The organism is Pseudomonas sp. PAMC25584 (assembly GCF_058135675.1).
In genome coordinates, this window is the sequence record NZ_CM176870.1 from 3,048,116 (window position 1) to 3,163,458 (window position 115,343).

The 115,343-nt window shown below is 59.5% G+C and carries 85 protein-coding genes and 5 pseudogenes (2 of these 90 running past the window's edge); 35 read left to right on the forward strand and 55 right to left on the reverse strand.

Annotation, left to right across the window (positions count from 1 at the left end):
* Positions 1 to 262 carry the final stretch of a 4-hydroxyphenylpyruvate dioxygenase gene (gene hppD / locus ACS5Q8_RS13970; protein WP_465160323.1) on the forward strand. The gene continues 815 nt to the left of window position 1, outside the view, so 262 of the gene's 1,077 nt are visible here — the last part of the coding sequence; the start codon falls outside the window, past its left edge; its stop codon occupies positions 260 to 262.
* A gap of 129 nt (positions 263 to 391) precedes the next feature.
* On the forward strand, positions 392 to 1,645 hold the full coding sequence (locus ACS5Q8_RS13975) for a dermonecrotic toxin domain-containing protein (RefSeq protein WP_465160324.1): 1,254 nt from the start codon (positions 392 to 394) through the stop codon (positions 1,643 to 1,645).
* 58 nt (positions 1,646 to 1,703) lie between these two features.
* Here the strand turns inward: ACS5Q8_RS13975 and rarD are convergent, their stop codons facing one another.
* The 3 genes from rarD to ACS5Q8_RS13990 form a co-directional block, all read right to left on the reverse strand.
* On the reverse strand, positions 1,704 to 2,585 hold the full coding sequence (gene rarD / locus ACS5Q8_RS13980) for an EamA family transporter RarD (RefSeq protein WP_276192912.1): 882 nt from the start codon (positions 2,583 to 2,585) through the stop codon (positions 1,704 to 1,706).
* A gap of 157 nt (positions 2,586 to 2,742) precedes the next feature.
* Complete coding sequence (locus ACS5Q8_RS13985) at positions 2,743 to 3,753, reverse strand: aldo/keto reductase (protein ID WP_276192913.1); 1,011 nt, start codon at positions 3,751 to 3,753, stop codon at positions 2,743 to 2,745.
* Between the two features lie 82 nt (positions 3,754 to 3,835).
* Positions 3,836 to 4,738, reverse strand: coding sequence for a LysR family transcriptional regulator (locus ACS5Q8_RS13990; RefSeq protein ID WP_276192914.1), 903 nt, complete (start codon positions 4,736 to 4,738; stop codon positions 3,836 to 3,838).
* A 101-nt stretch (positions 4,739 to 4,839) separates the two neighbouring features.
* Here ACS5Q8_RS13990 and ACS5Q8_RS13995 point away from each other — a divergent pair, with 101 nt between their 5' ends.
* Complete coding sequence (locus tag ACS5Q8_RS13995; protein WP_443699496.1) at positions 4,840 to 5,544, forward strand: SDR family oxidoreductase; 705 nt, start codon at positions 4,840 to 4,842, stop codon at positions 5,542 to 5,544.
* A gap of 47 nt (positions 5,545 to 5,591) precedes the next feature.
* On the opposite strand, the gene ACS5Q8_RS14000 is transcribed toward ACS5Q8_RS13995, so the two are convergent.
* Positions 5,592 to 6,902: an MFS transporter gene (locus ACS5Q8_RS14000; protein WP_426099753.1), complete on the reverse strand. Its 1,311-nt coding sequence runs from the start codon at positions 6,900 to 6,902 to the stop codon at positions 5,592 to 5,594.
* 161 nt (positions 6,903 to 7,063) lie between these two features.
* Between ACS5Q8_RS14000 and ACS5Q8_RS14005 the strand changes: the two genes are divergently transcribed.
* From ACS5Q8_RS14005 to ACS5Q8_RS14015, 3 genes are all read left to right on the forward strand, one after another.
* The gene (locus ACS5Q8_RS14005) at positions 7,064 to 8,170 is read left to right on the forward strand and encodes a sugar diacid recognition domain-containing protein (protein WP_276192917.1); all 1,107 of its coding nucleotides are present in this window, start codon (positions 7,064 to 7,066) and stop codon (positions 8,168 to 8,170) included.
* Positions 8,171 to 8,261: 91 nt separating this feature from the next.
* Positions 8,262 to 9,401 carry a glycerate kinase gene (locus ACS5Q8_RS14010; protein WP_465160325.1) on the forward strand — a complete coding sequence of 380 codons (1,140 nt, stop codon included), beginning with the start codon at positions 8,262 to 8,264 and terminating at the stop codon, positions 9,399 to 9,401.
* Between the two features lie 75 nt (positions 9,402 to 9,476).
* Positions 9,477 to 9,989 carry a GNAT family N-acetyltransferase gene (locus tag ACS5Q8_RS14015; RefSeq protein ID WP_276192920.1) on the forward strand — a complete coding sequence of 171 codons (513 nt, stop codon included), beginning with the start codon at positions 9,477 to 9,479 and terminating at the stop codon, positions 9,987 to 9,989.
* Here the strand turns inward: ACS5Q8_RS14015 and ACS5Q8_RS14020 are convergent.
* The 3 genes and pseudogenes from ACS5Q8_RS14020 to ccoN form a co-directional block, all read right to left on the reverse strand.
* Positions 9,986 to 10,661: pseudogene (locus ACS5Q8_RS14020) on the reverse strand (aspartate/glutamate racemase family protein). The gene ACS5Q8_RS14015 and the pseudogene ACS5Q8_RS14020 sit on opposite strands and share 4 nt — an antisense overlap.
* Positions 10,662 to 10,751: 90 nt before the next feature.
* A complete protein-coding gene (locus ACS5Q8_RS14025; RefSeq protein WP_247403285.1) occupies positions 10,752 to 10,961 on the reverse strand; it encodes a cbb3-type cytochrome c oxidase subunit 3 in 210 nt (69 codons plus the stop codon).
* Entirely contained in the window at positions 10,961 to 12,388 is a 1,428-nt protein-coding gene (ccoN, locus tag ACS5Q8_RS14030; RefSeq protein ID WP_276192923.1) for a cytochrome-c oxidase, cbb3-type subunit I, read from the reverse strand. The genes ACS5Q8_RS14025 and ccoN overlap by 1 nt, the downstream gene beginning before the upstream one ends.
* Before the next feature lie 240 nt (positions 12,389 to 12,628).
* On the opposite strand from ccoN, the gene ACS5Q8_RS14035 reads away from it, so the two are divergent.
* The 4 genes from ACS5Q8_RS14035 to ACS5Q8_RS14050 all read left to right on the forward strand — a co-directional run bounded on the left by ACS5Q8_RS14035 (position 12,629) and on the right by ACS5Q8_RS14050 (position 16,068).
* Complete coding sequence (locus tag ACS5Q8_RS14035) at positions 12,629 to 14,293, forward strand: nitrite/sulfite reductase (RefSeq protein ID WP_465160326.1); 1,665 nt, start codon at positions 12,629 to 12,631, stop codon at positions 14,291 to 14,293.
* Entirely contained in the window at positions 14,290 to 14,754 is a 465-nt protein-coding gene (locus ACS5Q8_RS14040) for a DUF934 domain-containing protein (RefSeq protein WP_465160327.1), read from the forward strand. Before ACS5Q8_RS14035 ends, ACS5Q8_RS14040 begins: the two co-directional genes overlap by 4 nt.
* 68 nt (positions 14,755 to 14,822) lie before the next feature.
* On the forward strand, positions 14,823 to 15,317 hold the full coding sequence (locus ACS5Q8_RS14045; protein ID WP_465160328.1) for a hypothetical protein: 495 nt from the start codon (positions 14,823 to 14,825) through the stop codon (positions 15,315 to 15,317).
* A gap of 79 nt (positions 15,318 to 15,396) precedes the next feature.
* Positions 15,397 to 16,068, forward strand: a complete 672-nt coding sequence (locus tag ACS5Q8_RS14050; RefSeq protein WP_465160329.1) for a DUF3313 domain-containing protein — start codon at positions 15,397 to 15,399, stop codon at positions 16,066 to 16,068.
* Positions 16,069 to 16,086: 18 nt separating this feature from the next.
* Here ACS5Q8_RS14050 and ACS5Q8_RS14055 read toward each other — a convergent pair whose 3' ends face one another.
* The 3 genes from ACS5Q8_RS14055 to ACS5Q8_RS14065 all read right to left on the reverse strand — a co-directional run bounded on the left by ACS5Q8_RS14055 (position 16,087) and on the right by ACS5Q8_RS14065 (position 21,791).
* The gene (locus ACS5Q8_RS14055; RefSeq protein ID WP_443694198.1) at positions 16,087 to 17,487 is read right to left on the reverse strand and encodes a DUF1254 domain-containing protein; all 1,401 of its coding nucleotides are present in this window, start codon (positions 17,485 to 17,487) and stop codon (positions 16,087 to 16,089) included.
* 165 nt (positions 17,488 to 17,652) lie between these two features.
* Positions 17,653 to 18,018, reverse strand: coding sequence for a response regulator (locus tag ACS5Q8_RS14060; protein ID WP_443694199.1), 366 nt, complete (start codon positions 18,016 to 18,018; stop codon positions 17,653 to 17,655).
* A gap of 149 nt (positions 18,019 to 18,167) precedes the next feature.
* Complete coding sequence (locus ACS5Q8_RS14065; protein ID WP_465160330.1) at positions 18,168 to 21,791, reverse strand: hypothetical protein; 3,624 nt, start codon at positions 21,789 to 21,791, stop codon at positions 18,168 to 18,170.
* 274 nt (positions 21,792 to 22,065) lie between these two features.
* Between ACS5Q8_RS14065 and ACS5Q8_RS14070 the strand changes: the two genes are divergently transcribed.
* The 5 genes from ACS5Q8_RS14070 to ACS5Q8_RS14090 all read left to right on the forward strand — a co-directional run bounded on the left by ACS5Q8_RS14070 (position 22,066) and on the right by ACS5Q8_RS14090 (position 28,633).
* Positions 22,066 to 25,563: a response regulator gene (locus tag ACS5Q8_RS14070; protein ID WP_465160331.1), complete on the forward strand. Its 3,498-nt coding sequence runs from the start codon at positions 22,066 to 22,068 to the stop codon at positions 25,561 to 25,563.
* On the forward strand, positions 25,564 to 26,394 hold the full coding sequence (locus tag ACS5Q8_RS14075; protein ID WP_426099763.1) for a CheR family methyltransferase: 831 nt from the start codon (positions 25,564 to 25,566) through the stop codon (positions 26,392 to 26,394).
* Positions 26,391 to 26,990 (forward strand): chemotaxis protein CheB, encoded by a 600-nt coding sequence (locus ACS5Q8_RS14080; RefSeq protein ID WP_247398400.1) that lies wholly within the window; start codon positions 26,391 to 26,393, stop codon positions 26,988 to 26,990. Before ACS5Q8_RS14075 ends, ACS5Q8_RS14080 begins: the two co-directional genes overlap by 4 nt.
* Positions 26,984 to 28,177 carry a hybrid sensor histidine kinase/response regulator gene (locus ACS5Q8_RS14085; RefSeq protein ID WP_276192933.1) on the forward strand — a complete coding sequence of 398 codons (1,194 nt, stop codon included), beginning with the start codon at positions 26,984 to 26,986 and terminating at the stop codon, positions 28,175 to 28,177. The genes ACS5Q8_RS14080 and ACS5Q8_RS14085 overlap by 7 nt, the downstream gene beginning before the upstream one ends.
* A 78-nt stretch (positions 28,178 to 28,255) precedes the next feature.
* Complete coding sequence (locus tag ACS5Q8_RS14090; protein ID WP_247398395.1) at positions 28,256 to 28,633, forward strand: response regulator; 378 nt, start codon at positions 28,256 to 28,258, stop codon at positions 28,631 to 28,633.
* A 64-nt stretch (positions 28,634 to 28,697) separates the two neighbouring features.
* Here the strand turns inward: ACS5Q8_RS14090 and ACS5Q8_RS14095 are convergent, their stop codons facing one another.
* The 5 genes from ACS5Q8_RS14095 to ACS5Q8_RS14115 all read right to left on the reverse strand — a co-directional run bounded on the left by ACS5Q8_RS14095 (position 28,698) and on the right by ACS5Q8_RS14115 (position 38,957).
* Complete coding sequence (locus ACS5Q8_RS14095; protein ID WP_465160332.1) at positions 28,698 to 33,302, reverse strand: hypothetical protein; 4,605 nt, start codon at positions 33,300 to 33,302, stop codon at positions 28,698 to 28,700.
* 294 nt (positions 33,303 to 33,596) lie between these two features.
* Positions 33,597 to 35,288 carry an ATP-binding protein gene (locus ACS5Q8_RS14100; protein WP_276192935.1) on the reverse strand — a complete coding sequence of 564 codons (1,692 nt, stop codon included), beginning with the start codon at positions 35,286 to 35,288 and terminating at the stop codon, positions 33,597 to 33,599.
* Positions 35,288 to 36,787, reverse strand: coding sequence for an ATPase domain-containing protein (locus ACS5Q8_RS14105; RefSeq protein WP_276192936.1), 1,500 nt, complete (start codon positions 36,785 to 36,787; stop codon positions 35,288 to 35,290). Before ACS5Q8_RS14105 ends, ACS5Q8_RS14100 begins: the two co-directional genes overlap by 1 nt.
* A 141-nt stretch (positions 36,788 to 36,928) precedes the next feature.
* The gene (locus ACS5Q8_RS14110) at positions 36,929 to 37,987 is read right to left on the reverse strand and encodes a tetratricopeptide repeat protein (protein ID WP_465160333.1); all 1,059 of its coding nucleotides are present in this window, start codon (positions 37,985 to 37,987) and stop codon (positions 36,929 to 36,931) included.
* Between the two features lie 76 nt (positions 37,988 to 38,063).
* Positions 38,064 to 38,957, reverse strand: a complete 894-nt coding sequence (locus ACS5Q8_RS14115) for a bestrophin family protein (RefSeq protein WP_426099767.1) — start codon at positions 38,955 to 38,957, stop codon at positions 38,064 to 38,066.
* A gap of 235 nt (positions 38,958 to 39,192) precedes the next feature.
* On the opposite strand from ACS5Q8_RS14115, the gene ACS5Q8_RS14120 reads away from it, so the two are divergent.
* The 5 genes from ACS5Q8_RS14120 to ACS5Q8_RS14140 are packed head-to-tail and all read left to right on the forward strand — an operon-like array spanning position 39,193 to position 44,752.
* The gene (locus ACS5Q8_RS14120) at positions 39,193 to 40,842 is read left to right on the forward strand and encodes an AMP-binding protein (protein WP_426099768.1); all 1,650 of its coding nucleotides are present in this window, start codon (positions 39,193 to 39,195) and stop codon (positions 40,840 to 40,842) included.
* A gap of 22 nt (positions 40,843 to 40,864) precedes the next feature.
* The gene (locus tag ACS5Q8_RS14125; RefSeq protein WP_276192941.1) at positions 40,865 to 41,632 is read left to right on the forward strand and encodes an SDR family NAD(P)-dependent oxidoreductase; all 768 of its coding nucleotides are present in this window, start codon (positions 40,865 to 40,867) and stop codon (positions 41,630 to 41,632) included.
* A 13-nt stretch (positions 41,633 to 41,645) separates the two neighbouring features.
* Complete coding sequence (locus tag ACS5Q8_RS14130) at positions 41,646 to 42,830, forward strand: acetyl-CoA C-acyltransferase (RefSeq protein ID WP_465160334.1); 1,185 nt, start codon at positions 41,646 to 41,648, stop codon at positions 42,828 to 42,830.
* Between the two features lie 9 nt (positions 42,831 to 42,839).
* Positions 42,840 to 43,967 (forward strand): acyl-CoA dehydrogenase, encoded by a 1,128-nt coding sequence (locus tag ACS5Q8_RS14135; protein WP_465160335.1) that lies wholly within the window; start codon positions 42,840 to 42,842, stop codon positions 43,965 to 43,967.
* Between the two features lie 11 nt (positions 43,968 to 43,978).
* Complete coding sequence (locus tag ACS5Q8_RS14140; RefSeq protein ID WP_276192944.1) at positions 43,979 to 44,752, forward strand: enoyl-CoA hydratase; 774 nt, start codon at positions 43,979 to 43,981, stop codon at positions 44,750 to 44,752.
* A 76-nt stretch (positions 44,753 to 44,828) separates the two neighbouring features.
* Here the strand turns inward: ACS5Q8_RS14140 and ACS5Q8_RS14145 are convergent, their stop codons facing one another.
* The 11 genes from ACS5Q8_RS14145 to arnC all read right to left on the reverse strand — a co-directional run bounded on the left by ACS5Q8_RS14145 (position 44,829) and on the right by arnC (position 57,599).
* A complete protein-coding gene (locus tag ACS5Q8_RS14145; RefSeq protein ID WP_276192946.1) occupies positions 44,829 to 45,980 on the reverse strand; it encodes an acyl-CoA dehydrogenase family protein in 1,152 nt (383 codons plus the stop codon).
* 3 nt (positions 45,981 to 45,983) lie between these two features.
* Positions 45,984 to 47,087, reverse strand: a complete 1,104-nt coding sequence (locus tag ACS5Q8_RS14150) for an enoyl-CoA hydratase/isomerase family protein (RefSeq protein ID WP_426099771.1) — start codon at positions 47,085 to 47,087, stop codon at positions 45,984 to 45,986.
* A 296-nt stretch (positions 47,088 to 47,383) separates the two neighbouring features.
* Entirely contained in the window at positions 47,384 to 48,094 is a 711-nt protein-coding gene (locus ACS5Q8_RS14155) for an HPP family protein (protein WP_276192948.1), read from the reverse strand.
* 187 nt (positions 48,095 to 48,281) lie between these two features.
* Positions 48,282 to 49,892 carry an ArnT family glycosyltransferase gene (locus ACS5Q8_RS14160; protein WP_276192950.1) on the reverse strand — a complete coding sequence of 537 codons (1,611 nt, stop codon included), beginning with the start codon at positions 49,890 to 49,892 and terminating at the stop codon, positions 48,282 to 48,284.
* 15 nt (positions 49,893 to 49,907) lie between these two features.
* A complete protein-coding gene (locus tag ACS5Q8_RS14165) occupies positions 49,908 to 51,287 on the reverse strand; it encodes a UDP-glucose dehydrogenase family protein (RefSeq protein WP_276192952.1) in 1,380 nt (459 codons plus the stop codon).
* Positions 51,284 to 51,697 (reverse strand): 4-amino-4-deoxy-L-arabinose-phosphoundecaprenol flippase subunit ArnF, encoded by a 414-nt coding sequence (gene arnF, locus ACS5Q8_RS14170; protein ID WP_276192953.1) that lies wholly within the window; start codon positions 51,695 to 51,697, stop codon positions 51,284 to 51,286. The genes ACS5Q8_RS14165 and arnF overlap by 4 nt, the downstream gene beginning before the upstream one ends.
* Positions 51,694 to 52,041 carry a 4-amino-4-deoxy-L-arabinose-phosphoundecaprenol flippase subunit ArnE gene (gene arnE, locus ACS5Q8_RS14175; protein WP_276192954.1) on the reverse strand — a complete coding sequence of 116 codons (348 nt, stop codon included), beginning with the start codon at positions 52,039 to 52,041 and terminating at the stop codon, positions 51,694 to 51,696. Before arnE ends, arnF begins: the two co-directional genes overlap by 4 nt.
* Entirely contained in the window at positions 52,038 to 53,693 is a 1,656-nt protein-coding gene (gene arnT / locus ACS5Q8_RS14180; protein ID WP_276192955.1) for a lipid IV(A) 4-amino-4-deoxy-L-arabinosyltransferase, read from the reverse strand. The genes arnE and arnT overlap by 4 nt, the downstream gene beginning before the upstream one ends.
* The gene (arnD, locus tag ACS5Q8_RS14185) at positions 53,690 to 54,574 is read right to left on the reverse strand and encodes a 4-deoxy-4-formamido-L-arabinose-phosphoundecaprenol deformylase (RefSeq protein ID WP_465160336.1); all 885 of its coding nucleotides are present in this window, start codon (positions 54,572 to 54,574) and stop codon (positions 53,690 to 53,692) included. Before arnD ends, arnT begins: the two co-directional genes overlap by 4 nt.
* The gene (arnA, locus tag ACS5Q8_RS14190; RefSeq protein ID WP_276192957.1) at positions 54,574 to 56,565 is read right to left on the reverse strand and encodes a bifunctional UDP-4-amino-4-deoxy-L-arabinose formyltransferase/UDP-glucuronic acid oxidase ArnA; all 1,992 of its coding nucleotides are present in this window, start codon (positions 56,563 to 56,565) and stop codon (positions 54,574 to 54,576) included. The genes arnD and arnA overlap by 1 nt, the downstream gene beginning before the upstream one ends.
* Positions 56,562 to 57,599 (reverse strand): undecaprenyl-phosphate 4-deoxy-4-formamido-L-arabinose transferase, encoded by a 1,038-nt coding sequence (arnC, locus tag ACS5Q8_RS14195; protein WP_276192958.1) that lies wholly within the window; start codon positions 57,597 to 57,599, stop codon positions 56,562 to 56,564. Before arnC ends, arnA begins: the two co-directional genes overlap by 4 nt.
* Positions 57,600 to 58,111: 512 nt before the next feature.
* On the opposite strand from arnC, the gene ACS5Q8_RS14200 reads away from it, so the two are divergent.
* Both ACS5Q8_RS14200 and ACS5Q8_RS14205 read left to right on the forward strand, forming a co-directional pair.
* Positions 58,112 to 58,924 (forward strand): M949_RS01915 family surface polysaccharide biosynthesis protein, encoded by an 813-nt coding sequence (locus ACS5Q8_RS14200; RefSeq protein ID WP_276192959.1) that lies wholly within the window; start codon positions 58,112 to 58,114, stop codon positions 58,922 to 58,924.
* A gap of 108 nt (positions 58,925 to 59,032) precedes the next feature.
* On the forward strand, positions 59,033 to 59,947 hold the full coding sequence (locus tag ACS5Q8_RS14205) for a site-specific integrase (RefSeq protein ID WP_465160337.1): 915 nt from the start codon (positions 59,033 to 59,035) through the stop codon (positions 59,945 to 59,947).
* Positions 59,948 to 59,992: 45 nt separating this feature from the next.
* On the opposite strand, the gene ACS5Q8_RS14210 is transcribed toward ACS5Q8_RS14205, so the two are convergent.
* Entirely contained in the window at positions 59,993 to 61,204 is a 1,212-nt protein-coding gene (locus tag ACS5Q8_RS14210) for a multidrug effflux MFS transporter (RefSeq protein ID WP_465160338.1), read from the reverse strand.
* Between the two features lie 198 nt (positions 61,205 to 61,402).
* Here ACS5Q8_RS14210 and ACS5Q8_RS14215 point away from each other — a divergent pair.
* Positions 61,403 to 62,158 (forward strand): annotated as a pseudogene (locus ACS5Q8_RS14215) (MCP four helix bundle domain-containing protein); the annotation flags it as partial.
* Between the two features lie 132 nt (positions 62,159 to 62,290).
* Positions 62,291 to 63,016 carry a methyl-accepting chemotaxis protein gene (locus ACS5Q8_RS14220; protein WP_443694221.1) on the forward strand — a complete coding sequence of 242 codons (726 nt, stop codon included), beginning with the start codon at positions 62,291 to 62,293 and terminating at the stop codon, positions 63,014 to 63,016.
* Positions 63,017 to 63,109: 93 nt separating this feature from the next.
* Here ACS5Q8_RS14220 and ACS5Q8_RS14225 read toward each other — a convergent pair whose 3' ends face one another.
* Both ACS5Q8_RS14225 and ACS5Q8_RS14230 read right to left on the reverse strand, forming a co-directional pair.
* On the reverse strand, positions 63,110 to 63,712 hold the full coding sequence (locus ACS5Q8_RS14225) for a MepB family protein (protein WP_443694208.1): 603 nt from the start codon (positions 63,710 to 63,712) through the stop codon (positions 63,110 to 63,112).
* A 989-nt stretch (positions 63,713 to 64,701) separates the two neighbouring features.
* Positions 64,702 to 65,503: pseudogene (locus ACS5Q8_RS14230) on the reverse strand (IS5 family transposase); the annotation flags it as partial.
* Positions 65,504 to 65,722: 219 nt separating this feature from the next.
* Between ACS5Q8_RS14230 and ACS5Q8_RS14235 the strand changes: the two are divergent.
* The 4 genes and pseudogenes from ACS5Q8_RS14235 to ACS5Q8_RS14250 all read left to right on the forward strand — a co-directional run.
* Positions 65,723 to 66,052 (forward strand): annotated as a pseudogene (locus ACS5Q8_RS14235) (PAS domain-containing protein); the annotation flags it as partial.
* 156 nt (positions 66,053 to 66,208) lie between these two features.
* Complete coding sequence (locus ACS5Q8_RS14240; RefSeq protein WP_426099896.1) at positions 66,209 to 67,312, forward strand: methyl-accepting chemotaxis protein; 1,104 nt, start codon at positions 66,209 to 66,211, stop codon at positions 67,310 to 67,312.
* Positions 67,313 to 67,463: 151 nt separating this feature from the next.
* Entirely contained in the window at positions 67,464 to 67,991 is a 528-nt protein-coding gene (locus ACS5Q8_RS14245; protein WP_426099897.1) for an OmpW/AlkL family protein, read from the forward strand.
* 71 nt (positions 67,992 to 68,062) lie between these two features.
* Entirely contained in the window at positions 68,063 to 69,217 is a 1,155-nt protein-coding gene (locus ACS5Q8_RS14250; protein ID WP_276192968.1) for a GGDEF domain-containing protein, read from the forward strand.
* 123 nt (positions 69,218 to 69,340) lie between these two features.
* On the opposite strand, the gene ACS5Q8_RS14255 is transcribed toward ACS5Q8_RS14250, so the two are convergent.
* Positions 69,341 to 71,476 (reverse strand): TonB-dependent siderophore receptor, encoded by a 2,136-nt coding sequence (locus tag ACS5Q8_RS14255; RefSeq protein ID WP_465160339.1) that lies wholly within the window; start codon positions 71,474 to 71,476, stop codon positions 69,341 to 69,343.
* Positions 71,477 to 71,872: 396 nt separating this feature from the next.
* On the opposite strand from ACS5Q8_RS14255, the gene ACS5Q8_RS14260 reads away from it, so the two are divergent.
* The 3 genes and pseudogenes from ACS5Q8_RS14260 to ACS5Q8_RS14270 all read left to right on the forward strand — a co-directional run.
* The gene (locus ACS5Q8_RS14260; RefSeq protein WP_276192971.1) at positions 71,873 to 72,913 is read left to right on the forward strand and encodes an alpha/beta hydrolase family protein; all 1,041 of its coding nucleotides are present in this window, start codon (positions 71,873 to 71,875) and stop codon (positions 72,911 to 72,913) included.
* 80 nt (positions 72,914 to 72,993) lie between these two features.
* Complete coding sequence (locus ACS5Q8_RS14265) at positions 72,994 to 73,512, forward strand: DUF2569 domain-containing protein (protein ID WP_426099778.1); 519 nt, start codon at positions 72,994 to 72,996, stop codon at positions 73,510 to 73,512.
* Between the two features lie 59 nt (positions 73,513 to 73,571).
* Positions 73,572 to 74,300: pseudogene (locus ACS5Q8_RS14270) on the forward strand (IS630-like element ISPpu2 family transposase); the annotation flags it as partial.
* An 88-nt stretch (positions 74,301 to 74,388) separates the two neighbouring features.
* Here ACS5Q8_RS14270 and ACS5Q8_RS14275 read toward each other — a convergent pair.
* From ACS5Q8_RS14275 to ACS5Q8_RS14290, 4 genes are all read right to left on the reverse strand, one after another.
* Entirely contained in the window at positions 74,389 to 75,510 is a 1,122-nt protein-coding gene (locus ACS5Q8_RS14275) for an agmatine deiminase family protein (RefSeq protein ID WP_426099779.1), read from the reverse strand.
* 106 nt (positions 75,511 to 75,616) lie between these two features.
* Entirely contained in the window at positions 75,617 to 76,720 is a 1,104-nt protein-coding gene (locus ACS5Q8_RS14280; protein WP_465160340.1) for an extracellular solute-binding protein, read from the reverse strand.
* 1 nt (position 76,721) lies between these two features.
* Complete coding sequence (aguB, locus tag ACS5Q8_RS14285) at positions 76,722 to 77,630, reverse strand: N-carbamoylputrescine amidase (RefSeq protein WP_426099781.1); 909 nt, start codon at positions 77,628 to 77,630, stop codon at positions 76,722 to 76,724.
* A gap of 4 nt (positions 77,631 to 77,634) precedes the next feature.
* Positions 77,635 to 78,687, reverse strand: a complete 1,053-nt coding sequence (locus tag ACS5Q8_RS14290; protein WP_465160341.1) for an agmatine deiminase family protein — start codon at positions 78,685 to 78,687, stop codon at positions 77,635 to 77,637.
* A 135-nt stretch (positions 78,688 to 78,822) separates the two neighbouring features.
* Between ACS5Q8_RS14290 and ACS5Q8_RS14295 the strand changes: the two genes are divergently transcribed.
* Positions 78,823 to 79,686 carry a LysR substrate-binding domain-containing protein gene (locus tag ACS5Q8_RS14295; protein ID WP_465160342.1) on the forward strand — a complete coding sequence of 288 codons (864 nt, stop codon included), beginning with the start codon at positions 78,823 to 78,825 and terminating at the stop codon, positions 79,684 to 79,686.
* Positions 79,687 to 79,916: 230 nt separating this feature from the next.
* Here the strand turns inward: ACS5Q8_RS14295 and ACS5Q8_RS14300 are convergent, their stop codons facing one another.
* On the reverse strand, positions 79,917 to 81,356 hold the full coding sequence (locus ACS5Q8_RS14300) for an AdeC/AdeK/OprM family multidrug efflux complex outer membrane factor (protein WP_443694213.1): 1,440 nt from the start codon (positions 81,354 to 81,356) through the stop codon (positions 79,917 to 79,919).
* A 62-nt stretch (positions 81,357 to 81,418) separates the two neighbouring features.
* On the reverse strand, positions 81,419 to 82,063 hold the full coding sequence (locus ACS5Q8_RS14305) for a TetR/AcrR family transcriptional regulator (RefSeq protein WP_276192982.1): 645 nt from the start codon (positions 82,061 to 82,063) through the stop codon (positions 81,419 to 81,421).
* A 120-nt stretch (positions 82,064 to 82,183) separates the two neighbouring features.
* Between ACS5Q8_RS14305 and ACS5Q8_RS14310 the strand changes: the two genes are divergently transcribed.
* On the forward strand, positions 82,184 to 83,368 hold the full coding sequence (locus tag ACS5Q8_RS14310; protein WP_426099782.1) for an efflux RND transporter periplasmic adaptor subunit: 1,185 nt from the start codon (positions 82,184 to 82,186) through the stop codon (positions 83,366 to 83,368).
* 16 nt (positions 83,369 to 83,384) lie between these two features.
* Positions 83,385 to 86,498, forward strand: coding sequence for an efflux RND transporter permease subunit (locus ACS5Q8_RS14315; RefSeq protein ID WP_276192984.1), 3,114 nt, complete (start codon positions 83,385 to 83,387; stop codon positions 86,496 to 86,498).
* A 79-nt stretch (positions 86,499 to 86,577) separates the two neighbouring features.
* Here the strand turns inward: ACS5Q8_RS14315 and ACS5Q8_RS14320 are convergent, their stop codons facing one another.
* The 19 genes from ACS5Q8_RS14320 to tssA all read right to left on the reverse strand — a co-directional run bounded on the left by ACS5Q8_RS14320 (position 86,578) and on the right by tssA (position 114,588).
* Positions 86,578 to 87,225, reverse strand: a complete 648-nt coding sequence (locus ACS5Q8_RS14320; RefSeq protein ID WP_465160343.1) for a response regulator — start codon at positions 87,223 to 87,225, stop codon at positions 86,578 to 86,580.
* Positions 87,218 to 90,397 (reverse strand): response regulator, encoded by a 3,180-nt coding sequence (locus tag ACS5Q8_RS14325; RefSeq protein WP_465160344.1) that lies wholly within the window; start codon positions 90,395 to 90,397, stop codon positions 87,218 to 87,220. The genes ACS5Q8_RS14320 and ACS5Q8_RS14325 overlap by 8 nt, the downstream gene beginning before the upstream one ends.
* Entirely contained in the window at positions 90,397 to 94,338 is a 3,942-nt protein-coding gene (locus ACS5Q8_RS14330; protein WP_426099784.1) for a type VI secretion protein IcmF/TssM N-terminal domain-containing protein, read from the reverse strand. Before ACS5Q8_RS14330 ends, ACS5Q8_RS14325 begins: the two co-directional genes overlap by 1 nt.
* On the reverse strand, positions 94,338 to 95,006 hold the full coding sequence (locus ACS5Q8_RS14335; protein ID WP_276192989.1) for a DotU family type IV/VI secretion system protein: 669 nt from the start codon (positions 95,004 to 95,006) through the stop codon (positions 94,338 to 94,340). Before ACS5Q8_RS14335 ends, ACS5Q8_RS14330 begins: the two co-directional genes overlap by 1 nt.
* Positions 95,003 to 96,385: a type VI secretion system baseplate subunit TssK gene (gene tssK / locus ACS5Q8_RS14340; RefSeq protein WP_465159057.1), complete on the reverse strand. Its 1,383-nt coding sequence runs from the start codon at positions 96,383 to 96,385 to the stop codon at positions 95,003 to 95,005. Before tssK ends, ACS5Q8_RS14335 begins: the two co-directional genes overlap by 4 nt.
* Before the next feature lie 63 nt (positions 96,386 to 96,448).
* A complete protein-coding gene (gene tssJ / locus ACS5Q8_RS14345; RefSeq protein ID WP_443694217.1) occupies positions 96,449 to 97,072 on the reverse strand; it encodes a type VI secretion system lipoprotein TssJ in 624 nt (207 codons plus the stop codon).
* 2 nt (positions 97,073 to 97,074) lie between these two features.
* The gene (locus ACS5Q8_RS14350; protein ID WP_426099787.1) at positions 97,075 to 97,479 is read right to left on the reverse strand and encodes a DUF4150 domain-containing protein; all 405 of its coding nucleotides are present in this window, start codon (positions 97,477 to 97,479) and stop codon (positions 97,075 to 97,077) included.
* Between the two features lie 8 nt (positions 97,480 to 97,487).
* Positions 97,488 to 98,135 carry a DUF3540 domain-containing protein gene (locus ACS5Q8_RS14355; RefSeq protein WP_465159058.1) on the reverse strand — a complete coding sequence of 216 codons (648 nt, stop codon included), beginning with the start codon at positions 98,133 to 98,135 and terminating at the stop codon, positions 97,488 to 97,490.
* A complete protein-coding gene (locus ACS5Q8_RS14360) occupies positions 98,132 to 99,094 on the reverse strand; it encodes a pentapeptide repeat-containing protein (RefSeq protein ID WP_465159059.1) in 963 nt (320 codons plus the stop codon). Before ACS5Q8_RS14360 ends, ACS5Q8_RS14355 begins: the two co-directional genes overlap by 4 nt.
* Positions 99,087 to 101,681, reverse strand: a complete 2,595-nt coding sequence (locus ACS5Q8_RS14365) for a DUF2169 family type VI secretion system accessory protein (protein ID WP_465159060.1) — start codon at positions 101,679 to 101,681, stop codon at positions 99,087 to 99,089. Before ACS5Q8_RS14365 ends, ACS5Q8_RS14360 begins: the two co-directional genes overlap by 8 nt.
* 41 nt (positions 101,682 to 101,722) lie before the next feature.
* On the reverse strand, positions 101,723 to 104,350 hold the full coding sequence (locus tag ACS5Q8_RS14370) for a type VI secretion system Vgr family protein (protein WP_465159061.1): 2,628 nt from the start codon (positions 104,348 to 104,350) through the stop codon (positions 101,723 to 101,725).
* 36 nt (positions 104,351 to 104,386) lie between these two features.
* Entirely contained in the window at positions 104,387 to 107,119 is a 2,733-nt protein-coding gene (gene tssH, locus ACS5Q8_RS14375) for a type VI secretion system ATPase TssH (RefSeq protein ID WP_465159062.1), read from the reverse strand.
* A complete protein-coding gene (gene tssG / locus ACS5Q8_RS14380) occupies positions 107,120 to 108,127 on the reverse strand; it encodes a type VI secretion system baseplate subunit TssG (protein WP_465159063.1) in 1,008 nt (335 codons plus the stop codon).
* Positions 108,091 to 109,806: a type VI secretion system baseplate subunit TssF gene (gene tssF, locus ACS5Q8_RS14385; protein ID WP_426099794.1), complete on the reverse strand. Its 1,716-nt coding sequence runs from the start codon at positions 109,804 to 109,806 to the stop codon at positions 108,091 to 108,093. The genes tssG and tssF overlap by 37 nt, the downstream gene beginning before the upstream one ends.
* A 3-nt stretch (positions 109,807 to 109,809) precedes the next feature.
* Complete coding sequence (tssE, locus tag ACS5Q8_RS14390; protein ID WP_247397922.1) at positions 109,810 to 110,229, reverse strand: type VI secretion system baseplate subunit TssE; 420 nt, start codon at positions 110,227 to 110,229, stop codon at positions 109,810 to 109,812.
* Between the two features lie 70 nt (positions 110,230 to 110,299).
* Positions 110,300 to 110,788, reverse strand: a complete 489-nt coding sequence (locus ACS5Q8_RS14395) for an Hcp family type VI secretion system effector (RefSeq protein WP_020291465.1) — start codon at positions 110,786 to 110,788, stop codon at positions 110,300 to 110,302.
* Between the two features lie 159 nt (positions 110,789 to 110,947).
* Positions 110,948 to 112,432, reverse strand: a complete 1,485-nt coding sequence (gene tssC / locus ACS5Q8_RS14400) for a type VI secretion system contractile sheath large subunit (protein ID WP_276193000.1) — start codon at positions 112,430 to 112,432, stop codon at positions 110,948 to 110,950.
* A gap of 3 nt (positions 112,433 to 112,435) precedes the next feature.
* Positions 112,436 to 112,933 (reverse strand): type VI secretion system contractile sheath small subunit, encoded by a 498-nt coding sequence (gene tssB / locus ACS5Q8_RS14405; RefSeq protein WP_247397917.1) that lies wholly within the window; start codon positions 112,931 to 112,933, stop codon positions 112,436 to 112,438.
* Positions 112,934 to 113,031: 98 nt separating this feature from the next.
* Positions 113,032 to 114,588 (reverse strand): type VI secretion system protein TssA, encoded by a 1,557-nt coding sequence (tssA, locus tag ACS5Q8_RS14410; RefSeq protein WP_426099795.1) that lies wholly within the window; start codon positions 114,586 to 114,588, stop codon positions 113,032 to 113,034.
* Between the two features lie 638 nt (positions 114,589 to 115,226).
* On the opposite strand from tssA, the gene ACS5Q8_RS14415 reads away from it, so the two are divergent.
* Positions 115,227 to 115,343: the beginning of a helix-turn-helix domain-containing protein gene (locus tag ACS5Q8_RS14415; RefSeq protein WP_276193003.1), read on the forward strand. It continues 939 nt past the right edge of the window; only the first 117 of its 1,056 coding nucleotides appear in the window; it begins with the start codon at positions 115,227 to 115,229; its stop codon lies beyond the right edge, outside the window.

Below are 115,343 nucleotides of genomic sequence, written 5' to 3' on the forward strand. Positions count from 1 at the left end.
TGAAATGCTCGAAGGCCGCCTGCCGAACCATGGCGAGCCGGTGGACCAGTTGCAAGCGCGCGGCATCCTGCTCGACGGCTCGTCCATTGAAGGCGACAAACGCCTGCTGTTGCAGATCTTCTCGGAAACCCTGATGGGCCCGGTGTTCTTCGAGTTCATCCAGCGCAAGGGCGATGATGGCTTTGGCGAGGGCAACTTCAAGGCACTGTTTGAGTCCATCGAGCGTGACCAGGTGCGTCGCGGTGTATTGACCGCCGACTGATCACGTTGTCGTCACCACAAGCCCGGTAGAGGTCGCCTCTGCCGGGCTTTTTTTGTGCGGAACCGTATCTCGACCAGCGCCCACAAAGATGACAGGACCGCAGGAAACAGCCTGCCCCTTGATGCAGGGATGCCGTACTTCAGTATTCATGCCGCCGAGATCCTCTTTATGATCAATACGTCCTATGCAAACCCACAGACGTCTACGCCTTACACGCACAGTCAGCCCGTCGCGTCCACTCGCAGCACCCGCTCGGTCAGCGACTCGGACCCAGTCGACCTGGCGTTTCAAACCTACATGGACCGTGTGCAGTCAGAGTTCCAGAACGGTTCGCTGAGCACCGGGGGGCGCGCGCTGGCTTATGCCGCCGTCAGGCCCGACAAGCCGGGAGCGCCTGGGGTGCAGGTGTCTACCTTCGCCGTCGATGGCGCGCAATCCAACGACCTCGTAATGGTCAAGCGCACGCCGGCGACCGCCGAAGGTCCGAACTTTTTGATGTATTTGCCGGAGAAAGAAGGCCAATCGTTTCACGCATTCAATACCCCTGAGGAAATGACGGCCTGGCACAAGGCGTCGCTCAGCGATCCAAAGGCGCGGGACAAGTTTGCTGCACACTTCGCCCGTGACGCGGCGCCAAAGCAAGTGGAGCGGGTCAAGCAGGTGCTGGAAAAATTTGCCGCTGGCGATTCCCGTGCGGTGATCGGCAGCTATGCGTATGAGAAGGGGGACATCTTTACGCGCCTGAACAAAGACGCCAGCACCCCGCCGGTGCCCGTCAATGGCTTAACCAATACGCAGCTCTACAACCTGTCGCCGGACGGCAAGGCCACCTACGTCGGGACGCGCGCGGATGGAAATAAGGTGCTTTACAATTATGATGCTTACGGCAACCTGCATGGCGGTGCCGCAGACGGACAGTACTTGGTGCGTAACGGGCTGAACAATAACGAGCCGCTCGTAAAGATGACGCGTGAGAGATACAACGCGAATCTGCGCAATGTTGCCCTGGACAATGTGGGCGCCAATAATCGAAGTGGGCTCTACGATGAGTTCCTCAAACAGCTCAGAAACCCTGGCCATGGCCTGGGGACGGCGCTGAAAGAGTTGGGCGTTCCTGAAGACGTGGCTTACTCGGTCGAGAAAATCGCGAAGAACCCGGTCACGGGGACATTGCTTGAGCTGAACCAAAACAATCGGCTTGGCAATCTGTTTGGCGTTAAGAAAGAAGTGATGGATGCCGCCTTGGAAGATATAGGCAATGAGGTGCAGAGCAGCATCCCGATTTACGGCAAAAGGAGGGAGCAACTGAATACCGTGGCCGACTTACTGGAAAAGCAGTTCGGCACGCCTGAGCAACCAACGGCTCAGGTGCGAATCGGTTAAGTCGCCACATAGCCTCGGAGGGAATGGATGCCCCCACCACCGACATCCGCTCGTTCACTCATGGCCTGCGCTGACGCACCAGGTGCTTGAAGCCCTCGTACACCAGTACCATCACCGCCAGCCAGATCGGGATATACGTCAACCATTCGCCCGCCTTGATACCTTCCCCCAACAACAACGCCACCCCCAGCAACAAGACCGGCTCCACATAACTGAGTAGCCCGAACAGGCTGAATGCCAATAAACGGCTGGCAATGATATAGCTCACCAGCGCCGAGGCACTGATGACGCCCAGCATCGGAATCAATGCGTACAACTTCGGGTGGGCCTCCATCACCACAAAGCCCTGTTCACCGCTCTGCACAAACCACCACGCCACCGGCAGCATCAGCGCCATGTCCAGCCACAGCCCGCCCAAATGGTCGGTGGTCAGGTATTTACGCACCACGAAATACACCGGGTAGCCGATGATCACCACCAGCGTGGCCCAGGAAAAACCACCGGCCTGATACAGCTCGTTAAGTACCCCAAGGGCAGCAAACAAGACAGCGATCTGTTGCAGCCGCGACAGGCGTTCGCCATACACCAGGCGTCCGGTCAGCACCATGGTCAGCGGCAGCAGGAAATAGCCCAGCGACACATCCAGGCTGCGCCCATTCAGCGGCGCCCACATGAACAACCACAATTGCGCGCCGAGCAGCGCCGAGGACACCACGATGCCGCCAATCAGTCGCGGCCTGGCCGCCAGCATCCGCAGCACGTCCCATGCCCGTCGCCATTCGCCGCTGACGAGCATGAACACCGTCATGCACGGCATGGTGAGTAACATGCGCCAGCCGAAAATCTCCAGGCCACTCAAGGGGGTCAGCAGCGACGTGAAGTAATACATCACGGCAAACAGCACCGAGGCCAAGACCGATAACACAACACCTTTAGACACGCTGTCCTCGCGAAAACCGTTGGATACAAAAGAGGGGGATTTCAGCAGGGGAATATAGTGCTTTTAGCGTGAGAGCGGCGCTCTGTTTTGGGGCGTTTCATGCAGGTATTTTTCACTGCCCCCGGCGGGAGGGCAGTGAGCCGCGATCTTCCGGGGGTTACGTAAGCGACATGCGGCCGGAGACAAAATGGCCGACATCATTGAAGCCGGGAGTGGACGAGTGCCCTGGCGTCACCAGCGAGTCAATAAATGCCTCATCCTCAGCCGTGAGCTTCACATCCAGCGCGCCGGTGTAGGCATCCCACTGCGCCTCGGTACGTGGCCCGACAATCGCAGAGCTGACGGCCGCGTTGTTCAGTACCCAGGCGATTGCGAACTCGACAATCCCCACGCCACGCCCTTGGGCATATTGCTGGATCTGCTGGGCAATGCGCAGCGACTCCACCCGCCATTCGGTTTCCAGAATGCGCTTGTCCTGGCGTGCGGCACGGCTGCCGGCCTCGGGTGTCACATCGGGTGCGTATTTACCGCTGAGCACGCCACGGGCCAGCGGGCTGTAGGGCACCACGCCCAAGCCATAGGCGGCTGCGGCAGTGATTTGCTCGACCTCGGCCTGGCGATTGACGATGTTGTACAGCGGCTGGCTGATCACCGGTTTGTCCACGCCCAGGCGCTCGGCCACGCGAATCACTTCGGCAATGCGCCAGCCACGGTAGTTGGACAGGCCCCAGTAACGGATCTTGCCCTGGCGAATCAGGTCGCCGATCGCCGACACGGTGACCTCCAGCGGGGTGTTGTGGTCTTCGCGGTGCAGGTAGTAGATGTCCAGGTAATCCGTGTCGAGACGGGTAAGGCTGGCTTCCAGCGCGTTGAAAATACGCTTGCGGCTCAAACCGCTGCGGTTGGGCAAACCGTCCGGCGGGCCAAAGCCGACCTTGGACGCCACCACCCAGTCCTGGCGCTGACGGGCGATGGCTTCACCAACCAGCTCTTCCGAACGTCCGCCGGTATAAACGTCGGCGGTGTCGATGAAGTTGATGCCCTGGTCCCAGGCCTTGTCGATGATGCGCAGCGAGTCTTCGGCGTTGGTCTGTTCGCCAAACATCATGGTGCCCAAGGTCAAGGCACTGACCTTCAAACCGGACTGGCCCAATGTGCGGTAAATCATGGAAAGCTCCTCAAGGCAGGAAAACGTGTGCCATGCAATACCAGACTCGCAGGCTCTGGAACAAGCCCCCGGGCGTGTTTCTTCATGTGCTCAGCAGCCTCTGGCAACGTGCCTGGAGGAAGCGATGCAGCACTTTCACCCGTTCCGACACTTGCAGGCGATGCGGGCACATCAGGTTGAAGGGCGTGGGTTCGCCCTGCCAGTCGGTCAACAGCGGCACCAGGCGTCCGGCCTGGATGTCGCTGGCGATATCCAGGTTGGCTTTATAGGCAATGCCATGCCCGGCCAATGCCCAGCGCCGCACGATTTCCCCGTCGTCGCTCAAATAGTCGCCCGTCACGTCGACCTCCTGCAGCTCGGCGCCTTGGCGGAAGTACCAGGTGTTGTTGGCCCGTCCCTGGCGCATGTAGCGCAGCGTGTTGTGTTGCGTCAGCTGTGCCGGCGTGCTCGGTGCGCCATGGCGCGCCAGATAGGCGGGGCTGGCGCAGGCGATGCGCCGGTGGCCTGGCACCACCGGCAACGCCACCAGGCTGGAGTCGCGGGGTACGCCGAAGCGCAGGGCGATGTCGACGGTTTCGCGGAACAGGTCGGCGTTACTGTCGTTAAGCAACAACTGAACGCGGATGTTCGGGTGTTCCAGCTTGAATTCATCCAGCCAGCCCAACAGCACGTTGCGCCCGAAATCCGAAGGCGCAGCCAATTGCAGCCAACCACTCAGGCTTTGGCCGTGTTGCTTGATCGCCTGCTCACCCTCAGACAAGGCTTCCAGCGCCACGCGCACACTGTCCAGGTAGCGCCGGCCTTCCTCGGTCAGGCGCATGTTGCGGGTGGAGCGCGCCAGCAGCCGTATGCCCAGGCGGGTTTCCAGGCGTTTGAGCGCAATACTCGCGGCGGCTGGCGTGAGGCTGAGGCTGCGCGCGGCCGCCGACAGGCTGCCGGTGTCGGCGGTGCGCACGAAGATTTCCAGGTCGAGAATCGAGCTCATTTGTAAAAATCCTTTAAATATCTTGTCGTTTTACCGGGATTTTTCGCCGATTGCCAAGCTGGGAAGATGAACCTTCACTTTCTGACGCAGGATATTTCTTCATGACCCATTCTCTCAGCGGCAAAACTGTCGTCGTTATCGGCGGCAGCAGTGGCATTGGCGCAGCGGTGGCCAAGGCGGCAGCCGCGCATGGCGCACAGGTGGTGCTGGCCGGACGGCGGGTGTCCTCCGGCGTTGAGAACGGCGTGCGCAGCGAACCGGTGGATGTCACCGACAGCGCCTCCCTGCAACGCCTGTTCGACGCCGTGGGGCGCTTTGATCATCTGGTCTATACCGCCGGCCCGTCAGTGCGCGCCAAAAACCTGATCGACACCGACCTGGACGAAGCCCAAGACAATTTCAACGTCAAACTCTGGGGTTCATTGCGCGCGATCCAACGGGCGCTGCCGTTCCTCGACGAGCACGGCAGCATCAGCCTGACTTCCGGCCAACTCGGCCGCAAATTTGCGCCCGGCCAGTTCATCAAGACCGGCATCAATGCCGCGACTGAAGCCCTGGGCAAGCAATTGGCCAAGGAGTTGGCACCGCGTCGGGTCAATGTGATCTGCCCTGGCGTGATCGACACGCCGGCGTATGCCGGGTTGGACGAAGCGCAGCGCCTGGCGATGTTTGCCAGCGTGGGGGGCACATTGCCGGTAGGGCGCGTCGGGCAGGCCGACGAAGTGGCGGCGGGGTATGTGCTGGCCATGGAAAATGGCTTTATGACCGGCGCCGTGATTGATATCAACGGCGGCGGCTTGTTGTAAACACCGCATGACAGGTGGGAGCAGGCTTGCCCCCCTGTACGCCCGTGTCAGACCTTGAGGGTGCGGGTCATACGCAATGCCAACACACTGCCGGCGACGATCACCGCCGCCAGCAGGTACAGCGCACTATCCGTGGACCCGGTGGCATCTTTCACAAAACCGACGATATACGGGCTGAGGAAGCCAGCCATCTGGCCCATCGAGTTGATCAACGCCAGGCCGCCTGCCGCCGCGCCCGCACTGAGCATGGCGGTGGGCACCGGCCAGAACATCGGCAGGCCGGTGAGGGCGCCCATGGTGGCGATGGTCAGGCCGAGAATCGCGATGGCCGGGGTGGTGGCGAAATTCACCGCGATCACCAGGCCCAGAGCGCCCATCAACATCGGCACCACCAAATGCCAGCGCCGCTCCTTGCGCAAGTCAGCCGAGCGGCCCACCAGCAACATGAACACGGCGGCCAGCAGGTAGGGAATCGCGCTGAGCCAGCCGATCATCAGGTTGTCGCTGAAACCCAGGTTCTTGATGATCGACGGCAGCCAGAAGTTGATCGCGTAGACGCCGCTCTGGATGCAGAAGTAGATCAGGCCGAACGCCCAGATCGCCGGGTTCTTGAACACTTCGGCGAGGGAGTCGGTGGTGGTTTTCGGCTTGTTTGCCAAGTCAGTGGCGTGGTCGGCTTCCAGCACCGCACGCTCATGCGGTTTGAGCCACTTGGCGTTGGCAAAGCTGTCGCTGAGCAGGAAGTAGGCGAGGGCGCCCAGAATAACGGTCGGAATGCCTTGCAACAGGAACATCCACTGCCAGCCAGCGAGGCCGCCTTGGCCGGTGCCGAAGTGGTTGAGAATCCAGCCGGAAAACGGGCTGCCCAGCAGGCCGGACACCGGAATCGCCGACATGAACAACGCCATGATCCGCCCGCGGCGGAACGTCGGGAACCACTGCGAGAGATACAGCACCACACCGGGGAAGAAACCGGCTTCGGCGGCACCGGTAAATAGGCGCAATGTATAGAAATGCGTCGGCGTGGTGACGAACAGCAGGCAGGTGGACAGCGCGCCCCAGACGATCATCATCAAGGCAATCCAGCGCCGCGGACCGAACTTGGTCAACGCGAGGTTGCTCGGCACGCCACACAGCACGTAGCCAATAAAGAAGATCCCGGCACCCAGGCCGTATACGGTTTCGCTGAACTTCAGCGCATCGAGCATCTGCAACTTGGCGAAGCCAACGTTTACCCGGTCAAGGTAGTTGAACAGGTAGCAGATGAAAATGAAGGGGATCAGGCGCAAGGTAATGCGCTTGTAGATGGCGTTTTTATCGTCATCGGTGGCCAGTGGGGCAGCGGCGCTCTGTGACATGGGAGTCTCTCTTTATTATGATTTTTCGCGATGCGCGGGTAACGTTGATCGCCCAATGAGTCTCGGCCACCTGGCGGGGTGCTGTCTTTGTGCTCGCGCACAGTGAAGCATCCTTTGCGCTGTGCCGATGAACAACCTTCGCTTTCAAGGAAATTAGCCCCATGTTCGAGCTGGATCATGACCTGGCGCAGGATATCGTCGATCGCACCATGGCGATCCTGCCGCATAACGTCAACGTCATGGACAGCCAGGGCCTGATCCTCGGCAGCGGCGAGCCTGAGCGCATCAACACGCGGCATGAAGGCGCGCAACTGGTGTTGGCCAATGGTCGGGTGGTGGAGATCGACGGGCAGACCGCCAAACACCTCAAGGGCGTGCAACCCGGCATCAACCTGCCGTTGATGCACGACCAGCGCCTGATCGGCGTGCTCGGCATTACCGGCGAACCGGAGGGGCTGCGCACTTACGCCGAACTGGTGCGCATGACGGCAGAAATGCTGGTCAGTCACCGTCATCAGCAAGCCGAGCAACAATGGCGACGCCAGCGCTGCGACGATTTGCTGGCATTGCTGCTGGCCGAAACCGGCGACTCGCCGCGTCTGGTGGATGAGGCGCAGCAACTGGGGCTCAAGCCGCAGATGGCGCGCACGCCGTATCTATTCGAGTTGGGTGCGGGGCAGACGGCGGAGGCGTTGAGTGCCTGGTTGACGTCGCGCTATCCAGACAGTTGGTGCGTCAGCTCCGCGCAGTATTCCTTGCTGTGGTGCCGACCCGCGGCGGTACAGGTGGACAATCCACGCCTGCTGGAAAAGCTCCAGGGCCTGGGCTGGAATATCCTGCGGGTGGCGGTCGGTGGGCAAGCCGATGGTTTGGCGGGGTTGCGTCGTTGTTATCGGCGTGTGGGCGATTTGCTGGCCTACGGTCGTGACGTACTTCCGCACTCGCGGCTGCTGACCCTCAACCGCTATCGCCTGCCGGTGATGCTCTGGCGGCATCGCAACGACGATGCCCTGGACGAATTGCTCAACCCGCTGCGAAAAGTGCTGGCCAAGGACAACAACGGCCAACTGCAGGCCACCTTGCGCAGTTGGTGCGAACACGACGGGCAAAGCCAGGCGTGTGCCGATGCGCTGGGCATTCACCGCAACAGCCTGCGCTACCGCATGGAGCGCATTGCCGAACTCAGCGGGGTCGACCCGTTGACCCTGGACGGCATGCTCGCGCTGTACCTCGGTGTCCAGTTGCTGCCCCAGACTTTGTCGGAATGACCAACAAGCCAGGTTCGTACTTGTGCATCGGACCAGCGTCATTGCCGCTGGCAACTGGCAGCATGGGCGTCATAAAAACCGGAGAAAGCCCATGAAAATCATCATCGCCCCCGATTCGTTCAAGGACAGCCTGAGTGCCGAAGGCGTCGCCAAGGCCATTGCCGAAGGCTTGGCACAGGTCTGGCCGGAGGCGCAATTGGTCCAATGCCCGATGGCGGACGGCGGTGAAGGCACGGTGGAGTCGGTACTCGCCGCCTGCCAGGGCGAGCTGCGGCGCCAGTCGGTGAAAGGCCCCTTGGGCGCCACAGTGGATGCGCATTGGGGCTGGCTGGCCGATAGCCACACCGCACTCATCGAAATGGCCGAGGCCAGCGGTCTGCAATTGGTGCCGCCGGGGCAGCGCGACGCGTGCTCCACGACTACGTTTGGCACCGGCGAACTGATCCGCGCGGCCCTGGACGCCGGCGCCCGGCGCATCATCCTGGCGATTGGCGGCAGTGCCACCAACGATGGCGGCGCAGGTGCGATGCAGGCGCTCGGCGTGCAGTTGTTCGATGCCGAGGATAACGCCCTGGCACCGGGTGGCCTGGCCTTGGCGCGCCTGGCGCGGATCAGCCTGGAACACCTCGACCCGCGCCTGGCCCAGGTGCGCTTTGAAATCGCCGCCGACGTGAATAACCCGCTGTGCGGCCCCCATGGCGCCTCCGCGATTTTCGGCCCGCAAAAAGGCGCCAGTGCGCAGCAGGTAGAACAACTCGACGCGGCCCTCGGCCACTTTGCCGACCACTGCGCCAAGGTCCTGCCCACTGACGTGCGCGACGAGCCAGGCAGTGGCGCTGCCGGAGGTCTGGGGTTCGCCGCCAAGGCCTTCCTCGGTGCGCAGTTCCGTGCGGGGGTGGAGGTCGTCGCCGAACTGGTCGGCCTCGACGAAGCGGTACGCGGCGCCGACCTGGTGATCACCGGCGAAGGCCGTTTCGACGCTCAGACGCTGCGCGGTAAAACGCCTTTCGGCGTGGCGCGCATCGCCCAGCGACACCATGTCCCGGTGATCGTCATCGCCGGCACGCTGGGTGAAGGCTACGAGCAGATGTACACCCACGGCGTGGATGCGGCCTTCGCCTTGCCGTCCGGGCCGATGAGCCTGGAGCAGGCCTGCAGCGAGGCGCCGCGCTTGTTGCGCGAGAGAGCGGTGGATATTGCGCGGCTGTGGCGCCGCGCAGCGGAGTGCTGATAACAGCGTCCTAGCCATGTCCCGACCGTGCCCCCTACACTGGCCTGCCACGTGTCTTTCAAAGGATGAAACACAATGCACGCACCTGAACCCCATATCGTGATCCAGCGCTTTACCGAGGCCCATCTTGAAGGCGTCGCTGCGCTCTACAACGAGCCGGCCGTGTGCCGTCAGGTGCTACAGATGCCTTTCCAGTCCGTCGAGGCGTGGCGCAACAAGCTGGTGACAGATAATGAGCGGCGCCTGCAACTGGTGGCGCTGCATGGCGGGGAAGTGGTCGGCCAACTCGGTCTGGAACAGTACCTACGCGTGCGCCAGAGCCATGTCGGCTCGTTCGGCATGGGCGTGACGCCAGCCTGGCAAGGCAAAGGTGTGGGCTCTCGCCTGTTGACGGCCGCGCTGGACGTGGCCGACAACTGGATGAACCTGCACCGCGTGGAACTCACGGTGTATGCCGACAACGAAGCGGCCCACAACCTGTACCGCAAATTCGGCTTCGAAGTGGAAGGGCGGCTGCGCGATTACGCCCTGCGCGACGGTGTGTTCGTCGACACCCTGAGCATGGCGCGCCTGCGCCGCTCGGCTTAGTCCTGTAGTGCGAACGCCACCGCAGCCTGCGCATGCAGCGCGGTGGTGTCCAGCAGCGGCAGGTCGCTGTGCTCGGGTTTGATCGCAGCCCAGGATGACTGCCTGGGCGCCGCGTGCGGCCAGGGACGCAATCACGCGCTGATAGACCTGGCGTGACGCCTCGCTGATCACGCCGACGCACAATTCCTCATAGATGATCCGGTGCACGGCCTGACGCTCCTCCGCGTTCGGCACCAGCACGTTCAGGCCCTGGGCGGCGAGGCGTGACGTGAGGAAGTCCTGTTCCATGGTGAACGCCGTACCGAGTAAACCGACGGTCAGCGTGCCGGCGGCTACGGCCGCCGAACCTGCGGCATCGGCAATATGCAGAAAGGGAATCGACACGGCCGCTTCGATCCGCGGCGCCACCAAATGCATGGTGTTGGTACACAACACCACACACTCGGCACCCCCGGCTTGCAGGCGGCGTGCGGCATCTTCCAGGATCAGCGCGGCGTCGTCCCAGCGTCCGGCATGCTGGGCCTGCTCCACCGGACCGAAGTCCACGCTGTACATCAGCAATTGCGCCGAACGCAGCGGGCCGAGTTGGTCGCGCACGCGCTGGTTGATGATGCGGTAGTACTCGGCGCTGGACTCCCAGCTCATGCCGCCGATCAGGCCGATGGTGCGCATGCGATGCTCCTGACAAGAAATATCGCATCACCTTACCCATCGGCCACCGATTAGTCATACGCAGTTGCGCGCCAAATCACCGGAGCAGTTTCACATATCCCGATTGCCCCAGCCCGGCCTGGCTTGCTCCGGTGCCACCGCGTGGATCTGTTTGCCGGTGGCCAACTCCACCCGGCGCGCCACCTCCGGGTCGTCGGCGAACGGAATCAGGCTGGCCTCATCCAGCGTCTCCTCGGATTGACCGCGCAAACAGTACTCCACCGCGCCATACAGGCACGCGACCATCAGCAGGCCCCACATCAGGCGATCCGCGCGTCAAGTTGCGCGACCTGCAAGTCGGCGACCCGCACGGTGCGCCAGGTGTTGTAGGCCATCAGCAGCATGCCGCTGAGGAACAACACGCCACCGGCAAAGCGCACCACAAACCCCGGGTGGCTGGCCTGCAAGGCCTCGACAAACGAGTAGGTGAGGGTGCCGTCAGCGTTGATCGCACGCCACATCAGGCCCTGGGTAATGCCGTTGACCCACATCGAGGCGATGTACAGCACGGTGCCGATGGTCGCCAGCCAGAAGTGCAGGTTGATCAGCGTCACGCTGTGCATCTGTTCGCGGCCGAATACCTTGGGAATCATGTGGTACAGCGAGCCGAAGGTGATCATCGCCACCCAGCCCAACGCGCCGGCATGGACGTGGCCGATGGTCCAGTCGGTGTAGTGGGAGAGGGCGTTGACGGTCTTGATTGCCATCATCGGCCCCTCGAAGGTCGACATGCCGTAGAACGCCAGCGACAACACCAAAAAGCGCAGGATCGGGTCGCTGCGCAACTTATGCCAGGCGCCCGACAAGGTCATCATGCCGTTGATCATGCCGCCCCAGCTCGGTGCCAGCAGGATCAGCGACATCGCCATGCCCAGCGACTGCGCCCAGTCCGGTAGGGCCGTGTAATGCAAGTGGTGCGGGCCGGCCCAGATGTACAGGGTGATCAGCGCCCAGAAATGCACGATGGACAGGCGATAGGAATACACCGGCCGCCCGACTTGTTTCGGCACGAAGTAGTACATCATCCCAAGGAAACCGGTGGTGAGGAAAAAACCTACGGCGTTATGCCCGTACCACCATTGCACCATCGCATCGGTGGCACCGGAATACACGGGGTAGGACTTGAACCAGTCCACCGGAATCGCCAGGTGGTTGACCACGTGCAGCATGGCGATCACCAGGATAAACGCGCCGAAAAACCAGTTGCCCACGTAGATGTGCCGGGTCTGGCGCCGCACCACCGTGGTGAAAAACACAATGGCGTAGGCCACCCACACGACCGTCATCCACACCGCGCCTGAGAATTCGATCTCGGCGTATTCCTTGGTGGTGGTGTAGCCCAGCGGCAGGCTGATCAACATGATCACGATGACCGATTGCCAACCCCAGAACGTAAACGCGGCGAGGCTGTCGGAAAACAGCCGCACCTGGCAAGTACGTTGTACTGCGTAATAACTGGCGGCGAATTGCGCGCTGCCGGCGAACCCGAAGATCACCAGGCTGGTGTGCAACGGTCGCAGCCGGCCAAAGGTCGTCCAGGGCAAATCAAGGTTCATTTCCGGCCAGACCAGTTGCGAAGCGATCCACACGCCCATGGCCATGCCCACAACGCCCCATACGATGGTGGCGATCACGAATTGGCGGACGACTTTATAGTTATAAGCCTGTCCGATTGTTGCTGTGCTCATGCTCAGTCCTCCCACGGTTCCAAGTGGCGGGCACTGTAGGAAGTGTGGGTAAAACAAAACAGTCTCAGAAAAAGCTCATTACTACGGATCAGATTATTCGACGTGAAAGCACGACTTACAGTCCATCTGATCTGCTTTTTATGCCAGCACCTGAATCTTTTACGCCCTGCGCCGCAGGTGCATAGTCGCCCCCCTAGAAGTCGCGCCCTGGGACGCGGCCAACCCTGATGAGGCGGTGATATGTACCAGTACGACGCATACGACCGGGCGCTGGTGTTCGAGCGCGTGGCGCAATTTCGTGATCAGGTCGAGCGCTATATCGCTGGCGACTTGAGCGAAGAAGAGTTTCTGCCCTTGCGCCTGCAGAACGGCCTGTACCTGCAAAAGCATGCCTACATGCTGCGGGTGGCGATTCCCTATGGCACTTTGAGCGCCGAACAGATGCGCACCCTGGCCAGCATCGCCCGCGACTACGACCGTGGCTACGGCCACTTCACCACCCGCCAGAACCTGCAGTTCAACTGGATCGAGCTGCACCAGGTGCCCGACATCCTTGAACGCCTGGCCCAGGTCGACATGCATGCGATCCAGACCTCCGGCAACTGCGTGCGCAATATCACCACCGAAGCCTTTGCCGGGGTGGCCGCCGATGAACTGCTGGACCCACGGCCCTTGGCGGAGATCCTGCGCCAATGGTCTACCATCAACCCGGAATTCCTGTTCCTGCCGCGCAAGTTCAAGATCGCCATCTGCTCGGCCCGCGAAGACCGCGCGGCGATCATGATGCACGACATCGGCCTGTACCTTTACCGCGACGACCAAGGCGACATGCTGTTGCGCGTGATGGTGGGCGGTGGCCTGGGACGCACACCGATCCTGGGCTTGCAGATCCGCGAGGGCTTGCCGTGGCGGCACCTGCTGTCCTACGTCGAGGCGGTGCTGCGCGTATACAACCGGCATGGCCGGCGGGACAACAAGTACAAGGCGCGCATCAAAATCCTGGTCAAGGCGCTGGGGATCGAGGCGTTCTCCCGCGAGGTTGAGGAAGAGTGGCAGTACCTGCGCGATGGCCCGGCGCAGTTGACCGATGCCGAGTACGACCGTGTGGCATCGGCCTTTGTGCCGCCGGCTTACGCGTCGCTCAGCGATACCAGCCTGGCCTACGGCACCGAACTGGCCGACAACCCGGGCTTTGCGCGCTGGGTCAGCCGCAACGTCATGCCGCATAAAGTTGCGGGCTACACCAGCGTGGTGCTGTCCACCAAACCTGGCATCAGCGCGCCGCCCGGCGATGTCACTGCCCAGCAAATGGAGGCCGTGGCCCAGTGGGCGGAGCGGTTCGGCTTTGGTGAAATCCGCATCGCCCATGAACAGAACATCGTGTTGCCGGATGTGCCCAAAGATCAGTTGCATGCCTTGTGGCGCCTGGCCTGTGAACACGGCCTGGGCGCGGCGAATATCGGCCTACTGACTGACATCATTGCCTGCCCCGGCGGCGACTTCTGCGCCCTGGCCAATGCCAAGTCGATCCCCATCGCCCAGGCGATCCAACAGCGCTTCGATAACCTCGACTACCTGCACGACCTGGGTGATATCAGCCTGAATATTTCCGGCTGCATCAATGCCTGCGGCCATCACCACATCGGCAATATCGGCATCCTGGGCGTCGATAAGAATGGCAGTGAGTGGTATCAGATCACCCTCGGCGGGGCCCAGGGCAAACACAGCTCACTGGGCAAAGTGATCGGCCCCTCGTTCAGCGCCGCAGAGATTCCCGATGTGATCGAGCGCGTGATCAGCACCTTTGTACGCTACCGCGAAAGTGAAGAACGCTTTGTCGATACCGTGCAGCGCATTGGACTGGAGCCGTTCAAGGAGCGGGTGTACGCGGAGCAGTCGGCATGAACAATCTGTTGAGACTTGAGCAGGGTGAAGCGCGTCTGGTTGCGGATGATCCGTGGGTGTTGGTGCGCGATGAAGTACCGGCGGGCGGTGCGCTGATCCTGCCGCTGGCGTTCTATGCGCCGGGACATGGCGTGTGGCTGGGCCCGGATGATGAGGTCGAGCAGGTGCTGCCCTGGCTCGCCACACTGCCGCTGATTGCCCTGGATTTTCCCAGCTTTCGCGACGGGCGCGCCTACAGCCAGGCCTATCTGTTGCGCACGCGTATGGGCTGGCGAGGCGAGTTGCGGGCGATCGGCGATGTGTTGCGCGATCAGCTCAGCCACATGCGCCAGTGCGGGTTCGATGCATTTGCGGTGCGCGCGGACAAATCGGCTGAAGACGCCCTGAAGGGGCTGGCGGGGATGAGCGTGCAGTATGGGCGCAGCGTGATCGAGCCACGCCCGCTGTTCCGTCGGCGTTAATCATACGGTGAGTCGCCGCATCTGCCATGATCGTGGTTCGCACGATGGCTCACCCAAGGAAAACCGCAATGGATGATGTACAGCAACTGGGCGAGATGCTTCGTCATTACGCCGACAGCGAAGCCCATAAAAAACAGCAGTTCGAGGTGCAATCGGCGCGCTGGGCGCTAAAGCTCGGCGAGTTGTTCCAGCAGATCGAGCAATGGCTGGAGCCGGTCAAAACCGCTGGTTTGCTTGAAGTCCACCGCGAAGAGTATGTCGCCAGCGGCCCGAGCGTTCCGGTGGAGACGTCGCCCTTCAAGAGCGAAAAGCTCACTGTGCAGATCACTGGCAAAAACGTCGAGTTCGTGCCGGACGTGATGGGCGTCGCCGGCTTGATTTCGGTGGCGGTCATGGGCCTGACCGCAGCCCGGCACGGCAGCGTCTCGCTGGTGCTGCCGGCGGATAAAAACGACTGGTTGTGGAAAAAAACCAACGGCCTGAAAGACCCGGACACCTTCGCCTTCAACGCCAATTTCCTCGCCGCGCAGTTGCAGAGCCTGATCCCTCGCGAGCGCGGCTGAGTTTTTCAACGCTGTTTTTTACAGGATTGGCTATACCTACAGCTCAACGTTCTGATGATGACTGCCAAGGAGTTCGAGGATGAAACTAAGGCTAATGATCAGCACGCTCTGCATCGCCACGATCGGGATGGTGGGCTGTGCCAGCCAAGTCACGCAACCGGATGAGTATTCAGGATTCCTCTCCGATTACAGCCGTCTCAAGCCGGCCACGTCGCCTTCGGGCGTCAAGGTGATGCGCTGGGTCGCCCCGACACTGGATCTGGGCCGCTACAACGCGGTGTATATCGAACCGACCCAGTTTTACCCCAGGCCCCAAGCCACTGCGAAAATTCCTGAGAGCACGTTGCGCGGCATCAACGACTACTTCAACGAGGCCCTCAAGCGCGAAATCGGCAAGTCATTGCCCCTTGCACAAGGGCCAGGTAGCGGAGTGTTAGTGGTGCGTGCAGCGATCACGGCGGTCAGCAGTAAAACCCAGGGCCTGAAACCTTATGAGTTCGTGCCGGTCGCCTTGGTGGCTGCGGCGATGAGTGCCGGCACCGGCATCCGCGACCAGGACACTGTGCTGGGCACCGAGGCGCAGTTTCTCGACGGTGCCAACGGCAAGGTGATCGCTGAGGTGGTACGCAAGGGCACCGGCAAGCCGCTGGAAAACGACTCGCAGGTGATGACGCCCAATGACGTAAAAAGCGTGATCGACGGTTGGGCGTCGGACTTGCACCAGTCCTATGTGAAACTGCAAAAGCAGTAAATCACGCAGTGCCTGGGACTATTTCAGTGGAGTCAGCGGCGGCAGCTTCCACTGACCGTTATTCGCCTCCGGCTTTGGCAGGTACATCCGCAACACAGCGTAGAACGGGCCGGGCGGTGCGGGTAACCAGTTGCTCTGCTCGGCTTTTGGCGGTTCGTGGTGCTGCAGCGCCAGAGTCAGGCCGCCATCGGCGTCCAGCTTGAGATTGGGCAACATCCGCGAGTTGATCACGTAACGTTTCTTGTGATTGGGCACCAGCAATTTGGTCTTGGTGTCGTACAGGGTCAGTGACCAGAACGCATCGGCCGGCGGCAGTTGGTCCTTGGCAAAGTGCACGGTGTAGCTGTGGCGAGCGCCGTTGGCGGGTTTGCCGTCACTGTCGACAACGTAATTGAAGTAGGTGGCTTCATCGGCGGAGTTGCCGAAAAGCCCCACGTCGGCACCGGCATAGCGGTATAGGTAGTTGTTGTTCAGGTGATCGCGGTTACCGAACAAGTCGCCTACGGCAACCTGCTGGGTGTCGAGTTTGTCTTTTTTGAACGCTGCAAACTCGGCCTTGGCGTCGGCGATCCCGTCTTCCAGCGCTTTACGCTGTTCGGCGCTCAACTGGTTGACCTTGAACGGCGCGCCCGGTGCGATGCCGATGGTGGCAAAGCGTGCGAGCAGGTCTTTCTCGCTGTCCTGGGGCGCAGCGAAGGCGAGCATGAAGTTCAAGTAGCGAAACAGTTGCGGGCCTTCGCTCATGCCGGCCAGCGGCTTGGGCCAATCGATCTTCGGCGCCTTGGCCGGGGCGGCCTGTTTCACGTAGCTGCTGAGCGACTGCACTTTGTAGCCATTCTGGATCTGCTTGACCTTGTTCAGGTCCTTTTCATCAAACAACTGCGTGCGGTACAGGGCGTAGGCAATATTGCTTTCGCTGTACACCACGCGATCCACATCGACCGGCTGCTGACCTTTCCAGTCGGGCCCGGCGATCATGTAGTGGCCGCCATTGTTGCCGGTGCTGCGCGTGCCGAGGTACGCGAAGTTCTGCGTATAGAGGTCGATCAGTTGTACCGAGTAATAGCGGTTGTCTTCAATCTTGGGCAACGTCAGCACCAGTGGCTCGCTGCGCAGGTCCATCCAGACGAAGGAGTAGGGCGTGTCGGGGTTCGGCGTGGCGAGCGCGGTGTCCTTGGGTGTGAAGACCTGGGCGGTATTGCCGATATGATTGAACGGTGCCTTGAAGTTGACGCCGCCCTTGTCGACCGCCTGGGTGTAGAGCGTCTTGTACATTTCCACGACCGGGTAGCCATACAAATAGGCTTCCTTAGCAATCGCCCGAGCCTCAGAGGGGGTGGCCGTAAAGTCGGCCCAGGCACCAGTGCTCATGAGTATCGAGAGGCTCGCCAACAGCAGGCGCGTCGGTTTTCCAATCATGTTGTTGCGTCCTTCCAGAGGTCTTGTGAGGAGTGCTATTGAGTGGCGTGGCAAAGCGTCGAGTTTCCAACTTTATTGGTCGAAGGTCACGTTAATCCCGGCATGACGCTCTGCTTGACGCAAAAATGCCGCCCAACTGGGCGGCATTGGAGAGGAGCACCAATGTCAGGCGGCGCCAAGCATGGCTTTGACCTTATCGCGCAGTTGATCGATGGAGAACGGCTTGGCGATCGATTGCATGCCGGGCACAACCTCGATGCTCTCGGCATAACCGCTGGCAAACAGGACCGGCAGTTGCGGGCGCCGTTCGCGCACCAGGAGGGCCAAGTCCCGACCATTCATGTCCGGCAGGCCGACATCAGTCATCATCAGGTCAATGACATTGTCCGTCTCTTTTACGAATTTGAGCGCCGATTGGGCGTCTTTAGCTTCAAGTACACGAAACCCCAGCTCTTGGAGTACGTCGACGATCAGCATGCGCACAATCGTGTCGTCTTCGACTACGAGAATGGTTGAGGTGAGGGACGACATAGTGAACATTCCTGAAAAAGTGAAGGTGCTGGGCGTGACAGGTTTAAACGCAACCCAGTAGTGAGTGGCGGCAATACCAGCAAGTTCCGAAAAGCTGCTGGCATTGTGACCTTGGCGAAGCAGAATGTCCCGTCAGGTTTTGCGAATACTCACAACGGGACAGTTGCCATACGGCTGACCTGTGCGGAATCGCCGTAAGCAGCCATATCACCGACATCAAAATAACTCACCTGATACTCAGGTGCGCCAGGATTTGTGCCATATGCCCGGTGCTGAAACGGGCTGGTGCCTCGGTTCAAGGTCCGTTCCAGGCCATTTTTCATCGCCTCGGCCGAGTCAAACTTGGCCAGCCCGAAATTCGGATCGAAGTAAAACCAGACAGGCTTGTCGTTCCTGACGGTGACGCCGGCAAGCAGTGCGTGATCCGTCGTGGCGATCCTGAGGCTCCTTGGCGGCGCCGCATTTGTCAGTTCTTCAGCGATCTGCTGATAGGGGATTTGCCTGGGCTGCTTGCCCATATGGAAGGTGTCGATATGTTTGACCTGATCATGAAAAGCCTTAAGGTTGTGGACGAACTGTGCGGCCGAGGGGTCCTGCGAATTGGCGGCGGCTTTGAACATGTTTCCCAGGTAGGTGGTTTCTGCGCCGGAGTGCATTGCCAGCGCCAGGGTATTGGCCATACCCGCACACTCGCCTGGCGACGCAAGGTTGACCTGGCTGAGGTAAAACTCCTGGGGCATTGGGGTCAAGGTTCCGCCTGCGGCGTGGATGTCCCGCTGGAACAGCGTAAAGCCTTCCTGGATAAGTTTTACTTTCTTGCGCTCAATCTGCCTGCTCAGGGTGCCAACGTCTCCGGCGGTCATCCACCCATGGGAGACCATGGCCTGCAGCTCTATAACATTCAAATCTGACGAATAACCAGGCACCTTGTGGGGGTCCCCATTCGTATAGCCCAAGTTGAAGTCATAAATATTATCGGGGCGTTGGGCGCGCCTCAAAGCCTCTTCAAACTCCTTGGGCACATATTGACCGAGTACGCTCGGTGGGCCCTCCGGCGGTAACGCACCGCCAGCCAGCTTCTTGTAGAGCCAGTCGGTAAAACCCTGGTTGAGCTGCCCCTTCGCCGACACGGTGGCGGGCGTGAAGCCCTGGAGCGGGCCGCCGTATGCGCGCATTTTTTCGCTGTCGAAGGCGTGCCATTGGCCATTTTTCAGGACGGCGGCCCCGTCGATACTGTGCTCGCCGATTTTCAAGGTGCCCGTTGCGGCGACCACATTGTCTTTGCTGGCGGCTTTTAACAGGTCATAGCTGCCCGAAGCGCCGCGCAAGGCATTCACGCTCTGGAGGCCTTTGGCGCCGAGGAACTTGAGCCCGCCACCGGCCAGGCGGGCCCCGCCAACCGCCAAGTCGCCCGCGCCGCCCAGCGGGTTGAGCGCGCTGACAGTGGCCATGCCGATGACTTTTGCCGACCGTGCCACCCTGGTTGCCGTCGAAGCGGCGGTGCCCGCGATCTTGACCACCTTTCCAGCCGCACCTGCACCTGCGGTCACAAAACCGAATGCGTCCAGGCTGAGATCGATCAAGCCGTCAACAACATGGCCGTTGCGGAAATGGCTGATAGCCGAGCGCAAAGGGATCAGGTTTAACAGGAAGTTCTCAACCGTCTCGGCCCTGTCCCGGTTTTTGTCGTCCGTGGTGAGGCCGCGCGCCTGTTGCTTGATAGCGGGATCATCGAGATTGAGGTGCTCAACAAAGGCGTCGGCGATCAGGTGAACACGCGGCGAGGCAAAGGTATCAGTGGGTGATCGACCAGACGCGGCCTGTTCAGTGCTGAGCAGGGATTGACCAGCGCTGGGCGAGAACTCTTTTGTTTCGTAGACGATATTCGCAGTCCTTGAAGAGTCAGGCGTTGCTTGCCACTGCGGAATACTGCGGATAGCGCCGGCGTTGAAGTTGATCTCATACGCGCGGGTCACCCCGTCGCGCTCAATCCTTACCAACAATTGTTCGCCTTTTGGTAGCTCCGTTTTGTCGTTGAAAAAGCCCAATCCCAGTTTATGGGAATGTTTTTGAAAAAAACTAACCTTGCCCTCTTCAAAGTTCTTTCGGTCGTCGGCAGGTAATTGGCCGATCAAGTGCTTTACATAGGTGTTGATCGCGCTCTTTTTTTCCTCAATGACGCTGTTGAATTGCGACTCGAACGCCTCCGCCACACCAAAGCTGGGTTTGGCGTTCAATGCCGCCAGAGGCACGCGGCTGTCGCGAGTGCTGTAAACCGCGTCGGGTCCCACGTCCATCATGGCGATATCCAATAGCGAATGGGGGCCCACTATCAGGTTGCTGCGGCGGATATCGCCACCGGGGACGCGGCTCACATGAATCAGTTTTTCTTCAAACAGCGCTTCCTGATCGGGAAAGCGCTTTCGCAACTCGGCCAATGCCAACTCTTTGCGCGACGGGATGTCTTTGTCGAATGCCTCTGACGCTGACGACATCAACGATCGGCGCTCATTGAAACGGGTCACCAGGTCGTTCAAGTCGTCGGAGGTGTATAGGCGGTCGGCTTTTTTTTCCAGCATGCCATTGGTCACGCCCCAGTCGGTCAAGGCGTTACGCTGCGCGGCGTCCGTCACGTTCTCGTCTGCGCCGCTTGCGTGTTCGGCCTCCAGCATGACCTCGGCGAAGGTCATATTGGCGACCCGGCCAGGTGTGCTGGTGTCGATTGTCGTCGCGGCCACCGCGAGATTGACCCAGGCCGGACTGCCATAGGTCACGCTGCTTGGAATGTCCTTGATCAGGAGTACTGGCGCACGACCCGCCAGTAGCAGGTGGGCGGCTGCGCCTGCCAGTTCAGGACTGGTTTTACCGTCTGCCACCAAGTGTTGACGCAGCGCAGCGACTATCTCGGCGGCCGACTTGCCCTTGAGTTTTTCGTCGGCCAGGTCAAAACCGGCAACGCTGTTGCGTTGGGGGGCGGCGATGGACTCAGGGTCCAGTTGCAGTATCACGGCAGCGAGGAGGTAGTCGAGCGTGCTGCTATCGGTAGCAATACCCTGCATCTGTTCCTGAAGCGCGCTGCCCAACGATTGTGCCTCTGGCGAACCGATGAGGGCGTTCAACGTAGCGACTGGGGTCGTCAGCGCTTCTGGCGGGAGAGGGGTTTGATGCCGCAAGAACTCCAATATCCCGCCTGTGGTTTGCTTGAGCGGTTGTTTTTGCCCAAGGGGGTCAGTGTAATTCTGGGTGCTGGCGCGCAAGCGTTGTTGCACGTCGGCGCTCAGGGGGACCTGCCAACTGAGGGCGCCGCCCAGGTTACCCAAGGGGTGTGCCAGGGATTGGTGGGTCACGGCGTCCGAGAGACCGGTCAGGGATAAATGGCTATAGGGTAAAAGCAATCCCCCCTGACGATTGATGAAGGTCTCCAATGTGGTGCTGCTGCCGACTTCGGCGTAATAAACCGAGTCGGGGTGAACGTCCATAGGTGTTGTCTTGAGGGCCGCCAGCACCGCCGAAGGGGAGGCATCAGGCCCTAGCCGCCGGGCGATTTCGTTAAGTTTGTCTCCGAGTGTTTTGAAGTTGTGATGATGCCCCAGCTTCGCCTTGAGGCTGGAGCTTTGCTCGACGGTGACGCTGGCGGGCGGCAGTGTTGGCACCGGTGAGTCGTGGCCGGATGTGAGCGTCATGGCAGGCCGGGTATCGAGAGGTTCTGGCGTTTGCGCGAAAAGGGATGTCAATGAAGCGCTGGGTCGGGTTTGCAAAGAAGAAATAGTCATGCGAGCACCGTTTTTTGAAAAGAAGGTGAACGTCTTTTTCGCGGAGCTTCCCTTTTCCCAAGACGCTTTCTTCTGTGTGAAACCTGACCACCCAGGTTCCGGATCAGGGCGCGCAGAGTGTGAGCAACTGAAACGACGACGGAAGTTGCACGGTGCTCAGGGCACTTTTGCTGCATTTTTTTTCGGATTGCACCCGTTCATGGCAGAAAAATAGCGTTCAACGGCAACTTTGGGGCAAACTCCGGGTTTTTCCGTATTTGGCCAAGGTATGCCCATGACCCCCTCGTCGTCCGTCGATGAAAAGAGTTTTCGTGCACTGTTGAGCCGCAACGTGGCACTGCCCCTCGGTGTGGGCGTTCTCAGCGCGGTGTTTTTCGTGTGCCTGATCACTTATTTGTTGTCGGTGATCCAATGGGTAGAGCACACCGACCGGGTCATCAATAACCTCAATGAAACGTCCAAGCTGACGGTTGATCTGGAAACCGGCATGCGCGGCTTCCTGATCACGGGCGACGAGCATTTTCTCGACCCATATGAAGTGGCCAAGCCGCGGATCATTGCCGATTTGCGCAATTTGCAGGAGCTGGTAGCGGACAACCCCCAGCAGGTGGACCGCCTCAAGCGCCTGGAAGCCCTGCAAATCGAGTGGAACAAATACGCCCAGTCGATGATTGATATGCAGCGCGAGAGCGGTGATTACCGCAGCGCGGTGAAGGCTGGCCGGGGCAAACGCCTGACGGATGAGATTCGTAACGAATACGACGAAGCGGTGGCGATGGAGCAACAGTTCCGGATCGCGCGCAACGCAGAAGTCACTCGTACTACCGTCATCAGCGTCACCCTGTACTTGGTGTTCGTGCTGGGGTTGAGTGGCTTCCTGGCCTACATTGGCCGTAAAAATTTACTTTCTCTATCAAATAGTTATAGTGAAAACCTCGCGTCACAAGAGAAGATTGCGCGACGCTTGGAACAGCAAGCCTGGCTGCGCAATGGCCAGACTGAATTGGCCGAGCAGGTGCTCGGTCAACTGACCCTGAACCTGTTGGGGCGCAATATCCTGCAGTTCTTTGCCCAGTACATGGGCTCGGCGGTCGCGGCGCTGTATGTGCGTGAAGAACACGGCGGCCTCAAACGCGTTGCCACCTATGGTTTCTCCCGCGAACAGGAGCAGCAGGAGCAGGCGATCTATAGCGACGAAGGCATCGTTGGGCAGGCCGCCCAGCTCGATCGCCTGATTCGCCTGGACGATGTGCCTGTCGACTACTTCAAGGTCAGTTCCGGCCTGGGTGAGGGGCCGACGCGAAGCGTACTGGTGATGCCCACCAGTGATGACGACCGGGTCAACGGCGTGGTCGAACTGGGCTTCCTGCGCCCGTTGGAAGACCGTGATGTCGAGTTGCTGGAACTCATCGCCGGCAATATCGGTACCTCCATCGAGGCCGCCCGCTATCGCCAGCGCCTGCAGGAAGTTCTGGCCGAGACCCAACAGCTCAATGAAGAGCTGCAAGTGCAGCAGGAAGAACTCAAAACCGCCAACGAAGAACTGGAAGAGCAATCGCGCATCCTCAAGGAGTCCCAGACCCACCTGGAAACGCAACAGGCGGAACTCGAGCAGACGAACGAGCAATTGGCCGAGCAGGCCCAGACCCTGGTCGAGCAGCGCGATGCCATGGACCGCAAGAACGTCGAGCTCAACCAGGCTCAGCTCGAACTGGAAGACCGCGCCGAAGAGTTGCAGCGCTCCAGCAAGTACAAATCCGAATTCCTCGCCAACATGTCCCACGAACTGCGCACGCCGCTGAACAGTTCGCTGATCCTGGCCAAGTTGCTGGCGGAGAACCCCCAGGAAAACCTCAGCGCCGAGCAAGTCAAGTTTGCCGAATCGATCTATTCCGCCGGCAATGACCTGCTCAACCTGATCAACGACATCCTGGATATCTCCAAGGTCGAAGCCGGCAAGCTGGAAATGCGCCCGGAAAACTCCAGCGTGGCGCGCCTGGTCGACGGCCTGCGCGGGATGTTCGAGCCGCTGGCGGCCGACCGCAAGCTGGGGTTCCAGGTGGCGGTGCAGGAAGGTACGCCGACCCTGCTCTTTACCGACCGCCAGCGCCTGGAGCAGATTCTCAAGAACCTGCTGTCCAACGCGGTCAAGTTCACTGAGCAGGGCCAGGTCAGCCTGTCGGTGTCCCGCGCACCGGGTGAGGGCATTGCCTTTACCGTGCGCGATTCCGGGATAGGTATCGCCCCGGATCAGCAGGAAAGCATCTTCGAAGCCTTCCGCCAGGCCGACGGCACCACCAATCGCCGTTACGGCGGCACCGGCCTTGGGTTGTCGATCTCCCGTGACCTGGCCGCGTTGCTCGGCGGCTATATCAGCGTCACCAGCGAACCCGGCCAGGGCAGCATTTTCACCCTGGTCGTCCCGGAGCAGTACGTCGAACGCGATGAAGACGCTGCACCGGCCGAACAACCGCGCCAGGTCGTTGCCGCCCCGGCGCCCAAGCCCATCGCTGTCTCGCCGCTGCCGGTGGCCGATGCCACACAGATCCCGCAGTTTGCCGACGACCGCGAAAAAGCGCCGTTCACCACGCGTTGCATCCTGGTGGTGGAAGACGAACCGAATTTTGCGCGCATCCTGTTCGACCTCGCCCATGAGCTGGGCTACCACTGCCTGGTGGCCCATGGCGCGGATGAGGGTTACAGCCTGGCCGAGGAATACATCCCCGACGCCATTTTGCTCGACATGCGTTTGCCGGATCATTCCGGGCTGACGGTGCTGCAACGCCTCAAGGAACACGCCAATACCCGCCACATCCCCGTGCATGTGATTTCTGTTGAAGACCGCGTCGAAGCTGCCATGCACATGGGCGCCATCGGTTACGCGGTGAAACCCACCACCCGCGAAGAGCTCAAGGACGTGTTTGGGCGCCTGGAAGCCAAGCTGACCCAGAAGGTCAAGCGCATCCTGCTGGTAGAAGACGACGACCTGCAGCGTGAGAGCATTGCCCGCCTGATCGGCGACGATGACATCGAGATCACCGCCGTCGGCTTTGCCCAGGAAGCCCTCGATCTGCTGCGCACCAACATCTACGACTGCATGATCATCGACCTCAAGTTACCGGACATGCTCGGCAACGAGCTGCTCAAACGCATGGCCACCGAGGATATCTGCTCGTTCCCGCCGGTGATCGTCTACACCGGGCGCAACCTGACCCGCGACGAAGAGGCCGAGCTGCGCAAGTATTCGCGCTCGATCATCATCAAGGGCGCCCGTTCGCCGGAGCGCCTGCTCGACGAAGTCACACTCTTTTTGCACAAAGTCGAATCGCAGTTGTCCCATGAGCGCCAGAAGATGCTCAAGACCGCGCGCAGCCGCGACAAGGTCTTCGAAGGGCGCAAGATCCTGTTGGTGGACGACGATGTGCGCAACATCTTCGCCCTGACCAGCGCCCTGGAGCACAAAGGCGCCGTGGTGGTGATCGGGCGTAACGGCCATGAAGCCATCGCCAGACTCAATGAAATCGACGATATCGACCTGGTGCTGATGGACGTGATGATGCCGGAAATGGACGGTTACGAGGCCACCGCCTTGATCCGCCAGGACCCACGCTGGAAGAAGCTGCCGATCATCGCAGTGACGGCCAAGGCGATGAAGGACGATCAGGAGCGTTGCCTCGCGGCCGGCTCCAACGATTACCTGGCCAAGCCAATTGATCTGGATCGCCTGTTCTCGCTGATTCGCGTATGGCTACCGAAGATGGAACGTATTTAAGTGGAGCGCAGTTTTTTGGAAAAAAGCAGTGATATTGAACTGCGCTTGCTGATTGAGGCGATCTACCTCAAGTACAGCTATGACTTTCGCGACTACTCCGGGGCGTCGGTCAAACGCCGTGTGGCCCATGCCCTGCGCCAGTTTGACTGCGCGACGATTTCGGCGCTGCAGGAGCGCGTGCTGCACGACCCGGCGGCGTTCATGCAGTTGCTGCAGTTTTTGACGATCCCGGTCAGCGAGATGTTTCGCGACCCGTCGCACTTCCTCGCGATCCGCCAGGAAGTGGTGCCGCTGCTCAAGACTTACCCGTCGATCAAGATCTGGATCGCTGGTTGCAGCACGGGGGAGGAGGTGTACTCCATGGCGATTCTGCTGCGCGAAGAAGGGCTACTGGAACGCACCATCATCTACGCCACGGACATCAATCCTGCGTCGCTGGATAAAGCCAAGCAGGGGATCTTCTCCCTGGAGAATGTGCGAGCCTATACCGCCAACTACCAGCAAGCCGGCGGGCAGCGTTCATTTGCCGACTACTACACGGCAGCTTACGATTACGCGATCTTCGACAAGACGTTGCGCGAAAATGTCACGTTCGCCGACCACAGCCTGGCAACTGACAGTGTATTCTCAGAAACTCAATTAATTTCGTGTCGCAATGTACTGATTTACTTCAATAAAAAGTTGCAAGATAGGGCCTTTGGATTGTTTCATGAGTCGTTGTGTCATCGTGGTTTTCTTGTGCTTGGCAGCAAGGAAACCGTGGATTTTTCCGCCTACAGCACGCAATTCGAGCCCTTGGTCAAACAGGAACGGATCTACCGAAAATCATGAACGACGCTGCCGCCAACCCGATTTGTGGGATTGAAGCCATCGTCGTCGGCGCGTCCGCCGGCGGCGTTGAGGCGTTGCTGAGTATTTTTGGCGATCTGCCGGAGACCTTCAGCCTACCGATCATTGCCGTGCTGCACCTGCCGGACCAGCGCCGTAGCCAGTTGGCAGAAGTGTTTGCGCGGCGTTTGCGGATTCCGGTACGCGAAGGGCAGGACAAGGAAGTGATCCAACCGGGCACCTTGTACTTCGCCAGCCCCGGTTATCACCTGTCGGTGGAGCATGACCGCAGCCTGTCTTTGAGCCAGGAAGACCGGGTACACCACTCCCGGCCCGCCATCGATTACCTGTTCGCTTCGGCCGCAGATGCCTATGGCCAGGGCTTGCTGGCGATTTTGCTGACCGGCGCCAACCAGGATGGCGCCCAAGGGCTGGCCCACGCCAAGCAATCCGGCGCCACCACCGTGGTCCAGGACCCCAAGGACGCCCGGATTGCCGTGATGCCCCTGGCGGCCCTGGCCTTACACTCTCCTGATCATATTCTGAGCTTGAGCCGGATTGGCTCATTGCTGGCTTCCCTGGAATCTTCCCCATGTTAAGTACTGTCCAGGCCAAACTGCTGATCGTCGATGATCTGCCGGAAAACCTGCTGGCCCTCGAAGCGCTGATCAAGCGCGAGGACCGTCAAGTCTTCAAGGCATTGAGCGCCGACGAGGCCTTGTCCCTGTTGCTGGAGCACGAGTTCGCCATGGCGATTCTCGATGTGCAGATGCCCGGCATGAACGGTTTCGAGCTGGCCGAGTTGATGCGCGGCACCGAAAAAACCAAGAACATTCCGATTGTGTTCGTCAGCGCCGCCGGCCGCGAACTCAACTATGCCTTCAAGGGCTACGAAAGCGGCGCCGTGGACTTCCTGCACAAGCCGCTGGATATCCATGCGGTGAAGAGCAAGGTCAATGTGTTCGTCGACCTGTACCGCCAAAGCAAGGCGATGAAGCTGCAGGTGGAAGCGCTGGAGCACAGCCGTCGCGAACAGGAGCTGCTGCTGGCACGCCTGCAGGCCACTCAGGCTGAGCTGGAGCAGGCGGTACGCATGCGCGATGACTTCATGTCGATCGTCGCCCACGAAGTGCGCACGCCGCTCAATGGGCTGATCCTCGAAACCCAGTTGCGCAAAATGCACCTGGCCCGGGACAACGCCGCAGCGTTTACCCTGGACAAGATGCACGCCATGGTCGACCGTGATGAGCGGCAGATCCATAGCCTTATCCGCCTGATCGAAGACATGCTCGACGTCTCGCGCATCCGCACCGGCAAACTGTCGATTCGTCCGGCACGCTTTGACCTCACGCAATTGGTGCGCAACCTGCTGGAAAACTTCGCGCCGCAAGTGGCCGCCGCCGAGTCGTCCATACAGTTGGAGGCCCAAGGCCCGGTGGAAGGTAGCTGGGATGAGTTTCGCATCGAGCAGGTCGTGTCCAACCTGCTGACCAACGCCTTGCGCTATGGCGCCAAGAGCCCGGTGGAAGTGCGGGTGTATAGTGAACAGGGCATGGCACGGATCGAGGTTCGAGACCACGGCATCGGCATCAGCGCAGACAACCAGAAGCGGATTTTCCAGCAGTTCGAGCGGGTGTCCGCCAGCCATGTTGCCGCAGGCCTGGGCCTGGGGCTGTTTATTTCCGAGCAGATCGTCGCGGCCCATAGCGGCACCATCGAGGTGGAGAGCCAGATAGGCGAGGGCGCGTTGTTCCGGGTGTGCCTGCCTCTGGAAGCGTCGCTGTGAAAACAATCGTCACTTCGACGCAACCTCTACATGACTGCATGGTCGTAATTGCAGCAATTGACCGGACAAAGGCTTCCCATGAGTGAAGATGCACAAGACGTTGTTCTGATCGTCGAGGACGACGAATCCATTATGTTTGTGCTGGACGAATACCTCAAAGGCCTGGGCTATCGGGTATTGAAGGCGATCAATGGGGAGGAGGCGTTTGAAATCCTCGCCAGTAAACCGCACCTGGACCTGATGGTGACTGACTATCGCCTGCCTGGCGGCGTCACAGGTGTGCAGATCGCCGAGCCGGCGATCAAGTTGCGCCCGGAACTGAAAGTGATTTTTATCAGCGGATATCCTCAGGAAATCCTCGACTGCAACAGCCCGATCACCCGCAAGGCGCCGATCCTGGCCAAGCCGTTTGACCTGGATACGCTGCAAGAGCATATCCAGCGCTTGTTGGTGTGACACGTCCGTGTGTCAGTCAACCCTCGAATAGGCTCTGACGCTCCTGACCGGCGAGAAGTCAGGGTTACCAGGCAAGCACCTCGGCCTTTGCTTGCGGATCAAGTACCCGAGCTGGGTTATTCCCCTCGAAGAGCTCAAATGATCCATCGGGTTTTATGTCAATGCGGTTGGCCGTTGCGATCGTAGTGGAGGCCGGGTATTTGTTTGCGATATTGAACACCACTTGTTCACTGGCGTGACTTTGCTTCAGTGCGATGCCTAATCCCGGGATGCTCCGGACATTATCGCCGCCCACATAAATCACTTTGCTTCCCTGATCCAATTTCCCCTCCAGTTGTTTAAGCACCCTATGTTGTTCAGTCGTCGGCGTGCCGCCAGGGAAGTGCATCAATGTTCGTTTCCGGTAGACACCGTCGTTCAAGTCGGTAAGCACTGCCAGTGTCGAACAGTCACCAATACCTCGGGTGCTGATGATTGACGTCGGATCAGTGACGGTGACGTCCGTATACTCCGACATATGGACGTAGTGGGTCTGAGCGGGGGGCTTCACGTTAGTGGTAGTCGTCGGGATAGGGTCTTCATAAAGCCGTTTGATAGGTCTGTCATGAAGACTCGCGGTGCCTATCCACGACTCGTTATGGTCACTGATCTTGAATTCAAGTTTTTTGGGGTCATTGCTATAAGTTTTGTATTGGACCGGCAGCTTCTTATCATTGAATATTTTTTCGAGGCCACGCTTCATCATGGCCTCGCTTGAGAACTCGGCCACTCCAAAATTTGGGTCGTAAAAAAAGAACTTCTTAGCGTCGCCATCCGGCACGGACCCTGCCAGCATTGCATGGCCAGGGGAGTCGATCATCACTGTCTTGCCGCCCGGTGCGTTGGCCAGTTCAGTAATCATGTCCTGATACGTTACCTGGCGCTGCGGATTCCCGGCGTGAAACATCGTCGGTGTGCTGATGCTTTTTTGCACCTCACCTAATGTGCGAGTAAATACTCGCGCCGCCTCGCTCCGTGGATTAGCGGCGGCGATGTACAGGTTGTCGATGAACACCCGCTCTTTTCCTTGAGCCTTGGCTGACGCGAAGGTACGAGCAAGGGCGGCGCACTGGCCCTCGGAAAGACGGTTGACCTGGCTAAGGTAGAAGGCCTGAGGTACGGGGGTGAACGTTCCTCCGACAGTATTTACGTGGGCGTTGAAATGCTGTGTGCCGTTGAGCCCGTGCTGCACAGCCAGCCTTTCCTGCTGCCGGACTAATGTGCCCACCTCTCTTGCGGTTCGGTCCGGACGTAGTGCTAGCTTCATCACGTCTTCTGATTTCATGCCCTTGACATAGCCTTTGATCCGTTCCGGCGCGCCCTCTTCATAGCCATTCTTAAAGGCTGCGCTGGGCATCCCATCTCGTTGGTGACGATCAAGTAACGTTCCCCAATCTTTGCGGATTTGAATCGACGCCGGTGAGGGAGGCGTCAGCACGTTTTGCCACGCACGAAGCGCCGGAGTGCCGCCTCGAATGGAGGCTTGGAAATCGTCCAGTGCCTTGCCGAACGGGCGCTGGGTCGCAGTATCAAAGGCATACCATTTACCTTCCTGGAGTACCGCGGCACCTTGCTGCGTCTCGCCGGAAGTCTTGAAGGTGCCCATCGCGGCGGCGTCGTACTGTTTGCTTGCGGCGACCAAGTCGTAGCCAGTGTGCGTGCCTCGCAGTTGCCGGATGTCTTGAATCGCGTCGCTGATGACACGTTTGCCTGCACTTGCCACGCCGCGACCTGTAGCGCGCAGCAAATCCGCCGCACCGTCCAGCGGGTTGACCAGGCTGATCGCGCCAAGCCCCAGGGTTTTTCCTATGCGCAAGGCCTTGCTACCCGCAGAGAGGGTGCTGGTTACCACTTTCGCTGCTTTGCCCACGGTCGCCGCCCCGGCCGTCATGACGCCAAATACGTCGAGTGACAGGTCAACGATGCCGTCGCCGATATTGCCATCTGTGAAGTTTTTGATCGCCGAGCGCAGTGGGATCAAGTTAAGCAGAAACGTGTTCAACTTCCTGTAGAACGGAACCTCGGACTCAACCGTCGTGACCCCTTGGGCCTTGGCTTCCAGCGCTCCCCATACACTGCTGACCGTGGCCACCGTGGCACCGATGGCCACGCTTCTGGCGCTGGAGAAACTATTCAACGGCGCCCCGGTGTCGGTTTTTTCTTGTACGAGCTGTTGCCGTACAAGCGGGCTACCTTCATCGGGGATGGACAGTGTGACGGGGACCATGTCCGTGTAAGGCGTCCTGTTATCACGCGGTTTTCCGTCTTCTATATGAAACCCAGGCTGATAACCGGGCTGGAAATCGCCGAGATCCCGGCGTTTGGTGAGCGTGTTCTTTTGGACATTCAGTTCATAGGTGTGGGCAATCCCGTCGCGCATCACTTTCAATAGCACAGGGTTACCCTCGGCAGCCGGTACCCGGACGATACCGCTGGCCTGATATTCGCCCTTGAACTCCGTGAAGATCGAGAGGCTCCCGTATTCGATATTCTGGCGGTCTTCCAGCGGCAACTGGGCGATCAAGTGCTTGACTTGCGTGGCGACGCTGCTGTCCAGAGCGCGGCCAAACTGTTTGAACTCACTCACGAATTCCCTGCTGATGTTCTTCAGCGACTGGGTCTTGCTCAAGACTTCTTCGAGGGTGAAATTGGGCGTGTTGGCGGCAGAGCGTCCAGGGCCTCTGCGTGGTGCTGTGTAGGGCTCAATCACCCACTGGTTGGGGGGTTGTGAGGCGCCGTTGCGCCTGGCGGGGTGGTAGGGCACCTTGGGCGGGTTGTGCAGCATGTTCTCCATGTATAAGTCCAATATCGAGTAAGGCCCTGGTCGATCTTTGTCGTAGGTGCTCAGTACGATGCACTTCAGTTCCAGGCGTGCGTCATTGCCCAACGTCTTGCGCAATTCGGCCAGGGCCATCTCTTTGCGAGACGCAGGCGCAGGCGTGCGCTGTGCTTCGGAAGCGGCTCTCAGTTCGCCGACCTGTTGGTTAAAGGCATCGGTGATGGTTTGCATATCCGCAGGCGACATCACACGCGCGACGATACTGTTGGTCAGGCCCCATTCCTTCAGGGCGTCATGCTGAGCGACATATTCGATCTGACGCTGAGCATGGGAAACCGGGGCGATATCGGCGTACACCATGACTTCCCCGTAAGTCATCGTTGATGCCCGGCCCGGGGTCTCTGCCTCAATGCGGGCCACCGCCGTACTGAAGCTGACGTGGGCAGGGGAGCCATGAGTGACCACGGCTGGGATATCCTTTACCAGCAATTCCGGCGCCTTGGATGCCAGTTTCAGGTAGGCCTGGATACTGGCTTTTTCCGGTGACGAAGCCTCTTTTGTGATGAAGTACAAATGGTTGGCCACGCGCTGGGCCGTCTCTGACAAAGGCTTGCCTTTAAGCTGCTGGCCGGCCAGGTCAAAGCCTGAAATATGCTTCTGGGGCAAGGTCGCCCGGGTAAATGCATCGGTGTAATTCAGGTTCAAGGCAGCCATTAACCAGTCATTGACACTGCCTTTGACTGACAGTGTGTTGAACTTGGCCTGGATGGCCGCCCCCAGCGCCTGGCCCTTGGGCCATTGGATGAGTCGATCGAGCAGTTCCCGCGGATTGCGAAACTCGTTGGCTTCGATCACCACACCTTGCATCAATGCTTCCAGCACATTGCGGTTGGATCCCAGGTTCAGATCGCCAACATTGCCGTGCTGCAAGAATGCCAATAGTTGGCGCTGGGTGTCCGTGTCAATCGGCTGCGGCCAGGACAGCGCGCCACCATAGTTGCCATTGGCGGGACTTCGCGATGTGGGAGTGAGGAGAGATAGCCTGAGGTTCTCCACTTCTCGCGCAGTGCCGGGTTTATCAAAGCCGTGGTGTTCAAAAAAGTCAGCCAGGCTGACGACGCCTCCTTCCTGCAAGCCTTGGTCCTGTTGGTATGAGGAATGGGGGTTCAGCTCGAAGGTGTTTTCCCGCAGATACTCGGGGATCTGCGACGACGCAAGGGTGCCTGAGGCAAGCGCTGTCCCCAGATGCTTTAACAGCACAGCGGCTTGATGTCGGTTATTGATATTCCCCAGCAGCGCCTTCTGAGTGTCGAGTGCGTGCTCGCTGCGCTCGTCATAGAGGCCAGGGAACACCGCCGTATCAAGCTGTGCAAAGGTTTTATCGCGCTCTAGTTCGGTGGCGCGTTGCTGGAATTCAGAAGGGGAAATTCGCGTCGGCTCTTGGTAGAACTGCCCAACCAGCCAGGCCGGCGCGCGGTTGGCGCTCTCGGGCGAAGGGAGCGGGAACGGCCTATTCCTGCCGGATATGACCCGTCCGGCATCCATTAACGGCCCTCGCACCGCCGACCAGTGCTTGTCCTCGCTTGCACGCATCTGTAATGGCGTATCGAGCGAAACATCCAGGGTCACGCGGTAGGTGACTTGACCGCTTTGCGGCAGGATTTTGATCGACCCAGGCAGGGCTCTGGCGTGGCGCCGCCAGTCAAGGAACTCGGGGGACTGAGTGGCCTCGCCCAACAGCTTCCACCACTGGCCAAATGTTGAGTCTGGTGGAATATCCACCAAGATGGCGTTGTCGTTGGTGGGAACACCGGTGAAGCCCAGCAAGGCCTTGCCATAGTTTTGCGCCAACGCGCTGTCGCCGCTGGCCCTCGGGGAATCGCCAGTGGCAATGAGGGGGGCGCTTTCGTGACCGGACTCCACATGCCCCCGCGCAGCGGGTTGGAGCGCGTCGGCGGCAACGTGAGGCGGCGGGGGGGTGTGCAGGAGGCTGCTGGAAATCGTCATAGGCTACGGCTCTATCATCAGGATTGAAGTCCACTGGGTGCAAATTCCGAGTCCCAGTGATAATCCTTCGTACCGAAGCCCCTCGACTGATTCCATTTTCGCGCCGTGGCTTTATTGCCTGTTGTTACCTGTTACTGGCTATAGGTTCGCCGTTGTAGCGTCTGAACGGATCATTTCTCTGACCTTTGCCGTCAATAGGTCAAAGGTAAACGGCTTGGTAATCAACTGCATCCCCGGGTCCAGAAAACCGCCGCGCACGGCCGCGTGTTCGGCATAACCGGTGATAAATAGCACCTTGAGTTCCGGCCGAATCTGCCGGCCGATTTCCGCCAGTTGCCGGCCGTTCATACCCGGCAGACCGACGTCACTGATCATCAGGTCAATGCGCTGGTCGGACTCGATGATCGGCACGGCCGTGTTGGCATCGCCGGCCTCGACATAGGCATAGCCCAGCTCCTTCAGCACGGCGCAGACCAAGACCCTGACCGCAGGGTCATCCTCCACGATCAGCACCGTTTCGCCGGCATCGGCAAATGGCAGCAGGGCGGGGTTTACCGCTTCGGCCACCACCATTTCGCCGACGAAACGTGGCAGAAACAGGCTGACCGTGGTGCCTTTTTCGACTTCGCTGTGGATCGTCACGTGGCCACCGGATTGCCGTGCAAAGCCGTAAATCATCGACAGGCCGAGGCCGGTGCCCTGGCCGATCGGCTTGGTGGTAAAGAAAGGGTCAAAGACGCGACCCATGACGCTTTCCGGGATACCGCAGCCGGTGTCGCTGACGCTTAATTCAACGTAGTCACCGGGTTGCAAGGTGCCGTAGGCGGCGGTGAACACGCTGTCGAGATGGCGGTTGCTGGTTTCCACGGTGAGATTGCCGCCGTTGGGCATCGCATCGCGCGCGTTGATCACCAGGTTGAGCAGGGCGCTTTCCAGTTGGTTGCGGTCGGCCTCGGCGGTCCAGAGCGGGTCGCCGAGGCGCATATCCAGCGCAATGCTTTCATTGATACTGCGTTGCAACAGTTCGCCCATGGAGGTCACCAGTTGGTTGATCTCGACGGGTTTTGAATCCAGCGATTGCCGGCGGGAGAACGCGAGTAGGCGGTGGGTAAGGCCGGCGGCACGGTTGGCGGAGGTGACGCCCAGGTCGATCAAGCTGTCCAGGTCGTCCAGCTTGCCGCGCGAGACGCGCCTTCGCAGTAACTCCAGGCTGCCGATTATCCCGGTGAGCATGTTGTTGAAGTCATGGGCGATGCCGCCCGTCAACTGGCCGACGGCCTCCATTTTCTGTGATTGGCGCAGCGCGTCTTCATTGCTGCGCAACTGCGCCGTGCGTTCTTCCACTTGCTGCTCAAGGGTCTCCAGCGTGCGCTGCAAGCGCAGTTCGCTTTCGCTCAAGTCGATCAGCCGGTCGCGTGCATCGTATTGCCGGCGCCGACCGCGCAGTGCGGCACTGACCAGGCTGATCAACGTCACGGGATGGAAAGGCCGCTCGAGGAAGGTGACGTTGCCCAATAACCCGCTCAGGTGCGAGGAGCCGTTCTGCTCGTTGCCGCCGTGATGGGTCATCAACACGATGGGCAAATCCGACCACGCAGGCTGCTGGTGCAAACGTTCGAGCAGCGGCTCCAGGTCCACGCCGCGCAAGGCTTCGGCCGCAATAATCAGCAGGCCGGCACCGTCTTCCAGTGCGCCGCACAAGGCCGTCAGGCTAGTGGCGATCATGCCGCTGTAACCGGCCTCGTTGAGCATCATCAACGCCAACGCGCCGTCACGGCCCATCGGCGCAAGTACGATTGCACGCTCGGAGAGTGGAGATAAACCCGTCACTAGCCCTCATCCTTGAGCAGAGGCGAGCCGGCGCCCATGTACGTCGGGATACCGCGCAGTACGCCCTGAAAGTTATCGAGCGGCTCGCCGACGGTCATGCCCTGGCTGCTGATCCGGTATTCGCGAATGGTCGACTCATGGGGGCCGGTGCGTTTCTTGATGATGGAAATGGCGCGGCGCACCTTGCCCAGCGCTTCGAAATAGCGCAGCAGAATGACCGTGTCGGCAAGGTAGGTAATGTCGACGGGCGCTTGCATGTCACCGACCAGGCCGTGCTGGGCGACCGTCATGAAGGTGGCGGCGCCACGGCGGTTGAGATACAGCAGCAGTTCGTGCATATGCAGGATCAGCGCATTTTCTTCCGGCATTGCGGCCTGATAGCCGTTGATGCTGTCGATGACCACGGTCTTGATCCCGCCCTCATCCACGCAGCGCCGCACGCGGTGTGAGAACTCGCCGGGAGTCAACTCGGCCGCGTCGACTTGTTCGATCAGCAGGTTGCCGGTGGCTTGCAGCGTGGCGAGGTCGATGCCCATGTTTTTCATGCGCTCGAAGAGCAGGCCCAGTTCCTCATCAAAGATGAACAGTGCGGCTTTTTCGCCCCGCGCCACAGCGGCGGCGGCAAACACCATCGAGATCAGCGACTTGCCGGTGCCCGCCGGGCCGAGGATAAGGCTGCTGGAACCGGTCTCGACTCCGCCCCCCATTAAGGCATCCATTTCGCGAATGCCGCTGCTCAGGGTCTCGCGCACGTAGCCGCCGCGATGTTCGGCCGCCACCAGGCGCGGGAAGACATGCACGCCATCGCCCATGATGGTGAAGTCGTGGAAGCCGCCCCGGTACTTTTGGCCACGGTACTTCACGACGCGCACGCGGCGGCGTTCGGCACCGTAATTGGGCGTCAGTTCTTCCAGGCGAATCACCCCATGGGCCACGCTGTGTACGGTTTTGTCGAGGGATTCGGTGGTCAGGTCATCGAGCAGCAATACCGTGGCGTCGTAGCGCACGAAGTAGTGTTTGATTGCCAGGATCTGCCGTCGATAACGCAGGGAGCTTTGCGCCAGCAGGCGGATCTCGGAGAGGCTGTCGACCACCACGCGGGTCGGCTTGACCCGTTCCACCACTTCAAAGATCTGCCGCGTGGCCTCGCCCAACTCGAGGTCGGAAGAGTACAGCAGGCTTTGCTGATGGTCGGCATTGAGCAGGCTTTCCGGCGGGGTCAGCTCGAAAATATGGATATTGTCATCCAGATCCCACCCGTGGGATATCGCACCTTCGCGCAATTCACGCTCGGTTTCGGACAAGGTGATATAGAGCGAGCGTTCACCGTTCTTCGCACCCGCCTGCAGGAAGTGCAGGGCAACGGTGGTTTTGCCGGTCCCTGGCTCGCCTTCGAGCAGAAACAGATGGCTGCGGGACAGACCGCCGGAAAGAATGTCATCAAGACCTTCGATGCCAGTGGCCGCTTTTTCGGTTAATAGCGCGTTGGATGTAGACAAGAAGTGCCCTCAGGTCACATACGAGTAGAGGTGCGCGTTCGTTCGAGCGCGCCATAGCTTCTTGACCATGGCGTGTCAGCGGGGTTCCACCTTATCGGGATTTGTACGTAGTGTCGGCGCTGGGGCCGCGCTGCCGTTGGCCTACAGCCCCTGCTGCAGCGCCGGATCATCCGGGTTTTGTTGTTCCAACTGCGCCAGCAGCACTTGCACGTTCTGCAATTGGCCGCCTTCTGTCCAGTAGGTGACGAGCAGCACCCGCGCCTTGCGATTGGCCGGGTGGCGCTGGATGATTTCTTCCAACTGGCGCTGGGCGGCTTCGAGTTCCTCCTGGGCGTGCAGGGTCGTGGCCAGGTCGTAACGGTAATCTTGATTGTTCGGTTCCAGCTCCACCGCCTTCGACAGGCCGAGCAACGCGTAAGCGCGCTCACCGTGGTGCAGCAACCACATGCCCAGGGCGTGTTGCAGGTACGCGGATTCGGGATGCGCCGCCAACTGGCGGGCCAGCAGTTGGCGCGACTCGTCGGTCTTGCCCTGTTTGTCCAGCAGTTCGATTTGCGCAACCACGGCTTGCAGGTTGTCCGGCTGCAGGCGCATTGCTTGCTCCAGGGCGTTCTGTGCCTGCGGCAACAGCGCGCTGTGGATATACAGGCGCGCCAGTTGGAGCCAACCTTCGGCGGTTTCAGGTTGCGCCTTGAGCTTCTTCACAAACTCATCGAGCACTTGCTGCAAGGGCCCGAAATACAGGCCGAGGGTGTCGGGCGAGAGACCGAGCAACGCATTGGCGGCGGTAAAGCGCACGTCTTGTTGCGGATCGTCGAGTAATGGGCCGAGCAACAAGGTGCGCTGGCCCGTAGGCACCAGGCCGACGATGCTGTGAATCGCCGCTTCACGCACGTGCGGTGAGTCATCGGCCAGATCCTTGTCGGCGAGCTTCAGTGCCTGAGGGCTCGGGTAATTGGGCAGTTCGGCATGCAAGGCGATGCGGCGCTCGTCGGAAAGGTCCGGCCGGGCCAATTGCTGATACAGCACGCGGGCGGCGCCAGGTTCGCCGTTACGCGCCTGTTTCAAGGCTTTCGCGTAGCCATGGGCAATCGCGGGCGGTACGGCCACCGGGGTGGAATGGGAGAAATACCAGGTGATCAGCACAATCAACAACAGGGCGCACAGGCCGATGATGGAGTAACGGCGTGACTTTGACATGCAGGCGTCCGAGAGCTTAGGCAGCTATGGCAAAGCCCTCAGCTTCGGTCAGACCACGGCGAGTGTCAAACCCGCATCAGGTCAGCACGTATTCCACCGGCTCCAGGGCAGGCGGCAAGGCCGTTTCGCCGAGGGCTGCGAGGATCTCGCGTTCCAGCGTCCGCACGATCGCGTTGCAGGGCAGGTCGTTCTCATCGAAGCCGAAGGGATCTTCCAGATCGTCGCCGATTTCGTCGAGGCCAAAGAAGGTGTAGCTGACGATTGCGGTGAACACCGGCGTGAGCCAGCCCAGCGGTTCGGCCATGGCAAACGGCAGCAGGATGCAGAACAGGTAAATGGTGCGGTGCAGCAGCAGGGTGTAGGGGAAGGGCAGCGGTGTGCTTTTGATCCGCTCACACGCCGCCTGCACCTGGCTCAGGCTGACCAGCCGGGTTTCCAGTTGGGTGTAGCGCCATTCACTGATCACGCCCCGTTCGGCCAGCCCGGAAAACCGCGTGCCGAGCTGTTGCAGTACCTGGTCAGGAAGGTTGGGGTGGCCTGGGTCGACTTCGATCCAGGGCTTTAGCGCTTGGGCTTCATCTTCCAGGCGCAGGCGCGCGATCAACCCATGGGCAAAACCGCAGAGGCCGCGCAGTAGGCTGGCCCGTTCCAGCGGGTCGCTGAGCACCTGGGTTTCACGGATCAGTGAGCGCACTTCGATGATCATCTGCCCGAGTTGCTTGCGGCCTTCCCACCAGCGGTCGTAGCAGGCGTTGTTGCGAAAACTCATGAAGATCGACAACGACAGCCCGAGCAGGGTGAACGGCGTGGCATTGACCTTGGAGAAATACGCCGGGTGCAGGGTTTCCACCAGCACGATCACCGAGGCCAGCAACGTGACCAACAGGCTGCGCAGGGCGATCCGCTTGGCGATCGAGCCCTTGAGCGAGAACAGAATGCCCAGGAGGTTGGGTTTGGGGCGAACAATCATCGGGAGGGGCTTCGTCGGTGGCGCGGCCATCAGGTTAGAAGCTGGCGGCCGGGGCGTCCAATCGCTTGGGCCGACTGCTTGATCGGCGGGGTCTATGATCAAGAAGCATTGGCCAAACCAGTCAGGCATGTTGGTGGCTTTGACTATTGCTGCTGCAGCGCTCTAGAGCCACTATTTCGGCGGTTCTTGTCCGAAAAAACGTCCTGAAAATAAAAATACCGAAGGATTTGAAGCGATGCGTGACTATTTGGCTGCCACTACCGAGTTCGATTACCAACACACCGTCGACAGCACCTTGGCCGGAAACCTGCTAGGCCTCAATGCCTGCGTGGAATGCTGCGACCGGCATGCATTGCCAGGGCGCATTGCGCTGTTCTGGGAAGGCAAGGATGGACGCAGTGCCACGTTCACCTTCAGCGATTTGCAGGACCAGGCTTCACGCTTCGCCAATTTCCTGTTGGCCCAGGGCGTCAAACGCGGCGACAAGGTGGCCGGCCTGTTGCCACGCACCGCCGAATTGCTGGTGGTGGTCCTCGCGACCTGGCGCATCGGCGCCGTCTATCAACCGCTGTTTACGGCCTTCGGCCCCAAGGCTATTGAACACCGCCTGAGCAGCTCTGGCGCAGCCGTGGTGGTCACCGATGCGGTGAACCGGCCCAAACTCGCCGAAGTGGAAGGCTGCCCGACGATCGTGACAGTCACTGGCGCCAAAGGCGAAGGCCTGGTGCGCGGTGATTTCAGTTTCTGGGCCGAGCTGCCCAATTACTCCAACCACTGCGAGCCGGTGCTGCTGGGCGCAGACGAGCCGTTCCTGCTGATGTTCACCTCGGGCACCACCGGCCCCTCGAAAGCGCTCTCGGTGCCACTCAAGGCCATTGTTGCGTTCCAGAGCTACACCCGCGACGCCATCGACCTGCGCCCTGAAGACGCGTTCTGGAACGTCGCCGACCCGGGCTGGGCCTACGGCATCTATTTCGGCGTGACCGGGCCTTTGTCCATGGGCCATCCGATTACCTTCTACGATGGCCCGTTCACCCTAGAAAGCACCTGCCGGGTCATCAATAAATACGCGATCACCAACCTGGCCGGCTCGCCGACCGCATATCGCCTGTTGATTGCCGGCGGCGAACAATTCGCCCGCTCGATCAAGGGCAAGCTGCGTATCGTCAGCAGCGCCGGCGAGCCGCTGAACCCGGAAGTGATCCGCTGGTTTGCCGATAACCTGGGGGTGACCATCCATGACCACTACGGCCAGACCGAGCTGGGCATGGTGCTGTGCAACCACCACGGCCTGGAACATCCGGTGCATGTCGGGTCGGCGGGTTTTGCTTCGCCGGGGCATCGCATCGTGGTGCTGGACGACGATCACCAGGAGTTGCCTGCCGGCCAGCCGGGGATTCTCGCCATCGACCGAGAGCAATCGCCAATGTGCTGGTTCGCCGGCTATGACGGCGCACGGACCAAGGCCTTTGTCGGCAAGTATTACCTCAGCGGCGATACCGTCGAACTCAATCCGGACGGCAGCATCAGCTTCGTCGGACGCAGTGACGATGTGATCACCACCTCTGGCTACCGCGTGGGCCCGTTCGACGTGGAAAGTGCGCTGGTCGAACACCCGGCAGTGGTGGAAGCGGCGGTCGTCGGCAAGCCCGACCCGGAGCGCACCGAGCTGGTCAAAGCCTTCGTGGTGATCAACGAGCAGTTCCGCGCCACCCCCGAGCTGGCCGAGGAACTGCGCCTGCATGTACGCCAGCGCCTCGCCGCCCATGCCTACCCACGGGAAATCGAATTTGTCAGCGACTTGCCCAAGACCCCGAGCGGCAAGTTGCAACGCTTTATTTTGCGTAATCAGGAAATCGCCAAGGCGCAAGCCGCGTTGGCCTGATCCACTTTTCAAGGAAACAATGATGCAGATTGAAAACAAGGTTTTTCTGGTCAGCGGCGGCGCGTCGGGCCTCGGTGCAGCCACCGCTGAAATGCTGGTCGCTGCCGGTGCCAAGGTGATGCTGGTGGACATGAATGGCGACGCGGTCGCGGCCAAAGCCAAACAGCTGGGCGACAACGCCCGCAGCGCCGTGGCGGACATCAGCCAGGAAGCCGCTGCCGAAGCCGCCGTGCAAGCCACCGTTGCCGCCTTTGGTGGCTTGCACGGGCTGGTGAACTGCGCCGGTGTGGTGCGCGGCGAGAAGATCCTCGGCAAAAACGGCCCTCACGCGCTGGCCAGCTTTGCCCAGGTGATCAACGTCAACCTGATCGGCAGCTTCAACCTGCTGCGCCTGGCCGCTGCGGCCATTGCAGAAACCCCGGCGGATGCCGACGGTGAGCGCGGCGTGATCATCAATACCGCGTCGGTGGCGGCGTTTGACGGGCAGGTCGGCCAGGCGGCGTATGCCGCGTCCAAAGGTGCGATCGCCAGCCTGACACTGCCCGCCGCGCGGGAGCTGGCGCGCTTCGGCATTCGGGTGATGACCATCGCCCCCGGCATTTTCGAAACCCCGATGATGGCTGGCATGACCCCGGAAGTCCGCGACTCGCTGGCCGCCGGTGTGCCGTTCCCGCCGCGCCTGGGCAAACCGAGCGAATATGCCGCGCTGGTCCGGCACATCATTGAAAACAGCATGCTCAATGGCGAGGTGATCCGTCTCGACGGTGCCTTGCGCATGGCAGCCAAGTAAGAGAGGAAGCGTCATGACCGATCCCATCGTAATTGTCAGCGCCGCGCGCACCCCCATGGGCGCGTTCCAGGGCGATCTCAAAGGCCTGACCGCACCGCAACTGGGCTCTGCGGCGATTCGCGCCGCCGTCGAGCGTGCCGGTATCGCCAGCGATGCCGTGGATGAAGTGCTGTTTGGCTGTGTATTGCCGGCCGGTCTCGGCCAGGCCCCCGCACGCCAGGCCGCCCTTGGCGCCGGGCTGGACAAGGCCACCCGCTGCACCACCCTCAATAAAATGTGCGGCTCGGGCATGGAGGCGACGATGCTTGCCCATGACTCGCTGCTGGCCGGCAGCGTCGAGGTGGTGATTGCTGGCGGTATGGAGAGCATGTCCAACGCCCCGTATCTGCTGGACCGCGCACGCAGCGGCTACCGCATGGGCCACGGCCGCGTGCTGGACCATATGTTCCTCGACGGCCTGGAAGATGCCTACGACAAAGGCCGCCTGATGGGCACCTTTGCCGAAGACTGCGCACAACATAACGGCTTTACCCGCGAGGCCCAGGATGCGTTTGCCATTGCGTCCCTGACCCGTGCGCAAGCGGCGATCAGCAATGGCAGCTTCGCTGCCGAGATCGTCCCGGTGCAGGTCACGGTAGGCAAAGAGCAAAAAACCGTCCTGCATGATGAGCAACCGCCCAAAGCCAAGCCGGACAAGATTGCCAGCTTGAAACCGGCGTTCCGCGAAGGCGGGACAGTGACGGCGGCCAACTCCAGTTCAATTTCCGACGGCGCGGCGGCCTTGCTCCTGATGCGTCAGTCCGAGGCGCACAAGCGCGGCCTGCAACCCTTGGCGGTGATCCGTGGGCATGCGGCGTTTGCCGATGAACCGGGCCTGTTTCCGGTGGCGCCGGTGGGGGCTATACGCAAGCTGATGAGCAAGACCGGCTGGAGCCTGAACGAAGTGGACCTGTTCGAAATCAACGAAGCCTTTGCCGTGGTCAGCCTGGTGACCATGAGCAAGCTGGATATCCCCCACGACAAGGTCAACATTCATGGCGGCGCCTGTGCCTTGGGTCACCCGATCGGCGCGTCCGGTGCGCGGATTCTGGTGACGCTGCTGTCGGCCCTGCGCCAGAAGGGTCTCAAACGGGGCGTCGCCGCTATCTGCATCGGCGGTGGTGAAGCCACGGCCATGGCCGTCGAATGCCTGTATTAAGGACTGACCATGCTACCCAATGACGAACAACTGCAAATCAGCGAAGCGGCCCGACAATTCGCCCAGGAGCGCCTGAAACCGTTCGCGGCCGAGTGGGACCGCGAGCACCGCTTTCCCAAGGAGGCCATCGGTGAAATGGCCGAACTGGGCTTTTTCGGCATGCTGGTGCCGGAACAGTGGGGTGGTTGCGACACCGGCTACCTGGCCTACGCCATGGCCCTGGAAGAAATCGCTGCCGGCGACGGGGCTTGCTCGACCATCATGAGCGTACACAACTCGGTGGGTTGCGTGCCGATCCTCACGTTCGGCAACGACCAGCAGAAAGAGCAATTTCTCAAGCCGCTGGCCAGTGGTGCGATGCTCGGCGCCTTCGCGCTGACCGAGCCCCAGGCCGGTTCCGATGCCAGCAGCCTGAAAACCCGTGCACGCCTCGAAGGCGATCACTACGTGTTGAACGGCTGCAAACAATTCATCACCTCCGGGCAAAACGCCGGCATCGTGATTGTGTTTGCTGTCACTGACCCGGCGGCGGGCAAGCGCGGCATCAGCGCGTTTATCGTGCCGACGGATTCGCCGGGCTACACGGTGGCGCGGGTCGAGGACAAGCTCGGCCAGCATGCGTCGGATACCTGCCAGATCCTGTTCGAAGACGTCAAGGTGCCGCTCGCCAATCGTCTGGGGGAGGAGGGTGAGGGGTACCGCATCGCCTTGGCGAACCTCGAAGGCGGGCGTGTCGGCATTGCCTCGCAATCGGTGGGCATGGCCCGCGCCGCCTTTGAAGCCGCGCGCGACTACGCCCGGGAGCGCGAAAGTTTTGGCAAGCCCTTGATCGAACACCAGGCCGTGGCCTTTCGCCTGGCGGACATGGCCACGCAAATCGCCGTCGCACGGCAAATGGTGCATTACGCCGCCGCCCTGCGTGACAGCGGCAAGCCGGCGTTGGTCGAGGCGTCCATGGCCAAGCTGTTCGCCTCGGAAATGGCCGAGAAAGTCTGCTCCGCCGCCTTGCAAACCTTGGGCGGTTACGGTTACCTGAGCGACTTTCCCTTGGAGCGGATCTACCGCGATGTGCGGGTCTGCCAGATTTACGAAGGCACCAGCGATATTCAGCGCATGGTCATCTCACGCAATCTTTAAGGAGCCACTACATGAGTTACGAAACTATTTTGCTCGACGTGCAGGGCCGTGTCGGGTTGATCACCCTTAACCGTCCGCAAGCCCTTAACGCGCTGAACGCACAATTGATCAACGAGTTGAATCAGGCGCTGGATGACTTGGAACGCAACCCTGAAATCGGCTGCATCGTGCTCACCGGCTCGAAAAAAGCCTTCGCCGCTGGCGCCGACATCAAGGAAATGGCCGAGCTGACCTACCCGCAGATCTATATCGACGACCTGTTCAGCGACGCCGATCGCGTGGCCAACCGTCGCAAGCCGATCATCGCTGCCGTCAACGGCTTCGCCCTGGGTGGCGGCTGTGAGTTGGCGCTGATGTGCGACTTTATCCTCGCCGGCGACAGCGCCAAGTTCGGCCAGCCGGAAATCAACCTGGGGGTGCTGCCGGGCATGGGCGGCACCCAGCGCCTGACCCGCGCCGTGGGCAAGGCCAAGGCTATGGAAATGTGCCTGACTGGTCGCTTTATCGACGCGGTGGAAGCCGAGCGTTGCGGGGTTGTAGCGCGCATTGTCCCGGCCGATGAACTGCTCGAAGAAGCGCTGAAAGTCGCCACGCTGATTGCCGGCAAGTCAGTGCCGATCAGCATGATGGTCAAGGAAAGCGTGAACCGGGCGTTTGAAGTGAGTCTCTCGGAAGGCGTGCGCTTTGAGCGTCGGGTATTCCATGCGGCGTTTGCGACGCAGGATCAGAAGGAAGGCATGGCGGCATTCGTGGCCAAGCGCGCGCCTGAATTCAAGGACAAATAACCCGCCCTCACAAACACTGCAGATCCACTGTGGGAGCGGGTAAGCCAGCTCCCACAGTGGGTTTGTGGTGTGTCAGTCAGAGCGGGTAGTTCTTCAGCTCCCGCGCAATCACCATCCGCTGAATCTCGCTGGTGCCTTCGTAGATCTGCGTGATCCGCGCATCGCGGTAGTAGCGCTCCACCGGATAATCCTCCAGATACCCATACCCGCCATGAATCTGCATCGCCGAGGAGCAGACCTTTTCGGCCATTTCCGAAGCGAACAGCTTGGCCTGGGACGCTTCCGACAGGCACGGCTTGCCCGCACTGCGCAGGCGTGCGGCGTGCAGGATCAGCAAGCGTGCGGCATTCAGCCGGGTTTGCATGTCGGCCAGCAGGTTGGCCACGCTCTGGTGTTCGATGATGGCCTTGTCGAACTGCACGCGGTCACGGGCATACCCCAGCGCAGCTTCAAACGCTGCACGGGCGATGCCCAGGGCTTGAGCGGCAATGCCGATACGCCCGCCTTCCAGGTTGGACAGCGCAATCGCCAGGCCCTTGCCGCGCTCACCCAGTAGGTTGGCCTCAGGCACGCTGCAGTGGTTGAGGGTAACGGCGCAGGTGTCCGAGGCGCGGATGCCCATCTTGTGTTCGGTACGATCAACCACGAACCCCGGCGTGTCCGTCGGCACCAGGAAGGCGGAAATGCCGCGCTTGCCCAGTTCCGGATCGGTCACCGCAAACACAATCGCCAACTTGGCGCGCTTACCATTGCTGACAAACTGCTTGGCGCCATTGATCACCCACTGGCCATCGCGCAGTTCGGCACGGGTGCGCAGGTTGTGGGCCTCGGAGCCGGCCTGGGGTTCGGTCAGGCAGAAGCAGCCGATGGCCTGGCCGCTGGCGAGTTCCGCCAGCCAGGTTTGTTTCTGCTCTGTTGTGCCGTAGTTGAGGATTGGCCCGCAACCCACTGAATTATGGATACTCATCAGTGCGCCCGTGGCACCGTCACCGGCGGAAATCTCTTCCACCGCCAAGGCATACGCCACGTAATCGACATAGGTACCGCCCCATTCTTCCGGTACCACCATGCCCAGCAACCCCAGCTCGCCCATCTTCGCCACCAGGGCGTCATCGATCCAGCCAGCTTTTTCCCAGGCCTGGGCGTGAGGGGCGATTTCGCCACGGGCGAAGTCACGCGCCATGTCGCGAATCATGATTTGTTCTTCAGTGTATTCAATATCTTGCATGGCTTATCTCGCAACCTGCGTGAAGTTGTGGAAGAAGCTTTCCACGTGGCTCGCGTCCAGCCCATGGAGTGTCGATGGGTTCCAGCGCGGGTTCTTGTCTTTGTCGATGATCAGCGCGCGGACCCCTTCAATCAGGTCGCCACGCTCGAACCACTGGCGATCCAAGTGCAGTTCCAGGGCGAAACACTGCTCCAACGGCAAACGGCGCCCGCGCCGCAGCATTTCCAGGGTCACGGCCATGGCCAGCGGTGAACGGGTTTGCATCAGGTTGGCCGTGCTCAAGGCCCATTCATGGCTGTTGGCGACGGTCACTTGTTGCAGTTGCTCGACAATGCTGCGCACGTCCGGCAAGGCAAAAAAATGGTCGATTGCAGGGCGCAAGGCGGCGAGCGGGGCGTCCGGCAGTTGCTGCACGGCCAGCTTGGCCAGCACGCCTTGCAGGTCCTTGAGAGGGGAATCTTGCCATGACAGTTGGTCGAGTTTCTGGTCGAGGTCGGCCAGTTTGGTGCTGTCCAGGTACCAGTCCGCCAGCCCGCAATACAACGCATCGGCCGCACGAATCTGCACGCCGGTGACGCCCAGGTAAATGCCCAGCTCGCCAGGAATGCGCGGCAGGAAATAACTGCCGCCTACGTCGGGGAAGTAACCGATCGCCACTTCCGGCATCGCCAGTCGGCTGCGTTCGGTGACCACACGCAGATCCGCGCCTTGCACCAGGCCCATGCCGCCGCCGAGGACGAAGCCGTCCATCAGCGCCAGTACCGGTTTGCGGTAATGGTGGATGGCCAGGTCGAGGGCGTATTCCTCGACGAAGAAATCCTCGTGCAGGGTGTCGCCGTTCTTGAAACTGTCGTAGAGCGAGCGAATATCGCCGCCCGCACAGAAGGCTTTTTCACCGGCACCGCGCAGGACCACGGCATATACCTGGGGATCATCTGCCCAGGCCTGAAGCTGTTGGGCCAGGCCGCGAACCATGTTCAGGTTGATGGCGTTTAAGCCGGCGGGGCGATTGAGGGTGAGGTGGCCAACATGGTTGCGGACGTTGGCCAGTACCTCTTGCTGAAGAATGTCGGCGTGGCTTGCCTCGGATGAAACCTGAGCAGTCATCTGTAACTCCCTGCTTTTATTGTTCTTTAAACAAGATGTTCGCGGACGAACCCTCTCGCGATCGTACCAGTGCAAATTTGCCCAGTACAACCTTGAATCATGCAGGTCGTTTTTGCATTTATGCAGAACAGGCGATCAGCCGTCCGGAAGGTGAAAATAGCCGGCCAGGGCCTCGCTACAGCGCAGCACGGCACGCCTGGCGGCCGGCTCAGAAGCGGGGTAGTTGATAAAACCGTGGCGCATGCCCGGGCACTCTTTGTGCCCCTCGTCGTTAATGCGGGGCGCTCGCGATACCGCTATTCGACGCGAGTTGCCAGCACTTGCCCGATACTTCGACGACGGGCATGACTCTCGGCGGCGTGGATCAACTGTTCCAGCGCCGTGGGCTCGATATCGTAGAACTGCTCCATGTCGGCCAACGCCAGCTTCAGGTCCGCCGCCGTGATTGCCGGGTCTCTTGCTGCCTGCGCCTTGCTCACGAAGGTGTTCGGTGCCTCGGTCGCGCCCTTGGGATAGCGCGTGCGGGTGGCATTGTTATAGGCCAGTGCACAGGTCACCAACGCTCCCGCGCCGAGCATCACCGCGGGCAGTTCCTGCCAGCCGAGAGCCGTCGAGGCCGGATCGGCCAGTACCAGCGTCATCGCCAGGCCTCCCGCCGGCGGGTGCAGGCAACGCAGCCAGCAGATCAGGACCACGGTCATGCCCGCCGCCAGGCAGGCGCTGCCCAAGGTGCGCCCCAGGACCCGTGCGACGAGCAGCGCGACTACGCCGGCACACAGGTAGCTGCCGATGATCGACCACGGCTGTGCCAGCGCGCCGGATGAAACGGCAAACAGCAACACTGCCGACGCACCCAGAGGGCCGAGCAGGTGCAGGGCGACCTCCATGCCAAACACTTGCGCGCAGACCCACACGCTGAGCAGAGTGCCCAAGGCCATGCCGATCGCGGCGCGGCTCCATTCGGCAGGGCGGGTATTGATGGCAGCGGGTAACCAGCGAGCGAGCATTCACAATTTCCATAAACGGCGGGCAAAAAAAGGCTTGTCTGGTTTCCCGGACAAGCCCTTGAAAGTTCCTGCATTTGGGGGAGGAACCCGCGTAGTGTGCCGACCGCGATGCAGGGTCGCCAATGCATATTAATGTAGGTTAAATACAAAAATAATGGACTCAACTGGCCGGCCGCCGCCGGCGCGGTCAAGGTTGAATGGTTTTGTCCAAGTGCAGCAGCACGTAGGGATTCTTGTCGAACGTGCCAGTGAGCGTCGGAGTGATTGCGCGCAATCGTGGGTCCTGCAACCCTTCAAAGTCATCTTGGCTCATGACCAGCCACGCCGGACCTTGCAATGTTGCCAGGTCGGCGGGCTGCTGGGTGAACACCGGCACCCGGTCGTAATCGAGGTTGACCATGAACTTGATGGCTTTGGCATCCTTACCCAGCGCATGCAGCACGATGGGCGCCGGTTGCTGGCGGACCTGCGCCTGGACTTGCAGGCTGAAGGTGCGAGTGTCATAGAGGCTGCGCTCCACTGGCTCGACCACCACAATATACGTCGTCCATACCGCCAGCACGGCGGTCAGGGCCGGTACCAGCGTGCGCAGGCGTGCCTGGAACACCGCCACCAGCGCCAGCACTTGAAGCGCGCCCAGCACGCCCAGCACCCAGCCGATGTGCGCCATCTGCTCCGGGTAACGCCGGCGCGCCAGCCATAGCCCGACGATCAGCAGCGCGGGCAACACGGTCCACAGGCTCAGCATCAAACCGCGCAGCCAGCCATACAACCGCCCGTGGGCGACTTGAAACGGATACGCCGCAATAATGGCTGCCATCGGCAACATCGGCAGCACATAACGCGCCTTCTTTGCCTGGGGAATCGACAAGCCGAGCATCACCAACAAGCCCGCCGCTGCGCAGTACAGCACCAACTGCAACGCCGGATCAGGTGGGCGTCGCCCGCCAATCGCTATCACCAGCAGCACCAGCAGCGCCAGCGGGTAAGCCAGCGCGTAATTGCCCACGGAACTGGTGAAGTAATACAGCGCACCGCTGGAGCCTTCGCTGCCATCCATACGCCCGAGGAACTGCATGCGGATCACGTCCTGCATGAACGCTTCGCCGCCGCTGAGCTTGGCCAGCAGCAACAGCAGGCCAACGCACGCCCCCAGCAGTGCCAGGGCCAACAGGCCGAAGCTGAACAGCTGGCGCCATTGGCGGTTGAGCAGGAAGTAGCTGCATAGCACGCCCGTGGGGATCACCAGGCCAATCGGCCCGCGAATCGTAAAGCCCACGATCAACAGCAGGTACACCCAGTGCAGGCGCTTGGCGGCGCCGAAGTGATCATGCGCATAACCCAGGTAGAACACCGTCAGGGCCACTGCGGCGAGCATCTGGTCGAGGGACACCGCGCGGGTTTCGCTGATAAACGTGCTGCTGAGCAACAGCAGCGCAACACTCAGCAGGCCCCAGCGCTGGGAGTAGGGCGCCGTCAGGCGGTACACCAGCATGACGATCAGCGCCGAAGCGATGGACGTCGGCAACCAGGCCGTAAAGCTGTTGACCTGGCCCAGGGGCAAGGACAGCAGCCACGTCATCAGCGTCGAGGTCGCCAGGTAATCGGCATAAGGTTGCCCGTAGGTCGTGGGGAAAAAGCTCGGCCCATGGTGCAACATCTCCTGGGCAAAGACCACGAAGCGCGAGTCGAAACCGATGATTGCCTGGTGCCAGTTGCCGGCAATGAATAACAGCAACGCCAGTAGCGCCAGCCCCAACGACTGGCGCCGGATCGCTGCGTTCATCAGCTGGGGCATTTGATCTTTCACCGGTCAGGCTTCCACAACTTGTGGCACCCACTGTTGCTGGGGAATCGGTAACTGGCAGGAGTCGCCACGGCCCATCGGGAAATACTGGAAGCCTTTGCGCGCCAGGCGCTCGCCGTCATACAGGTTGCGACCATCGAAGATCACCGGGGTGTTCAGACGTTCGTAGATCAGGTCGAAGTCCGGTGCCTTGAACTGCTGCCATTCGGTGCAGACGATCAACGCATCGGCGCCGCTCAGGGTGGATTCCGGAGTACCCATCAACATCAGCCGTGGGTCGTCACCGTAAATTCGCTGGGTTTCCTGCATGGCTTCCGGGTCAAATGCGCGCACGGTGGCACCGGCAGCCCACAGCGCTTCGATCAGCACGCGGCTCGGGGCATCGCGCATGTCGTCGGTGTTAGGTTTGAAGGCCAGGCCCCACAGGGCGAAGGTCTTACCGCGCAGGTTGCCCTTGAAGAAGGCGTTGATGCGTTCATACAGCTTGCTCTTCTGGCGCTGGTTGATCGCTTCGACGGCTTCGAGCAGGTCGCTCGAGCAATGGGCCTGCTTGGCGCTGTGGATCAGGGCGCGCATGTCTTTGGGGAAGCACGAGCCGCCGTAGCCGCAGCCGGGGTAGATGAAGTGATAGCCGATGCGTGAGTCGGCGCCGATGCCCAGGCGTATCGCTTCGATGTCCGCCCCCAGGTGTTCGGCCAGCTCGGCGATCTGGTTGATAAAGCTGATCTTGGTGGCCAGCATGCAGTTGGCGGCGTACTTGGTCAGTTCGGCGCTGCGCAGGTCCATGAAGATGATGCGATCGTGGTTGCGGTTGAAGGGCGCATACAGCTCGCGCATGACTTCACGCACTTCTTCACGCTCGCAGCCGATGATGATCCGGTCCGGGCGGCGGCAGTCGGCAACCGCCGAGCCTTCCTTGAGGAATTCCGGGTTGGAGACGATATCGAACTCCAGGGACCGCCCGGTGCCGTGCATGGCCTTTTCGATATGGGCACGCAAGGTGTCGCCGGTGCCGACGGGTACGGTGGATTTTTCCACCAGGATCACCGGCTCGATCCGATGGCGGGCGACCGCATCGCCTACCGACAGCACGTATTTCAAGTCGGCCGAACCGTCTTCATCCGACGGTGTACCCACGGCGATAAACAGCACCTCGCCATGTTCGACGGCGAGCTTTTCATCAAAGGTGAAGCTCAGCCGTCCGCTTTCAAGGTTCTCCTTGACCATCGCCGCCAACCCTGGCTCGAAAATGCTCACATGGCCCTGCTGCAACAGCTTGACCTTGTTTTGATCAACGTCCATGCAGATGACATCGTGACCGACTTCGGCCAATACAGTGGCTTGTACCAGACCGACGTAACCACTACCAAATACACTGATTTTCATGGGGCATTCCTGGGGCTTGCTGCGCTAGCACGACGAGAGTTAATAACCAGTACACCGAGGATGACCAAGGCCACCCCCAGGGTTTTTGAAAGCGAAAAATGTTCGTTGAACACCGGCAGGCTGGCGGCCAACAGGTAGACCAGCGCGTAGCTGATACTGAGCAGCGAATAGGCGCGGCCCAGGGGCAAATCCTTGAGCGCACAGAGCCAGCACAGCATCGACAGCGCATAAGCGAGGATCGCCAGGCTCACCACGCCGAGGGCGCCCAGATCGATGGCGTTGCTGCTGAACGCGCCGAGCCATTCGTCAGGCAGGGGCAGGCGCGTCATGCTCCAGCGCATCCCCAACTGGGCGGCGCTGACCAGGCCGACACTGCCCAGGGCAAAGGTAAACCCGCGCACCCGGCTCATACTTGGCGCCCCAGCAGCACGACGCCAGCAATTACCAGCGCCACGCCCAGCCAATGCCGAGTGTCGATGTGCTCCTTGAATACGAAGCGCGCCATTAACGTGACCAATACGAAATTGAGGCTGAGCATCGGGTAGGCAATCCCGACTTCGAGGCGCTGCAGCACCAGCAGCCAGACCAGCAGGCCGAAACCCAGGCACAGCAGCGCTGCCCATAACCAGGCTGAGCGCAGTTTCAGCGCCCAACCGTCAGGCTGGTCGCGCCAGCTTTCCACCGCAAACTTCTGCGAGACCTGGCCCATGCAGGTGAGCAGGCAGGCGGCTAACAACAAGAACAGGGTGATCATGGCGCAGCCTGCGGGAAAACCAGGATCACCAGATTGCCTTGCTCAAAGCGCTTGCCGTCCTGGGGCAGCAGGTTCACTTCGGCGATCTCGTCGTCACCTTTGACGCGCATCACCACACCTACCGCGCCTTTTTGGCGGGCTTCGCTCATCCATTGCTGGACCTGGGTCAGGTCCACCTTACGCTGGGCGGCGTCCGGGTAGGCGAGGCCGTATTTCACTTCACCGACGGTGTTATAAAGGGTGACGTCAGCGCGTTGCAGGCGCCATGCCAGGGCCGATGCCGCGCCCAGGTCATTGCTGAGCAGGGCGGACGTCGGCTGCAGGTCCGGCAGGTGGTCAATGATGAATTGATCCGGGGTCTTGTTGTACACCACCGAATGGGGCAGCGCGGCCGGGGCCAACGCCACCAGCAACCAACTGCCCAGCGCCGGCGCGGCCCACCATTTCAATGGGCGTGCAGCCTGCAGCAGGTTGACGATGATCCAGCCGAACAGGCAGGCGAACACCAGCACCAGGCCGAGTGTTTCCTGGCCGTGCTCGTACAGCGGTGTTTTCAGTTGGAACCACGTCAGCGCGAGCAAGGCCACAACACCGAGGGTCAGGTTCAGCCAACCGTTGATGCGCAAGGCGCGGCCTTGGGCCTGCGCCAGTTTGTCGCTCAGCGCGTTACCCATGAGCAACGCCAGCGGCAGCAGGCACGGCATGATGTAGGACGGCAGCTTGCCCTTGGCCAGGCTGAACAGCGCCAGCGGCATCAGCAGCCACAGCAGCAGGAAGGCGATGTTAGGCGTGCGCTTGTGCTGCCACGCCTGCTTGACGGTGGACGGCAACAGCGCCACCCACGGCAGGCTGAATGCGACCAGCAGTGGCAGGTAGTACCAGAATGGCTCGGCGTGTTGCGCGTCTTCGCCGGCAAAGCGCTGGATATGCTCGTGCCAGAAGAAGAAGTTCCAGTAATCCGGCTCCTGGCTATGCACCGCAAGTGCCCAGGGCAGACTGATGGCAACCGCCACGGCGACGGCAACCAGGCCATAACCCAGCAAGTCGCGCAGGCGCTTCTGCAAGATCGCGTAGGGCAGGGCGATCAGCACCGGCAGCAGCCACGCGAGGAAGCCTTTGGTCATGAAGCCCATGCCACAGGCAACCCCGAGCAACGCCCAGGACCAGACGCGACCGCTGCGTGTGCTGCTGTCGAAGCAAAACCACAGCGCCACGCCGGTCAGGTTGACCCAGAAGGTGAACTGCGGGTCCAGGTTGGCATAACCGCCCAGCGCCGCGACGCTGACAAAGCTCATGTACAGCACCGTACTGACCAGGCTCTTGTGCGGGTCATTCCACAACCGGCGCGACACCAGGTACACCAACAGCACGCTGAGCCCGGTGCTCAAGGCCGACGCAAACCGCACGCCGAACAGGTTTTGCCCGAAGATCGCCTGGCCCAGCGCGATCATCCAGTAACCGGCAGCCGGCTTTTCGAAATAGCGAATGCCCATGAAATGCGGCGAAGCCCATTTGCCGGTCAGCAGCATTTCCTGGCTGATCTGTGCATAGCGGGTTTCATCCGGAATCCACAGGCCATGGGTGGCCAGTGGCAACAGATAAAATGCGCCGAATGCCAGCAACAGCAGGGGCAGCGCCCAACGGCGGATCATGCCTGCTGCACTCCGAGCCAACCCTCACGGCCGCTCAGGGCGCCACGCACCAGTTGTTGCTGGGGCAGGGTGGAGACGTCCGCCGGTAACAAGTCGCCCAGCGGTTTGAAATCGATGCCGCGCTGCCCTGCCTGGGCTAGCAACTGGCGAAAATCATTGGCCATCAGAATCCCTTCTACTTCTGCATGGATCGTGTACACGTTCAGCTTCGACTGCGCGAAGCGGTCGAGGATGAACCCGTTGAAATCCTTGGCAGCCACCACCGGCCCGACGACTTCGTCGAAGGTCGGCAGGTCTACCGGAATCTGTGGGGTGCCCGCGCTGCCGTCGGCCAGGGTTGGACGAAACAGGCTGGTGCCCCGGCAATCGCTGTTGTAGCGAAAGTTGAAGCCTTGCTTGGCTTGCACCACGCGTTCATCGGCGCGCCAACCGGCGGCCGCTGAACAGTCGACACGTTCACCGAGGATGTCGCTCAAGGTGTCCACACCGCGTCGAATCTGCTCGATCAACTGTGCGTCGCTCCAACGTCCGGCGTTGGCCTGCCAACCATGGTGATCCCAGGCGTGCAGGCCGACTTCGTGCCCGGCGGCCTTGGCCTGGCGCATCAAGTGCCCCAGGTCACGGCCGATCGGCTTGCCCGGCCAGGCGGTGCCGGCCAGCAAGATATCCCAGCCATACAGGCCGGCAGCGTTGGAACGCAGCATCTTCCACAGGAATTGCGGGCGGATCAGGCGCCACAGGTGGCGCCCCATATTGTCCGGCCCGACACTGAAGAAAAACGTCGCTTTCACCCCGGCTTCATCCAGGGCCTCGAGCAACCGTGGCACGCCTTCGCGAGTGCCACGGTAAGTGTCGACGTCGATGCGAAGACCTGCCTGCATCAGCGCTTGTCCGCGATTTCGAGCATGGCTTCACGCAGGAAGAAGTCCAGGGTGTTGCCGATGGTTTCGCTCATCTCCACGGTTGGCTCCCAGTTCAGCAGGCGCTTGGCGTTTTCGATGCTTGGTTTGCGGTGGGCCACGTCCTGATAACCGGTGCCGTAGAACGCCTTGCTTTCTACGTCGCGGAAACCGGCGAACGGAGGGAAGTTGCTGCGCAGTGGGTGAGCTTCGAACTGACGCAGCAGTTCTTCGCCCAACTGGCGGATGCTCGCTTCGTTTTCGGGGTTACCGATGTTGATGATCTGGCCGTTGCACACGTCGTTGTCGTTATCAATGATGCGCGCCAGGGCTTCGATGCCGTCGGCAATGTCGGTGAAGCAGCGTTTCTGCTCGCCACCGTCGAACAGGCGGATCGGCGTACCTTCCACCAGGTTCAGGATCAACTGGGTGATCGCACGGGAGCTGCCGATACGTGCCGAGTCGAGGCGATCCAGGCGCGGGCCCATCCAGTTGAATGGACGGAACAGGGTGAATTTCAGGCCCTTGGCGCCGTAGGCCCAGATCACGCGGTCCAGCAGTTGCTTGGAGACCGAGTAGATCCAGCGTTGCTTGCTGACCGGGCCGACCACCAGGTTGGAGGTGTCTTCATCGAAGTACTGGTCCTGGCACATGCCATAGACTTCTGAAGTCGATGGGAAGATCACGCGCTTGTTGTACTTGACGCAGTAGCGAACCAGCTTGAGGTTCTCTTCGAAGTCCAGTTCGAACACACGCAGCGGGTTGCGGGTGTATTCGATCGGCGTGGCGATGGCCACCAGCGGCAGGACCACGTCGCATTTCTTGATGTGGTACTCGATCCACTCGGTGTGGATGCTGATATCGCCTTCCACGTAATGGAAGTTCGGGTGGCTGCGCAGGCGCTCGATGGCGTCGGAGCCGATGTCCAGGCCGTAGACTTCGTAACGGTCGTCACGCAGCAGGCGCTCGGACAGGTGGTTACCGATAAAGCCGTTCACGCCCAGGATCAGCACGCGGGTGCGACGTGGCTTGCGGCCAGACTCGGCGCCGCGCAGGACCGAACCGTCCACCAGGCCCAATTCGTTGGCCAGGGACGGACCGGCCAGGTACAGGCCGTTGTCGTTGCGCTGACCGAACTTGATCACCAGCGAGTCTTCAGCGCACGCGATGCGCAGCGGGTTGACGCTGATCACGCGGCCAGGCGCCAGGCCTTCGTTGCCCTGGACCACTTCGGCTTGCCACACGATCAGCTTGTGCTCGCCCACGGCGCAGAAAGCGCCCGGGTACGGTTGAGTCACGGCGCGTACCAGGTTGAACAGCTCTTCAGCCGGTTTTTGCCACTCCAACTTGCCATCTGCCGGGGTGCGACGGCCGAAATAAGTGGCCTGGCTTTCGTCCTGGGCGGTTTCGGTCAGTTTGCCTGCGGCCAGTTGCGGCAAGGCATCGCGCAGCAGGCTGCTGGCGGCGTCACGCAGTTTGGCGTGCAGGGTCAGGCCGGTGTCGGAGCGCTCGATCACGACTTTCTGCTGGGCCAGGATCGCGCCGGCATCGGCACGCTTGACCATACGGTGCAGGGTCACGCCGGTTTCGGTTTCGCCTTTGACCAGGACCCAGTTGGCGGGTGCGCGGCCACGGTATTTCGGCAGCAGCGAGCCGTGCAGGTTGAACGCGCCTTTGCGGGCGGTGGCCAGCAGGGGTTCGCTCAGCAGGTTGCGGTAGTAGAAGGAGAAGATGAAGTCCGGGTTGAGCTTGGCAATGCGCTCGATCCACAGCGGGTGGTTGGCGTCCTCCGGCGCATGCACCGGGATGCCTTTGCGGGCGCACAGTTGCGCGACTGAACCGTAGAAATTGTTTTCCTTGGGGTCATCGGCATGGGTGAATACGGCGGCAATGTCGTAACCGGCAGTCAGCAGGGCTTCAATGCCAGCACAGCCAATATCGTGGTAAGCGAAGACAACAGCTTTTGAATTCATGACGAAACCTGATCGGAAGGGGAAGTAGTGGTGGTATGGGAGGACACCAGGCCGTCAACGACGACTACGGGTGCCGGTGCTGCCGGTTGGTTGCGCAGCACTTTTTCAATAAAGAATCGGGGGCGGGCGCGCACATCGCTGTACATGCGGCCCAGGTATTCACCCAAGAGGCCCATGCCGATGAACTGGCCGCCGGTGAACACGAACAGCACCGCGAACAGCACGAAGGTGCCGTCGCCGGCCCATTGAGCGCCAAAGGCCAGACGCAGGACGATCAGCGCAAACGCAAACAGAACGCCCAGGCCCGCCAGGCCGAAGCCGACGATGGACAGCAGGCGCAGTGGGGTCGTGGTCATGCAGGTCAGCAGGTCGAACATCAAGCTGATCAGGCGCATGGCGCTGTATTTGGATTCGCCGTGTTCGCGCTCGGCATGGTGTACGAGGATTTCCGTGGTGTGACGGGCAAAGCCGTTGGCCAGGATCGGGATAAACGTGCTGCGTTCGCGGCAGGCGAGCATGGCGTCGACGATGGTGCGGCGGTACGCGCGCAGCATGCAGCCGTAGTCAGTCATGGCGACGCCGGTCGAGCGCTGCACGGCCAGGTTGATCAGGCGCGACGGCCAGCGGCGAAAGGCCGAGTCCTGGCGGTTGTTGCGCACGGTGGCGACCACGTCGTAGCCCAGCGCGGCTTGTTCCACCAGGCGCGGGATCTCTTCCGGCGGGTTCTGCAGGTCGGCGTCGAGGGTAATCACCACGTCGCCTCGGCACTGCTCGAAACCGGCCATGATCGCCGCATGCTGGCCATAGTTGCGATTGAGGATCACCGCGACCACGTTGCTGCCGTCTTCGGCGGCAGCGTCTTCGAGCAATTGGGCGGATTTGTCGCGGCTACCGTCATCGACCAGGATGATTTCGTATTCGTAGGCCAGTTGCTTGCAAGCTGCCGTCGTGCGACGCAGCAATTCAGGCAGGCTTTCTTGTTCGTTGTAGACCGGGATAACGATCGACACACAATGAATAGGGTAGGGTTTCAAAGATTCATGACCTCGGGGGTTGAGCAACTTGGAGCGTAAAGACAACAGTCACTGGCCGAAAAGGCAGGTGCGTGGTTAAACCTGGTGTGGAATTATGGTGTTCATCCGACCATCCTGGTGGGTTATTGAGACCTTCCATGTGTATACGAGAGTAAAGACCAAAAACCACAAAGGTAAAGGGGAATCAACAAGTTAGTCGGCACAGTGCGGCTCGTTCTCAAGTCCTGCGGCCAAGATTAAGCGTAAAAATGTTCAACGAATATGAAAGCCTAATGAAAAAATCGTTTATTTGACAGGTAGACAGCTAGGGTTCAGCTAAATGACTAACGTACTGAGGACGTTGCTAATTTGGCGGAATAGGAACGTTTTGCATGGCGCTGGGCTCAACGGAGCGGACCCGGATCGGCGCTGCACGTAATAGCATCCCCCGTTACTGATGTTTATTGAAGAATCTTCTCTGCATTGCCCCTCAAGTGCCGGTAAAGTAAGCCATCTCTTGCCAGGGTACTCGGATGAATAGCGTGCAGCGTTTAGGCGGCCAATGGCGGCCCGTGTTGATGGGATTGTTGATGAGCGCAGCCTGCGTCACCCCCGTATACGCTGATGAGGGCGTGCCGCTGACCACGCTCGCTCAAGTGCCAGAGGGGGTTGAAGTGCAAGGCAAGCAGGTCGCCGCCTATACCTGGGACGACCGCCAGGGCAAGAACCTACTGGTGCTGGCCGAGCAAATCAGCCAGCGCGAGGATGACGGCACCCAGTCGGCGCTTGTCTATGCGGCCCAGTATTTGATCGACGGTGACCGCCCCAAACGCCTCTGGATGCTCTACGACGACGTGCAGCGCTGCGAATTCGATGCCGCGATGCGCTTCGACATGGCGGCGACCAAGGTCACCGACCTTGCCGGCGACGGCACCACCCAGGCCACTGTGGGCTACACGCGCACCTGCACCAGTGATGTGAGCCCCAATGAATTCAAGCTGATCATGCATGTCGGCAAGTCGCAGAAGTACCGCCTGCGTGGTGTCGACCGGGTCGGCGCCGCCTGGTGGGACGAAGAAGCAGGAGCACTGCGTGGCATGCCGCTGCCCAAGGATTGCAGCATCGCCGGGCAACAGGCACTGGTCAGCCAGTACAAGGAACAGGGCACTGAATTGCCTTTGCCAGGTTGCTACAGCGACGAGAAGGATTTTGCCAAGGCACCGCAGGCCTACCTGATATTCATGCGCCAGCACTGGTTCGCGCTGATGCAGAAGCAGGATGCTGAATGGAGCCAGGCGCAGACCCCGCCTCAGGAATCGAGCGGGGATGAAGAGACCGCCCCGTGATTGGGTGCAGGGGCCGATGGTGCGTTAGACTCGGCTCTCGTCAATTCAATGAATATCTCGAATAAACAAAGGCTTGTTCGAGATATTTAATCCAAAGGCTGATCTACTTTGACTGAGTCAATCCGCAACCCGCTGACCCTCTACCTCACCCGCCTGGCGCACTCCAGTCAACTGACCATGCGCTACGTGCTGCAGGACGCCGCCGACCGCTTCGGCTTCGAGGATATCAACCTTGAAGACATCGACTGGCACCTGCTGCAACCCGAACACGTGATCGCTCTGGTTGCGGCCTTGCGCGAGGACGGCTACGCGCCCAACACCTCGTCGCTGTATGTAAACGCCGTGCGCGGGGTGATGAACGAAGCCTGGCGCATGAGTCTGATCAGCCAGGAACACCTGCTGAAAATGCGCACGGTCAAGGCCGCGCCCGGCACACGCCTGAGCCAGGGGCGCAACCTGCGTCGCACGCTGATCCGCGAAATGATCGACGTCTGCGCCGCCGACCCACGGCCCCAGGGCCTGCGCGATGCTGCAGTGATCGGTATTTTGTACGGCTCGGGCATGCGTAAGTCGGAGTCGGTCAACCTCGACCTCGCACAGATCAACTTTGACGAGCGCAGCCTGCGCGTGATTGGCAAGGGTAACAAGGAACTGATCAAATACGCGCCGGGCTGGGCCTTCGCCAAATTGCAGGCCTGGCTCGAATTCCGGCGCGAACAACTCAAGGAAGGCGAGCACGACGATTCCTTCCTGTTCAACCGCATCCGCAGGGGCAGCCATATCACCCGCGAACGCATCACCAAGCATGCGATTTACTACATCGCCCGCCAGCGCGGTCAGCAGGTGGGGGTGAAGATCATGCCCCATGATTTCCGGCGCTCCTTCATCACGCGGGTGATTGAGGAACATGACCTTTCCATCGCGCAGAAACTGGCGCACCACACCAATATCCAGACCACCGCGAACTACGACGTGCGTGACGACAATGAGCGGCGGCGAGCGGTGGATCGGTTTGATCTTTAGCCGGCGGCGACCGGTGAAAAACGCGCGGTCGTCGCCGGGCTTGGCTCAGGAGGAGGGCGGCGCACCGGCCAGCAAGTGCGCCGGCAGACGGCGCAAGGTCCACAGCGTGGTCAGCAGCGCCGCAGCGGCACACAGCGCGATGCCGATCAGCATCGGCGCCGGGGTGTGATCCGCAAAGACGCCCACCAGGGTCATGGAGACGGCCGCCGTGATCATCTGGATCGCCCCGAGCAACGCCGATGCGGAGCCGGCCACCGCGCCGTGCTCTTCCAGGGACAACACGCCGGCCGCTGGCAACAGCAAGCCGAGGAAACCGAAACCGATAAACAACAGCGACATCATCAAGCCTAGGTGGCTGCCCCATAGCGTCGTAGCGGCCAGTAACACCATCACCACGGCCACGCCCACCACCGACCAGCGAATCAGCGGCGCCAGGCCCAAGCGTGCGCTCAGGCGGGCGGTGAGCTGGCTCATGGCAAAAAAAGACGCGGCGTTCAGCGCAAAGCACAGGCTGAATTGGGTGGGGGTCAGCCCGAAATACTCGATGTATACGAACGGCGCGCTGCCGATAAATACAAAGAACGTCGCCAGGCCAAACCCGCACACCACCGACAAACCGATGAACACCGGGTCGCGCAGCAACGCCCCATAACTGCTGAAGGCATTACCCAAGGTCTTGCCCAATCGGCGCTCGGCGGGATGGGTTTCAGGCAATTGCACGATGGTCATGACCAGGCACAACACGGCCACCACCGCCAGCACGACAAACACTTCACGCCAACTCCATAGCGTAATCACCAGGCTGCCCGCCAAAGGCGCGAGGATCGGCGACACACTCATCACCAGCATCAGCAACGCCATCAGCCGCGCCGCTTCATGGCCGGTATACAGGTCGCGCACAATCGCCCGGGGAATCACCATCCCCGCGCACGCGCCAAACGCCTGCACGGCGCGAAAACCAATCAGCACTTCGATGCTCGGTGCCAGTGCGCAGCCGATACTGCCCACGGCGAAGATAAGCAACCCGGCGTAGATCGGCGGCTTGCGCCCGAACACATCGCTGATCGGGCCATAAAACAACTGGCAGACGCCGATGATCATGAAGAACACCGTGAGGCTCATCTGTACCGCTGCCGGCGATGCCTGCAGGCTGGCGCCCAGGGTCGGTAGCGCCGGTAGGTAGATGTCAATGGCGAAGGGGCCGACGGCAGTGATCAGACCAAGCAGCAAAGCAAGGTGGGCGATACGTTTAGGCATAAGCAGTTCCGCGTGAAGCAAAGGTTGGCCAGCTTAAAGAACCGCTCCCACGCAAACAAGCTGGGGAAGACTTCGAGTTCGACTGCGCAGATCTGTGCAATTGAGCTTCAATACAGAGAGCCAATTCCGATAACAATATCAACGACGGTCAAGTGGTTGGGTTCCCAACCGACTGTAAAGTCTACGGGGATGACTAGCATGACGATCAAATTACGCTTATGGCTATTGATTGCGACTGGATTGATCACCGCCTTGATCATGAGCCTGGCCGGTTACCTGGGAAACACCCGTATGGCCGATGCGGTGCAGGACAATCAGGTCATCATGACGGTGCTGCGCAACCACATGGAAGCCGACATGATGCACGACGCACTGCGCGCCGACGTGTTGTCGGCGATGTTAGTCGGGTTGGGGAAAAGCACTAGCACCAAAGCCGAGGTCAGCAGTTCACTCAAGGAGCATGCCGAGCACTTTCGGCAGGTGCTGGAGGACAACCTTAAGCTGCCGTTGGGCGAAACGTTAAAGACCAGCCTGGGAAAAATCAAACCCAGCTTGGATACCTATATCAACGCAGGTGAACGTATTGTCGCACTCGCGCTGGACAACCCGGAGGCCGCTCGCGGCGAACTGGAGACCTTCAATACAGCGTTCAGCCAGTTGGAGGGTCAAATGGCTACCCTCAGCGAACTGATCGAAAACAATACGCAGCAAACCAGCATTGGCACCCGGCTAACCATCAGCAACGCCAACTTCACCTTGGCTGTGGTGTTGATCGCAAGCCTGTTGTTGCTCCTGGTGCAGGGCCGATGGGTCTCCCGGAGCATCATGGGGCCGTTGCAGGCCGCGAGCCGAATCGCTGACAGTATTGCCCATGGCAATTTGAGCGAGCCGATTGTCGTGCCCCATCGCAAGGACGAGGCCAGCGCGCTGATACGCAGCCTCGCCACCATGCAGGGGGATTTGCGCGGCATGATCGAAGTGGTGCGCAGTAATGCCCACGGCGTCAATGGCATGAGCGAGCAACTGAGCCAGGGTTGCCATGAAGTGGCGGGCAGTAGTCAGCAGCAAAGCGCCGCCGCCAGCACCATGGCGGCGGCCGCCAGTGAAATGACCGCCAGCATCGAGGAAATCACCCAACATGCCGCACGCGCACTGAATATGGCCAACCAGGCAGAAGCCTTGGCCAAGGACGGCGGTCGGGTGATCCATCAGGTGGTCAGTGACATGGACGGCATTGCCCGCTCGGCGCAGCAATCAGCCCAGGTGATCCGCACGCTCGACAAGGAATCCGAGGCGATCTACAGCATTATCCAGGTTATCAAGGGCATTGCCGATCAAACCAACCTGCTGGCCCTGAATGCCGCGATAGAAGCCGCCCGCGCCGGTGAACAAGGACGCGGTTTTGCGGTGGTCGCCGATGAGGTGCGCAGCCTGGCCGGACGCACCAGCGCGTCGACCCAGGAGATTGCCAGCATGGTCGGTCGCATCCAGCAAAACACCCGGGAAGCGGTGACCAGCATGGAGGAGGGCGTCACTCAAGTGGACAAGGGCATGGCCGTGACCGCCGAAGTCGAGCGCGCCATCCGCGAGATTCTCCAGGCCACCCTCAACACCACCGAATTGGTCAACGACATCTCCCGCACCATCAGCGAGCAAAGCCTGGCCAGCAACGAAATTGCCCATCAAGTGGAGATGATTGCCAGTATGTCGGAGCGTAATAGCCAGGTGATCGGCACGACAGCCTCGACGACGGACGAGTTGTCTGCGTTGGCGGGGAAATTGTCGCAGTCGGTGGATCGATTTCGGCTTTGAGCATCACAGCTGATTTATATAACTCAACTAAATACCTATTTAGTTGAGTTATAACTAACAGTCATGTGAGAAGGACCGGAATAGGGCATACGCTCACTTTAACGAGGACCTGAACAACGATTTTATATGCTGTAACGAGGCCTGGTCTGAGGGGTCAACTGTCACGAAATGCTGGAGTTGCCACCGCTGAGTCTGTAACGCTTGCTTGGCAATAGGTCGGCTCCAGGGCGGATACACACGTAAAGCACGCTTGCCACCGACGCCATTTATGGACATTACGCCATGGGACAGCAACGTTGCACGGTCAAATACAAACTGACCACTTTGTTCGGTGCCAGTCGCGTGGATCACAACGAAGTCGATATTATCGTTGCTATCCAGCGGAGCAATCACACTCGTTGCATAGGGTCGTTTCCACAGCGTCACGAACTGACCAATCTTGGTCGGGGTGGTTTTGGCGACACGGAACACAACCTGGCGAGTTCCCAGCATGAATCGACAACCGCCATACTCTCTAGCCTCAACGTCAGGAGAAATATCTTCCGAGCATTTCAAGCCAGCCGGCAGATAAACCGCATCAATCGCAGCAAACAAACAACTCGGTACGACTGACGTGCCCATGGATTGAACCTTGATGGATTGGATTGCAGCAGATGCGAGTGTAGCGAGAGGACGTGTGTATTGCAGCGAACACATCAGCAGACTCCACAGAGGATACGTTTAAGGCCTTGAAATTTGACCTCCATGGGCCCTGACATCCAATTGGCGTGGTTCGCATAATGTATATTATGTTAAATGATGGGGCATGTCATGGATCTTCAATCGAGTAGCTCGCGGGGTACCCGGAAGTGAAGATCGAAATTTCAGAGAAGTAAAAATCTAAATTGCGGAATGGTTCCCGCATTTGGATATTTTCTTCCATCTCAGCGCTACCGAAGCCTCCTGAGACTCAGACACGATTTATACGGTTATCTAGTGACACTGTTAGAGCAGTTGGGCGAGCGACCGGCCTGCTCAATCTGAGTCAACCCGACCTTCAGCTTTGATTCGACAAATTGGCTTCAGCATTATCGATCTTTCGACCAACTCGATGCTTAAGAAATCACCCAAACCGACGCCCATTGCCGCTAGTCTATCCGGTGGGATATCTATGACGATGTCCCCGCTGCTATCACCTGGATCCCGGCATATCAACGTAGTTGGCAATGCATCACTCATTGGGCGCTAGCTCCGTTCTCGACCGAAATATTTTAGACAATATCGTACACCGACATGTGCAGAGGTTTCCGGCTTCACCGTAATACCACCGTTGAACCTTCTGAGAGACGTGTTGCGATGGGCTTTGACATGATCAAACCCGCATTTCATCGGGATTTCTCACACTCTACGCCCAGTGCCCCTCAAGACTTTGAGTGCATGAAGGAGTGCTCGCTCTACCTACGGCTGCTGCTAGACGACCGCCACGTCAGTCGCTCGAAGCTGGTCAGCTGAGGACTAATGACTGCCCTCCTCCTTAGGCCCGATTTCCGCCTTTGAGGATTGTCGGAAATTGCTGAGGATACTTTGAGAGCTGGGATTTACGGTCGTCAGTGTCGATTAGCTGTAAGCGTCTGGCGAAGTCACCTTGACCCATCAGGGGCAGTCCCGCGTCGGCAAGCGGGTCAAATCGGCATCAGCCTCAACACAGTGTTTTTCACCAAACCTCGGAAACGCACTTTCGTATAACCAAACTGACGCTTGATCACTCGAAATGGATGCTCAACCTTGGCGCGAACCTGGGCTTGGGCTTTCTCGATCTTGCGCTTCGCGCTTCTCGACACCGGTATAGCCTGCATCGGCGCAGACCACGCTCTCAGCACCGTGTAGCAGTTTGTCGACTGGGGTTATGTCGGCGACGTTGGCAGCAGTGACCACCACGCTGTGCACCAGCCCTGACTCATCGTCGACACCAATGTGAGCTTTGGCACCGAATCAATACTGGTTACCTTTCTTGGTTTGATGCATCTCAGGGTCGCGTTTGCCGTCCTTGTTCTTGGTCGAACTGGGCGCATGAATCAGCGTGGCATCGACGATGGTGCCTTGTCGCAGCGACAAGCCACGGTCGCCCAGATAGCCATTGATCACGCCGAGAATACCAGCGGCCAACACGTGCTTTTCCAGCAAGCGACGGAAGTTGAGGATGGTAGTTTCATCTGGGATCCGCTCCAGGCTCAGACCGGAAAACTGGCGCAAGATCGTCGTCTCGTACAGTGCGGCTTCCATCGCAGGATCGCTGTAACCGAACCAATTCTGCATGAGATGAACCCGCAGCATCGGCATCAAAAGATAGGCCGGACGACCACCTTCGCCCTTCGGCTAATGAGGTTCGATCAGGGCAATCAAACCCTTCCAGGGTACGACCCGATCCATCTCGATCAGGAACAATTCCTTGCGGGTCTGCTTGCGCTTACCGGCGTACTCGGCATCGGCGAAGGTCATTTGCCTCATTGAAAAGCTCGGCGATTGGTGCCCGGAGATCTTGCCAAATCAGGAAGTTTTTTTCAGGATTTACTTAGATAAATCGTGCAAAGGTGGCCTTTAGCCATTACTGTATAAACGTAATGGATTCTATAGATGATCAGTGTCGTTCGCCTGGTAGCGTCCACGACGGGCTGAGAAAAATAGTTGAGTTTTTAGTTAACTTAAACTGAGATTCAAGGGGGAACCATGCGGCTAAATCTACCAGTTACAAATCGTAATCACGAGCTACCTCCTAATATAAATATTCTATCCACTACAAATGATCAAAGCCGCATTACTCACGTCAACCCTGACTTCATTGAAATTAGTGGCTTTACCGTGGAGGAGCTCCTGGGCCAGCCGCATAACATAGTTAGGCATCCTGACATGCCGCCCGCCGCATTCCAGAATATGTGGAAAACCTTAAAGGCTGGGTGTTCATGGATGGGTTTAGTGAAAAATCGTTGCAAAAATGGCGATCACTATTGGGTCAGTGCTTACGTTACTCCCATTACCAAAGATGGTTCAACAATCGAATATCAATCGGTGAGAACCAAGCCTGAACCTGAGCATGTTAAAGCAGCAGAAAAAGTCTATTCAAAATTGAGAGATGGAAAACCTCTATCTCGAAGATGGACCATAGGCCTAAGCCCAAAGCTCATCATATTGGTGTGGACAAGCATTCTTATAAGCATGGTGGAGCTAAATCTAACCACAACAGTACCATTTTTTAACTTGATCTTAGCAGAGCTTACGAGTGGGCTGCTTATTTCGGTTGCAATAGCGGCATTACTTTTCCCAATGAGGCGACTAGTAAAAATGGGGAAAAACATATCTGAAAATGCTCTTAGTCAAGTTCTATACACAGGACGCAGCGATGAGTTTGGTGAAGTCGAATTTGCTCTAAGAATGGCACAAGCTGAAACTGGTGCTGTTATTGGGCGTATCGGTGATGCATCAAATCAAATTAGCGAATATATTGCAAGTCTGCTTGATGATATAGAGTCAAGCAAGGCTTTGATTAACAAACAACAAGCCGAAACTGATCAAATTGCCACCGCCATAACACAGATGACCGCTAGCATCCAAGATGTCGCCAATAACTCACAACACGCTGCCGATGCTGCCTCTAAAGGTTACGAAGAGACGTTGTTAGGGCAAAGTAAGGTTGCCGAAACAAGTCAGTATATCGCTGAGCTTGAGCAAGAAATAAAAAAAGCCACAGAAGTTATATGTCAACTAGAAACTCAGAGCGTTGAGATATCAAACATTTTAGATGTCGTTAGGTCAGTAGCCGATCAAACAAACTTACTGGCTCTAAATGCGGCAATTGAAGCAGCTAGAGCTGGGGAGCATGGCCGAGGGTTTGCAGTAGTCGCAGATGAGGTTCGAAGCCTCTCATCTCGAACTCAAGACTCAATCACCGACATACAAAATATTATTGCCGCATTACAAGCGAGTTCGCACTACGCCGTTACCATAATGGAAAGCAGTAGTCGGCAGGCACACTTAAGTGTGAGTCTTGCTCAGCAAGGTGCAGACGCTCTCACTGACATAGGTTTAAGTGTAAACAAGATCGTCGAAATGAATACCCAAATAGCTACCGCTGTCGAACAGCAAGGGGCTGTCAGTGAGGATATAAATGTGAGCATAAAGCACATTCACGACACTGCCATCGACAATGTACAGATAGCTCAGAACAACTCTAAAAGTGTAATGTTAGTGGCAAAGTTATCCAACGCGCTAAGCGAACTGGCCGGGCAGTTTTGGGAAAAACGCAATAAATCCGGCGCTTAGTAGAGGAGGCAATCAAGCCATGTCAGTTCAGCGATACGTCTGCACTATCGTAATCTCTGGGACGCTATGGCTTCTAGCGTCCTCAGCCTGTGCGGCTGAGGACGCGCAACTGACACTTGAGAAAGGAACCAGTCCATGGCTGCTACGGATGATGGTGTTGGAGGTCACTCCTGTCGATATGAGGTCGGAGATTTCTACCATTGGCGGGAAGGTAGAAACACCACGGCAAGCGATAATAGGGATGGACCTCAGCTATTTCATGACAGAACACTGGGCCGTCGAGATCCAGGGCGGACCATTTAAGCGCGACTATCGGATCAGAAGATCGCGACTGGGCGATTTCGATGTAGGTACCATTTCCAATATCGCGCTATCACTTACGCTGCAATACCACTTACACCCTCAGGCACAATTTAGCCCCTATTTCGGACTAGGCATAAATCATGCTTGGACTCGAGATGTGAAGCCGGCTGCCGGGATTCCCAACTTCAATGTCCATGGCATTACAAGTGGAGTTTTGAGCGCCGGGCTTGATTACAGCCTGAGCGCGAACTGGTCATTCAGCACCAGCCTGCGCTACGTGATCAGTCCAGAATATCGATTCCAGGGACAAGGTTTCAACTCCGTCGTCTCTATGAACACACTGATAGCCGGAGTAGGACTGGGCTACCGATTCTGATGCCGGTGAGTTAGCTGACCTTCATTTGAGCGGTACGCTCCATCGTTAGGTTTACGCAAGGTATAGCCGTCATGCTAAGCATCGAAACGCTTTACTTCAGCAGTACAATCAGTCGCGTTACCATTCTATTGATTTTCGGAGTGTTGCTGATCAGTCAACGTAACGCTCGTTATCTGTGGCATTGGAGCGTTGCGTTGCTTAGCTCGGGCCTTGGTACCGCACTCACTTTTTACTATGGTAATAAGTCGAATTCATCACCACTTCTCAGTCTCATAGTGACGTCTCTGTTCCTGACAAGCTTGGTGACCTCATGGTCCGGTCTACGACTGTTTTATGGTCGATCGGTCCCTATAGTTTGGCTGGCCCTGCTCCCCCTTCTACCGAGCGCGCTCTACACCTTTGCCGTCTATGTGGGCGTAACAATAAAGGTTACGCTCCCCTTCATTTACTTAATTTCTGCAGCGATATCAGCACTCGCTCTTTATGAGATATTGTTATCCGCCAATCGGCGTATCTTCTCTCAATACTTGGTGGCGATGGCTTTCGCGGGCTACATCGTGATACTCGGAATCTCCGCCGTTCTGATACTAGCAGGCATGCTCATGGCGAATGCTTACGATAGTTCCATCGTGTCCATGGCTTTCGACCAGATGGCCAGTATTCTGGTCTACTTCGGTTATATCGCGATGACTGGCGAACGGGCAGCGCTGGACTTGCAGCGCCTCGCCGAAACCGATCCTCTGACTGCACTAGGCAATCGTCGGGGAGGTCGCCGGATATTGGAACGAATTCATGCCGACGCCAATAGGGAAGAGTGCTACAGCTTACTAATAGGCGACATTGATCACTTTAAGCAGGTTAATGACACTCTAGGACACGAAACAGGAGACGCCGTGCTGACTCTGCTCTCGCGGCGCTTGACAAGCGCCATACGCAAACATGACAGCGCGTTACGCTGGGGGGGGGAAGAGTTCCTGATTGTTTTACCCGATACGGATATCAACGAGGCAGAGCGACTGGCGGAGCGACTGAGGAAGAAAGTGGCGGGCGAGCCTTTCATGATCGGGCAGCTACAACTGAACGTGACGCTTAGCATAGGTATAGCTACGTACCGAGTAGGAGATTCGACTTTCGAAAACACTCTCCTAAGAGGAGACCAGGCACTTTATTGTGCCAAACTGGCAGGTCGTAACAGGTCCAGTCGCCAATTGGAGGCCCCCTCATAGGTACGCTTAGAGATAAAGCGAACCGCGCAGGTAACCGTTGTAACGTAGACCCGTGCAATAGTAGTGCCTCTTCTTTAACCTGAGCACTTAGACTAGTGGACTGAGCGGTTAATTCATTTTTGGCTACAGGGTGTAAGAGATCCCCACTTGCACCGTCCGGGGCTCACCGGGGTAAGCATAGAAGTTCAGGAACGAGCCTTCTTCGTACTCACGATTGAACAGGTTCTTCACGTCGAGATTGAGTCGGACCTTTTCGTTGATCTTGTAGGAACTAAGCAAGTCGATGACGGTGTAAGCGTCCATCGAGAACGTGTTATTGGCGGTCTGCCCGGCACGCTCGGCTACGTATTTCCCACCTGCGCCGAGGCCCAACCCTTTGAGCGCGCCATCCTGAAACTCATACACGTTGAGCAGGCTGAAGCTATTGCGCGGAATGTTTGCCAGACGCGTTCCAGTACGCACTGCAGTGTCCCTGGTCACCGCGGCGTCCACATAGGCATAGCCGCCGATCATGCGCCACTCGGGCGTCAGGTTGCCGGCCACATTCAGATCGAAACCACGGCTGCGTACCTGACCCGTGGCGACATTGAAATTTGAGTCAACGGGATCGACACTCTGGACATTTTTCTTCTCTATCTGGTAGATCGCCGCGTCGACGCTCAACTGCTGATCGAGCGCTTCCCACTTCACACCCATTTCGTAGGATTTGCCCTTCTCCGGCTCAAACCCGCCGCCTTGCCGGCTGGCGCCTGTGTTGGGCTTGAACGAGCGAGCAGCATCAGCGTAGATCGCGACAGTGTCAGTGAGGTCATACATCACACCGACGCGCGGGGTGACGGCATTGTCGGCAGCGTTCCAGGGTTTGACGCCTGACACGTAGGATTCGTACTCATGCTCGAAGCGCTCAAAGCGCGCACCGGCGAGGACTTTTAAGCGCTCGGTCAGCGCGACTTGATCCTGGACGAAGGCCGCGTAAGTCTTGAGGTTTTCTTTATCGTGGGTCGGTGTACGAGTCAGCGCCGGACGTGGCTGGCCATAGACCGGGTTGAAGATATCGATTGGAAAAGCACCCGATGCGGCGCTGGAGCGCTGGATGATCGACTTGTAGTCATAGTCTTCATATTCGACGCCAGTCAGCAATGTGTGATCAAGGCCACCCGTGGAAAAGTGCCCGGTCAGGTTGAGCTGATAGTCTTTGTCGGTCCATTCCAGATTGCGGTAGTTGAAGTTACGCTGAAGTGTTCGACCGTCGGCATTCAAGCTGGCAGCACCGTTGGCCTCAACAGCATTACCCTTCATCGTACCGTCCAGCCATTGGAAACCACCGCCCAGGGTCCAATTGTCGTTGAGCATATGCTCGAAACGCAGCTGAGCCATGTTGTTATCGTTGTGCAGATTACCGGCGTATTTTTCACCCCAGAAGGTATCGCGGGACGGCGTACCGCGCTGGTTGGCGAAGCGGGTCAGGCCGCGATCAAGCGGATGGTTGTTACGCATGAAGTCGCCTTCGAAAATCACCTTGGTGTCGTCACTGACCTGCCAGCTCAGCACAGGCGTTACCCCATAGCGCTCGGTTGAGACATGGTCGCGGAAGGTGTCGCCGCCCTCGCCTACCACGTTCAGGCGATAGGCCAGACGCCCTTGCTCATCCAGCGGACCGGAAGCATCCAGGGTGCCACGCTTCATACCCTGATCATCCAATTGGCTACCCAATGTGACCTTACGCTCAGGCAAAGGCTGCTTGGATACCACGTTGAAGGTACCGCCGGGATCGCCACGTCCATAGAGCATGGTCGCCGGCCCGCGCAGCACTTCAAGGCGCTCAATGCTGTTGGCGTCCGGCATGCTTGGATAGCCCCGGTTAATCGGAAAACCGTTGCGGTAGAACTCTGCGGTTGTAAAGCCTCGCACAGTGAAATTGGTAAGCCCTTGCCCGCCAAAGTTGTTCGCTCGGCCGACGCCACCGGCATAGTCCAGGGCCTCCTGCAAACGCGTCGCACCGATGTCCTCGACCACGTCTTTGGGCACTACGCTGATGGACTGAGGCGTCTCATGAATTGAGGTGTCAGTGCGCGTCGCACTGGCAGAACGTGTGGCACGATACCCCTTGACCGGCCCTTGAGCCGTCTCAGAGTCCATATCGCCCGTGACATTGATGGCTTGCAGTTCAAGGCTGGCATTTTCGGTGCCAGCAACCTGCGCCCAGGTAAAAGGGGAAAACGCCTGAAGCACGCAGAGAGAAATCAGGGTACGACGCATGGATTTTTGACCTGATGGATGAGCGGACGGTAAGGCGAACCTGCCAAGAATTCGCGGGGCATGATATACCAGTCATTCCTATTTGCCACTAATTCTCATTCGTGATTTTTCGAGTATCTACTTTGTATCAATCGAAAAGCAGACAACACGGGGGCCCACATGGCGCTCGTTCACTGTGGTCATTACATCTCGTCTCTAATGACCCTGAGGCTGCCATTTCCCGCTGTGGTGAGCGGGGAACGCACGCTCACCACAGAAGCCACAGCGGTCGATTTCTCCATAGGTTTTTTGATGTAGGTCAGCGACCCAAAAGACGATACGATCACGCCGGATCATGGGCGCTACGCACTACCTTAGCCCCACGGTCCTTCGATCCCATCATGGAAGATAAAAACAATGAGAACGGCTTTCTGCGCGATATTGCTGCTTTGCCTGACCTCCCCTGCATTCGCTGACGAAAACCCGATCGGCTTTAAAACCGCCACCCTGCCCGATGTCGAGAACCAGCGCACACTGCAACTGGCCGTCTGGTACCCCGCCGCCACCACGGCCAAGCCCGAGCTGATCGCCGACAACGCGGTGTTCATCGGGGCTCTCGCCGTGCCCGACGCACCGCCGGCTGCTGGCGAGCATCCCTTGGTGGTGCTGTCCCACGGTTACGGCGGTAATTGGCGCAACCAGGTGTGGCTGGCCAGTGCACTGGCCCATCAGGGTTACATCGTGGCAGCGGTCAACCATCCTGGTACCACCAGTAAGGATCGCAGCCCCGCCGCCGCCGCGCAGTTGTGGCAACGGCCCAAAGACCTCAGCCGTGCCATCGACGCGGTGCTTGCGCAGCCCACGCAATTTGGCACGGTCAAGCACAACCAGATTGCCGCCGTGGGCCACTCACTCGGTGGCTGGACCGTGCTGGAAATCGCCGGTGCCCGTTTCGATCCAGACCTGTTCAATCGAGACTGCAACGTCCACCCGAAGCTTGGCGGTTGCATGGGCTATCGGCAGATGGACCCTGCAGGCACAACCGCCGGCAAGGTCCAACTGGCCACTGACCTGAGCGACAAACGCATCACCGCCATTGTGTCGTTGGACCTGGGCCTGTCGCGCGGTTTCACCCACGCCAGCCTGGCGGCATTGCCAGTGCCGGCGCTGGTAATCGCGGGGGGTGTGCCGTCGGAGGAGATGGACCCTAACTTGGAGTCCGCCGCCTTAGTCAAACGCTTGCCGAAAGTGTCGACGCAATACGTGGAGCTCGCCGACGCCACTCACTTCAGTTTCATGGCGATCTGCAAGCCGGGCGGCATGGCGTTGATTGAAGCGGATTCGCCGGGCGACGGCATGATTTGCCGGGATGGTGAGGGGGCTCGGCCACGGGCGGTGATTCAACAGCAGCTGGTGGGGCTGATCAGCGAGTTTTTGGAGCGCTCGTTTCGACATTGAAGCAGGCATCGACCTTAGAGCACGTGGCGCGCCACGGCTGGCTGTCTACCGTGAAAACTTTATTGAACTGCGGAGCGAACATGCAAAAAAGTAAACAACTGAAGGGATTGGGCGGTTGGTTGGTCGTGGTTGGCTTGGGGCTGTTTATAGCCTTGGCGCGTCTGAGCTATGCCATTATCACGGTGTATTACCCGATATTCGCAGATGGCTCGTTTAGTACCATTACCTCATCCGGCACGACGATGGATAACACCCTATGGGGCGCGATCCTGATTTCAGAAACACTCATGAATGCAGTCTTTATCGCGGCCTTTGGTTATTTGGTTTACCTGTTCTTCTCCGAACACTATTTATTTCCCAGGATTTATATCGTCACGCTCATCACCTCGGCTATTTACGTTCCATTTGATGCCTGGGTTTGCTCGTTTGTTCTGGTGGATGAACCCATATTCGACTACAGCACGGCCAAGGAAACCCTCCGCGGATTGGTGTCCACCGCTATTTGGGTCCCCTACATACTGGTCTCTAAAAGGGTCAAGGCAACGTTTGTACAACACCGGCCGGTTGAGGCAGAAGCGCCTAGTGGACTGAGCGGTTAATTCATTTATCTAATGGTAACGATATACTGTGCGTCCAATGTCATGGATTGGTTATGCGCATGGCCCGACCGACTTCCCCCTTCGCTTTAATGCCTTCCGATCTCATCGCCCTGCAAGGTTGGTTGCGTATGAGTACGCTGGAACAGAGCCTCGCCCAGAGAGCGCGCATCCTGCTTCTACTGGCTGACGGATTGACGCCCAAGGCCGTCAGCGAGCAGTTGCAGGTCACGCCGCCGACGGTATTCAAGTGGCGAAAACGTTATCTGGAGGCGGGAATCGAAGGGTTGAGCGATCTGCCGCGCAGCGGCCAGCCACTCAAACTTGGGCCCGATAAAATTAACGAAATCCTGACACTGACCACCCGGCGTGTACCCCAGGAAGCCACTCACTGGAGCGTCCGTTTGATGGCCAAGTATGCGCGGGTTACCACGTGGCAGGTGCGGCAGGTCTGGGCCGCTTCCGACCTCAAGCCCCATCGTCTGAAGACCTTCAAAATCAGCAACGATCCTCATTTCGCCGACAAGGTAGTCGACGTGGTCGGGCTCTATCTGAACCCACCGGATAACGCCCTGGTGTTGTCGGTTGACGAGAAAACCCAGACCCAGGCGTTGGATCGCACCCAACCGATGCTGCCGCTACGCCCAGGTCAAGTTGAACGCCGGACGCATGATTACAAGCGCCATGGTACGGCGAGTCTGTACGCGGCTTTCGACATCCTGACCGGCCAAGTAATCGGACGGATTACCCAGCGCCATCGAGCCAAAGAGTTTCTGGCTTTTTTGCAACAGAATGCGTAGCACCAAGGGCGCAATAGCGCACCACAAGCCTTGACTGTGCTCGTGCAGCGGTGATCGCTGTGCGGGCACCAACGACGAATCAAACGGCCGGCATATTCTTGGTCACGCAGTGAATTCCACCACCACCGGCGGCAATCGGGTCGATGTTGACCTGCACCACCACGCGGCCCGGATACAACTTGGTTAGCAGATCCTTGGCGTATTTGTCTGCCGCGGCATCACCAAAATGTGGAACTATCACCGCGCCATTGATCGTGATGTAGTTAATATAGCCGGGGGCGAAATCCAGGCTCTCGGTGTAGACGTTGCTGCGCAACTTCAACGGTGGCGGCAGGGTGTACACCTGCAACTTGTTGCCATCGGCGTCGGTGGCGGCCTTGAGAATTTCCAGGTGCTTGCGGGTGATCGGGTACTCATAAGAGTCCGGGTCGTTGTCGAGTTGCGCCACCACCACGCCTTTTGAAGAAAAACGGGCGTAAAAATCGACGTGACCATCGGTGATGTCTTTGCCCTTGATGCCCGGCAACCAGATGATTTTGCGCAGGCCCAAGTTAGCCTTCAGTTCCGTTTCGATCTGCGCCTTAGTCATGTCTGGATTACGGTTGCTGTTGATCCAGGAACTCTCGGTCAAGATCGCAGTGCCATTACCATCTATTTCGATACCGCCGCCCTCGCCCGTCAGCTGGCTGGCGATGTAGGTGGCGCCCGTCAATTTGCTCAGTTTGTCGGCCACGTTAGCGTCATTGGCGTGAGCCTGCTTATCGCCCCAACCGTTGAAGTTGAAATCCACTAGCCCTCGACCGCCTTGGTCGTCTACCACGAAACAGCCACCCATGTCACGCATCCAAATGTCGTCCAGCGCCATGGTCTGAAATGTGATGTTGGTAGTACCGCATGCCGCCGTGGCCTTAGCCAATTCATTGGGGCGGCACAACACGGTAACCGGCTGATATTTGGCGATGGTTTTGGCCAGCAGAGCGATATTATTATTCACCGGCGTAGCCCAATCTTGGTGGACCGCTGACGAGGCACCAAAGGATAGGAACATCCGTTCCTGTAACTCGTTTTCATCCGGCATATACCAGCTTCCCTTGATGGCTGCTTGTACCCAAGAGGCATTCATGCCGAGCCCCATGGATGCCGCTGCGCCGAGACTAGAAACTAACGCTACCTGCTTAATGAAATTACGACGTGTTGACATGTGTTTATCTCTCAATTCTTGTCGTTGCATTGTTTTGAAGGACAATAACTGCGGCCATGGGTTAAGACCGCTTTCAAAGCCGACTATCTGGATGGTCGACTTGCCATCACTTAGTGGAGGCTGTCTTGAACTTGGTCCAAGCACGCATGCGCGCACGCATATTGGACTGGGGAATGTCTTGACCCGGGATCAGTCGTGCATAAGCGGCCTCATCAAGGTAGATATCCGGGTTGTTACGCATCACTGAGTCGACACTCGGACGTGCTTTGGCATTGGAGGTGGGGTAGCCGGTGAAGTTGCTGATGGCGGCCATGTTCTCCGGGCGCATGACGAAGTTGATGAACGCATAGGCATATTCCGGATGTTTGGCGTCGACGGGGATCGCCATGGTGTCCATCCATACCGTGGTGCCTTCGCGCGGGACGTGGTACTGGAACGTGGCTTTCTTGCCTGCTGCATCTGCGGCACGTTGCGCCTGAGTCATATCCCCGCTGTAACCGAGCGATAGGCACAAGTTGCCGTTGACCAACTCGCTCACCGGCTGCGACTGGAACTTACGGATAGACGGTCGCAGCTTGAGCAGCAACTCACTCGCTGCGGCCAGGTCTGCAGGCTTGGCACTGCGCGGATCGCGGCCGAGGTAATTGAGTGCTACCGCCAGCACCTCGTCCGGCGAGTCGATCATCGAGATGCCGCAGTCTGCGAACTTGGCGGCCAGTTCCGGTTTGAACAGCATGTCCAGGCTATTCACCGGCGCATCTGGCATGCGCTGTTTAATCTGCTCGGCGTTGTAGGTCAGGCCGATGGTGCCCCACGTGTAGGGTACGGTGGCCTTGTTCGAGTAGACATAATGCGTACGTAGCTTCTGCAGACCTGGCTCGATGTCATTCAGGGCCGTGAGCTTTGACTTGTCCAGCGGCTGCAGGCTGCCGGCGCGCATCAGACGTTCGCCAACAGTGTCGCCGGGGAAGATCAGGTCATAACCACTGCCGCCGGCCATCATCTTGGCTTCCAGCGTCTCACTGCCATCCATGACGTCGTAGATCACCTTGATCCCGGTTTCGGCGGTGAACTTGGCGAGGGTGTCCTCGGCGAAGTAATCCGCCCAGTTGTACAACTTCAGGGTCTTTTCCTCCGCCTGCACCGACGACAAGGTACAACTTAGTGCCAATCCTAAGGAGCAGAGCAACAGCTTGTTGGTAATGTTCATGTCAAACCCCTTGAGTATTCCAGCGTGCGTTAGCGTGGCGACCGTCCAGACTTAACAGCGCCCCGTACATCTCTGGACGGCGGTCGCGGTAGATGCCCCAGGTCAGACGCTCTTCGCGCATGGTGGCCAAGTCCAGGCTGTGTACCAGCACGCCGGCGCTGTCGCGGTCAGACTCGGCCAGCAGCTTGCCCTTGTGATTGCAGATAAAGGACGAGCCGTAGAAGTTCATCTGCAGGGTCGGATCGGTGGTCGCCGCTTCTCGGCCAATGCGGTTAGCGGCCACCACCGGCACGATGTTGGCGGCGGCATGGCCGCGCATGGTCATCTGCCAGTGATCACTTGAATCCAGCGTCGTGCAACCAGGTTCAGAGCCAATGGCGGTGGGGAACAGTAAGACTTCGGCGCCCATCAATGCCAGGCAACGTGCGGTCTCGGGGAACCACTGATCCCAACAGATGCCCAAACCTATGCGCCCAAAAGCAGTGTCCCAGACACGAAAGCCGGTATCGCCAGGGCTGAAATATTCCTTCTCCTGATAACCGATAGCGTTGGGGATATGCGTCTTGCGATACACACCCAGGAGGCGCCCATCAGCATCGGCCACGCTCAGCGAGTTGAAGTAGGCATTGCCCGCCTTCTCGAACCAGCTCAGCGGCAGCACCACACCCAACTCCTTGGCCAGCGCGGCAAAGCGCTTGAGTACGCTGCTGTCCTGATATTCCTCGGCCAGCGCCAGGTGTTTATGATTCTGCTCGATGCAGAAATACGGGGTTGCAAACAGCTCCTGCAGCAGGATGACTTGGGCGCCTTTAGCGGCCGCCTCACGCACCAATTGCTCGGCCTGATCAACGTTGTGTTTCAGGTCCCAGGTGCAGGCCATCTGGGTTGTGGCAATCGTCAGAATGGTCATTTCATTAACCCTCCAGTGGCCCGGCTGGCTGTTGCTGGGTGATGCAATGCACACCGCCACCGCCATGAGCCAGGTGATTGATCCGAACCGGTACTACTTCGCGTCCTGGGAAGGTCTTGCTCAACACTTCGGCAGCCACCTTGTCGGCATCAATGCCATAGGCCGGCATGATGATGGCGTTGTTGGCGATGTAGAAGTTGGTGTAGGAGGCACAGAACACTTCAGCCTCGGTGTCCACCGCATCGGTGGCTTCATAAAGCTCGATCAGCTCAAACTTGCGACCTTGGGCATTGGTTGCCAGCTCCAGAGCGCGACGGTTTTCACGTACCACTTCGGCATACACCGAGTGTTGGTCGCGCGTGGCGTCTACCAGCAAAACCCCAGGACGGGCGAACGCGCACACACCGTCGACATGGCCATCGGTCATGTCGCCGGTCACATAGTTTGGGTCTCCCGGCAGCCAGACAGTCTTCTTCACACCCAGCAGGCGAGTGAAGATCTCCTCCATCTCGGCCTTGTTGATGCCCGGATTGCGATTGGGGTTGAGCAATACCGATTCGGTGGTGATCAGCGTGCCCTCGCCGTCCACATGAATGGCCCCGCCTTCATTGCTCAGCGCAGTACCAAAGCACTCCACGCCCAAGTGATTGAGCGCGCGCCGGGCCAGGCTTTCGTCCAGATCGTGGGCCGACTTACCGCCCCACGCGTTGAAGCGCCAGCTCACCCCGGCCAGGCCTTGTTGCGGATGGCAAACGAAGCTCGGACCGGAGTCCCGGCACCAGCTGTCGTTCACCGCCAGCTCGATCAATTCAATGTTCGGCCCACAGAGCGCTTTGGCACTGGCGACGGCAGACGGGTCGACGACCAGTTTCACCAGTTCGAAACGAGCGATGGCGTTGGCCACGCGAGCGAAGTCCTCTTGCACTTGCGGCAATGTCACGCCCCAACCGGCCTCCCAGAGTGCGGTGTTGTGGGGCCAGACCATCCAGGTCGCGGTGTGCCTGACCCACTCGGCCGGCATCATCCAACCACTGTTTCGAATTTCATTCTGCTGCATGACAAGTACCCTTGAGTTAAGTCATTGTGTTCAATGAAAAACTGCCTATTCGGTTATGGCATGCATGCTAAGCCTGAAAAATATGGCAAACAAACGATGAATTTTGCAGGCAAATGATTAGGAGAGCTTATCAATATGCTCAAGCACTGGCCGCCCTTGAACACGCTGCGCGGCTTCGAAGCCGCCGCCCGACTGGGTAGTTTCCACAAGGCGGCAGAGGAGTTGCACCTCACCCAATCGGCAATTAGCCAGCAGATTCGTAGCCTGGAGACCTACCTCGAACAACCACTGTTCTTTCGCAACGGACGCAGCGTTAGCCTGACCGACGCTGGTTACGATCTACTTAGCACCACCCAGGCACTGCTACAGCAACTGGCCGTCGGCATTCGCCGCCTGGGGCAGTACCACAAACCCAACCAGTTGGTGCTCAACACCACCCCAACGTTCGCCCGTCACTGGCTGCTTCCACGCCTGGGGGATTTTCGCCGCCAGCATCCGGAGGTTGATCTGTGGATTTACAGCACTGATGAAGTCCCGGAGATGACCACCCAGACCATCGACCTCGCGGTGCGCGATGACATCAGTTCCCAGTCCGAGTGCAGCTTTAAAGTGCTATACGCTGACCGCCTGTACCCGGCTTGCCATCCGAGCCTGTTGGCAGTGCCGAGCGACCAGCGCACAACCCTGCATGGCGAGCGGGAAATGGACTGGAGCCACTGGGCGGTGGAGGCAGGGATAGATGTAGGCCAGAAGGATCACGGGCTCAACTTCTCCGATCCCGGCCTACTGTTAGATGCCGCTTGTGCCGGACTCGGCATCGCCTTGGTTAGCCAGTTACTGAGCCGCCAATCGCGCGCCAGCGGACTGTTGCAACCCTTGGTTGAGGAAACTATTCGTGGCCCCAGTTGGGCCTTGCTGACTCATCGCGACAGCGAGAACAGCCCGCTGGCGAGAAGTTTTATTGAGTGGTTACTTAGCCACCTGATAGCGGGAAGCTAGATAACGTAACGGTTCTGGTTCAAGGCTTGAATGGGCCCTTGCGCTTAGGATATATCGGGCACTTTGATTTGAAGATGTACGAACGGCTGCTTGGATGGGTAGCAGGGGCCTGCGCTAACATCGCGCAAGTCGCCTGGGGCAGGCGCTGGAAGGCGCGTTCAAAGGCAAGGCGCAGTACTGCTATGGCGATACTCAGTACGTCATTGAAGCGGGCAGTACGACGCAAATGCTCAACCTTTGAGTTTCGAAGTCTTCTCGACCGAGTTTGGATACCACCCTCCCCCTAAAGCCTTGTACAAGTTGACCTCGCTAGTCAGCTGGGACAACTGGTCACTGATGAGGGACTGTTGTGCGCTGTACAACGAACGCTGGGCATCCAGAAAGGTAAGATTGCTGTCGATCCCGACACGGTATCGCCACTCGGCAAGAACGTAGTAGTCCTGACTGGCCTGAACATAGTCACGCTGCGACTGAAGCTGATCGACGTAGGTTTTGCGCGACGCCAGGCCGTCAGAGACTTCCTTGAAGGCAGTTTGAATGGCCTTCTCGTAGTTAGCGACGCTGATGTCTTTCTCTATTTTCGAATAGTCCAGACTGGCCCGCAGGTTGCCGGCGTTAAAGATCGGCAGGCTGATACTGGGGGTGAATAGCCAACTGCCGGAGCCGCCCTTGAACAGGCCGGACAGCTCGCTGCTGGACGTTCCCGCGTCGGCTGTCAGGGTAATACTCGGGAAAAACGCTGCGCGAGCTGAACCGATGTCTGCGTTGGCAGCCTTCAGCGTATGTTCGGCCTCGATAATGTCTGGACGACGGGTCAGCAGATCCGACGGCAAACCAACCGGTACGGTGGCCAGCAGGTCAGTCCCCAAGGGCTTGGCTAGCGGAAGATTGTCGGGCAAGCCTGCGCCCAGCAGTGACACCAGATCATTCTGATCCTGGGCGACCTGTCGCTGGTAGGTCGCCAGACTCACGCGAGCGCTATCTACCGATGTGCGAGCCTGTGCCAGATCCAGTGCGGAAGACACCCCCACTTTGCTGCTGCGCGTGGTGAGGTCCAAGCTTTGCTCATAGGCGTCAAGGGTGTCTTGGGTCAGCGCCAGCAGTGCTTGATCCGCCTGCCAGGTGAAGTACGCATTGGCAACGCTTGCCACCAGGCTGATTTGAGTCGAGCGACGGGCCTCTTCGCTGGAAAGGTAGGTTTCCAGCGCCTCTTGGCTGAGGCTGCGCACGCGGCCGAACAAATCCAGTTCATAAGAACTGATGCCCAGTGTCGCCGAATACTGGCCTGACGTAGTTGTACGCCCTGTCTGCGAAAGATCGGCGGGTGTTCGCTGGCGGGTCCCGCTGGCATCGGCGGAAATCGATGGCAGCAGGTCGGCACGCTGGATCCGGTATTTGGCGCGGTACGCTTCGATATTGAGTGCGGCGACTCTGAGGTCTCGGTTGTTTTCCAGCGATAGCTGAATCAGTTGCTGAAGCCCAGGCTCCTTGAAAAACTGGCGCCAGCCCAGGTCAGCGGCCACAGTGTCCGCAGCGGTGGCTGGCGAATACGACTGGCCCGTTGGGTACTGTGTAGCCGTAGGTATTGCGGGCCGTTGATAGTCAGGGATCAGTGAGCAGCCGCCCAGCACAAACGCGGTTACTGCAAGAGACAATAGAGATTTCTTCATTGCGCAGCCCTATCAAGTAAATGGCGTTTGAGTGACCCCCGCCACCAGCGGCTGGGGACCCATCAAGTAATCGTTTCGGTTTCTGTTGCTGTTTTTCCATCCCCCCCGCCGTAACCACCGAGGAACACTTCAACAGCGCGGTCAACAGCCCCTTTGATCTCGGCACTGGATAGCTCGGACCTGATGCCCATCAGGCAAGGAAATATGGTCTCTGACTCGAAGAGCGCGATGAGGTGTCGAGCTGCCACGTGGGGATCAGCCTGACGCAACGTACCTGCGAGCATTCGGGCCCGGAAAAAATCAGCCAGGGCATGCATGGCGATCTGTGGCCCGGTTTCATAGAAGAGCTTGCCGATGTCACTGCGACCTGACTCGCTGATCACTGTGCGCATGGCTTTGATCGCGGGTTCACTCGCGACAATCGCCAGTGCCGTCTCCCCAAAACGTCGAAGTACGCCACCCAGTTCCTGATCCGTGCTTGCCAGCAATGTTTCCAGGGTTGGAAGAATCTGGTCTTTGGCAGCCTGATGACTCACCGCAACAAACAACTCCTCCTTGGAGGAAAAATAGCGGTAGAGCGTCGACTTGGAACCGCCCACTCGCGTGGCGATGCCTGCCATGGAAGCCCCTTCAAACCCTTGCTCATGAAAAATGTCTGCGGCGGCCTGAAGAATCGCATCCCGCTTGCTGTCCGTAAGTACCCGCACAAGAAATCTCCTATTTCGATACCGATGTGTACCATTATTACTTGACCAAATGCTTCTGTCAAAATAGATTACCGTACAGTTCGGTATCGTTAATTATGTCTTTTGTCCTTGGAGCACGCCATGTGCCTTGCATACCCGAAGCGCCTCATGTCAGTGGTGGTCATCGCGTCAATCAGTGTTTTGGCGGCCTGTGGCAAACCGCCAGGCGGCGCACCACCGGCCGCAGGTACGCCTGAAGTGGGTACGCTCTCTGTACAGCCACAACGCGTGGTGTTTACCACCGAGCTTCCTGGGCGGACGGTGCCGTTTCTGATCGCAGAGGTGCGGCCTCAGGTCAACGGTATCGTGCTTAAACGCAGCTTCACCGAGGGCAGCGACGTCAAGGCGGGCCAGGTGCTCTACTCAATTGACCCCGCCACCTACAAAGCCACCTATGAAAACAATGTCGCGGCATTGGCCAAGGCCCAGGCAACCCTCATCTCCACACGACTCAAGCGTGATCGCTACAAGGAGCTGTCCGCCGTCAATGCCATAAGTCGACAGGATTACGACGACGCTGTGGCGTCCGTGGGCGAAGGCGAGGCGGATGTTTCATCGGCCAGGGCCAATGTTGAAAGCAGTCGCATCAATCTGGCCTACACCCGCGTCGATGCCCCGATCTCAGGACGCATCGGCAAATCCAGTATCACCCCAGGCGCATTGGTCACGGCCAGTCAGAGCACGGCCATGGCAACCATCCAGCAGCTTGATCCGATCTACGTGGACGTCACGCAGCCTAGCGTCGCACTCCTGCGCCTCAAGAAAGCAATGGCCCAAGGCGATCTGGAAAAAAGCGGTGCAAGCGCGGCTAAAGTCAGGCTGCGACTCGAAGACGGCAGCTTTTATCCCCTGGAGGGCTCGCTTGAATTTTCGGATGTGACGGTGGATCAAGACACCGGGGCCATCACCCTTCGCGCGATCTTTCCCAATCCCAACGCCACCCTGCTTCCGGGGATGTATGTCCGCGCGGTCCTTGAAGAGGGTGTCAAGGATCAAGGCCTGCTGGTTCCCCAGCAAGCGGTATCAAGGGACAGCACAGGCAAACCCCAGGCTTACGTGGTGGGCAAGGACGACAAACTCGAGCGACGAGATCTGGAAACCGACCGGGCTATCGGGGATCAGTGGCTGATTCGCAGTGGGCTGAATGCCGGTGATCAATTGGTCATTGATGGGCTGCAGCGCGCGGCCCCTGGTGTGACGGTCAAGACCGTACCGTGGCAGGCGCCGTCCGTGACGCAGGCACCTGCACCTTCCGACCTTCATTGAGCAGCGGGTAAATACCATGGCACGTTTTTTTATTGATCGCCCGATTTTTGCCTGGGTGCTGGCCATCATCGTCATGCTTGTCGGTGTGTTGTCCATCCTGACGCTGCCCATTGCGCAATACCCGACTATTGCACCGCCCGCCATCGCCATTACCGCGACCTACCCAGGTGCGTCGGCAAAAATCCTGGAGGATACGGTCACTCAAGTCATCGAGCAGAAAATGAAGGGCCTGGATCGCCTGAGCTACATCGCGTCAACGAGCGAATCCAATGGCTCCGTCACGATTACGCTGACCTTTGAAAACGGCACGGATCCTGACACTGCGCAGGTACAGGTGCAGAACAAGCTCGCACTGGCGACTCCCCTACTTCCCTCGCAGGTTCAGCAACAGGGCGTGCAGGTCGTCAAATCGTCCACCAACTTTCTGAATATCCTGGCCTTCACCTCCGAAGATGGCCGAATGAATGGTGCCGATCTATCGAACTATGTCTCGGCCAACATCCAGGACGCGATCGGAAGGGTCGATGGGGTTGGCGATACCACGTTATTCGGTGCGCAATATGCCATGCGGATATGGCTCGATCCCGACAAGCTGGAAAACTTCAGCCTGACGCCGCTGGATGTAAAGGACGCGATCCAAGCGCAGAACGTGCAAGTGTCATCCGGGCAACTCGGCGCGCTGCCGGCGTCCGGCAACCAGCAACTCAATGCGACCATTACCTCTCAGACTCAACTTCGCAGTGCCGCCGAGTTTGAGGACATCTTACTGCGCACGCAGACCGACGGCGCCCAGGTGCGTTTGCGCGACGTCGCCCGGGTCGAACTGGGCAGCGAAAGCTACAGTAACGCCAGTCGGTTCAATGGCAAACCGGCTGCCGGTCTGGCCATCAAACTCGCTCCGGGAGCCAACGCACTCGATACGGTCAAGGCCATCGATGCGCGGATTGAGGAGTTCAAACCCTTTTTCCCGCAGGGTGTTCAGGTACAGAAACCGTATGACACGACCCCTTTCGTGCGCATTTCCATAGAAGAAGTCGTGCGCACGTTGGTCGAAGCGATCGTGCTGGTATTTCTGGTGATGTACCTGTTTTTGCAAAATTTTCGCGCAACCCTCATTCCCACGATTGCCGTTCCGGTGGTGTTGCTCGGCACGTTCGGCGTACTTGCGGTATTCGGCTTCAGCATCAACACCCTGACGATGTTTGCGATGGTGTTGGCGATCGGGCTGTTGGTCGACGACGCCATCGTGGTGGTGGAGAACGTCGAGCGGGTCATGAGCGAAGAAGGCCTGTCGCCCAAGGAGGCAACTCGCAAATCCATGGGGCAGATCACCGGGGCGCTGGTCGGCGTCGCACTGGTGCTGGCCGCGGTGTTCATCCCTATGGCGTTCTTCGGCGGCTCGACGGGGGTCATTTACCGCCAGTTCTCCATCACGATCGTGTCGGCGATGGTGTTGTCCATTCTCGTCGCAATGATTCTGACGCCCGCACTCTGTGCCACGCTGCTCAAACCGATCGATCGTGGACATGAGCTGACCCAGCGCGGTTTCTTCGGCTGGTTCAACCGGACCTTCGAACGTGGCAGCCGCCATTATCAGGGTGGCGTGAACCATATGTTGAGCAGGCCCAAACGCTATATGCTCATCTACGCCGCGCTCCTGATCTTGGTTGTCGGCGCCTTCCTCAAAATCCCGGTGGGTTTTCTGCCCGACGAGGATCAAGGCACGCTCTTTGCGCTGATACAGCTTCCACCCGGCGCGACTGCAGCCCGCACCAATGACGCGCTCAAACAAGTCGAGCAGCATTTTCTCGTGGATGAGAAAGAGGCGGTTGCGGGCATTTTCACCGTCTCCGGATTCAGTTTCGCAGGCAATGGCCAAAACACTGGCCTGGCATTCATCAAGCTGCGGCCATGGGACGAGCGCCGTGACGAATCCCTTAGCGTCAACAGCGTGACGGCCAGGGCATGGGCTTATTTCGCCAAGGTCAGGGATGCGCAGATTATCCCGTTCGCCCCACCCGCGGTATCGGAACTGGGCAACGCAACGGGTTTTGACCTCATGCTTCAGGATCGCGCAAACCTTGGCCATGAAGCCTTGATGAAAGCCCGTAACCAACTGCTGGGCATTCTCAGCAAAGACCCGCGATTGGTCGCCGTTCGGGCCAACGGGCAAGAGGACGCGCCAGAGTTTCGTCTGGATATCGATCACCACAAAGCAGGCACGCTAGGGCTTTCGATGTCCGATATCAACGATACCTTTTCAACAGCTTGGGGGAGCACTTACGTAAACGACTTTCTTGATCAGGGTCGGGTCAAAAAAGTCATGCTCCAGGGGGATGCTCAGTTCCGTATGTTGCCTAAGGACATCGGTCGCTGGTATGTCCGCAACAGCGCAGGAACCATGGTGCCGTTCACCGCGTTTGCCACCGCGCACTGGGCGTCGGGATCGCCCAAGCTTGAGCGCTACAACGGTTCGCCGTCAGTGGAGATACTTGGCATGGCGATGCCGGGGAAAGCGTCAAGCGGCGAGGCGCTGGCGATTGTCGAAGACGCCATGGCCCAACTGCCAGCAGGCTTTGGCTACGAGTGGACAGGTTTGTCGCTCCAGGAAAAAGCCTCAACGGGCCGCACCGGGCTGCTCTACGGCTTGTCGATCCTGATTGTGTTCCTGTGTCTGGCAGCGTTGTACGAGAGTTGGGCGATACCGATGTCGGTGATTCTGGTTGTCCCCTTAGGCGTACTCGGCGCACTGGTCGGTGCCATCCTGACGTGGAAGATGAACGACGTGTATTTCCAGGTCGGCTTACTGACCACCATCGGGCTAGCGTCGAAAAACGCCATTCTCATCGTCGAGTTCGCCAAGGAGATTCACGAGCAAGGCAAGGGGCTCATTGAGGCAGCGCTTGAAGCGGTCAGGATGCGTTTACGCCCCATTCTGATGACGTCGCTTGCCTTCATTCTGGGCGTACTGCCCATGGTCCTCGGCAGTGGCGCCGGCGCCGGGGCACAGCACGCACTCGGAACGGCGGTGATTGGCGGCATGCTCTCTGGGACATTGCTTGCGATTTTCTTCGTGCCGGTGTTTTTTGTCGTCGTCTACAAATTGTTCAAAATTGATGCTTCGTCATGATGTTGTTCAGCGCGCGGGCTGACTTACGCCGGTGTCCCCGCGCCAATCAAAAAAGCCAGCCGCCGTTGCCCAACACGGGTTATTGATCCTCGCCAAGCAGGCCAAGCCGATAGGCCCATTGGGTCATATCGGCAGCGTTGTGTGCGTCCAGTTTTTTCATCAGGTTGAGCCGATGGGTCTCTACGGTTTTGAGGCCTATACACAAGATCTCGGCAACGTCTCGATTACGCGCGCCTTCGGCGACCAGCTTCAAGACCTGGCGTTCTCGTCCGGTCAGGCTGACACCGCTGGCCGCGTGCCCGGCGCCGCGTAGCGCCATGACTTGAGCGGCATCGAGACCGGAATCGATATAGATTTTCCCTGCGCGCACCTGGGCGATGGCCCGGAGCAGGTCTTCGCGCCGGCTGCGCTTGAGCACATAGCCGACCGCGCCGGCCTCCAGCGCCAGCGCGGCGTTATGTTCGGAGACCGTCGAAGTCAGGGCGATGATCAGGATGGCCGGCCAGCGCCTGGCGATCAGGGTCAGGGCCGAGACGCCATCGAGCAACGGCATATTCAGGTCCATCAACACCAGGTCGGGTTGCAAGGCGCGGCACATGGCAACGGCTTGCTGACCATCTTCGGCCTCGCCCGCCACGCTCAGCTCAGGCACATCGGCCAGCAGCGCACACAACCCTTCACGAATCATTGCGTGATCATCCACCAGCAGTAAACGGCACTCAGACATCGTCAGGCTTTCCAGTTTTTTCAGAGGGGCCGGGCTGACGCGCAGCCAGGGTCAGACCCTGCATGTCCAGTTGCAACAGCGCAGCGACCATCGTGGCGATATCCGCGTCAGCGGCGGCCTGTTCCATCAACGCCGCCGACGCCTCCAGCGCCGCTTCACCGAATTGCCCGGCGCTCCCCTTGAGGCTATGGGCGATACGCGCGGCCTCGGCGTGATCGACCTGCGCGACCGCCTCCTTGAGCCGCACCAGCAAGGCCTGGCAGTCCGCCATGAATAAACGCTGCAGACGCGGGGCCCGGAGTGGGTCCTGCTCCTGGAGTGGCATCAGCGTCGGCACGGGCTTCGCCAGGCTCGGTGCCGAGGGCTCTGCGCTGCGCAACTCCATCCCCCGTGCCTGCTGCCGCACAATCACTTGCGTGATCGCATCGAACAGCTGCATCGGTAACACGGGCTTGGCGAGATAGTCGTTGGCGCCGGCTTCGATGAAACGCTCGCGGTCACCGCTCATGGCGTTGGCGGTCAAGGCAATCACGTAAACCTCCTCATCCAGCACTGAGCACTGCCCCGAACGCAATTGACGAACAGCCTCCATGCCATCCATTCGCGGCATTTGCCCGTCCATCAAGACCGCATCGAAAATCTTCCGACCGAGTATTTCCAGTGCCTCGACACCGTCGCGGGCATGAACGACGCGATGGCCGAAACGCTCCAGGAACAACTGAGTAATCTCGCGATTGGTGGCGATGTCATCGACCACCAGGACATCCAGGCCGAAGTCATGCCGCTCCAGACTGCGCAACGGCGATGCGGTTTCGCAGAGCGTCGGCGTTGCGCCGCTCTGCACCTCGCACAAGGTCCGATAGAAATGCTGACGACGCAGCGGTCTGACAACGCACGCGGCCAGGCCATGGGCGCGCAGTTCATCGGCAGACGGCAGTGACTCCACCTGCGAGGCCATCAGCACGATGCGCGCGGTTGCCAACGCCGGGGCTGCACGGCACAGGTCGGCGAACTCGACGCCATCGACCATCGGCAGGCGCCAATTGACCAATACCAAGTCGAACCTGACACCCAACTGCGCCTGCTCGTGCATCAGGCTCAATGCTTCCTCGGCGGACGCTGCCCCCTGGCACAGCATCTGCCACTGGCCGAGCATCTCCATCAATGCCCCACGCTCATCGGCGTGTTCATCCACCACCAGGGTCCGCAGCCCCCACAACCTAGGGGCGTCGGCCGCACGCGCCGGGCATTGTGGCAAGGGCAAGGTCAGCGCGAAGGTCGAACCCACATCCGGTTGGCTGTGCAACTCGATACCGCCGCCCATCATCCCGGCCAGGCGCTGGCTGATGGACAAGCCCAACCCGGTACCGCCGTAGTTTCGGGTGGTGGAGGCATCGGCCTGCAAAAACGCCTCAAACACCGAACGCTGTGCGGACGGCGCGATGCCGATGCCGGTATCGATCACCTGAAATCCAAGCTGGTCGCCCTCCCCCCGCCAGACCAGCAGGCGAATCGAGCCGCTGGCGGTGAACTTGACAGCGTTACTCAGGAGATTGAGCAGAATCTGCCGCAGTCGCCACGGATCACCGATCACTTGCCCCGGTACATTGGTGGCAATATGACAGATCATGCGCAGGCCTTTTTCCGCCGCGCGCGGTGCCAACAGTTCGGTGACGTCTTCCAGCACTTCGGTCAGATCGAACTCGACCTGCTCGATATTCAGGTTACCCGACTCGATTTTGGAGAAGTCCAGGATGTCGCTGATCAGCGCCAGCAGGGCTTCGGAGTTCTCACGGATGGCCGTGACAAAATGTTGCTGCTGAGCCGTGAGCGGCGTATCCGCCAGCAAGTGATTCATGCCGATGACGGCGTTCATCGGGGTACGGATTTCGTGACTCATGTTGGCCAGGAACTGCCCCTTGAGTTGGTTGGCCTGGTTGGCCATGTCCCGGGCGCCCTGCAGTTCCTGAGTGCGCACCTCCACCAGGTGCTCCAGCCCGGCCTGCTCGGCCTGCAACGCATCGAGCAAGCGGTTGTAGGCCCTGGCGAAGCGTCCCAGCTCATCGGCGCGCGCCTCTGGCAAACGACGCGACAGGTCGTCGCCGCGAGCGGTTTCTTCGATTTCCCGCGCAAACCGGGCCAGCGGCTGCGCCAACTGGCGATGCAACACCCAGAGTAAACCAAGGGCCAAGAGGATGAAGCCGACAATCGCAAAAGGTACCTCGGCTAGAATCAGGCCCAACGCGCCGGCGCGCAGTTGCGCTTGCGGATAAACCGTCAACAGATACCAATCCGGTTGCTGCAGGTGAGCGACGATCATCGGCGTGTCGGCGTCGAAGCGACCGATCTGTGGGAAGCCGGCGGCGGCCGGCAAATCCGCGATCAGTTGCTTAAGCCTGTCGCGGGAAACCGCCTCCAGCGTATTGCCGGAAAGATCGGCAATACGCTGACCTTGTGCATCCAGCAACAGGGTGGGATAGCCATTGAGCAACTGCCCGATACGGGCCAACCGCTCATCGAGCTTCAATTCATAGCCGGTCATGAACAAGGGTTTGCCCGATACATCCCGGGCGACCACCGCAACGCTGATCAACTGGCGGCCCAGCGACGGCTCGTAATAGGGCCCGTCCCAGACAACCTGAGGCCCATCTGCCGATAGTCCGTCGAACAGCGCGCGCAAATGCGTTGCTCGGGCCTGGGCGAAACCCGACGGAATATCGACTTGCGTGGAAAAAGCCGCCCCAGCGTCGGGAAAATAGAAAAACGTATCGACCGTCATCGCCTGGCCGGCCGTACCGAATGCTTCGGCAGCGGAAGCGGCGCGGGCCAACCGATCGGTGGCCGCGGCGTTGTCCGCAACGCCCGGCCCGGGCGGATTGAGCACCCAATGCAGGGTGCTGCGCTGGAAAATATTGCCGCCAAACTCGTTTGCCGCGCCGCTGTTCCAGCGCGTCATCAGTCGTCTGGCGCCCTCCTCCGCGTCGCGAAAATCGTCATTGTCCACACTGGAGAGCAAGGCCAGGCGCTGGCTGAGATCGTCCAGCGCCTTGCCTTGCAGTTGTTCATACGTGCGCCACGCGCTAAGCCCGGCGGCCACGCACCAACTCAACGCGAGAACCAGCGCCAGCACACAGGTAATGCGCAGCGCCAATGAAGCACGCCAGCTCTTCATCACAGGTCGACCTTACTGGCGGCTGCACTGTCGAGTGTGGCGCTCACGCCCATTTTGCGCAAAATGTCGCGAATCGCCCGTTGTGCCGCCGCGTCGTCACGCAGCGCCACCACCAGCAACCGCGTGGCCTTGTCGCCGGTTATCGTCTGTGCGGCTTCGCGCCGGCTGGACAAACCCAAGGTGAGCAGTTGCGCCTCAAGGTTCTTCACGCGCGTCTCGTTGCCATAGGTGCCAAGATCCAAGCGAATCCCTTCACCTGCCGACAGCCCCGTTGCCACGGGCCTGGGCGTCCAGCACCAGGCGATCTGGGTCGGCGGTTGAATACTCGCGACCCCCTGCTCGGTGGGCGAACCGAGCGCGGCCAGACGCACATTCGTCGCGGCCGCCTGGGCATCCATCGCCGTCAACTGTTCGGCGATGCCATTCAACTGTGCATCGAGGATGGTGGCCTGGCGCTGCAATTGGTCGGCCTGGCTATACTTGTCCATCAATACCTGTTCGCCTTCCTGGCGGTAGGTCAGTTGAATGCCGATAAGATTCTCACTGCCCATCAAGTTACGCTGGCCCGGAAAATCATCAGCGCTGAAGGTGTGTTGCCCACCGTTGAACAGCCGCAGGAAGTCCACGAACGCACGGTCCCCGGTCCAGTGCCGGGTCAGCTTGAAGTTGGCGAAGCTGATCTCCAGGGCAACATCGGCACAGGCCCCGGGGGCCCAGACGAAGCTGGCGCTGGTGGGAAAGTTGAAGTTATCCAGCACTGTCGAACGGCCACTGCATTGCAGCGTCAGGCGCGTCTGCTGGGGCAGCGAGCGAGCGCCGAGGTTGACCTGTGACGGCGCGGCGGACAATTCCACCACGGCCGCCGTGGCCTGCAGTGTGGCAATACTTTGCTTGAGCTCTGCCCGTTGCGCCACCAGGCCTTTCTGCTCGGCTTCGAGTGCCTGCCGGCTTTGCTGCTCCGTGGCCTGCTGGGCCTGACTCTGTCGCTCGGCACCGAGCAGATCGTTGCGCGCATGCTGCATACGACTGACATAAGCGTAGAACGCACCGGTCAACGGAATTTGCACACCCAGCGCTTCCCGTCCGCTGTAGCGCTGCACATCGCGTTGCACGAAGGTTTTCACCGCCCCGCTCATAAAGGCCGGCAGTTGACCGCGTTCGCCGTACAGCAGCTCGTTAAGCATGACCGGGTCCTGCACGCCCTGGATCGAACTGAGCAACTGCCCGCTCCAGTCACTTTGCAGGCGGCAGGCCGCCACTTCGGAAGCGTAATGCGAGGCGAAATCCAACTGGCCGGTCGCCAACGACCAGACCACATCTTCACGCGGATCCGGCCCCTTCAGCGCCTGGATCAAGGCGCTGCGCACGCTATCGGCTTCCCACAGCGGCGCAGACTTCACCGAGGGATCGGCACCGAAGCCCCAAGTATCCACGGCAACCTGGAACGCTTGCGCATCGCTTTTCTGCAGATCGGCCACCACACCTTTCATCAACTGCTGAAACCTGGCCAACGCGCGGGCTTGGGTCAATTCGTCGCGCAAGCCGTTGACGCCACTCTCGATCGAACCGCCACTGGCCACGCCCTTGAGCACATCGCCCCCCAGCGCATTGGTGATTTTCAGGCTGCCCAACGCCCCCGCTTCGGCATGCAGATCGTTGTTACGGGCCAGTTCAAGCAAGCGATCGAGCGACACCGCCCGGTTCGCCCAAGGTGCGCGTTGCTCGACGGGGATCAGAGCGAACCGTTCGGCACTGCGATGCAGCAGCTTCAGGAACGGATCGTTGGGCGTACCGACGACACTCAGGGCCAGTTGCCAATCACCGCGATTTTTCAAGCGCGTCTGCGCACTGAGCAGGCTGCCCTGGAGAAACCGATACCAGGCATCCTGGGTATCGCTTCGGTACTGATCGAGGAATTTTACCCGCTGTGTCTCCCACAGCGCGCTGTCACGGCTGGCGAGGCCGAGTTCATCCATAAAAGCAAAAATCGCAGTATGCCCTTGCGACGTATAAGCACCGGAAAGACTCAGCCCCGGGTTATCGCTATCGCTCCAGTATTCAGCCAGCCGGATCGGCGGCAGATTGTCCTGCAGTTCGGCCCAGGCTTTCAGCCACGTCAGGGGGCGTCCCTCAAGCCCCATGCTTTCGAGCTGACCCAGCAAGGCCGTTCGCTGGCTCTGCATCTGCGCCATATCGGTCTGCCACTCCAGATAGGAGCGATAGCTGCTCCCCAGGGTGACCAACTGCCCGGCGCTGGTCGCTTGCTTGGAACCGTAGGTCAAGTTCAGGAAACCCACCTCGGAACCCGGCAGCGGCAGGTTATCCATCGACTGATTGTTCAGACGGGCATCGAGCAGGTTGATCCGTCGCACAAGGAATTCGGCATACGCGGCAATCAGACGTGGATCGCCGCTGTTCAACGCGCTGCGCAGGTTTTGCGAGATGACACCATCGAATACTGGCGTGCGTATTTCGTGGTCGAACAACCTGACGTAGTCAGAGCGGTAGTGCTCCTGGACCTGTTCGATATGCCGTGAGAACGGCAGCAAACCATGCCAGCCGCCCTGCTGCTGGTCAGACAGGCTGATCAACGCTTGGCGGAAGCGACGCAGCGCATCCAGGTCGGTCTCCAGCCCGCCGTCGAAGTCCTCGGCCGCTGGCGGCTCGTCCATCGCTTCGGTAAGCACTGCCTGAGTGTGGTGGTCGGCATACACCAGCAAGGCGCCAAAGCCGACACACAGTCCCAGCCAGCCAAGCACTGCGGCATGCGCCAACAGCCTGCGCCAGCGATGCCAACTATCGATGGGCTGATAAGCATGGCGTTGCGCCGGCAACAGCTGTCCCAGCAACTCATGACTGAACCAGCCTTCGCTTGTGCCGTCAGCCTCTTGCCCGTTGGCCGTGAGGAACAGCCCGCAGAGCAGCGGCAACTCGCTGTAGGGGTTGGCGTCAAACGCGGGTAACAGCAGATGCTGGAGACGCGAGCGTAGATCAACGATGCGCTCCGGCAGGCTGAACGCCTCTTCATCAGGCAGGCCACGCACGCCCAATTCGATACGCAGGTCGAACAGCCGCTGGCCAATCCCACTGAACATCTCTTCGAGAAACACCTGCGCCGCCCCCGTGCGCTGCAGGCTGAGCAGGCCGAATGGCTGCTCACGCTGGGGCGGTGTGAGAGCGGACGCCCATGGGGTGAAGCCCGGCAAGGCCTCGGCACCGGTAATAATGAAATACACCGGCAAACGGGCACCAAAGACCTTCACCAGGTCATCCAGGCGGCGGCGCAGATTGTGTCCCTGCTCGGCCAGGCGCGCATCGGAATCGCTCAACAAGCGCTGGCAGTCGATCACCAGCAGCACACCGTTGAGGGGTTCGCGGCGCCGTGAACGCAGCAGCCAGTACAGCAACCGTCGCCATTCCGGGCCCGCGTCGCTGTTGCCCTCGGCCATGCGCCCGGCGGGATCAATGATCACGCCACGCTCAAGGAACCACCAATCCAAGGCCCCAGTCGAGGCCGCCGGCTTTCCACCGTGGGTCGAACGCAAGGCCGAGGTCAGCCCGCTGTTGCCCAGCAAACGCCGGGTGCCGCTGTCACTCTCGCCCAGCGTCAAGAACCAGGGCAGCACATACAGCGGTGAACCCAATCGACTCAGGCGCGACTGGCGCAACATCTGCACACCGCTGTTCCAGTCCTGATCAAGCGCCGGCGCCTCATCGCGACGACTCTGGGGCAATTCGCTGTTCATCCGCCGACGCAAGCGCCAGGCATACCAGCGCCGCCCGATCCCACGCAGGCAAAAAACCAGCAATAGCGCAACGATGAAAATCACCGGCACGTACCACAATGGCCAGTTTTGGTAGAGCGCCAGGCCCCAGAGCAACAGCACAATGCATACCAGCAGCACCGCCCAGAGCAACAACACCCCTGCTTTCTTCAACATCAGCGCATCTCCAGCAATTGGCTGACTTGTCGACCCAGCGAGAGATCGAAACTGATGTAAAGCACGGTCAACAGAATCAAGGGCACCCCGATCAGCAGCAGCAACGAAATGCCGGGCAAGCCCCGGCGCACCACACGCAGGCGTGTTGGTAACTGCGCCTCGGGTTGTTCAAACAGATGGCTGGTGGCATCCAGCGGCACCATCTGCCGATCGAGAATGATCCGTTCCAGGCAGAGCCGGCGGTATTGCATCAGTTCGCCACCCGGACGGGTCGCGTAGCGCCCCTGGAAGCCGCCGAGCAAGGCCAGGCCGAAGACCTCGCGGGCACCGACCGCCGCCTCGGGCAACGCCTCCAAGCGCTGGAAGAACTCGACACCGGCACGACTGGTGGAAAAGTAGTGACGTTGCAACGGCGCCCGCCGCCATTCTGCCGCCCCGGGCCATTCGCCAGACATGGCCGCCTCATCGATCCAGGCGACCACCGCGAACAACGCCTCACGCACTTCGGCTTCGGCAAAATGCAGCTCGCGGGCCCGATTGGCCGCGCCATCGAGCAGCACGATGAGCGCCGGCGCAAGCGTCTCATAGGACTGTGCCGGATCAATGAAGCCGCGCTTGGCAGCCTCGAAACTCGACATCCAGCAGTCAGCCAGGCGGGGATTGATCATGTGCGCACCACCACCAGGTCGATACTCAGGTCAGCCGGCGGCTGGGGCAGGAAAAACGCCGCCTGGCGCTCCTGCTGTAGCGTGTCCCAACCATCGCTCAGCGTTTCCAGGCGGAAGTACAACGCGCCGGCCACCCGTGGCAGCCCCTGGGGCGGAACCTGCAGGTAGATCAACTCGACGCCGGGCAATGCGCGGTTGACCAGGCCTTGCATGACACTCAGCGCTCCGAGCTTGCCGTCCATCGGCAGGCACTCGGCCAGCCACACCGGATCAACCACACTGCGCGCCACCAGAAAGTAACGATGCCGTGGGCCGAAAAACGCGTCCGGTAATGGGGCCTGATAAAAACCTTCCTGCAGTTGCAGGTGCACCAGCAACTCTGAGCCGATGCTGATTTCATTGAGCTGCTGGCCGATCAGGGCCACCAGTGCAATCGTCGCGGCCCCCGCCTCCTCGTGTTTGTACGGCGGCACCAACAGACGCCCATCCGGGGTTTCGCCGAGCATGTCGCAGACATCGGAAAACAGACTCAACTCACCGACAAGTTGGCGCAGGGTGCCGTAAAGCTCCCATGGCGAAACCTGCGGTGTTTCGAGCAAATGCGTCAGCAACGGGCCATAGCGATTCAATACCGCCAGGGCCATCAGATGGTTGACCTGCGCAGCGTCGAGATCGCCGCGCCGCGACTCTCCCGGCTGCTTGTACACCGACAACTGCCGCGCCCGGCCGACCAGTTCGTCACGGACTTCACGCAAGGTTTGCAGGAGCATCGGCGATGCCGCCAGATTGATCGACGGCGGCACGTAGCGCTGGGCCGGCCGGACGCGATCACCGTCCAGTTCAAGGCGGGCAATCGGCAGCAGCTCGTAGGCGCTCAAATGCTCCAGCTCATCCTCCCAGAACAGCCGCAACACATAGGACATCGGGCGCACCCGCGCTTCCGGGGAATTGCCGAGACGGTCACCGATCACTTCCGGGTCAGCCGCCACGATAAACCGCGCTTCCGCCCGAGAACCGGCCGAGAGGGTCTCGAACACTTGCGCGTTGACTTCGCCTGGCAGCAAGCGGCGCAACCCCACAAACAGCGTGCGGCCGCCACTGAATTCGCTCAGGTCCAGGCTGCGCGACTCGAGCACCGCATTACCCGGATATTCGGCCAACGTGCCTTCGGCGAAGCGCACTGACAATTGATCGAGCAGGCATTGTTTGGCAACCAGCGCGGGTTCGTTGATCTTCAGCGAGATCAGGCCCCACGGGTATGGATGGTTCAACCCCGTGGTACGGGCAAGACGATGCTCGATACGGGCATCGTTCTGTTGGAAATGCTGAGGCTGGAGGAACAAGCCCTGGTGCCAATACAACAACTGATCGATATTCATAGGGCTCGGTTTCAGGCAAAAAATTGAAAAAGCGTGGCCGTTGCAACGCTCACGACAAGCAGGTCAGTCCTGTGCGCCGGGCAGGCGCACCTCGCCCTCTCGGGGCTGCACCGGCTTGGGCAACGCCAGGCGACTTTCCTTGCCGCGCAACAGCGCATCGGGCCCGACGAGCAGGTCAATGGCGATGGGGCGCGGTGTGGCGGTCCAGGTCTTGCTGAAGAACCCCGTCGACGTCACATCGACGCCGATCTGGTAGAGCTTGACGCTGCGCGCCGGGTCCAAGTGCGCATAGCCGACGGCGACGCCGACCATCTTCGCGCCCTCAAGTCGCGGCAGGCTCAACTGCCGGGTCTGACCCGGCTCGATAAACAGCCGCGTAAGCCCGATCATCCCGGGCGGCGCGTTGTTCATCAGCAGCAGGCTGCTCAGTTGCTGGGAGCTGCCGGTGTAGGCGGAAAACGCACTGATCTGATCGAACTGCGTGATCACCACCAACAGGTTATGCGCCTGGCCGTCGTACTGATTGAGGTCGTTATCGGCGGTGAAGCTCAGCTCGATGGCGTTTTCGGTGTAGTCCCATTTGAGCGCGGTGAGGGCCTTTTGCTCGGGGGTGAGTTCCTGGCTGCTGCAGGCGGCGAGCAGGATGCACAGGACGAGTCCGCCCATGGAAAACTTAATGGAGGGCATGCTCACTCCATCACCAGGACAGCGGTCTGGCTTGGCTGCGAAACCGTACCCATGGTGTTATTGGCGTTGTGCATGGTCTGGCAGGTGACACGCACGGCGGGCTTACCTGCGACCATCACTTTGGCGCTGCCATCGATGAAGATCATTTCACCCTTGACCTTGCCGCTGGTGACGCCACCGGCCACGCCCGCCTCATCGCCACTGGTCATCAACACCTTGCTGGACATATTCATCGCTGGCATGCCGTCCACCAGCACTTCCATCACCAATCCACCCGGGTCCGCAGCGCTGGTATCGGCAGTGTTGGGATAAGGCAACGGCACGGGCCCGGCTGGCGGAACGGGCGTCTTGCAGATATCGGGCACGGTGGACATCGCCATCGCACCGCCGTTATTGAGCATATACATAATCGATCTCACCCCAGCTTGATGCTGTCGCCATCAATGGCAACGCTACGTTGTGCGTTCAGGTCCAGCGTGTCGGCCTGCACGCTCCAGTCATCGCGCACGCGCTGGCGCAACGAGCCGGAATGAAGTTCTTCATGGCCTTCGACGCGACGGCGGCTATCAGCAAAATCCGCCTCGTGGCGCACGGCCTTTTCGCGGTGATACACGCTGTTGTCGTGGCGCTCGACCCAATGGTTCTCAAGATGCTCGCCACTCATGGCCAGGGACCCGACCGTCAGATGCGCGCGCTGCATCTGCACACTGCCCTGTTCGGCGCACACTCGTAATGCGCTACCGGCGTCAAGGCTCACGCCGTCGCGAGCCTGAATGCTCAGCGCGCCAGCGGGCAGGCTCAAATGCAAATCACCCTCCAGATGCAGACGCGCCGGTTGAGCGATGGCGCGTTCCAGCACGCTAAGGATGTAACCGCCTTGCGCGTCCAAGCTGACCAACACCTTGTCCCCCACTGCCGGACGCACCAGGCAACCGAATGCAGGTTTTAGCCAATAGCGGCGGCCATCGCTGCTGACCACGCCGAAACGCTCGCCATCCAGTGCGTTGACCTGTGCATGACGCAATTGAGCAGCGGCATCGCAATACTGCGGGGCTTCATTCATCTCGATTTTCCTAAAGAGGCGGGCCGCCATTGCTCGGCGGCAAGGCGTTCGGTATCAACGGGCTGGATGGCCTGGGGGTTGCTCTGCTGCCAGTCGGCCTGGGTGAAGTCAGCGGCATGCGCATTCATGCCGGTCACGTCGGCGGCGACGAACGAGGCGCGTGGCGCAAGCAACGCGGTGCAATCGGCATAACGCAACAGGGCGCGGTCAAAGCGCGCGCCTGGCATCTGGGCGTCTATCAGGATGGCCATCTCCAGAACGGCATCACTGAAATCGACCGAGTCAAAATGGCTGGCATTGAACAGAGCGCCCTTGAGATTGGCACCGACAAACATCGGCGCGGCTCCCTTGCAGTGGTAGAACGACGCGCCCTCGGCCTGCACGGCATGAAAATCGGCGCCACTCAACGACGATTCATCAAAGGCACACTGCTGCAACGACGCCAGGCCGAAGCGCGCCTGATCGAGTTGGCAATCGATCAACCGTGCCTTCGCAAAATGCGCCGACTGGGCATCAAGGCCCGTCAGATCGCAGCGGCTCCATTGGGATTTGCTCAACTGGGCGGCTGCGAGCCTGATGCGCGGTACGCGGCACTCCGAGAGCGTAAAAGCCTCTAGCTGCGCCCCCGACAGATCCAGATCCTCGCCGGAGCATTGCGCCCAGTAGGCCTTGTTCCAACGCACATTCGTGAACAATGCGCCCTGCAATGAACACGCGTTCATGTGCGACGAGTCAGCAGTGCTGTCGGAAAAATTGGCGCCGTCCAGGCGGCAGTCTTTCCAGTAGCTTTGGGTCAGCATGGCGCCATTGAATTGCGCGCCACGCGCATCCACTTCTTCCAGCCGCGCGTTGCTCAAATCGACACCGCGATAGTCGCCACCGGCCAGATTCAACGCGCGCAAGGGCTGCCAATCAGCCAGCAATTCCCTTAGACGCTCGACACTTAATACCTCAAGCATGAGTCAGGCTCTCCTTGAGTCGGCAACGCGTCATCAATGCCTGTTCCAGGCGCACGCCGCTGCCGTGCACAGCGTCACTGGCCAAGCCATGCAAGTTGCTGCCACTGAGGTTGGTCTGCTCCAGGCATACCTTGCGCAAGCGGCCGTTAAGCAGGTTGGCGCCAGACCAATCAGCGCGACTCAAGTCACATCCCGACAGGTAGACCCCTTGCGCGACCAGCCCGACACCGTCGGAATCACTCAGGTCGCAACCGCTCAGCAGCGCGTCGTTAAACCGAGCGCCGCGCAGGCTGGCGTGATTCAGATCGGCGTCTTGAAAACTGGCAGCGGTCAGGTCGGCATCGTCCAGGCGCACACCCGGCAAAACGCAGTGAGCGGCCAGACGCAGGTTTTGCAGATTGCACTCGCGCAAGTCCAGGTCGCGGCCCACCACCTTGGCGAAATCGGCTTTGCTGAGGTTGGCGCGGCGCATGTCTGTCGCGTCCAGTGTGCAGTCGTAGAGCTTGGCTTTGTGGAGGTTGCTGTCGGTGAGCAGTGCGCTGCTCAGGTTGCATTTATTGAGATGCAGTTGGCTTAGATTGGCGTTGTTGAGTTGAGCCTTGTCGAGGCTGCATTCGTTGAGTTGAGCTTGTTGCAGGTTGGCTTCGGTGAAATCGGCAGTGGAGAAATCACAGTTCTGAGCGCGGATATCGATCAAGCTAGTGCCGCAGAACGAGGCGCCTTGGCATAGAACCCTATGAAACATTGCGTACTGCAAGCGCGCCTTGCTCAGATCCGAAGCACCCAAGTCGCAGTCGATGAACTGACAGTGGCTCAGATCGGCATCCTTCAGTCGAGTGCCATTGAGCTTGCAGCTCTTGAAAGTGGTATTTCTCAGGTCGGCGCTGCTCAGATCGATTTCGCAAAGATCAAGGCTCTCCAAATTGAGGTCTTGCAGCGTCTTACCTGCCGCGTGCAAGGCTAGCAGCCGCTCACGGGTCAGACTGCAGTATTCAGGAAGCGGGAGAATGGGGGCGAATTGGAGTCGATCAGCCGCCAGCGCTTTGTCCATGGCGCTTAAAACACGGTCTATCTCAGCTTCCACGGTTTGAGACTCTGCTATTGCGGCAGTCAGTTTTTCCTTGGCTTGCGCCTGCTGGTCTGGAGGCAGCTCCAGGCGCTCAAGCATGTCCATGATGTCGACCTTGGGTGCTGGCTGGTTAGCACGCGCCAGCGCTTGCTCTGCATCTATGCCCAAGCGGCTCATCATCTGATGGGCATACTCCATGCCTTGGGCCTGAGCCTTGGCGATTTCCGAATTAATTTCTAGCGCCAATGCCTTGGGGTCAAAGGGTTTGATGGGGGGCATCGGTTCGCGCATCAAAACCGTAAAGTCCGTTTTCGCTAACGGCGGATAATCGGCCGGATTGAAAGGCAGATTCATACGAGTCGCCATCATCTGAGCGTATTGCATGCACTGCTCATGAGCTGCACTTAACTCCGCATACTGCGAATCCGCAGCGGCCTGCAAACTGGCGATTATCGGCTCGGAGTCGAATGGGGTTGGTTCGACAGGCGCCACCTTGAACGGCTCGACGGGAGGGCTTGGCCAAAGCCGCTCAATCCAGACTTGCGTGTCCAGCACAGGATCACCCGCTCGTTCGAGGGCCATAGCTAATTTGACGATATCTTGCGCATCTATATCGAGTACCGGTACTTCGACGCGGTACAGCAGAAGAGCACTTTGCACATCAGGGAACAGCCATACCGTATCCAGGTCCAGCGCCATCTCGGTAACGGGTACACGCTTATCCGCACGCTCAATAAACAGCCGTGGCCGTAGGCCCGGCAAACGCCCGACGACCCGAGCCTCGGTAGGGTGCATGCCTGCGATCGACCAGGCTTCGTCGCCACGCCAAAACCCGGAATTGCATTGGTCCTGTGCCACTTCATCGAACCAGCGAGCATCAGTATCCGTAGGTAAGAATGGGGCGCGATAAGCAGTCCAATGCTCGTCAAGGGTACCCATGAACTGGCGGCGTTCAGCGCTTTGTGCTGGCAATGGCAAAAAACTCGCCAGGGCTGGCCGATCATTGGGGTCAACAACTGTGGCATTCGCCACCTCCAGTTGTGCCAACGGCATTCCTTGTGCGGCGTCCACCTCTGGATAATGGCCTTTGCCTTTCGGATTATCTGGCCACTGATTACCGCCATAAGCGTTTTCAAAGTCCAATGGCAGGTTATCCACTTGACCGGTCACAACGGACGTCCAACCCAGAGGCCCTTTGCGCCATTGCCGCGGCGCGAATACATGCAACGTTTTTTCCATATCCCCCAGACGCACCCGCACCGCCATGCCACTCCGTTGTGCATCTACCAGTGGATAAGCCTTACCTTGCACGGCGAATGTGCCTCGACTTTTCTTCAGGCCACTGTCAAGCGTCTGCTTACCAAGTCGCTCGGTTAACCAGGCCCAAGTTTTCCCAGCGGCCATTACCTGATCTTCAGCGTCCACCAGCAGACCAAGGGTGACGACCATGCAATGAAGGTCCAGTGGTTTGGCATTGGCGAGCAATAAAAGGCTGGCCTGTTCACATTTGAGCTGCATCGGACTCTCCGAATAGGAAACTTACGCCTCTTTTTTCCGTATCACGGCGCGGCAGCGGGCGGTGCAGCAGCATCGCCCGCTGCCGCGACCCCATCGGCGACGCCATCAAGCAGGTCAACGGCACCGTTTACAACCGCATTGGCTCCGCCCGCGGCCACTTTCACCGCAGCAAGACTTGGGCGTGATGCTACCTTCAGACTTAACAGGCTGGGGCTGGGGGCTAATTCAAAACACGGAAACTCCTGTACTTGATCAGAAGTAATCGTTGCTCCCACTATAGTGCCGCTAACTTTCATGAACTTATTAAAAAAAGCATTACCGCAGACTTCTAAATCTCCATCCACAAGAACATCACCAGTAACATGCACCTGACCTTCAAGATGTATAATTTTGTCCGACCTTATGACAACCCCTGCGGCATTAATAAGTATGCTATTCCCACCCAATTTAATCTCATATGAGGTTACATTTTCATGGCAGTAAATATCTGTATTTTTCAACTCCATTTTTGAGTTAGACGCTCGAACGATATGCTTTCCTTTCAAATACTCTGAATTTTTAATACTCGCCTTATGATACTCCCAGGCACTGTTACCAATACTTTTCTTATATAGGCTGTAGTCTGCCGAAAGCGAAACCAACCCAAGTTTTACTGACACGCCAACTCCGTAGAGAGAGAGACTTCCGCTGGCTATATTTACGTCACCCTTCAATTGAAGCATTGAAGTTGTAACGTCTAATTTTGTGCTCAGTTTTGGGTTGGTTATTGCGTCTTTGAAATTATCAAATCCGCTTTTCTTTGATGCGCTATCTGTTGTGCTTGCCGCGGAGGCCGGCTTGCTGCTACTTCCGGGAGTGGGAGGCCCATCTTTAAAGTTGGCACCCATCAAGCTCTCTGAAGAGCTCTTCCCCTCCACCGGGGCCGGCGCATGCCCTCCCCCTATGGATTGCCAATAAACACCTGGCACCTGATGTTTATAAGAACTGGACGCCAACTGCATATGCTTGTCCGTGCGCAAATGCGCCCCACTGACATCGCCCTCGCCCAAGGTAAAACTGCAACCGGTAGACGCCCCCATCTTCATCATCGGCCCGGACGGGCTGTCTTCCATCGCAAACAAATGCCCACCGGGGGTGCTCAAGCCGCTTTGGGTCGCGTTATCGCCGGTGACCACATTAGGATTCTCGGAGTTGGGCACGCTACCGGTAATCACCGGGCGGTCCGGATCGCCGCCCAAGAACGAAACCAGCACTTCCGTGCCTTTGAGCAGCGGGAAATTCATGCCGTGGCTCGAACCACTGGACAGCGTGGCCATACGCAACCAGGCCGAACCGCGCGTTGCATTCTTCTCGCCGCGAATGAACGGGAAACTCACTCTGTAGCAACCATGCTCATTGAGCAGCGGCCGACCGGTATCTTCATCACCGTCCACTACCGCACTGAGCACGCCCTGCACATAAGGCCGGGGGGTCACGCAGGGTGCGCGGAACTGCACCTCGCCGGGCAAGGCGATAAACCGCGTGTTGATCCCCTGCCCCGGTCCTTCCCCCTCCGACCCCAGGCCCGGCAACGGCTGATAACCGTCATGGTGAACTTCAATAACCAGATAACCGGCATTGAATAGCGGGCGCGGGTGGCCGACTAACAGCATCGGATAACCGGCGCGCAACCCCGTGGCTCGACCGCTGCCATGAAACTCCCGCTGACGGCAACCGATGGCCTGGGCGCGGCGATTGGCCAACCATTGCCCCTGTTCGAGCGAACCGAAGTGCTCGCCATACAACCCTTGCCCGCCGATAAATACAGACGAACCAGAGACGGCCTCTCGTTGTTCAGTCGAGGCATCTGCGCCAAGGCTGGCAGTTGCCACCGAAGCGTTGACCTCCAGCTTCAACTGCGCGTTGCTCGCGGAAAAGTCCTGGAGCGTGACCCCCGCCGCTTGCCGGACGAGTTTGCGCTCGAAGGTACGCGCTACCGCCAGGACCCGACCTACATCCAGTTCCGAATCTTGACGACGATAGGTCAGCAGACTGGGGAGTTGCGGCTGGTACAGTCGGTCGCCACAGAACACCAGCGCCTCGCCGTCAGGCCCCTGTTCAAAGAAGTAATACACGCCGAAATATTCAAGAAGACGTGAAATAAAGGCGAAACTGGTTTCTTCGAACTGGCAGGTAAACGTCGCCTGAGTCAGCGGATCATCGGCCAGCGGCAGGCGAATATCGAAGTCATACGCCGAACCGGGCAACCCGTTCATCCCCGGACCTTCGACAGTCAGGTCGGCCAACTTGAGCACGTCGCGAATCAATTCCGGCAGACTTTTGTCGAGCCAGATTTCGGAAAAACGGAAATGACGCAACTGTACAAAGCGTGGTTCCAGCACCACGCGGTAGTAGAAATACAGGGAATCGGCGTCGAGATAATCCACCTCTGTGACCACGCCCTGATAGGGATGCGGTTGCCCCAACGCATCGCTCAGGGTCAATACCGCTCGGTTGCCCAGCAGTGCTTCGTCGTCGAACAACGGATTGATCGTGGCCAGCCGAACCTCGAAGCGATAGGGCTGAGAGAGCTTTTCCTCGCCCTGCCACTGCTGCACCCATAATGTTTCGAGCAGCAGCGAGGGTGCCAGGCTGGCGAAAGTGCAGAGCGCGTGATCATTGAGAGCCATCAATCAATCCTTGTTCTTCAATCGGTAAACGAGCGGTCACTCTAGGGGTTCAAGCAGCGCTTCACGCTCGGGTAAAGACCTGATTCCATCGGTTTCTTGCGGGGTAATGATCCACTCGCCGCGCGCATCCACTGCCACATGCAAGCCGGCCAGCGGACGCTGATCGGCAATCGCCCCCAGCAACACGTCAGACAAACGCGGCGTCAGGCTTTTGCGCAAAATGAAGTCGATATTGCGCGCCCCGCTCTCCACTTCCGTGCAGCGCGCGGCGATGGCGTCGGCGACCTCGTCTGCAAACGTCAAACGGACTTTCGACGACGCCAGCAGGCGCTCGCTGAGCCGGCCCAGCTTGAGGCGCACGATGCCCGCCAGTTGCTCGCCACCCAGGGTGAAGAACGGCACGATGGTCATGCGCGCCAGCAGCGCCGGTTTGAAATGCCGGGACAGGGTCGGCCGGATCTTTTCCGCCAGGGTGTCCGGATCGGGACGCCCGTCGACGCACAGGTTCTGGATCTCTTCGGTGGCCAGGTTGCTGGTCAGCAACACCACGGTGTTGGAAAAATCGATCTGCCGCCCTTCGCCATCGGACAGGCTGCCCTTGTCGAAGACCTGATAGAAAATGTTCACCACGTCCAGGTGGGCTTTCTCCACTTCATCGAGCAGCACCACCGAATACGGACGCTTGCGCACCGCTTCGGTCAACATGCCGCCCTCGCCGAAGCCGACATAGCCGGCGGGCGAGCCCACCAAGCGGCTGACAGTGTGCTTCTCCTGGTACTCGCTCATGTTTACCGAGATCATCGCCTGCTCGCCGCCGAACAAATGTTCGGCCACGGCCAAGGCGGTTTCGGTCTTGCCGACACCCGAGGGCCCGACCAGCAGGAACACGCCCAACGGCTGTTGCGGATCGCGCAGGCCGGATTGCGCGGCCTTGAGGATTTCTGCGATCTGCTCGACGGCGGTGTCCTGCCCGCGAATGCGCATCTTGAGGTTGTCGGCCAGGGCCAATACGCCGCCCGCCGCATCGCGCAGCACTTTGCCCAGCGGCACGCCGGTCCAGTCGGAGACGACCTGGGCAATCGCATCGGGGCTGACTTCAGTGAACAGCAGCGGCGCGTCGCCTTGCAGCGCGGCCAGGGTTTCACGGGCCTGATCCAGCTCGGCCTGGCGTTCTTCCAGCGATGCCAGTACCTGCGCAACCTCGCCTTCGGCCGGAACCGGCAGATCCTGTGCTTGCAGGGTCAGTTGCTTGCGTGCTTCAAGGACGCGCAGCGCCGCGTCACGCTCGGCCAGCCAGCGGACTTCCAGCGCAGCACGACGTTCGTCGATGTCGGCCTGTTCGTCGGCGATATCGGTCAGGCGCTGGTCTTCCACGGGGAAACCATTGCCACGGTCGCGCTCCAGGGCGCTCTGTTCACGCGCCAGGCCGGACAACTGCCGCTCCATGCGCTCCAACTCGGCAGGCTTGATGCCCAGGCCGATCCGTACCCGGGCGCTGGCGGTGTCGAGCAAGTCCACGGCCTTGTCCGGCAGCAAGCGCCCGGTGATGTAGCGATCCGACAATTCGGCGGCGGCAACGATAGCGTCATCACGCACGCTGACACCGTGGACTTTTTCGTAGTGGCCCTTGAGCCCGCGCAAGATCAACACGGCGGTTTTAACGCTCGGTTCGTCCAGTTTGACCAGTTGGAAACGGCGCGCCAGGGCCGGGTCTTTCTCGAAGTACTTTTTGTACTCCGACCAGGTCGTGGCAGCGATGGTACGCAGCTCGCCACGGGCCAACGCGGGTTTGAGCAGGTTGGCCGCATCCGAGCCACCCGCCGCGCCGCCGGCGCCGATCAGCATGTGCGCTTCATCGATGAACAGGATCACCGGCGTGGTGGACGCCTTGATCTCTTCGATGACGCCCCGCAGGCGGTTTTCGAACTCGCCCTTGACGCTGGCGCCTGCTTCCAGCGCACCGAGATCCAGGCTGAGCAGGCGTGTGTTTTTGAGGAAGTCGGGGACTTCATTCTGGCTGATCAACAACGCCAACCCCTCTACCACGGCGGACTTGCCCACACCTGGTTCGCCCACCGCGATGGGGTTGTTTTTACGCCGCCGGGCGAGGATGTCGATCATCTGGCGAATCTCATCATCGCGCCCGAAAATCGGGTCGATGCGCCCCGCCACTGCCTTGGCGGTCAGGTCCTCGCAAAAGCGCGCGATATTGTCTTCGGCAGCGGGCGCAACACCGCCAGCACTGCCCAGCGAAGCGGAGGCCGTGCCGGTCTGCAGGCTGTCCAGCGGACCTTCACTGGAGCCGCCCAACAGCTGAGCAAACTCTGCCGTCAGGGCATCGGTGGAAATCGGCTTGAGCAGTTCGCCATAACGGGTGCCGGCGGTGTAGTAACCCAGACGGGATACCAGCGCCAGCAACAGCGAGCCGCCACGAATCCGCCCGGTGCCGACCACCAGCGAGGCAATCAGCCAGGCGTCCTGAATCCACTCAGTGAGCAGGCCGGCGAACACCGGCCGCCCGGGGTTGCCGTTTTTCAGTTGCGCCAGGCCCTCATCCAGCAGCGCACGCAGGCGCAGCGGATCGATCTCGAATCGAGCGAGGATGCGCGTCGTATCGGCGTCCGGATCTTCCAGCAACTGGCGCAGCAGGTGCTCCAGGGAAATCTCGTAGTGAGCGCGCGCCAGGGTCTGGCCCGCCGCGTTCTCCAGGGCCTTGGTGCTGTACACATTGAGCCGTGCAAACAGCGGTTTGAGTTCTACCTGAATCATCTAGCGAGCCCTCTCTTCGAGCATTGGTCCGTGTTCGGCCGTCAGCATGAATACAACATCGTCCTGTGTGTCACCGTCGCCCAGCCAGGTATCCAGGCCCAGCCGCTGCCAGCCGCCCCCCAGCGAAGCGCACTGCTGCTTATCTGCCGCAAGCCGCATGACCAGTCGGCTGCGTAGCGGTGTCTGCAGATACAATCCCACCAACCGTTCAAGCTTTTGATACAGCGCTTGCCCCGGCAATAACCCGTGAAAATCCGCGCGACTCAGTGACGTCAGGCGGATATCCAGCGTGCCGCTGCGGTCCATGACTTCACGACCGAGCAGGCTGTTTTCGCCCAACACACCGCACTGCATGCCCAGGTAAGTGCGCGCCGCACGGTCGATGCGCAGACGCGTCTCGACACACGGCACGACTTCCACCGCGACATCACCGAGCACGGCCTTGACCAGTTGCTGCAGACCCAGGGCCGAGCGCGGGTACTGGTTGAACAAACCGGCATACCGCAGCAAATCGTTGGATTGATCGCGCTGCTCCGGACGCGCGTCCGCAATGCCGATCAGCGCCTGCAACTGACGCAGGCTCTTGACGTCGCGCCGCTCGGTAATGTCGATCCAGATCCGGTGCTTTTCCCAGGCACGGAACAGCAACGGATAGAGCGAGGCATGCAGGATGTCGAGAAAGTCACGTCCCGCAGAGTGGCCCAGCAGTTGCTCGTCGATCAGGTCTTCGGTGTAAAACGTCGGCAACGGCGAGGTGACGCCATACAGACCGAAAAAGTTCGCCTCGATCCGATAGCGACCGTCGCCGTCCTGCTCGATCCCCTCGATATCCCGCAGCGGAAACCCAAGCCCCAGACGCGGCCGGACCCGCACGTTGTCGACGAAGCCTTTTTCGCTCGGGAAACGTAACCGCAACAGGCGCAAGGCCTGGAAAAACCCGAACTCGCCGCCGTCATCGAGCAGCGGATCGATCACAACAGGCGTTGGTGCCCGATCTTCGCTGGCCATTTCAAGGTCTCGTGGTTGACGCTGTCGAACAGCGTGAAAGCGGTAAAGCTGTTGATGGCCGTACAGCCGGCGAAAAACTCATCGAGCACACAACCGAACAGGTAGAAATTGCCGGGGCTGAGAAAATAGTCGCCCCGGCACTCGACCCGGACCTCACTGCCTTCGATCGGCAGCCCACGAATAAAGCGCCGCTCGTGACTGACGGTGACGTTTTCGATGGCATCGATGCGGCGCTGGTTGGCGTCCTGGGCACCTTCGCCGACACTGGGCAAATACAGCGCGAGCAGGCCGCGCAGGTAGTCGCGATCGGCCAGGCGGAAGTGGTTGGCATTGAGCTGCGAGAGCATGCGCCACAGCAACTTGTCGTCGAACTTGGGCGGCTGGCACGGGGTAATGCCACGGATGCTCTTGAACTCGACCCTGGGCGGTGTGTTGTCGGTAGGCTGGTTCAAATCCCCCAGGCGCAGGCTTTCCGGCAACTTGCCATTGGTGCAGAGCAAGCCGATGGACAAGGTCATCTCGCCCGGCACTTTGCCTTCGCTGTAGGGCAGGCTCAGATAGTGGTCATAGCCTTGGGCATCGATGCTCGAGGCGCGGATGCGCAGGTTATACATGTCGCGCTGCGAGAAGGTATTGAACGGTTCTAGCAGCCGCTCGCCGCCTGCGGCGGAATAAGCACTGACCTTGAGCACCGAATGAATCCGCATGCTCATGCGCTGGCCATGGTCGGCAGGCTGGATGCGATAGTCGACTTGCTTGTGGTCGATGCGCAGCGGGTGCGCGTCCTGGGCGAACAGATTGATCGCTGGCGTCACCCCCAGCAAAAAGCTGTTGGCCGACAGATTCGGTGCCCAGTCCGGCAGGTTTTCGAACATCAGGCGCACGCTGAAACGCCCGTCGGCGCCTCTCGCTCGCCATTGTTTGAACCCGCAAAGCTCGATAAACAGGAATTTCTCGGGCAGCGCGAAGTATTCCTGCAGGCAACGATAGGCCGGGTGCGCGGTATCGGGAAACGGCAGCAAGGTGTTGCTCGCATCGAATCCCAGGCCACGCAAATGGCTGGCCGGCAGGATGGTCATGGGCTGCTCTTGGGCGCAGATACGAATCTCACGCAGGTTGAGCTGCAGCAGACGCAACAACTTGGAGCCATCGGCCAGGCCATCACCCAGATAGAAACGCAGGCTGTCGGCCAGCCAGCTATTGGGATCGGCGGTGGTAAAAGCGAAGTCCAGAACCAGGCTGCGCTCTTCACCGGCGGCGCCGTCCCAGCGGCTACCGAGCAATTGCAACGGCTCCAGATCGACCGCCGCGGTGCTGCGAAAGCGCACGCGCTGGCCATCGACCGGCACCGAGGCAATTTCGCATCCGGGCTCGATACGCGAGACCTCCTGCAATGCCCCACGCGGCTGAAATTGCAGCAGCGTCAGGCAGGGCAAGGGTTGCAGGTAATGGGGATAGAGCAGCTGCGCCAACTCTTGAATGAACTCGGGAAACTCGTCATCCAACCGTTGGCGAACCATCCCGGTAAGAAACGCCACGCCTTCGAGCAAGCGCTCGACATCCGGGTCATTGGCCGAGTCCACCCCCAGCAGCGGCGCCAGGGCCGGGTTGCGGCGAGCAAACTCATCGGCCAGACGTCGCAGTTGGTTGAGTTCATTTTGATAATGGCTGTTGAGCATGACTTAGTGCATCGCCAGGGACACGCGACCGTCCGAAGACACCCGCGTTGCCAGGTGAATGGGAATGTCCCGATCATCGATCGACACCACGCCTTCAAGACTGAAACTCAGCGACAACACTTCCTGGGCGCCTTCGGCGACCAGGATGCGCGGCGATTTCAAGCGAGGCTCGTAGCGGGCGATCATGCGAGTCATGTTCTCGATTATTTGCGTGGTCTCGCCGGTCGCAAACGAACCGGCCAGATTGGTGAAGTCGGGTACGCCAAACTCGGCGTCGATAGGCACGCTGCCGCGCCGGGTATTCAAAATGCGTTGCAGATGCTGGACAATCGACTGCGTCAACACTTCCGCCTGGGTCAGGTGCGTGCGACCGGTTTCGACCTGCAGGCTTGTGATGCGCTCCAGCAATCGTTTTTCTCTCAACGCGGTGTACCTTCTGCGATAGCAAGAACGCCGCCCTGGAACAGGGCGGCATTGAACAGTCGAGCCTGGCTTACGCTTTTGGCGCCAACCACGAGTCTTCGGCTTCGATACCGTCCGGAACCCAGGTCCAGACGATTTTTTCGTAGGTGATGCCGATGTCTTCCATATGGCCCATTTGCTTGAACTCAGGGTTCAATACGTTTGGCACCCAGGTGTGGGCCGAAACGAGCACGGCATTGCTCAGGGTGATGGTGTAGTACTTTTCTTCGGTGCCTTTAGGCGAGATCCGATAGAACTCCAGCACAACAGACTTGAGCTGCTCGCCGGAAGTCAGGGCTTGCAGCAACTTTGGAGAGGACTTGTCGATTTCTTTGGTCAGGGTCATGCCCTGGTGAACACGCTTACCAGCAGGCAGGCCGGTCTGCGGATTCTTCGGAATATCGATCAGGTGTTCGACGGCCTGAACAAGGATCATTCCTTCATGACCGGTAACGGTGCTGGAACCTTCGATCTTGCCTTGGTTCTGGCCTTCGATACTCAAGTAGCATGGCATTGGCATAACGTGTACTCCGGGGTTAATCAGTTAGTTTTCAGGCATCGATCAAAGCCTCTGGCCCTGTCTCGCTGCGTTGAATCCATCTTATGGAAACGCCGAGGCAATGACCCTCGGGTGAACACCTGAATGGGCAACGGCTGCGTTGCCCATTCGCGCTTCCGATCAGCTCTTGTCGAGCTTGCCCACCAGCGACAGCGTGAAAGACGCGCCCATGTACTTGAAGTGCGGGCGAACTTTCAAACCGACGCGGTACCAGCCTGGATCCCCTTCGACGTCGCTGACGGTAATGTCCGCCTGACGCAGTGGACGACGGCTGCGCACACCGGCCGCGGGGTTATCCATATCGGCCACGTACTGGCGAATCCAGGTGTTGAGTTCTGACTCCAGGTCGCCGCGCTCTTTCCAGGTACCGATGTTTTCGCGCTGGATGACCTTGATGTAATGGGCCAGGCGACTGACTACAAAGATGTACGGCAGTTGGGTGCCCAGTTTGTAATTCAGCTCGGCTTCCTTGCCTTCTTTGTCATTACCGAAGAACTTGGGCTTCTGGCACGAGTTGGCGGAGAAGAACGCCGCGTTGTCGGTGTTCTTGCGCATGGTCAGTGCGATAAACCCCTGCTCGGCCAGCTCAAACTCGCGGCGCTCGGAAATCAGCACTTCGGTCGGGATCTTGGTCTGGGTTTCACCCATGGCTTCGTAGTTGTAGATCGGCAAATCACCGACGGTGCCGCCACCCTGTGGGCCAATGACGTTGGCGCACCAGCGGTACTGGGCAAAGCTGTCGGACAGGCGACTGGCAAAGGCAAACGCGGCGTTGCCCCATAGGAAGTCCTGGTTACCACCCCCGACGTTTTCGTTGTAGCGGAACGTCTTGGCGGGAATCGTGTCTTCGCCATACGGCGTGCGCAGCAGGAAGTGTGGCAACGTCAGGCCAACGAAACGCGCGTCGTCGCTTTCGCGAAAGGCGTTCCATTTGGTGAACTGCGGGCCCTCGAAGACGGCTTGCAGATCCTTGAGGTTGGGCAGGTCGGCAAAGCTGTCGATGCCGAAGAACTGCGGTCCGGCCGAGGCGATGAAGGGCGTGTGAGACATCGCCGAAATGGCCGCGACCGATTGCAGCAACTTCATGTCCTGCGGGCCCGGGTTGAACTCGTAGTTACCAATGATCGAGCCGAACGGCTGGCCACCGAACTGGCCGAACTCTGCGGTGTACACCGCCTTGTACAGACCCGAACGGGTGATCTCCGGCGCATCCTCGAAATCTTCGAGCAGCTTCTCTTTGGAAACGCTGAGGATTTCCAGCTTGTTGTTCTCGCGAAAATCCGTGCGGTCGACCAAAAACTTCAGCGAGCGCCAGGACGATTCCAGCTTCTGAAATTGCTGGTGGTGAATGATCGCGTCGACTTGCCGACACAGCTTGGCATCCAGCGTGGCGATCATGTCGTCGATCAATCCGGCGCTGACCTTCTCGGACTGCCGGGCAGGCTCAAGCAGCTCGGCGACAAAGGCTTCGAGGCCCTGACGGGTGACGGCATACGCCTCGTCGCCCGGCTTGACGCGAGTCGCTTCCACCAACTGATCCAACAGGGAAACCGACTCGACCGCCTGGCCGGTGGCGTTCGCTGCCTGACTCTTTTCTTCGCTCATGGGTTATTCCTTGTCCTTTACGCCGAGTTCCGAGAGCAAACGCTCGCGGGCACCGTCATCGTTCATCAGGGCCTGAAGCTGCTTGCGAAATTCCGGCAAATTGCCCATCGGCCCTTTCAAGGCCTTGAGCGAATCACGCAGGGCGATCAGCTGCTGCAACTCGGGAACCTGGGCCACGATGGCATCCGGCTCAAAATCGCGAATGGACTGGAAGGTAAGCGATACCGGGAGCTGCTCGTCCTCTGGCGCGTTTTCCGCCAGACGATTGGGTACCGCCAGCTGCAGGCTCAGGTTCTGGCCCTTGAGCACATCGGTGAAGTTGTCTTTGTCGACGCGGATCGGTTTGAGGTCTTCAACCGGCGTATCGTCTTCACGCAAGGTGAAATCGCCGATCACCAGTTGCTTGAGCGGCAGCTCGACCTGTTCCTGCGCGCCGCCGGTGTCAGAGCTGTAAACAATATTGACGCGCTCTTTAGGCGCGACCGAACCTTCACTAGCCATTAAATCTCACTCCTGTTTACCGGACTCGCTCAACGCAGCCGTTAGAAAACTCATGGCATGGATATGCACACGCCTGCCAGGTATTGCCTGTTGCTCATTCAACTTGCCGGCTCGCTGGCCAAACGCCAGAAAGCCGGCAAATCCATTGCTGCCAACTGTTGCCCCCACAACGCTCTCGAACCGCCGTCTTCATGCGCCAGGGCCAACTCCAATAACGGCCGGACCAGATCCGGCTCCCAACGATCGAGGCCCTGCTCCGTCGCTTCCTGGAGCAATACATCCACGGCCACACGCAACTGCGCGCGAGGGTCGAAACGCTGTAGCAAATGGCATTGGGCGGCGCGCAGGCGAAACCGCTCGCGGCCGCTGCCAGCCTCTCGCACGGCAGCCTGCAACCGCGCCAACGCTTCGTTCAAACGGCCTTGCGCGGCATCACGCCCGACCTCGTCGATCAGCGTCTGCAGCCCATCCGTGGCGCCGCTGCTCGTCGCCGGTGCCAAACCTTCGAGCCAACTGCGGGTTGCGCCATCGGCGAACGGTTGGCCGTCGGCGAATGTCAGCTCGACCAGCGACGGCAAGCGCGCCAGAAAATGCCGGGTTTCCAGGGCCAGGCTGGCGGCACCGGCCATCGCCGCCGAACCCAGTCGTGAGAGCGCGGCATGACTGGCCCGATTGAGGTCCAGCCAAAAGGGATAACTCGTCAACCGACCTTCGCAAAAGCGCACGATGTCCAGCGGCTCGCCAGCGCTTTGCAAGCGACTGAAACCTTCGAGTTCCGCGTCCGAAGGCGGCGGCAGGCGCGTCGTGTAGCCTTGCGCAGGAGGTGCTTGCTCCAGGGTCGTCCAGGCTAATTGGCGATTGAGGCGAAACAGCAACGGCAAGGTCGCTCGAGACTCCAGACAGAACCCCACCAGCGGCGCAAGCGAAGCAAACACGCTATTGACCGCGCTCTCGATGGCCTCATCGCTCTCAAGACGGCCCAATGACTGAACCGGCGCGAGGACCAGGGGCGGCACAGGGGCCGAGGGGGCATGCGCAACCGGCGTCGGGATCGCGGTAGGCGCATCGACTGCCGGCAGCACCGCCTCTGACGCAACGGCTGTCGGCTCGGCACTCGCTTGCACCGGCAGCTGCGATAGACGACGACGCAACGCAAAAAAGCTTGGGCCATCGGCGTCACGATCGCGCCAATGGCTATCGATAGCGTCCCAGTCTTCGAGCAACTGCGCCAATTGTTCTCCGGGCACCGCTTCGAAGCTGCCTTCAAGCTTCACTGCGAGCCACTCGAGCATCCACTCGGCCTGGTTGCGCCGGGCACGCAATCGCGCCGGCGGCGGGGTCAGGGTCTCCCAATACAGCTCAAGCATTTCGCGCACTATATGCACGCCGGTCGCCAGGCCGGAAACGCCTTGCAGGGTGGTCCAGGCACATAACAACCAGACCGCTGCATTAAAATCCTTGCCCTCTTCTCGAAGCACTTTTACACAGGCATCGGCGACTTTCTGCCAATCCACTCCGGACTCGGCGTGGATATTGTTCAATTTATCCACTTCAATTTGCGCGAGCGAAAAAGCCGCGCCTTCCCGCGGGTTGGCGCCAGCAGGCTGCGTCAAATTGATCGCAAACGAACCTACTTCCCAGTCGGCGCAACTCATCCGTTACTCCTTACTTCAATAGGTTGTTTGATACATCGTTGCCGCGTAAAAACTGGCTGCCGCTGCGCGGTTGATTGCTGCAGCGGTCACGATCTTCATTGATTGATCCAAGACCTGAGATTCCGCCAGTCAGTGCTGCAATCCTCTAGGCCGAAGCCTCGATCGTTGAGCTGCCGGACAAGCATGTGTCAGCCAAGACGTCGGGGCCATCGGGTGAACACCTGAAGTACTCACCGGTTGAAAGTGCCCTTTCAGATCATCGCGCCGAAAATAACAAGGCCAATACCGAGCGGACTTTGCTTGAGAAACAAGCACACGCGTTTACAGCGTGCGAAGCCCATAAACGCTGTTAAATTCGAATTCGTATCAATCTATCAAGCGCGCTGCAGATGGCTTGACCCTGCGTTGCAACTTTTCAACTATTTTCAGGCGCCCTGCCGCGGTCTTGCCGGCGCCTGAAAGTACGCAACAAGTTGGATACAAAGAGGGATTGTCATTACTTTCGGGAAAAAACCGGCTATAAGGAGAACGACACCCCATTCTGACGGGCTGCCGGTAGGCAGCGTGGACATATAGTGGGTAGATACAACGCCTGTTCACGGGTCGATAACCTAGGCTTTCCGGGCTGTAGTGAATTCATGAACAAATCAGCTTCAGTCATATACGCCCCTAAACATTTCGCCTCCAGGCATGCCCACGATCACTTTGAGGTCAGCGCCGAGCCGGTTGCCAACCAATTGCTGGCCTGGCGTGAT

What these genes read in the sequence shown, in the direction of transcription:
- ACS5Q8_RS14245 (WP_426099897.1), top strand. Translation starts at nt 67,464, where the DNA reads ATGGTGTTGGAGGTCACTCCTGTCGATATGAGGTCGGAGATTTCTACC.
- tssC (WP_276193000.1), bottom strand. Translation starts at nt 112,432, where the DNA reads ATGAGCGAAGAAAAGAGTCAGGCAGCGAACGCCACCGGCCAGGCGGTC.
- ACS5Q8_RS14335 (WP_276192989.1), bottom strand. Translation starts at nt 95,006, where the DNA reads ATGATCAATCCCCGCCTGGCTGACTGCTGGATGTCGAGTTTCGAGGCT.
- tssG (WP_465159063.1), bottom strand. Translation starts at nt 108,127, where the DNA reads ATGGCCAGCGAAGATCGGGCACCAACGCCTGTTGTGATCGATCCGCTG.
- tssK (WP_465159057.1), bottom strand. Translation starts at nt 96,385, where the DNA reads ATGAATATCGATCAGTTGTTGTATTGGCACCAGGGCTTGTTCCTCCAG.
- ACS5Q8_RS13975 (WP_465160324.1), top strand. Translation starts at nt 392, where the DNA reads ATGCCGTACTTCAGTATTCATGCCGCCGAGATCCTCTTTATGATCAAT.
- tssJ (WP_443694217.1), bottom strand. Translation starts at nt 97,072, where the DNA reads ATGCCCTCCATTAAGTTTTCCATGGGCGGACTCGTCCTGTGCATCCTG.
- ACS5Q8_RS14365 (WP_465159060.1), bottom strand. Translation starts at nt 101,681, where the DNA reads ATGCAGCTCAAATGTGAACAGGCCAGCCTTTTATTGCTCGCCAATGCC.
- ACS5Q8_RS14070 (WP_465160331.1), top strand. Translation starts at nt 22,066, where the DNA reads ATGACCCCCTCGTCGTCCGTCGATGAAAAGAGTTTTCGTGCACTGTTG.
- ACS5Q8_RS14395 (WP_020291465.1), bottom strand. Translation starts at nt 110,788, where the DNA reads ATGCCAATGCCATGCTACTTGAGTATCGAAGGCCAGAACCAAGGCAAG.
- ACS5Q8_RS14025 (WP_247403285.1), bottom strand. Translation starts at nt 10,961, where the DNA reads ATGTGGGGCCTGCTGATGGTCGCGTGCCTGTATGGCGCGGTGGAGTAC.
- ACS5Q8_RS14160 (WP_276192950.1), bottom strand. Translation starts at nt 49,892, where the DNA reads ATGCCCCAGCTGATGAACGCAGCGATCCGGCGCCAGTCGTTGGGGCTG.
- ACS5Q8_RS14060 (WP_443694199.1), bottom strand. Translation starts at nt 18,018, where the DNA reads ATGTCGTCCCTCACCTCAACCATTCTCGTAGTCGAAGACGACACGATT.
- ACS5Q8_RS14000 (WP_426099753.1), bottom strand. Translation starts at nt 6,902, where the DNA reads ATGTCACAGAGCGCCGCTGCCCCACTGGCCACCGATGACGATAAAAAC.
- arnF (WP_276192953.1), bottom strand. Translation starts at nt 51,697, where the DNA reads ATGAGCCGGGTGCGCGGGTTTACCTTTGCCCTGGGCAGTGTCGGCCTG.
- ACS5Q8_RS14130 (WP_465160334.1), top strand. Translation starts at nt 41,646, where the DNA reads ATGACCGATCCCATCGTAATTGTCAGCGCCGCGCGCACCCCCATGGGC.
- ACS5Q8_RS14210 (WP_465160338.1), bottom strand. Translation starts at nt 61,204, where the DNA reads ATGCCTAAACGTATCGCCCACCTTGCTTTGCTGCTTGGTCTGATCACT.
- ACS5Q8_RS14005 (WP_276192917.1), top strand. Translation starts at nt 7,064, where the DNA reads ATGTTCGAGCTGGATCATGACCTGGCGCAGGATATCGTCGATCGCACC.
- ACS5Q8_RS14135 (WP_465160335.1), top strand. Translation starts at nt 42,840, where the DNA reads ATGCTACCCAATGACGAACAACTGCAAATCAGCGAAGCGGCCCGACAA.
- ACS5Q8_RS14120 (WP_426099768.1), top strand. Translation starts at nt 39,193, where the DNA reads ATGCGTGACTATTTGGCTGCCACTACCGAGTTCGATTACCAACACACC.
- ccoN (WP_276192923.1), bottom strand. Translation starts at nt 12,388, where the DNA reads ATGAGCACAGCAACAATCGGACAGGCTTATAACTATAAAGTCGTCCGC.
- aguB (WP_426099781.1), bottom strand. Translation starts at nt 77,630, where the DNA reads ATGACCATTCTGACGATTGCCACAACCCAGATGGCCTGCACCTGGGAC.
- ACS5Q8_RS14370 (WP_465159061.1), bottom strand. Translation starts at nt 104,350, where the DNA reads ATGGCTCTCAATGATCACGCGCTCTGCACTTTCGCCAGCCTGGCACCC.
- ACS5Q8_RS14090 (WP_247398395.1), top strand. Translation starts at nt 28,256, where the DNA reads ATGAGTGAAGATGCACAAGACGTTGTTCTGATCGTCGAGGACGACGAA.
- ACS5Q8_RS14315 (WP_276192984.1), top strand. Translation starts at nt 83,385, where the DNA reads ATGGCACGTTTTTTTATTGATCGCCCGATTTTTGCCTGGGTGCTGGCC.
- ACS5Q8_RS14125 (WP_276192941.1), top strand. Translation starts at nt 40,865, where the DNA reads ATGCAGATTGAAAACAAGGTTTTTCTGGTCAGCGGCGGCGCGTCGGGC.
- ACS5Q8_RS14080 (WP_247398400.1), top strand. Translation starts at nt 26,391, where the DNA reads ATGAACGACGCTGCCGCCAACCCGATTTGTGGGATTGAAGCCATCGTC.
- ACS5Q8_RS14225 (WP_443694208.1), bottom strand. Translation starts at nt 63,712, where the DNA reads ATGTGTTCGCTGCAATACACACGTCCTCTCGCTACACTCGCATCTGCT.
- ACS5Q8_RS14050 (WP_465160329.1), top strand. Translation starts at nt 15,397, where the DNA reads ATGAAACTAAGGCTAATGATCAGCACGCTCTGCATCGCCACGATCGGG.
- tssA (WP_426099795.1), bottom strand. Translation starts at nt 114,588, where the DNA reads ATGAGTTGCGCCGACTGGGAAGTAGGTTCGTTTGCGATCAATTTGACG.
- ACS5Q8_RS14325 (WP_465160344.1), bottom strand. Translation starts at nt 90,397, where the DNA reads ATGAAGAGCTGGCGTGCTTCATTGGCGCTGCGCATTACCTGTGTGCTG.
- ACS5Q8_RS14140 (WP_276192944.1), top strand. Translation starts at nt 43,979, where the DNA reads ATGAGTTACGAAACTATTTTGCTCGACGTGCAGGGCCGTGTCGGGTTG.
- ACS5Q8_RS14145 (WP_276192946.1), bottom strand. Translation starts at nt 45,980, where the DNA reads ATGCAAGATATTGAATACACTGAAGAACAAATCATGATTCGCGACATG.
- ACS5Q8_RS14040 (WP_465160327.1), top strand. Translation starts at nt 14,290, where the DNA reads ATGAACAATCTGTTGAGACTTGAGCAGGGTGAAGCGCGTCTGGTTGCG.
- ACS5Q8_RS14355 (WP_465159058.1), bottom strand. Translation starts at nt 98,135, where the DNA reads ATGAATGAAGCCCCGCAGTATTGCGATGCCGCTGCTCAATTGCGTCAT.
- ACS5Q8_RS14260 (WP_276192971.1), top strand. Translation starts at nt 71,873, where the DNA reads ATGAGAACGGCTTTCTGCGCGATATTGCTGCTTTGCCTGACCTCCCCT.
- arnT (WP_276192955.1), bottom strand. Translation starts at nt 53,693, where the DNA reads ATGATCCGCCGTTGGGCGCTGCCCCTGCTGTTGCTGGCATTCGGCGCA.
- ACS5Q8_RS14200 (WP_276192959.1), top strand. Translation starts at nt 58,112, where the DNA reads ATGAATAGCGTGCAGCGTTTAGGCGGCCAATGGCGGCCCGTGTTGATG.
- ACS5Q8_RS14155 (WP_276192948.1), bottom strand. Translation starts at nt 48,094, where the DNA reads ATGCTCGCTCGCTGGTTACCCGCTGCCATCAATACCCGCCCTGCCGAA.
- ACS5Q8_RS14220 (WP_443694221.1), top strand. Translation starts at nt 62,291, where the DNA reads ATGGCGGCGGCCGCCAGTGAAATGACCGCCAGCATCGAGGAAATCACC.
- ACS5Q8_RS13995 (WP_443699496.1), top strand. Translation starts at nt 4,840, where the DNA reads ATGACCCATTCTCTCAGCGGCAAAACTGTCGTCGTTATCGGCGGCAGC.
- ACS5Q8_RS14045 (WP_465160328.1), top strand. Translation starts at nt 14,823, where the DNA reads ATGGATGATGTACAGCAACTGGGCGAGATGCTTCGTCATTACGCCGAC.
- ACS5Q8_RS14085 (WP_276192933.1), top strand. Translation starts at nt 26,984, where the DNA reads ATGTTAAGTACTGTCCAGGCCAAACTGCTGATCGTCGATGATCTGCCG.
- tssF (WP_426099794.1), bottom strand. Translation starts at nt 109,806, where the DNA reads ATGCTCAACAGCCATTATCAAAATGAACTCAACCAACTGCGACGTCTG.
- ACS5Q8_RS14255 (WP_465160339.1), bottom strand. Translation starts at nt 71,476, where the DNA reads ATGCGTCGTACCCTGATTTCTCTCTGCGTGCTTCAGGCGTTTTCCCCT.
- arnE (WP_276192954.1), bottom strand. Translation starts at nt 52,041, where the DNA reads ATGATCACCCTGTTCTTGTTGTTAGCCGCCTGCCTGCTCACCTGCATG.
- ACS5Q8_RS14290 (WP_465160341.1), bottom strand. Translation starts at nt 78,687, where the DNA reads ATGCAGCAGAATGAAATTCGAAACAGTGGTTGGATGATGCCGGCCGAG.
- ACS5Q8_RS14320 (WP_465160343.1), bottom strand. Translation starts at nt 87,225, where the DNA reads ATGTCTGAGTGCCGTTTACTGCTGGTGGATGATCACGCAATGATTCGT.
- tssH (WP_465159062.1), bottom strand. Translation starts at nt 107,119, where the DNA reads ATGATTCAGGTAGAACTCAAACCGCTGTTTGCACGGCTCAATGTGTAC.
- ACS5Q8_RS14265 (WP_426099778.1), top strand. Translation starts at nt 72,994, where the DNA reads ATGCAAAAAAGTAAACAACTGAAGGGATTGGGCGGTTGGTTGGTCGTG.
- ACS5Q8_RS14295 (WP_465160342.1), top strand. Translation starts at nt 78,823, where the DNA reads ATGCTCAAGCACTGGCCGCCCTTGAACACGCTGCGCGGCTTCGAAGCC.
- ACS5Q8_RS14110 (WP_465160333.1), bottom strand. Translation starts at nt 37,987, where the DNA reads ATGTCAAAGTCACGCCGTTACTCCATCATCGGCCTGTGCGCCCTGTTG.
- ACS5Q8_RS14065 (WP_465160330.1), bottom strand. Translation starts at nt 21,791, where the DNA reads ATGACTATTTCTTCTTTGCAAACCCGACCCAGCGCTTCATTGACATCC.
- ACS5Q8_RS13985 (WP_276192913.1), bottom strand. Translation starts at nt 3,753, where the DNA reads ATGATTTACCGCACATTGGGCCAGTCCGGTTTGAAGGTCAGTGCCTTG.
- ACS5Q8_RS14015 (WP_276192920.1), top strand. Translation starts at nt 9,477, where the DNA reads ATGCACGCACCTGAACCCCATATCGTGATCCAGCGCTTTACCGAGGCC.
- ACS5Q8_RS14240 (WP_426099896.1), top strand. Translation starts at nt 66,209, where the DNA reads ATGGTGGAGCTAAATCTAACCACAACAGTACCATTTTTTAACTTGATC.
- ACS5Q8_RS14010 (WP_465160325.1), top strand. Translation starts at nt 8,262, where the DNA reads ATGAAAATCATCATCGCCCCCGATTCGTTCAAGGACAGCCTGAGTGCC.
- ACS5Q8_RS14150 (WP_426099771.1), bottom strand. Translation starts at nt 47,087, where the DNA reads ATGACTGCTCAGGTTTCATCCGAGGCAAGCCACGCCGACATTCTTCAG.
- arnD (WP_465160336.1), bottom strand. Translation starts at nt 54,574, where the DNA reads ATGCAGGCAGGTCTTCGCATCGACGTCGACACTTACCGTGGCACTCGC.
- ACS5Q8_RS14350 (WP_426099787.1), bottom strand. Translation starts at nt 97,479, where the DNA reads ATGTATATGCTCAATAACGGCGGTGCGATGGCGATGTCCACCGTGCCC.
- tssB (WP_247397917.1), bottom strand. Translation starts at nt 112,933, where the DNA reads ATGGCTAGTGAAGGTTCGGTCGCGCCTAAAGAGCGCGTCAATATTGTT.
- ACS5Q8_RS14300 (WP_443694213.1), bottom strand. Translation starts at nt 81,356, where the DNA reads ATGAAGAAATCTCTATTGTCTCTTGCAGTAACCGCGTTTGTGCTGGGC.
- ACS5Q8_RS14115 (WP_426099767.1), bottom strand. Translation starts at nt 38,957, where the DNA reads ATGATTGTTCGCCCCAAACCCAACCTCCTGGGCATTCTGTTCTCGCTC.
- ACS5Q8_RS14275 (WP_426099779.1), bottom strand. Translation starts at nt 75,510, where the DNA reads ATGTCAACACGTCGTAATTTCATTAAGCAGGTAGCGTTAGTTTCTAGT.
- ACS5Q8_RS14055 (WP_443694198.1), bottom strand. Translation starts at nt 17,487, where the DNA reads ATGATTGGAAAACCGACGCGCCTGCTGTTGGCGAGCCTCTCGATACTC.
- ACS5Q8_RS14250 (WP_276192968.1), top strand. Translation starts at nt 68,063, where the DNA reads ATGCTAAGCATCGAAACGCTTTACTTCAGCAGTACAATCAGTCGCGTT.
- arnA (WP_276192957.1), bottom strand. Translation starts at nt 56,565, where the DNA reads ATGAATTCAAAAGCTGTTGTCTTCGCTTACCACGATATTGGCTGTGCT.
- ACS5Q8_RS14280 (WP_465160340.1), bottom strand. Translation starts at nt 76,720, where the DNA reads ATGAACATTACCAACAAGCTGTTGCTCTGCTCCTTAGGATTGGCACTA.
- ACS5Q8_RS14330 (WP_426099784.1), bottom strand. Translation starts at nt 94,338, where the DNA reads ATGTTGAAGAAAGCAGGGGTGTTGTTGCTCTGGGCGGTGCTGCTGGTA.
- ACS5Q8_RS13990 (WP_276192914.1), bottom strand. Translation starts at nt 4,738, where the DNA reads ATGAGCTCGATTCTCGACCTGGAAATCTTCGTGCGCACCGCCGACACC.
- ACS5Q8_RS14310 (WP_426099782.1), top strand. Translation starts at nt 82,184, where the DNA reads ATGTGCCTTGCATACCCGAAGCGCCTCATGTCAGTGGTGGTCATCGCG.
- ACS5Q8_RS14360 (WP_465159059.1), bottom strand. Translation starts at nt 99,094, where the DNA reads ATGCTTGAGGTATTAAGTGTCGAGCGTCTAAGGGAATTGCTGGCTGAT.
- ACS5Q8_RS14035 (WP_465160326.1), top strand. Translation starts at nt 12,629, where the DNA reads ATGTACCAGTACGACGCATACGACCGGGCGCTGGTGTTCGAGCGCGTG.
- ACS5Q8_RS14165 (WP_276192952.1), bottom strand. Translation starts at nt 51,287, where the DNA reads ATGAAAATCAGTGTATTTGGTAGTGGTTACGTCGGTCTGGTACAAGCC.